Source organism: Streptomyces sp. NPDC057900 (assembly GCF_042887885.1).
Taxonomy (GTDB): Bacteria; Actinomycetota; Actinomycetes; order Streptomycetales; family Streptomycetaceae; genus Streptomyces.
The window spans coordinates 57443-170170 of sequence record NZ_JBHVOI010000013.1; the positions used below are offsets into that span (position 1 = coordinate 57443).

A 112728-nucleotide genomic window follows, 5' to 3' on the forward strand; every position below is an offset into this window, starting at 1 on the left:
CGCAGAACGCGCTGGTCGCCCTGGAACAGGTCTGGGGCCGGGACCTCTCCTCCTACGACCCGGACGGGCCGCTCCCCGAGATCGATCCGGTCCCCGATTCGGAGCTGGTCCAGGGGCGGGTGCGGCACGGTGACCCGCTCGCCGTCGCGGCCCGCTGGCGCGCCCTGTCCTGGCAGCGGGGGCTCTCCATCCGGCAGACGGTCATCGAGGCGACCACCCGGCAGTCGTTCGTCGGGAGCCCCGGGACCGTCGCGGCGGAGCTGGCCGAATTCGTCGCCGCCGGAGCGGCCGACGGCTTCATCCTCGTACCGCATCTCACCCCGGCCGGACTCGACGACTTCGTCGACCGGGTCGTTCCGCTCCTCCAGGAACGCGGGGTCTTCCGCACGGCGTACACCGGTTCCACACTCCGGTCGCACCTCGGGCTCGCGGAGCCCGTATGGAAAGGTTGAGCCCATGAGCACGGACGCACAACAGCAGGCAGCGCAGGACTGGGACCGCTGGCACGAGGAGCGCACCTCCACGGTCTCGGCCCCGTACGGACCGCTCTCCCTCACCGGCACGCACTGGCTCTCCGACTACCCGGAAGGCCGAATTCCGGCCATTCCCGGGCAGTGGCGGGAGGACGGTGACGAGCTGGTGCTCACCGCCGGGCCCGAGGACAGTCTGACCGTCGACGGCGAGCCGTTCACCGGACAGGTCGGGCTGGGCGCCGACCGGGGCCCGATCGACGGGTCACGGGTCGCGCACGGGGAGCGGCGGCTGTTCGTGCTGAGCCGCGAAGGACTCTGGGCCGTACGGGACTTCGACCCGGACTCGGCGGCGCGGCGGGCCTTCCGCGCGATCGAGGCCACGCCGTACGACCCGCGCTGGTCGCTGCCCGGCACCTTCCGCCCGTACGACACCTCCCGCACCGTCCGGGTCGAGAACGCCGACGGGGTCGAGCGCGGGCTCGGCCTCGGCGGGGAGATCGCCTTCGAGCTGGACGGTGCCGAGCACACGCTCCAGGTCGCCGTGGAGCCGGACGGCTCGCTCTGGGCGGTCTTCGCCGACGCCACCAGCGGGCACAGCAGCTACCGCTTCCGGTTCCTGCGGCCCGCCGCGCCGGCCGCCGACGGCAGCGTGACGGTCGACCTGAACCGCGCGCTGCTGCCGCCCTGCGCCTTCGCGGACCACTTCATCTGCCCCTTCCCGCCGCCCGGCAACACCCTCCCGTTCGCCGTCGAGGCGGGGGAGCGCAACCGGACCGACGGCTGAACCACCCTCGGCGTCCGGCCCCGGCATTCGTCATCCGCCGGGGCCGGACGCAGAGGTGCGACGGGTGGCCGGGCGCGAAGCTCAGGCCAAGAGGCCCTCTTGCGCCGGAAGTTGACGCCTTGAATACTCCCGAGCAGCGCTTGTCAGGAGCACGGCAGGTTCGGAATGCGGACACCCCTGCCGTGCGGCTGACTGCGCCTCACGGGTCCGACCACCCCACGGGCGGACCCTCAACCCCCCTCGGGAGGAATGACACGTGAGGATCAAGCGCACCACCCCCCTCAGCGGTACCGCGAGACGCGGCAGGGCAGTCGCCATCGCCGCAGGACTCGTAGCGGTCGCCGCGCTCACCGTCCCCAGCGCACAGGCCAGCTCCACCGGAACGTACAGCGCGAACCAGCTCTCCGCCGCGAGCGACGCCGTCCTCGGCGCCGACGTGGCCGGCACCGCCTGGACCGTCGACCCCGCGACCAAGAAGGTCGTGGTCACGGCGGACAGTACGGTCTCCGCCGCGGAGATCCAGCAGATCAAGGACTCCGCCGGCGTCAACGCGGGCGCCCTCAAGATCGAACGCACCTCCGGACAGATCCGCAAGCTGATGTCCGGTGGTGACGCCGTCTACGGGCCCGGCTTCCGCTGCTCCCTGGGCTTCAACGTCCGTAGCGGCAGCACGTACTACTTCCTGACGGCAGGCCACTGCACCGAAGGCAGCCCGCCGTTCTACAGCAACTCGTCGAACTCGACGAGCATCGGACCCACGGTCGGAACCAGCTTCCCGACCAACGACTACGGCCTGGTGCGCTACGACAACGCCTCGATCTCCCACGAGGGAACCGTCGGCAGCGTCGACATCACCGGTGCGGCCAATGCCACGGTCGGCATGTCCGTCACCCGCCGGGGCTCCACCACCGGCATCCACAGCGGCACCGTCTCCGCGCTCAACGCCACGGTCAACTACGGCAACGGCGACGTCGTGTACGGCATGATCCAGACCAATGTGTGCGCGGAGCCCGGCGACTCGGGCGGCCCGCTCTACTCCGGCTCCAAGGCGATCGGCCTCACCTCCGGCGGCAGTGGCAACTGCTCCTCGGGCGGCACGACGTTCTTCCAGCCGGTCACCGAAGCGCTCAGCGCGTACGGCGTCAGCATCTACTGACGGCCGGGCGGCCGGTTCCGTACGCCGGTACCGGCCGCCGCCTCGAAAGACGCACTCGAACACGCCCTGCCCCCGCCCGAATTCTGGGCGGGGGCTCCCGTTTACCCCGCGGCTTTTGAGAGGATGTGGCACAGGACGGTCGCGCAGGAACAACGGGGGCGGACGCTGTGCCTCCCGGAGGGACGCCCTCCGGGAACCCCCGGCTCAGACCTCAGGGGGATCCAGGTCCGTGAATCGCATCGGAGTGACCGGCCACCGCAGCATTCCGCAGGAGGTGCACGCCCATGTGCTGGCCGCGATGGGCGCGGCGCTCAGCGCGTTCGACGGCTCGGTGGAGGCGTTGTCCAGCCTGGCCGTGGGGGCGGACCAGCTCTTCGCGGACCTCGCGCTCGCCCATGGCGCGGAACTCACCGCGGTCATCCCCAGCGGCGACTACGAGGCCTGCTTCGCGGACGGCGCCGAACTGGCCCGCTACCGGCAGCTCAAGGCCCGTGCCGTGCGGGAGGTCCGGCTGGACTACCCGCACTCCACCGACGAGGCCTACTACGCGGCCGGCGCCTACATCGCGGACCACTGCGACCGGCTGCTCGCCGTCTGGGACGGGCTGCCCGCCCGAGGGCTCGGCGGCACGGGCGACATCGTCACCTACGCCCGCCGGCTCGGCCGCCCGGTCACGGTGATCTGGCGCGACGGGGTCGTACGCGCCTGATCACCGTGACCGCGCGGCCGTCCGGGCCGTTCCGGCCGTTCGGGCTGTCACATCTGGTGCCGGGCCAGCCAGTCGGTGTGCTGCGGGGAGACGATGCGTTCGGTCTCGAACACCGCCCTCGGCCACTGCCGCTCGTTCAGCGTGGTCTCCATCGCTATCTGCATCGACTCAAGGTCCTTCTCCACCAGGGAGTGGGCCGAGATGAGCGGGTGGTGGCGGCGCATCTCGGCCCAGGCCAGACAGGCCGCCGCGGCGGCGGACAGCACCCCGGTCAGTGCGAAGGACTGGCCCACGGAGAACGCCCTGAACAGGGCCAGGGTCAGGGCGAACGCCGTCAGCGCGGCGATGGTGGTCGACCAGATCACGGTGGCCCGGCGCGACACCTCCTGACGCCTGCGGTACCAGTTCCGCTGTTCGATCAGCCGGTCCCGTACATATGTTTCCTTGCGCACGGTGAATGCCTTGTCCCGTAACGCGTGCATGGAATCGGTGATGAGTCCGCCGGAATCGGCGGTCCGGTCGCGGGGGTCCGGCCAGCCGACCTTGCGGAGCTCCTGCAACCCCTCTTCGAGGCGATTGGCGAACACCGCCTCCGGGTGCTGGGTACCAGTGTCGAAAGGTGAGCCGTGCACGGAGTAACGCCAGCACATCGATTTGATGAACTCTGCCGCGGAGCGATTGAGTTGCCAATGCGACTTTGCTTTCCGCCGGGAGGTGAGGTACGTCGCGATCAGGACGCCCAGGTACGCCAACGCCGCCGCGCAGTCCGAGAGTTGGAGCCTGCCGGCGACCTCCGCATGCCAGGGCAGTGCGGCCGGTACAGTGCCCCCCACCAGCAGTATCAGCTGCCACCTGGTGGTATTCACGGCCTCCCGCTGGCGCGCGACCGCGATGGCGTCCGTGTGGTGAAAGAGTTCGGGCAGATCAGCGTTCCTGAAGACCATGCTCTGCAGTGGTCCGGGAATCGCCGTCATGTTCACTCCCGTCTGCGGTTATGTTGTCACCCTGATGGCGGAATCTGTGGTTCCGCTCGAACGGGGCAGGTCCCGTGCGACCCACTGCCGCCAAGTAGCCTGCCTCGGTTGCCAACCGAGGCCATGAGAGTAAAGTCGTGCCGCCGGACACTGCAATGGTGCAGGTACCAACGCTGGTTTCCTGTCCGGAACCATTCCATTGGAACGAATCCCCTCAAGGACGGCCGTGAAGACCTCTGAATCCTCCCTCTCCTTCGCCGTCGCGAAGAAGAGCCGTGTGCCGCTCACCGCGATCGACGCGCGTGGTGGCGAAGCTGCCAGGAAGCTCGGCCGGGTGCAGGTCGCGACCGCCGCCCGTACCGTCCAGGCAGCCACCTTCAACTCCTCCCTCTGAAATCCCTCCGACGCGCCGACTCCGACGCACCGACACGGAACACTCCACGGGCCCGGCCGGACTTCCGGATCACCCTTCCGGGCTGGCTAGACTGGTGGAATGACAGGACCCCTGGTCCCTTTCCGCGAAGTAGTCCTCAAGGTTCACAGCAGGTGCGATCTCGCCTGTGACCATTGCTATGTCTACGAACATGCCGATCAGAGCTGGCGAACCCGTCCGAAGACAATCTCTGATGAAGTCATTTTCCGGACTGCTCAGCGCCTGGCTGAGCATGCCAAGACACACGCACTGCCCTCCGTGTCAGTAATCCTGCACGGAGGGGAGCCTCTGCTCGCCGGCCCCGCACGGCTGCGCCGCATCTGCGAAGAGCTGACGTCCGCCTTCGACGGCATCGCCGCGCTCGATCTCCGGATCCACACCAACGGCCTCCAGCTCAGCCCGCGCTATCTCGACCTCTTCAGCGAGTACGGCGTCAAGGTCGGCATCTCCCTCGACGGTGACCGCGCGGCCAACGACCGGCACCGCCGCTTCGCCGACGGACGCAGCAGCCACCCCCTGGTGCTCAAGGCCGTCGAGCTGCTCCGCGAGGAGCGCTACCGCCATCTCAACCTCGGTCTCCTGTGCACCGTCGACATCGAGAACGACCCGCGCGCGGTCCTCGACGCCCTTACCGAGCTGGAGCCGCCGCACATCGACTTCCTGCTTCCCCACGCCACCTGGGACGATCCGCCGCCGCGTCCGGACGGATCGCCCACCGCCTACGCCGACTGGCTCCTCGCGGTCTTCGACCGCTGGCAGGAGCTCGGGCGGCCGGTGCCGGTGCGGATCTTCTCCTCCGTCCTGTCCACGCTGAACGGCGGGCCGAGCCTCACCGAGTCGCTGGGGCTGGCCCCCACGGATCTCGTCGTCGTCGAGACCGACGGAAGCCTGGAGCAGGTCGACTCGCTCAAGAGCGCCTACGAAGGCGCGGCGGCCACCGGGTTCGACGTCTTCACGCACGCCTTCGACGAGGTCGCGGTGCATCCCGGGGTGCGGGCCAGGCAGCTGGGCCTGGAGGGCGTCAGCGAGACGTGCCGTCGTTGCCCCGTCGTACGTTCGTGCGGTGGCGGCCTGTACACCCACCGCTACAGCTCCGCCGGGCCTGAGGCGGGGGCGCCGGGCGGCGGGGTGCTCGTGGAGGGGTTCGACAACCCGTCCGTGTACTGCCGGGATCTCGCCGCCCTGGTGCGCGGCATCGAGGCCCGTACGCCGGCGGACTCGGCGGCGCCCGCGGTGGCCGACCCCGTCGAACTGCTCGCGGCCCAGGAGGACCTGACCCGCACCCTGCTCGCCCGCCTCCACGGGGACCTGGACGGCCGGGGCGGCGAGCGGTGGGCCGCGGCCTGGGAGCTGGCGGCCGCGCTGGACGGCTCCGAGCGGGGCGCGGGCGGCCTGGACCACGTGCTCGCCCACCCGTACACCCGCACCTGGCTGCTCGACGCGCTGGACGCGCTGCACGAGGAGCGGCCGGGAGCGGTCCGGGACGCGGCGGACGGTCTGCCGGCCCGCCTCGCGGCCGCCGTCGTGCGCGCGGGGCTCGACACCTGGGTGCCGGTGCCCTTCCGGGACGGCGGGCTTGTCCTGCCCACCCTGGGCCGGCTGGCCCTCGGCGGCGCGGGGGAGCACGGCACGGTCCGGGTGCGCGCCGTCGAGGACGGCTTCCTGGTGGCCCGTGACGACGGGGCGGGGGAGCGGCGGATCGGCTGGCCCGCACCGGCGGTCCCCGGCTGGGTTCCGGTGCGCGGGTACACCCTGCCCGGAGGCGGGCCCGCCTTCCTGATCGACGACCTCGACCCGTACCGCGACTGCTTCGACGCGCCCGCCGCGGCCACGCTCGACGGCCCCGCGGCGGACCGGCTGGCCGCCGCGCTCACCGCGGCCTGGGCGCTGATCGAGGAGCGGGCTCCCGGGTACGGGGCGCGGTCCGCCGCCGCCGTGCTGACGCTCACCCCGCTGACCGGTTCGGCGCCGGGCGAGCCGTCCGTCGGGCGGCACGGGTACGGCGCGCTGGGCATCGGGGCGGACGACGGGGTGGAGACGCTCGCGCTCGCGCTGGTGCGCGGAGTACGACGGGCCGGATTCCGCGCACTTGTCGACGTCACGGATCTTTACGCGGCGGACGGCTCCTGGGAACATCGAATGCCCTGGCGGGAAGAATTGGTTCCGTTTTCCCGGCTGCTGGCCGGTACGTATGAACGGCTGGCGCTCGCGGCATTCGACCCCAGGTACCGGGACGGCGTAGCGCGGGCACTCGACACGCTGGAGGGAGCGGCCGAACTCACCATCGGCGGGAAACGACTGCTCGCTCTGATGCGAAAAGAATTCTGAATCTCGGATTCCGGTTCGAGAGTGGGGCATACATGACTGAAAAGTGGCGTTGAATGACCGAACGCCATGGGGGTGGAGCAAGGTCCGCTCCGGAATGATGAATTCGCTCGCATTCTCTTCACTCATCGGGTGCGGGTGCTCACACAGGACGGGGGTCGTGTGCACGCGACGACGCAGCAGCGAGCGGCGGACCATCGGCCGTACTTCTTCTTGAGCTACGCCCACACACCGGGGTACGGCGGTGGAACGGACCCCGATATGTGGGTCGAACGGCTTTTCCAGGATCTCTGCGGCCATGTGATGGCCATGACCGATCTGCCGGCCGGCGCACCGGCCGGATTCATCGACCGTGAGATACGTTCCGGCGAGGGCTGGTCGGAACGGCTCGGTGACGTGCTGGCCAGCTGCCGGGTGTTCGTCCCGCTGTTCTCCCCGCGCTACTTCGCCAGCGAGATGTGCGGCAAGGAGTGGTACGCCTTCGCCCAGCGCGCCATCCACCACCGGGCCCGCTCCAACCAGCCGGCCGAAGCGATCGTCCCGGCGCTCTGGGTCCCGGTACCGCCCAGCCAGCTTCCCGGACCGGCCGAGCGATTACAGTTCAACCACCGTGATTTCGGGGACCGTTACGTCAGTGACGGGCTCTATGGGCTGATCAAGCTCAGGCTCTTCGCCGAGGAGTACGAGCGCGCGGTGTACGAGCTCGCCAAACGCATCGTCAGCGTCGCCGACACGGTACGGATCGGCACCGGCCGGCCCGTCGACTACCGGCTGGCCCCCAGCGCCTTCGGCGCGCCGGGCGGCGGAACCGGCGGCCCCCGCCCGATGCGGGTCACCATCGCCGCCGCCACCCGCCACGACCTGCCCGAGGGGCGCGACGCCGACTACTACGGCGACAACCCGCAGGACTGGAACCCCTACCACCCGGACGCCGCCCGCCCGCTGGCCTATGTGGCGGAGGACCTGGTGCGCTCCCTCAACTACCAGGCCACCGTCACCTCCTTCGACGAGGAACCCAGCCACCCCGGCGGCAAACAGCCCCCCACCACACCCGAGATCCTGCTCGTCGACCGCTGGGCGCTCCAGGACGAGGACCGCTGCCGCAGGCTCGCCGCCTTCGACGCGGAGAACCGCCCCTGGGTGACGATGGTCGTCCCGTGGAACCGCGACGACCACCAGAGCAGGGCCGCGGAGGCCGAACTGACCGCGAAGCTGGAGCGGACCATGCCGACCAAGATGCGCCAGGGCCGGGCCTACTGCCGCGCCGCGGCCAAGGGCGTACCGAGCATGGAGGCCTTCGGCCAGGTCCTGCCGCAGGTGGTCGAGGTGGCCGCCCAGCAGTACCTGAGACACGCGGCCGTCTACCTGCCCGCCGCCGGCGGCGGAGGGCACAGCGAACGGACCCGGCTGATGGGACCCATGGCGCAGACCCAGTACATCCCCGAGACACATGACGCTGCGACGGATGCGGAGGACACGGATGACGGCCAGTCGTGACGGGCGCATCGTCACCTTCTACTCGTACAAGGGCGGCACCGGGCGCACCATGGCCCTGGCCAACACCGCCTGGATTCTCGCCGCCAACGGCAAACGGGTACTGGCTGTCGACTGGGACCTGGAGGCACCTGGCCTCCACCGGTTCTTCCACCCGTTCCTGGACCCCTCGACCCTCGGCGCCACCACCGGCGTCATCGATCTGATCACCGAGTACGCCTGGGCCGCCACCAGCCCGGTGCCGCGCGCCGACGACTGGCACCGGGACTACGCCCGGATCCAGCCGCACGCGGTCTCGCTCACTCCGGAGGCGCTCGGCTGGGAGTTCCCGCAGGGCGGAACGCTCGACTTCGTCTCCGCCGGACGCCAGAACCGCGAGTACTCCGCGACCGTCTCCACCTTCGACTGGGACAACTTCTACGACCGCCTCGGCGGCGGGCACTTCTTCGACGCCCTGCGCGACGACATGAAGGCCAACTACGACTACGTCCTCATCGACAGCCGCACCGGGCTCAGCGACATCGCGGACATCTGCACCGTCCACCTGCCCGACGCGCTCGTCGACTGCTTCACCCTCAGCGACCAGTCCATCGACGGCGCGGCCTCGGTCGCCCGGCAGATCTCCGAGCGGTACACCGGCCGCCCCATCTCCATCTTCCCCGTCCCGATGCGCATCGACGAGGGCGAGAAGGAGAAGGCGGACGCCGGACGGGCCCTGGCCCGGCTGAAGTTCGACCGGCTGCCGCGTGATCTGTCCGGCGACGAACTCACCGCCTACTGGGGCGCGGTGGAGATTCCGTACCGCCCCTACTACGCGTACGAGGAGACCCTGGCGACCTTCGGGGACGAGGCGGGGCTCAGCAACTCCCTGCTCTCCGCCTTCGAACGGCTCACCTCGGTCATCACGGACCAGCAGGTCACCGCGATGCCCCCGGTCGGCGAGGAGGTACGGCTGCGCATCCGCGACGCGTTCACCCGGCGCCGCCCCGCCCTGCCCGCCGACCTCTTCCTCTGCTATGTGGCGGAGAACCGGATGTGGGCCGACTGGATCGAGTCCGCGCTCACCCGGGCCGGCTTCCGGGTCGTGCCGCGCGACGTGTCCGCGGAGCGGGGACCGGAGGAACAGGCGGCCGTCACCGCTGAGAACGCCGCCCGCACCGTGGTGCTGCTCTCCAGCGCCTACCTGAAGTCGAGCCGTGCGGTGGCCATCTGGGACCGGGCCGTCGCCGAGGACCCGGGCGGCGGGCGGCGCCATCTGCTGCCGCTCAGGGTCGGTGACGTACGGCTGTCCGCGCCCTACATCGACCGCAACCCCGTCGACCTCTTCCGGCTCGACGAGGTGCACGCCACCGCGGCCCTGTTACGGGCCCTGGACCGGCCCGTGCAGATCACCGACGGGGTCTCTCCCGGACCGCGCTTCCCCGGCACCGTCCCCCGGATCTGGAACGCGCCGCCGCGCAACCCCGGCTTCACCGGCCGCTCGATGGTCCTGGAGCGGATGCGCGACCAGCTCGGCGGCGGGATGGCCGTCGTGCTGCCGCAGCCGCAGACCCTGTACGGCCTCGGCGGCGTCGGCAAGACCCAGGTCGCCCTGGAGTACGTCCACCGGTTCATGGCCGACTACGACCTGGTCTGGTGGATATCGTCGGAGCAGACCGACGACGTGGTCGCCGGTCTGGCCGAACTCGCCGTCCGGCTCGGTGCCCAGGGCGGCGACGACATGGCGGCCGCCTCCCAGGAAGCGGTCGACCTGCTGCGGCGCGGGGTGCCCTCCGACCGCTGGCTGCTGGTCTTCGACAACGCCGACGACCCCGAGCGGCTGCGGCGCTACTTCCCGCAGGGCGGCTCCGGGCACATCCTGGTGACCTCCCGCAACCAGGCCTGGTCCCAGCACGGTGACGCACTGCCCGTCGATGTCTTCCTCCGCGAGGAGTCCATCGAACACCTCCAGCGCCGGGCGCCGGGGCTGAGCGCCGAGGACGCCGCCCAGGTGGCCACCGCCGTGGGCGATCTGCCGCTGGCCGTCGAACAGGCCGCGGCGTGGATCGCGGAGACCGCCACCCCGATCGACACCTATCTGGAACAGCTCGCCCAGCAGGCCCCGGAGGTCCTGGCACTGAACCAGCCGGCCGGCTACCCCGAGCCGGTCGCCGCGACCTGGAACATCTCCATCCAGCGGCTCAAGGAGCGCTCACCCGCCGCGGTGCGGCTGCTCCAGCTCTGCGCCTTCTTCGCCCCGGAGCCGATCTCGGGGAACCTGCTGTACAGCAAGGAGATGATCGAGGCGCTGAAGCCGTACGACGCCTCGCTCCAGGAGAAGCTGGTGCTGGGCCGGGTGATCCGGGAGATCGGCCGGTTCGCCCTCGCCAAGGTCGACCAGGTCTCCAACTCCATCCAGGTGCACCGGCTCGTCCAGGCCGTCATCCGGGCGCAGCTCACGGAGGAGGAGCAGCGCGACGCCCGGCACGCCGTCCACCGCATCCTGGCGGGCGCCCGCCCCGATGACGACGAGCCGATCGACAACCCGGCCAACTGGCCGCAGTTCTCGACCATATGGCCGCACCTCGGCCCGTCCGACGCGCGCAACTGCCAGGAGCCGGAAGCCCGCAGGCTGCTGATCGACCGGGTCCGCTACCTCTGGAAGCGCGGTGACTTCAGGACGGCCACCACGCTCTGCGAGGAGCTGCGCGACATCTGGCGCGAGACGCTGGGGGAGCGGGACATCCAGTACCTGTACCTCTGCTTCCACCTGTCCAACATCTACCGCTCGCGCGGCCGCTACGTGGAGGCCAGGGAGCTCGACGAGATCACCCTGGCGACCCAGCGGGAGGTGCTGGGTCCGGAGCATCCGCACACCTACATGAGCACCAGCAGCCTGGCGACCGACCTCGGGACGCTCGGGGAGTACACCCGGGCGATCGAGCTGGCGACGGAGGCGACCGAGGGGTTCAACCAGATCTTCCACGACTCCCACCCCAGGGCCCTGGCCGCGGCGAACAACCTGGCGTTCACTCTGCGGTCCATCGGCCAGTACGCCAAGGCCCGCGAGATCGACCAGGACGTCTTCGACCGGCGCCGCGAGGTGCTCGGCGAGGAGCACCCGTACAGCCTCTCCTCCGCCATGAGTCTGGCCCGCGACCTGCGTGACGTCGGCCGGTACGAGGACTCGGTGGGCCTGCTGAGCCGTACGTACGACAGCTACAAGGCCACGCTCGGCCGGTCCTTCCCCGGCACCCTCAGCGCGGCGAAGGCGCTGGCCGTGTCGTTGCGGCGGGCCGGGCGGCTGGACGACGCCCGCCGGCTCACGGTGGCGACCAGGGCCCGGTACCGGGCCAAGTACACCTCCGCCAACCCGGAGTGGCTGGCCTGCGACCTCAACATGGCGGCCGACCTGTACGCGGCCGGGGAGGCTGAGGAGGCCAGGACCACCGCCCGGGAGGTCGTCGACCAGTACATGAAGGTGCCGGGCGAGAAGCATCCCTACACCCTGGCGGCCCTGAACAACCTGGGCGTCTACCTGCTGGGGTCCGGCGCCGCGGAGGAGTCGGAGCAGGTGCTGACCCGGGTGGTCGCCTCGATGCGCGAGGTGTACGGGCCAGAGCACCCCAACACGCTGTTCAGCGTGATGAACCTGGCCAACACCACCGCGGAACGGGGCGATCTCGACCTGGTGCTGACGACCGAGCGGCGGCTGACCGGTCAGTTCCGGATGGCTCTGGGGGCGCATCACCCGGAGACGCTGGGCATGAAGTCGAACATGGCGGTGACGCTGGACGCCATGGGACGCCACGAGGAGGCGCTCCAGGTCAGGGCGGAGACGGTCGAGGAGCTGTCCCGGCAGCTCGGCGACGAGCATCCGCTCACCCGGATCGCCCGGGACGAGCGCAGGTTCCAGCGCGAACTGGAACCGCTCGCGGTATGACGGAGCGGGAGCGTCCGGCCGTCGCCGGACGCTCCCGCCCCGCCGCTCGGCTCACCTCTCGGCCGTGTCCAGCAGCCAGGTGAGGATCCGGGGAAGCGCGTGCAGCGCGTCGAAGTGCGCGGCCGCGGGTTCCACCACGACGGTGGCGCCCGGGATCCGGCTCGCCAGCCAGCGGGTGTGCCCGACCGGTGAGAAGACGTCCTTCTCGCCGTGCCACAGCAGGACCGGACCGGTGATGGCGGCCGGGTCGAACCCCCAGGGACGGCTGAACGCGAGCGCGTCGTCGATCCATCCGTACGCCGAAGTGCGCAGCCCCTCACGGTAGTTGCGCAGCAGCATGGTGCGGACACCGACGTCGTTGACCACCATCCGGTCGGAGTCGGTCAGCTCCCGGCGCAGATCGTCGATGAGCCGGACCGGATCGCGTCTGATCACCGCGGACCGTGAGATGAAGGACTCCGCGAGACTGTCCGGATCGTCGGCCGCCGTGGTGTACGCCGCCACGTTGGAGGCGGCCATCCCCTCGAACCAGTCGAGGCCTGCGGCGTCCCAGGGGGCCAGGCCCACCAGGGCCGCGGTGCGCGTGACCCGCTCCGGCATCAGCGCGGCGCAGGCCAGGGCGTGCGAGGCCCCGCCGGACCGGCCGACGACGGCGAACCGGTCGAGCCCGATGTGGTCCGCGATGGCCCGGACGTCCTCCACCGCGTCGGCGACGCAGCGGCCCGGCTGCCGGTCGGAGTCGCCGTATCCCGGCCGGTCGTAGGTGATCAGCTGGGTCTTGCGCTGGTACAGCACCATGCCGCGCGGAGCCGGACCGAGCCTGCTGCCGGGCATCCCGTGCAGCAGGAAGACCGGTCTGCCGCGGGGATCCCCCAGACGCTCCACCACCAGTTGCCGTCCGTCGGTTGCGCGCACGCGACTGCGCACTCCGCGCCTCCTTGTGTCCGTGCGGGCACGACGTGCCCGACTGCCCCGCTTTGATTCGATGATGGACCATCAAGGCACTTATGGGGACTGCGCGTTGAGCGATTACGGGGCGCGTGGAGGGGGCGCGCGGGCCGGGGGAGCGCCGGACACGTCGAGAACCGGACGCGCGAGGGTGAGTACCGGACAGTAGGGGGGTGACCGCCGGTACGTGAACACGGTGAGACCGAAGGGGTGTTGTCGTGTGTGCGTCCTGAGGTCGGCCTTGTGTGCTATCCGCTCCGTCGGAATAGTGGGCGCCTCATCCTCCGCGTACGGGTGACCCCACATCACCCGTACGCGGCCCCCACAGGAGGTCGAAGTTGAAGCATCGACGCATATCCAGGAAGCGGGCAGTACTGGCGGGTTCGGCGGTGGTCGCCCTGGTCGCGGCGGGAGCGACGTTCCAGAGCGCGAACGCCAGTGAAGGGACATCGGAGGTCACCGCGCGGACGCTGACGGCCGACGCGGCAGCCAAGCTGGCGACCGGCCTGGGCAAGGATCTGGGCGGCGACGCGGCCGGTTCGTACTACGACGCCAAGTCCAGGAACCTCGTGATGAACGTGGTCGACCGGGCGGCCGCGGACCAGGTCGAGCAGGCGGGCGGTCGGGCCAGAGTCGTACCGAACTCGCTCGCGGAGCTGAAGTCGGCCCGGCAGACCCTGGCCGGCAAGGCGGCGATCCCCGGCACCTCGTGGGCCGTGGACCCGGTCAGCAACAAGGTGGTCGTCACGGCCGACCGTACGGTCAAGGGCGCGGCCATGGAGAAGCTCAACTCGGTGGTCGAGTCGCTGGGCGGCAAGGCCCGGCTCAAGAAGTCCGCCGGGGAGTTCAAGCCCCTCATCGCGGGCGGCGACGCGATCTGGGGCGACGGCGGGCGCTGCTCGCTCGGGTTCAACGTGGTCAAGGACGGCGAACCGTACTTCCTGACCGCCGGGCACTGCACGGAGGCGATCTCCAGCTGGTCGGACTCGCAGGGCGGCGGGGAGATCGGCACCAACGCGGGCTCGGAGTTCCCGGACAACGACTTCGGGCTGGTGAAGTACACCTCGGACACCGCGCACCCGAGCGAGGTGGACCTCTACGACGGCTCCACCCAGCCGATCACCAAGGCGGGCGAGGCGACCGTCGGGATGACGGTGTCGCGCAGCGGTTCCACCACCCAGGTGCACGACGGCCAGGTGACGGGGCTGGACGCCACGGTCAACTACGGCAACGGTGACATCGTCAACGGGCTGATCCAGACGACGGTCTGCGCCGAGCCCGGTGACAGCGGCGGCTCGCTCTTCGCCGGTGACACGGCGATCGGGCTGACCTCGGGCGGCAGCGGCGACTGCTCCTCGGGCGGCGAGACGTTCTTCCAGCCGGTGCCGGAGGCGCTGGCGGCCTTCGGGGCGGAGATCGGCTGACCCGTCGCGGACGTCTCCGCACGGTGACGAACGGCCCCCGGCGCGCTTTCGCGCCGGGGGCCGTTCGGGGCCGGTCAGGCGGCCCGGGACAGGCTGCCGGCGGCGGCCTTCGCCGGTGCGACGCCGAAGATGTCCACCGCGTGGTAGTACGTCCAGGCCGTGGAGTTGCACGCGGTCAGCTTCGCGCCGGTGTAGGCGGTGCATACGCGCTTCAGGTCCTCGTAGAGGGCGGAGTCGATGCGGGCCTTGTTGGCGGAGAACGTGCCGGCGGCCTTGTAGTTGCGGTAGCCGAAGTCGTGGCGGGCGCAGGCCGTCTGGAAGGGGAAGCCGAACGGGTTGTCGGGCGAGGAGCTGCAGTAGTCCGTCGACCAGTCGAAGCCGTAGGCGGCCCATGCGCCCTGGTTGTTGCGGGCGGCGTTCCAGGAGTTGTAGCTGGAGGCGCTCGTCTGGGTCCAGGAGCTGAGGACCTGGGGCTTGTCCGAAGGGGCGGCCGAGGCGGATGCGGCGGGCAGCAGGGCGAGGGGGAGCGACAGGGCGGCCGTGGCGAGAACTGTGGCGGCGAAGCGACGACGCATGAGTAACCTCTGTGTTTTTTGGGGGAGTTGTCGCGGTCGTGTGTCTCGTGGGTCTCACGGGATCGCCCCAGGATGCCGTCGTGCCCTGACGGGCGGCTGACGGAGATCCTGCTCGGTGGCGACGGCGGAGGCGGACAGGAGCGTCGCGGTGGCGAGGCTGCCCCAGAGGGCCGCAGAGCCGTGGGAGGCGAGAGCGGTGATGGCCGCCGGGGAGACGGCGAGGCCGAAGCCCGTGGAGAGCTGGAAGCGGGCGAGCGAGCGTCCCAGGACATGGGCCGGGGCGAGGGCGGTGACGAGCGCGATGGCACTGCCCGCGTAGATGATCTCGCCGATGGTGCAGACCACGGACACCGCGGCGACGGCCGGGGCGACCCAGCCGTGCCCCAGCGCGGTGGCCGCGAGGAAGCCGAGATAGGACGCGGCGAGCACCACGCCGGAAAGAGCCAGCACGGTCCGCCGGGAGAAGCGGGACATCAGGACGGTGACCGGAACCTGCAAAGTCACCACCAGTACCGTGTTCGCCACGAAGATGGCCCCCGACCACATCGGGGAAGCGTGCGTCTGCGTCAACAGGACGAGAGGCAGCGCGATTTCGGGGACGTTGAGGCAGAAGACGTAGACCACGTTGGCGGCCAGCAGCACGCGCATCCGAGGCGCGGGCCCGTCGGCCCGGTCCATGACCGGCGCAGCGGCCGGCCGGGCGCGCAGCTGAACCGACCAGGCCAAGGCCGCCGCGACGAGGTAGGCGAGCCCGGTGACGGCGGCCAGCGCCTGCAACGCGGTGGCGCCGCCCGCCAGGCACGCGGTGGCGAGGAGAGCGCCCGCGCCCAGGCCGGCGTTGCGCAGGGCGCGGCCTCCCGCGAGGGCGGCGTCGCGTTCGCGGCCGTGGGCGACGGTGGCCACGAGAGCGGCATGGGCGGCCGGCCACGCCTGGTTGCCGATGCCGAGGAAGAGCGCCGCCGTCGCGAACAGCCGGACGTGCCCCGCCGGGGCGGCCAGCAGCAGCGCCACGCCCACCACCCGCACCAGCATCGACGCCGCCACGACCGTGCTGCGTGCGCCCCGGTCCAGCCATCGGCCCACCGCGGGCACGCACACCAGCCCCACGACGACCCCGGCCGTCATGGCGATGCCGGTGGCCGCCGCGGACAGCCTCAGCACCGTCACCCCGTAGAGCAGCAGGAAGGGCCGCAGCAGGCCGGTGCCGAGCGCGTCCACGACCAGGGCGACGGCATAGCGGGGGCCGCCGGAGGCCCGGACGAGGGCGCGCGGCCGGAGTTTGCCGGTAGTTGCCATGGCGTCAACGGTGCGGTCGGCCGCCGGGCCGGCCGCGTCGGTTGACGGAGACCGTCAATCGACATGGCCGCCGGCTGTCCGACCGGCGAGGATGAGGAGATGACGTTGAGGATCGACATCGGCGGCCCGCCGTCCGGACGGCTCCGGTTCGCCGCCTCTCCACTGGCCGAGCTGACCGCGATGCTGCACGTGCTGGCCGAACCCGCGCATCACCCGCGGCTCGCGGGCTGGGCCGCTGATGTCTGGTCAGGGCTGCGGCCGGAACTGGCCGAGCGGCTCAGGGAGGCGGAGTTCCTCTGGAGGTCCTCACGAGCCGACTTCCTGGTTCCCGCCCGTCCCCGGCCGACCCTCGCCGAGGAACTGGACGATGTGGACCGGATCGACGACGAAAGCTATGTGACCGCCGCGCTCATCACCACGTGCGGCAGCAACCGGGTCCACTTCGCCGCGCCGTCACCGCTCGCCGACGCGACGGCGCGCGAACGGGCCCTGGACCTGGCCCAGGCCCGCGGCGCGCTCCAGGAGGCCTTCGCGGAACGGCTGCTGACGGATCCGGCGGCCGTGCGGGCGCGGGTGCGCGCCACCCTCGAACAGTGCGCGGAGGCCTTCTTCGACGCCGCCTGGTCAGGTGTCGCCGTGCGGCTCGCCACCGACCTGCGCCTGAAGAACGACCTGCTGAAGCGTCAGGGAGTCGGGGCGGCGCTCGCGTCGGTCTCCGGTGCCGTCACTCTGGCGCCGGACGGCAACCGCATCATCGTCGACAAGTTGCAGGACAGTGCGACCGCCGCCCACGGCGCCGGCGTCACCTTCCTCCCCAGCGTCTTCGGCCGCCCGCACCTGGTGGCCGTCCACGCGCCCGGATGGCAGCCGGTGGTGCAGTACCCCGTCGCGGAGCCGGGTCCACCGGAGCCGGTATCGCTGGAGACGGTCACGCTTCGGCTGGAGGCACTCGCGCATCCGGTACGGCTGCGGTTGCTGCGCACCCTGGCCCGCGGACCGCACACCACCGGTGAGCTGGCCCACGCCTGGTCGCTCTCGGCCCCGGAGGTCTCCCGCCACCTCGCTGTCCTGCGCCGCGCGGGCCTGCTCTCGGCCCGACGACAGGGCCGCTACGTCCGGTACACCGTCAATCTGCCCGATCTGACGGCACTGGGGGCCGACCTGCTGGCGGCCGTACTGCGCTGAGCGGTTCCGGTCCGCCGGAACGCGGCGGAGCGCTGCCTTCACGGCAGTGCGCGACCGTCCGGGGCGCATGGTTTCGCGGGAACGATTCGCCCGCCATGGGCACCGCAGGGCTCGGGTACAGGGCAGCGTGTCGGAAAGAAAAGAGTCGGTAAAGCCCGGTACATCTATGCGGGTACGCGCAAAGGCGATCGACCACGGTCGGGAACGTCCTGTGTGTGCATGCCGCCGCCGTGCGCCGCTCCTGTCGGCCGAGTGCGAGGCCTTACGGATCCCCGTCACCGGCCGGTTCACGGCCGCACGCAAGGAGAGAGACATGCGCTACGGAAGCGCGCTGCGCCAGCAGATCCACACGCCCGGAACCACTCCGCTCGTCGGCATCTACGACATGTACTCGGCATCGGTGGCCGCCCGCCACTACGACGGATTCTTCGTGTCCGGGTTCGGCTTCGCCGCCTCCTACTACGGGCTGCCGGACATCGGCTTCATCGCGTGGCCGGACATGGTCGCGTTCGTCGAACGGCTCCGGCACGCCTTCCCGTCGCACCACCTGCTGGTCGACATCGACGACGGGTACGTGGACCCGGAAGTGGCGTGCCATGTGGTGCGGCAACTGGAGCGGAGCGGGGCGTCCGGAGTGATTCTGGAGGACCAGAAGCGCCCGCGCCGGTGCGGCCACGCGGACGGCAAGACGGTGCTGCCCCTGGAGGAGTACCTGGAGAAACTGAACCTCGTCCTGGAGAACCGGGGCGACCTCGTGGTCGTGGCCCGTACGGACGCCACGGAGGAGGAGGACATCCTGCGCCGGGCCCAGGCGCTCGCGGAGACCGACGCCGATGTGGTGCTGGTCGACGGGGTGCGGGACGTCGAGTGGATCCGCCGGATCCGGAAGGTCATCAACGACAAGCCGCTGCTCTTCAACCAGATCGCGGGCGGCAAGTCGCCGAGGCTCTCGCTCTCCGAACTCACCGACCTGGAATGCCAGGTGGCGATCTACAGCACGCCGTGTCTGTTCGCGGCGCACACCGCCATCGACACCGCGCTCAGCGAGTTGAGGGAGGCCGACGGGCGGCTCCCGGAGTTCTCGCCCGGCTCATCCGTGGGTGTGCGGGCCTCCACCGAACTGCTGGAGAAGAACATCAGCCGGCACCACCCGGCCGGCCGGTGAGAGCGGACCGGCCGGCCCGTGTGGCAGGCGTCCAGTACATCCAGCACATCCGGGAAGCGGGAACAGCATGACGGGATTGACCGTGCCCAGAGCACGAGCCACCCTGGCGGTCCTCGCCGGTGTGCTGTGCGCGGCGCAGTTCGCGGAAGGCACCGCGCGGGCCGACGCTCCCGACGGAGGCATGGAGACGAGACACGGCCCCTCGTTGATCACCATCGACAACTCCAACGCCGACTCCTGGCTGGAGGTCGACAGAACGCTCAACGTGCTCGGACCGCTGAGCAAGGGGACGGCGGGCAGTGACCACGACGGGGGCGGCGGTGCCGTCGAACAGCACGTCACGGGCGCTTCGGACACCCGGCTCCAGGCCGCCCCGGTGGAGCGGGGCGAGCAGGACGAACCGGACAGGCCCTAGGCAGGGCTCGATCCGCCGTTCGCTGTCCCCGTTTCCGGCCCCGTTCCCGTCCCCGCTCCCGTTCCCGTGAGCCGGGTGTCGTCCGCCGCCTCCGGCTTCTTCCGCATCGCCATCAGCAGGGTGACGACCGTGCCGACCACCGCCCACGCGGACAGCACGAGCAGCGGCCCGGTCACCGCGTTGCCCCGGAAGTACGCGATCGAGCGCGCCACCCAGGTGCCGGCCCCCGGTGGCAGCGCGGGGCCGATCGCCCGCCAGAAGTCCGGGAGCATCGGGAGCGGGAAGGCGCCGCCCGCGCTCGGGTTGCCCGCGATCACCACGAGCAGGACGGCCAGGCCGATGCCGACGATGCCGGTGAGCGCCTCCAGGGCGAGCGTGATCATGCCGACCGCGAAGACGGTCAGCGCGCCCAGCCCGGACAGCCCCCAGAAGGATCCTGGCAGGGCTCCCAGGATCGGGCCGATGATGATCGCGCCGCCGATTCCGCCCGCGATCGAGTACAGCGCCATGACCCCGGTCCTGATCACCGCGCGCTGACGGTTGGCGGGGCGGGTACCGGCGCTGATCGCCAGGATCGACGCGCAGAGGTACCCGCCGACGCACCAGCCCACCACCAGGTAGAAGGACGAGAGCCCGTCGAAGTCGTCTTCCGAGGCCGGGGCCACGTCCACGGAGCGGACCGTGCGCCGCTGGGTGAGGTCGACCTTCGTGATGATCTTCGTCAGCGAGTCGGCCAGCACGGTGCCGCCGCCGGAGGCGACCAGCACGGTGTCGGTGGTGCCCCTGGGGCTGACGATCAGGGCGCCGTCGATGTCGCGGTCGAGGATCTGCCGGCGCGCGGTGGCCGCGTCGCTGACCGTACGGGGATCCAGCGGCCCGCCGGGGAGGTCCTTCAGTTCGGTGAGGAGCCGGGCGGAGATCTGCTGGGGTGCGACGACCCCGAAGGGGACGTCCGTCGGCTTCGGCTTGTGCAGCGCTCCGACGTAGGACGCGATGAACAGCAGCTGCAGCGCCAGTACGCCGATGACGAGCAGCGCGGCCCGCGGAGTGATGGCGTTCTTCACCTCATCAGCGAAAGTCATGCCCCCACCGTCCTGTGTGCTCGTTGTCCACGCAGTCGGGGCCGGGCCGAATGGCTGACCTCGCGGTCTCCGGAGTTCCACTCGATATTGAATCGAATGAATGTGCGAACATTGAGTTAGGGTACTTCTCTCGATCGGGGTGAATCGGGATGACACGGACAACGCAAAGGGGGGCCATGAGTAGCAGGAGGTGTGTATGTCGTTTACGCACCTCCGTGCGGCGAGCGGATACTCGCTGCGGTACGGAGCCAGCCACCCGCACGCACTCGCCGAGCGGGCTGCCGAGCGCGGCCTCGACGCCCTGGCGCTGACCGACCGGGACTCCCTGGCGGGCGCGGTGCGCTTCGCGAAGGCGTGCGCGGGGGCCGGGATCCGGCCACTGTTCGGCGTCGACCTGGCGGTGCCCGGCGTACCGGCGGCCGTGCCGGCATCGGCGAAGAGGCAGCGGACCACCCCGTCCAGGGGCGGCGCGTTCGTCACGGAGGCACCGCAGCGCGCGGTGTTCCTGGCCCGGACCGCACGCGGCTGGGCCGAGCTGTGCCGTCTGGTGTCGGTCGCGGCGGACCGGGGCGTCACCTGGGAGGACCTGGCCTGCCCGGACGACGAGCTGTTCGTCCTCCTCGGGGCTGACTCCGAGGTGGGGCAGGCGCTGGCATCGGGGCGGCCGGACCGGGCCGCCGTACTGCTGGGCCCCTGGCGGGAACGGTTCGGCCGGTCGTTGCGCGTCGAGACGTCCTGGCACGGGCGGCCCGGCACCGGGCCGGGTTCGCTGCGGCTGGCCGCGCGCATGGCGGGCTTCGCCGCCGAGCAGCAGGTGGTCCCCGTACTGAGCAACGCCGTGCGCTACGCCGACCCGGGCCGGGGCGAGGTCGCCGACATCCTGGACTCCGCCCGCCTGCTGGTGCCGATCGACGCCCGTGACGCGTCCCGGCTCGACAGCGGGCAGCGGTGGCTGAAGGACGCCGGGGAGATGGAGCGGATCGCCGGGCGGATCGCGGAGGCCGCGGGTGGCCGGGGCGGGGACGCGCGGCGGCTGCTCGCCGCGACGGAGGAGACGGCAGAGGCGTGCGCGGTCGATCCCGGTGACGCGTTCGGGCTCGGCCGGCTGAACCTTCCGGAGCCCGAACTCGTGGGCGCGAGCGCCGAGTCGGCGGACCGGGTGCTCGCGGACCGGTGCGCGGCGGGCATGCTGAGCCGCGCCTACCACCGGGAGGGGGAGCGCTGGGACCGGCTGGAGAACGAGTTGCGGATCATCGCGGGGCACGGCTTCGCCGGGTACTTCCTGACCGTCGCGGAGGTCGCGGCGCAGGCCCGGGGGCTCGGCGTCCGGGTGGCCGCGCGCGGCTCCGGTGTGGGCTCGCTGGTCACGCATCTGCTGGGGATCAGCCCGGTCGACCCGGTGGCGCACGGTCTGGTGATGGAGCGCTTCCTGTCCGAGCACCGCTCCGCCCTGCCCGATATCGACCTGGACGTCGAGTCCGCCCGCCGCCTGGAGGTCTACCAGGCGGTACGGGAGCGGTTCGGCGCCGACCGGGTGGCGACGCTCGCCGTCTACAAGACGTACCGGGCGCGCGGGGCGATCGAGGTCGTGGCCCGCGCCCGCGGCATGGCCCCGGACGAGGCGGCCCGGCTGGGCAAGGCGTTCCCGCACATCCGGGCCAAGGACGTGACCGCCGCGCTCGCCGAGCTGCCGGAGCTGCGTGAGGTCGCGGCGGAGGACCACGGCCGGCTCTGGGAGCTGGTGGAGGCGCTCGACGAGCTGCCGTTCGAGGCGGCGATGCACCCGTGCGGGCTGCTCGTCTCCGACGCGGCGCTGGTACGGCGCACCCCGCTGGCGCCGACCACCGTGGAGAACATCGCCATGTCCCAGTTCGACAAGGAGGACATCGAGGACACCGGACACCCGAAGATCGACGTCATCGGCGTACGGATGCAGTCGGCGCTCGCGCACGCGGCCGCCGAGATCGAACGCGTCACCGGCGAACCCATCGACCTGGACGACCCCGCGCAGGTGCCGCCGGACGACGTCGCCACGTACGACCTGATCTCCTCCGGGGACACCCTGGGCACCTTCCAGCTGGAGAGTCCGGGCCAGCGGGAGCTGGTACGGAACCTGCGGCCGCGGTCGTTCGGGGACCTGGCGCTCGACATCAGCCTGTTCCGGCCCGGACCGGTCGCGGCGAACATGGTGGAGCCGCTGATCAGCGCCCGGGAGGGCCGGAACGTGACCCGTTACGCGCACCGCGACCTGGAGGCGATCCTGGCCGAGACCGAGGGACAGGTGGTCTACCACGAGCAGGTCATCGCGATCATGGTGACGATGACCGGCTGCGACCGGGGCATGGCGGACGAGGCCCGCCGCGCCCTGTCCGTCCCCGAGCGGGCGGGCCGGGTCCGGGCCTGGTTCGCCGACCGGGCGCGCGGGCGCGGCTACTCGGTCCAGGCCGTACGGGACGTGTGGAGGACCCTGGAGAACTTCGGCAGTTTCGGCTTCGCCAAGGCGCACGCCGCGGCCTTCGCGCAGCCCGCCTACCAGTCGAGCTGGCTCAAGGCCCACCGGATGGCGGCCCTGCTCGCGGGGCTGCTCACGCACGACCCGGGGATGTACCACAAGCGGGTCCTGGCCGCCGACGCCCGGCGACACGGGGTGCCGCTGCTGCTGCCCGACGTCAACCGGTCCCAGGCCGCACACATAATCGAACTGGTGTCTGGTAAGTGGGGGGTGCGGATCGGCCTCTCGCAGGTGCGCGGCATTACGGAGGCCGAGAGCGGGCGCATCGCGGCCGGGCAGCCGTACACCTCGCTCGCGGACTTCTGGGAGCGCGCCAGGCCCAGCCGCCCGCTGGCCGAACGGCTGGCCAAGGTGGGCGCGTTGGACGCGTTCGGTCCCCGCCGTGAGCTGCTGTTGAAGGTCACCGAGCTGCACCGCTCGGGCCGCGGCAAGGGCGGCTCGACCGCGGGTCAACTCCCCATGGAGAAAACGGAGAACACGGAGGGCGCCGACGCGGAGCCGAACGCCACCGCCACCACCACGGGCCTGCCGGCCATGAGCAGATCCGAACAGCTCGCCGCCGAACTCGACGTACTCGGCATGGACATATCCCACCACCTCCTCGACGAGCACCGCTCCCTGCTCGCCGACATCGGCGCGACCCCCGCCGCCGATCTGGCGGGGCTCCGGCACGGCTCCACCGTGCTCGTCGCCGGTGTCAAGGTCGCCACCCAGACCCCGCCGATCCGCTCCGGCAAGCGCGTCATCTTCGCCACCCTGGACGACCCCACCGGCCTGTCCGACCTGGCGTTCTTCGAGGACAGCCATGCCCGCTGCGCCCACACGGTGTTCCACAGCAACCTGCTGCTCGTACGCGGCACCCTCGCCCGCCGTCCGCCGCGCGCCTTCAGCATCACCGGCACCGCCGCCTGGAACCTGGCCGAGCTGATCGACCTGTACCGCGAGGGCGGCCCCGCCGCCGTCGCCGACCGCCTCACCCGTCCCGAGCCCACCCCGCGCGCCGCCACGCCGCGTCGCACCCTCACCCAGCCGAACGGCTACGCCCTGCACCCCTGGGCCGACCTCCAGCCGCCCGGCACCCCCGCCTCCGCCACCCTGCCCGCACTCGACGCGCTCGACGGACGGTCCTTCCACCACGCGAGCCCCGGAAGCGCGGGGTGACCGGGATGATCCTCTACCTCCACTTCGGCGCCCCGCAGCCCGACCCCGCGTACCGCCGACTCCTGGACATGGTCGGCGAGTTCACCCCCGTCGCCCAGGCCCTGCCCCCGGACGCGGCCCTGGCCGACGTGTCCGGCAGCACCCGCTACTTCGACCGCGACGCCGCCGGGCTCGCGGCCCTGATCCGGATGCGCGCGGCCGCGCTCCACGGCCTCGACGTGACGGTCGGCATCGGCCCCAATCCGCTGCTCGCCCGGCTCGCCGCCCACCGGGGGGAGCCCGGCGCCATCCGTGCGATCCCGGACGACCCCGAGGCCGTCACCCGGTTCCTCACCGGTCTCCCCGTCACCGCGCTGCCCGGCGTCGGCCCGGCCACCGCCCGCACCCTGGCCTCGTACGGCCTGCGCACCGCCGACCGGATCGCCGCCACCCCCCTGCTCACCCTCCAGCGCATCCTCGGCGCGGCCTCCGGACGCGAGCTGCGCGAACGCGCGGCCGGCATCGACCCCAGCCGCGTCGCTCCCGGCGCCCCGCCCCGCACCGTCGAGGCCGAACACCGCTTCGGCCGCGACGAGTCCGACGCCGCCCGCCGGCGGGCCGCCCTGACCCACCTGACCGAACAGCTCGGCGCCCGCCTCCGCGACGAGCGGCAGACCTGCCGGTCGCTGACCCTGACCGTCCAGTACGCCGACCGCGCGGGGCACTCGACGATCACCCGCAGCCGCACCCTGTCGGAGGCCACCGCGCACACCCCCCGGCTCCGCGCCGTCGCCCACGCGCTCCACGAGTCCCTGGGGCTCCAGCGGGCCCGCGTCCGCTCGCTCGCCCTGCGCGCGGGCGACCTCGGCGACGCGGCTTCCGCCTCCCGGCAGTTGACCTTCGGCCCCGACGACGACAAGAGCCGCCGGATCGAGGCCGCGGCCGACCGCGCCCGCGCCCGCTTCGGGCCGGGCGCGGTGCGGCCCGCCAGCACCGCGGGGATGCGATGAGCGGCCGGGCGGCGGCGCACCGCCGCCGCGGGCTGTCCTGAAGTCGCGGTTACCGCCGGTCAGTTTTTACCGACGCGTAACTTCCCAGGAAACGCTACTCGTGCGTAAGTTGGCATGAGCACGCTTAATGAGGCGTGCGGAACACCGTCAGAACTTGTGGTCCGGGCCGCAGGGTGCACAGACATCGCAACTCCCTTGAGCCGCAAGGAGAACACCCGATGCTGCCCTGGACCCGTGCGCCGCGTACCCCACGAGCGCGCAGAACCCTCGCCGCACTGCTCCTCGCGGTCGCCGCGCTGGCCGCCCCCACGGCCACCGCCGCTGCCGCCACCCCCACCGCCGCCACAGCCACCTCGCGCGGCTGGAACGACTACTCCTGCAAACCCTCCGCAGCCCACCCCCGGCCCGTCGTCCTGGTCCACGGAACCTTCGGGAACTCGATCGACAACTGGCTCGTCCTCGCCCCCTACCTGGTGAACCGGGGCTACTGCGTCTACTCCCTCGACTACGGGCAGCTCCCCGGTGTGCCGCTCTTCAACGGCCTGGGCCCGGTCGACAAGTCGGCCGGGCAGCTCGCCACCTTCGTCGACAAGGTGCTCGCCTCCACAGGAGCGCCCAAGGCGGACATCGTCGGCCACTCCCAGGGCGGCATGATGCCCAACTACTACCTGAAGTTCCTCGGCGGGGCGGCCAAGGTGAACGCCATGATCGGGCTCGCGCCCGACAACCACGGCACCACCCTCCTCGGGCTCACGAAGCTGCTGCCGTACTTCCCCGGAGCCGCGTACCTCCTCAACGCCGGCACCCCCGGACTCGCGGACCAGGTGGCCGGATCGCCCTTCGTCACCAAGCTCAACTCGCTGCCCGACACCGTGCCCGGCGTGCACTACACCGTCATCGCGACCAAGTACGACGAGGTCGTGACCCCGTACCGGACACAGTTCCTGGACGGGCCCGACGTACACAACGTGCTGCTCCAGGACCTGTGCCCGGTCGATCTGTCCGAGCACGTGGCGATCGGGACCATCGACCGGGTCGCCTACCACGAGGTGGCCAACGCCCTGGACCCGTCGCACGCCACCCCGACCACCTGCGCCTCGGTCGTCGGCTAGGGCCTCGCATCATCCGCCGCTGTCAGAGGCGGATGGCACGATCGGTGCATGACGACGATCGACTGGGACTCCGCCGCCGATTCCTTCGACGAGGAGCCGGACCACGGGCTGCTCGACCCCGTGGTCCGGCACGCCTGGGCGCGACGGCTGGAGAGCTGGCTGCCCCGGGAGCGTTCCGAGGTCCTCGACCTGGGATGCGGCACCGGAAGCCTGGCGCTGCTCGTCGCCGGGCAGGGGCACCGGGTCACCGCCGTGGACCGCTCGCCGCGCATGGTGGAGCAGGCGCGCGCCAAGCTGGCCGGTACGGGCACCGAGGTGCTCGTCGGGGACGCCGCCGCGCCGCCCGTCGGCAAGCAGCGGTTCGACGTGATCCTGGCCCGGCACGTGGTGTGGCTGCTGCCCGACCCGGCGGCGGTCCTGCGGCACTGGTCCGGTCTGCTGCGGCCCGGCGGCAGACTGGTGCTGATCGAGGGCGTGTGGAACGGGGTCGGGCTTTCCGCCGGGCAACTCACTTCGCTGCTCGCACCGTTCACCGAGCGCATCCACCACGAACGGCTCTCCGGCGACCGCGACCTCTGGGGCAAGGACGTCGACGACGAGCGCTACGCCCTGGTCGCCCGCGCCGAACCGCCGCGCCGGCACACCGAGGTGGTGGACGTACATCTGATCCTGCGGCGCGGTTCAGAGGTCCTGCTCGCCCGCCGGGCCGGTACGGGGTACGCGGACGGGCTGCTGCACGCCCCGTCCGGGCACCTGGAGGACGGTGAGGACGTCCGCGAGGGCATGATCCGCGAGGCGGTGGAGGAGACCGGGATCGCGCTGGAGCCGGAGGAGCTGCGGGTGGCCCTCGTCATGCACCACCGGGGGCCCGGCGGCAGTCCGAGGACCGGCTGGTTCTTCGAGGTGGAGTACGACCCGGCCCGGCCGCCGTACAACCGCGAGCCGGACAAGTGCTCGGAGCTGGCCTGGTTCCCGCTGGACGCCCTGCCGGACGACATGGTGGCGTACTGCAGGGCCGGGCTCGACGGCTACCGGGCGGGGGAGCGCTTCCTGGTCCACTGGCACGAGGACGGCGACACCGTCGCGTACGAATCGCGCGGACCCCGTCGTGCGGTCCCGCTGCCGGCCGGCGGCGTCCGCACCGGCCGGGTCCACCACATCGAGCTGTGGGTGCCCGATCTGGCGGCGGCCGAGGCGGGATGGGGCTGGCTCCTCCGCGAGCTGGGCCATGTGCCGTACCAGCGGTGGGCGCACGGGCGCAGCTGGCGCCGGGGCGATGCTTACGTGGTCGTCGAGCAGTCGCCCGACCTGGTCCCCGGAGCGCACGAGCGGCGCCGCCCCGGCCTCAACCACCTGGCGTTCCACGTGGCGGACCGGGAGGCCCTCGACGCACTGGTGGCCCGCGCTCCGGAACACGGCTGGCGGCTGCTCTTTCCGGACCGCCATCCGCACGCGGGCGGCGACGGGCACGTGGCCGCGTACCTGGAGGACGCGGCGGGGTACGAGGTGGAACTGGTGGTGGGCTGAGGGGCGGGGGTCCCGCTACCGGCCCAGCAGGCCGGTGAGCCCTTCCGGCGCACGGGCGAGGCGTTCCAGCTCGTCCAGTGCCGCGACGGCGGCACGCGCCGCCGCCGGATCGCGTTGGGCCAGCCCGCTCTCCGCGAACTCGTCCTCGTCCAGGCGCAGTACGTCGCAGCGGTCCGCCGACACCCACAGATCGAGATCCAGGTCCTCGACGATCAGCTCACCGTCCCGCAGCACCGCCGGGCGGGTCACATCGCAGTACCAGCCCTTGAGTTCACCGTCGCCGGTGCGTACCTCCTTCACCGCGAACCAGGCGTCGCGCCAGTAGTGCTCGGTGAAGACGTCACCCGGCTCGAACCGTACGAAGCCGAAGTCACGGACCCCGGGGGCGGCCCAGGGCGCCCGCACCGTCACCCGGGTGCCGTCGTCGGCTACCAGGGCGGCGGGATAGCGGATCTTGGTCTTTCCGGCCTTGACCAGCACGACCGTCAGTCCGGCATCGGGTCCGGCATCCGGTCCGGGGTCAGCCGAGCTTGCGGACATGGCGTACCTCCGTGGCACAGATCTCGTAGCCGAACCAGCGGTTGACCGCCAGCATCGGACCGTTGTCGGCGTCATTGCCGGTGTAGGCGTCGGTGTACCCGGCGGCGCGCGCCCGGTGCAGCGAGTCGTTCTTGGCGAGCTTGGCCAGCCCGCGGCCTCGGTACGCCCGCCGGGTGCCGGTCATCCCCGACCAGTAGCGGCCCGAGCTGTCGCACCGAGCCGCGCTGAACGCCGCGACCTCGCCGTCGACGACCACCACCGAGGTGAGGCGGCGGTCGAGCCCGGGGTCGGCCCAGGTCCCGGTGAGCCACTCCTCGTAGTCCGACGGCTGGGCCGGGGTGTCGCTCGGCTCGTCCGCCGTCGTCTCGGCGTCCGCCTCGAAGAGCGGTCGCGGATCGTCCTCGAAATCGGCGCCGGTCCGCAGCTCGACACCGGCCGGGAGCTCCTGACGGGGCGGCAGCGTGCCGCCGGCCAGATCCAGACGCATGAAGTGCGCCGGGCGGCTGGGTCCGTAGCCGTGCCGCTCCGCGAACGCCCGGTCGCGCGGGGTGTCCAGCACCCAGGCGAAGATCTCGCTCGCACCGGCCAGGGCCAGATACTCCTCGGCCGTGCGCAGCAGCAGGGACCCCGCGCCCCGGCCGGTCCGCTCCGGATGGACGTGCGGATTGCAGGACGCCTGACCGGGCCTGGGGCTCTCATGGGCGAGACCGGCCTCGGCCGTCCCGATGATCTCGCCGTCCTCCTCCGCGACCAGCAGGCGGTACCGGCTGCCGGGATGGGCGTTCGCGAGGCTGAAGACGACCGCTTCCGGGGTGGTCACCAGGAACGGGAGCGCCGCGCGTCGCACCCGTACCCAGTCCTCGGCGTCGGAGGTGCGGAAGTCGCGGACGATGACAGTCATGCGGCGGACCGTACCCGCAGGCACCGCCGGAGCGCCCGTGATTTTCCCGGCGGCGGGGCGGGCACCGGCGGCTCGGGCCGGTGGGGGGAGAATCGGGCCGTGACTCTGAAGATCTCTGTTGACCCGGATTCCGGCGCCGCCCCGTACGAGCAGCTGCGCACCCAGATCTCCGAACTCGCCCGGTCCGGCGCGCTGCCGGTGGGCTACAGACTTCCGACCGTACGCGGCTTCGCCGAGGAACTGGGCCTCGCCGCCAACACGGTCGCCAAGGCGTACCGGGCGCTGGAGGCGGACGGGGTGATCGAGACGCGCGGGCGCAACGGCACGTTCATCGCCGCCGCGGGGGACGCGGCCGAGCGCAACGCGGCCTCCGCCGCGCAGGAGTACGCGGAGCAGGCCCGGCGGCTGGGCCTGTCCCGCGCGCGGGCGCTCGCGCTGGCGCAGGACGCGGTGCGGGCGGTGTACGCGGGGTGAGGGGAGCGCGCCCCGCCGCCGGGACGCCCCTCGCGCCCGGTCCCCGGACCGGCGCCCCCGCCCTCAGAGGTACAGGCCCGCGTCCGCGCCCGAGTCCTGTTTCGGGACAGAGGCGGGGCCCGTGCCGCGGCGCAGGGCGTACAGCTCCGCCAGGGTCGCGCCCTCGGGCGAACCGTCGCGGCCCAGGCCCTCGTCGGTGCCGAGCCAGGCCGCCGACTCCTCGCGGGTCAGCGGGCCCACCTCGATCCGGGCCAGACAGCGGCCCGGCCGGACGACCGCCGGGTGCAGGCGTTCCAGGTCCTCGTTGGTGGTCACCCCGACGAGCACGTTGCGGCCCTGGCCCAGCAGACCGTCCGTGAGGTTCAGCAGCCGGGACAGCGCCTGGCCGGCCGTGTGCTTGGCCTCGCCGCGGATCAGCTCGTCGCAGTCCTCCAGGAGCAGCAGCCGCCAGCGGCCCTGCGCCGTGCCGTCGTCCTCGCCGATCGCTATGTCCATCAGGTAGCCGACGTCGTTGAAGAGCCGTTCGGGATCGAGTACGCAGTCGACCTGGCACCAGTCCCGCCAGGACCGGGCCAGGGTGCGCAGGGCGGAGGTCTTGCCGGTGCCGGGCGGACCGTGCAGCAGGAGCAGCCGGCCGGCGATGTCGTCCGGGGTGACCTTCATCAGGCCGTCCATGGCATCGGCCACCGGCGCGGTGTAGTTGGCGCGCACCTCTTCCCAGTCGCCGGCCGTGATCTGCCGGGTGGTGCGGCACGGGCCGCGGCGCGGTGACAGGTGCCAGAAGCCCATGGTCACGCTGTCGGGCTGCGGATCCGGCTCGTCCTGGGCGCCGTCCGTCGCCGCGTCGAGCACCTTCCGCGCCAGCTCGGGGGTGGTCGCGGTGACCGTGACGTCGGCGCCTCGGTTCCAGCGTGAGACGAGCAGCGTCCAGCCCTCGCCCTCCGCGAGCAGGGCGCTGCGGTCGTCGTCACGGGCGGCGCGCAGCACCGTGGCGTCCGGGGGCAGGAGCGTGGCCCCGCTCCGGACCCGGTCGAGGGAGGTGCTGTGGGAGTACGACTGCTCGCCCGTCGCGAACCGGCCGAGAAACAGGGCGTCGACGACATCGGACGGGGAGTCGCTGTCGTCGACGGTGAGCCGGATCGGCAGAGCTGACTCGGGGGTGGCAGACATGGCGCCCATGATCCGTCACCCGGGCACCCGGCGCACCCAGGTTTCACCACTTCCCGCAGCGTGGGCCGGTGCCGCCGGGCGATGAGGTCCGCCGCCCGCGCGATCCCCCGGTGCGCCGGAGTGACGCGCCCTCAACGGACCGGCGCCAAAAGCTCATCCGATGGACTTGGCATGCACACTTCCGGAATGACTCTCCCTGCTGCTACCACGTATGTGGCAGAGATCCTGCCGGCCGGTCCAAGGGAGATTCCATGAAAATGTCCAGACTCGTGGCGTTCTCGTCCTCGCTCCTGTTCGGTGCCGTCATCGCCCTGACCGGGGCGGCCACCGCGAACGCCGCTCCGTCCGTCCAGGCCGTCGACTACGTCGCCCTCGGTGACTCCTACTCCTCGGGGGTCGGCTCGGGCAGCTACATCAGCTCCAGCGGGGACTGCAAGCGCAGCACCCTCGCCTACCCCTCGCTCTGGGCGGCCGCCCACTCGCCCGCCTCCTTCGCCTTCACCGCCTGTTCGGGGGCGCGCACCGGCGATGTGACGGCCGGCCAGCTGGGGCCGCTCAACTCCTCGACCGACCTCGTCTCGATCTCCATCGGCGGCAATGACGCGGGGTTCTCCGACGTCATGACGACCTGTGTCCTCCAGTCGGAGGCCACCTGCCTCGACCGCATCGCCACCGCCCGCGGTTACGTGGACTCCACGCTTCCCGGCAAGCTCGACACGGTCTACGACGCCATCCACGCCAAGGCTCCGTCCGCCCATGTCGTCGTCCTCGGCTATCCGCGCTTCTACAAGATCGGCGGCAGCTGTGTCGTCGGGCTCAGCGACAAGGTGCGCGCCGCCATCAACGGCGCGTCCGACTACCTGAACGCGGCCACCGCCAAGCGGGCCGCCGACCACGGTTTCACCTTCGGTGACGTCACGGGGAAGTTCACCGGGCACGAGATCTGCTCGGGAAGCGCCTGGCTGCACAGTCTCAACTGGCTCGACATCGGTGAGTCGTACCACCCCTTCGCCGCCGGGCAGTCCGGTGGCTACCTTCCGGTTCTCGACTCGGTCGCCTGACGCCCGCGCCGAAACCCTTCCGCCGGGAGGGGGTTCCCGCAGGCCGGGGCCCTCTTCCGGGTGCCTTCCCGGCGCCCTCCGCAGATCGGTCCAGGGGTGTCCGGTCGTCGGCGCCCTGTCCAACTCGCCCTGGAATCGGGCAAATTCGGTGAACCGTCGTCAACCTCCGTATGTGTGTGCTCAATCCTGCGCCCGGGATACACGGGTGTCGTCGCGGGGGGATAGGGTTAACCTGCCCGGGCCGGGTGCCCTCGTACGGGTGGGGAGTGACATGGAACAGATAACGGTGCGAAGCAGGCCGCGAGTGCCTGCTATTACCTGCGGGACCGGGGCGACGAGTTCGCGCCTCGACCGCCATCTCGCGGTGCTGGGCGGCCCTGTCGTCCCGCAGCGCGATTCCGCCGAGGCGACGCTGCTGATGCGCGAGCTGACCTCGCGCGACGCCGCGCACACGCGTCGGAGCAAGAGCGCGCGGGTCTCGCTCTTCGCGCCTCTGCGACGACTGCGACGCTCGCTCTTCGGCAGCCGCCGCTGATCCGACGGCCCCGGTCCAGGTATCGCGCCGCTGCCCGCTCTCCCGTCATCCCCGGAGCCGGCAGTGGCGCGTCGCCATGTCCGCGTGCGGCCGGGAGCCGCTGTGCCGTCTGTCTGTCGGCGGCGGATTGGACGTCGAGGTAATTCGGCGCCGAAATACTTCTACACTGACGGCATGCCCGATAAGCGAGCCGCGCGTCTGAGCCCCGACGAGCGAAGGGCGCAGCTGGTATCGATTGGCGTGGACATGCTCGCCGATTGCTCGCTGGACGAGCTCTCCACCGATGACGTGGCGAGCCGCGCGGGTATCTCCCGGGGGCTGCTCTTCCACTACTTCGACTCCAAACGCGACTTCTACCGCTGTGTGGTGCGGCGGGAGTGCGACGATTTCGCCGCGGCCACGGACCCGGACCCCTCGCTGGAGCCCGTCGCCTGGCTGCGGTCGTTCATCGCCGGATTCGCGGCGTACGTCACGGAGCACCGCAAGGTCTATCTCGCCCTGGTCCGCGGCGCGGCCGGCAGCCATCCCGCGGTGGAGGACATCGTCGAGTCCACCCGCGCCACCCTGGCCCGGCGGGTGGAGGAGGGGCAGCGGCGGCTCGGGATGCCGGACTCGCCGCGACTGCCCGTCGCCGCGCTTGCCTGGATGGCCTTCGCGGAGGCGGCCGTCACCAGCTGGCGACTCGAAGAACCGGACGCGCTCGCGGAGCTCGGCGCGTTCCTGGAGTCGAGCTTCATCTCGTTGCTGGGCGCACTGGACCGGCCTGCCGCAATGCCCGACGGACCCTGACGCTCCCGCGCCCGTCATTCGCCGCCGCGCGCGTACCGGCGTGACGACAGCGGTACGGCGACCGCGAGCAGTACCGCCGACCATAGGAGCGCCCCGGCCACCGGGTGCGCGACCGGCCAGGCGGAGTCCGCGGCCGGTGCGGTGTTCCCGACGAGGTCGCGGACGGCCGAGGCGACGGCGCTGATCGGATTCCACTCTGCGAGGACCCGCAGCCAGCCGGGCAGGTTGCTGGTGGGGATGTACGCGCTGGAGAGCAGCGGCAGGACGAAGGTGGCGGCGCCGAGCTGGCCGGCCGCCTCCTCGTTCCGGATCAGCAGTCCGAGCCAGCAGCCCACCCATGAGGTGGCGAACCGGAACAGCATCAGCAGGCCGAACGCCCCCGTCGCCGCCGCCGGGCCGCCCTCGATCCGCCAGCCCACCGCGAGCCCCGCCAACACCAGCGGGATCATGCCGACGGCCGTGGTCAGCAGATCGGCCGAGGTCTGCCCGAACGGCACGGCGGAGCGGCTCATCGGCAGCGTCCGGAACCGGTCCATCACGCCCCGGTGGCAGTCCTGGGCGGACTGGAACATCCCGGTCATGATGCCGTTCGCGGCGGTCGCCGCCAGCAGCCCCGGCACCAGGAAGGAGCGGTACTCCTGGCCCGGCACGGCCAGGGCGCTGCCGAAGACGTACCCGAAGAACAGCAGCATCATGATCGGCATGGTCTGGGTCAGGATCAGCACGCCCGGAGCCGCCTTGATCCGCTGCAGATGGCGGCCCAGGACGGCCAGCCCGTCCGTGACCGGTGTGCTCGCGCCGCTCCCGGCGCCTGTGGTGGGCCGCTCCGCCACGAGTGCGTTGCCGTTCATGCCGCCATCTCCTTCGTCGGTGGGGCCGCCCGGCCGCTGTCGCGGCCGGTCAGCCGGAGGAAGACCTCGTCGAGGGTGGGTGGCCGCAGGCTCGCGTCGATCACCGCGGCGCCCGCCGCGTCCAGCTCGCGCACGATCCGAGGGAGCGTGAGCGTGGGGTCGGTGGCGACGACGCCCACCGTGCGGCGCTCGTGGTCCAGGACCGGTTCGGAGCCTGTCAGCCGGTCCAGTACGGCGGCGGCCGGGCGGAGCGCCGACGCATGGCCGACGACCACCTCGGCGTAGCTGCCGAGCTGCGCCTTCAGTTCGGTGGGGGTGCCCCGGTGGGCGGCCCGGCCGCTGTCGATGAGGACGATGTCGTCGGCCAGCTGATCGGCCTCCTCCAGATACTGCGTGGTGAGCAGCACCGTGGTGCCGACGTCCGTCAGTTCCCGTACCGCGGTCCAGATCTGGTTGCGGCTGTGCGGGTCGAGGCCGGTGGTCGGCTCGTCCAGGAAAAGCACGTGCGGCCGGGTCAGCAGACTGGCGGCGAGGTCCAGCCTGCGCCGCATCCCGCCGGAGTAGGTGCGGGCCGGGCGGTCGGCCGCGCCGGTCAGCTCGAAGCGTTCGAGGAGCTCGTCGGCACGGCCGCGCGCGGCCCCGCCGCGGAACTTCAGCAGCCGGGCGAAGAGCCGCAGGTTCTGCCGGCCGGACAGCTCGCCGTCGACCGAGGCGCTCTGCCCCGTAACGCCGATCGCCGCCCGTACCGCGCCTGCCTCGCGCACCACGTCGTGACCGGCGACCCGGGCACTACCGCTGTCGGGCGCGGTCAACGTGGTGAGGACGCGGACGGCGGTGGTCTTGCCGGCGCCGTTGGGCCCCAGTACTCCGCAGACGGTGCCTTCGGCGACGGCCAGATCGAGGCCGCGCAGCGCGTGGACCGGGCCGTAGCGCTTCTCCAGACCTTCACTAAGTACGGCGTACGTAGTTGTCATGTTGCAACGATAGCGCACTACGTACGGTGTACGTAACTACCATGGTGGTCGAGGTGATGATCAATGGTGGGGAAACTCGCTGTACCGGAAGTGATCTGGGCGCGTCCCGAACGTGCGGGCCGCGGGCCCAAGCCCGCGTTCAGCCGTGCGGACGTGGCGGCGGCCGCCGTGCGCATCGCGGACGCGGACGGGCTCGACGCGGTGTCGATGCGGAAGGTGGCGGCCGAGCTCGGCTGCGGCACCATGTCGCTCTACAACTACGTGCCCCGCAAGGAGGACCTGTACGAGCTGATGCTCGACACGGTCAGCGCCGGTTACGACTATCCGGAGCCGTCCGGTGACTGGCGCGCCGATCTCCTGGCGCTCGCCCACCAGGCCCGCGCCATGATGCACCGCCACACCTGGATGCCCCGGCTGATGTCACCGGTGTACGGCTTCAGCCCGAACGTCCTGCGCTACCTGGAGTACGCGCTGAGCTGCCTGGACGGAGTCGACGTGCGGTTCGGCGAGAAGATGGAATTCATCGCCATGGTCAACGGCGTGGTCACCACCTACGCCGCCAACGAGATCGCCACGGCGGAGCGCAGCCGGTCGCTGCCCTGGTCCGAGGAGCAGGAGCAGGCGGCCCGCACCGAGTATCTGATCAGCCAGATCATGACCGGGAAGTACCCGCGGATGGCGGCCGGATTCGCCGAGGACCCGGGACCGATCGACCTGGAGGCCGTCTTCGAGCGGGCACTCGCCCGGGTGCTGGACGGGTTCGACCGCCGCTAGCACCTCTCTTTTGGATCAGGCCGGCCCGGCACTCACAGCAGCGCGAACTGGCCGTCCGGCCCCTCCTCCTGGAGACCGAGCACGGAGGCGGGCCGCCGTGCCCCGGCCGGCACCGGCAGTACCCCCGCCGCCCGCAGCTCCGCCGCGCCGATCCCCGCACCGGGCGCCAGCGCGTCCTGCCGGGGCCGCAGCTCGGCCAGCAGGGTGAGCAGCGTGATCAGTTCCAGCAGCTCGGACGTCCACTCCTGCGGCCAGGCGGGCGGCCGTACGGCCTCCAGGCCGTCGGCCCCGGCCACCCCTGTCCGCCGCTCGAACCAGAGCTCCAGCATCCGTACGCCGCCCACCCGGAACTCCCACGCCCCGGCGTCCACCGGCGAGATGCGGCCCGTACCGATCCGCAGCACCCGCTCCTCGGCGTCGTAGGACAGTTCCGGCGGGGCGGGCGGCACGGCGGCCCGCACATACGGGCGGCGCCCGCCCGGCAGCCGGGGCCGCTCGCCGCCCCGCGCCCCGCGCAGCTGGAGCCGCAGCAGCTCCCGCCCCAGCTCCACCCCCGCCGTCCAGCGCGCGGTGTCCACGGGCAGCGGCACCACGCAGCCGGCCGGGGAGTGCCGCGCCGCCGCCAGGATCCACGCGAGCACGGACTCAGGGGAGACCGCGTCCCCGTGCCGGGCGCGCAGCAGCGCGAGCAGTCCGGGCGCCAGATTGGGTTCCAGGCCGCCGGGGCGCCGGTAGAGCGGCCGGATCCGGCCGGGGCGTCCGGCGGGGGAGTGCCCGTCGGGGAGCAGCGCCGTCACGGACAGCGCGGGCCCGGTGTCCTGCGGGATCCGGCCGTGCTCGACGACGAACAGCTGGTGTCCGTCGGCCACCCGCCACAGTTCGGGCCGGGCCGCGTCTATCAGCCGGTGGTCGGGGAGCAGCCACTGCTCGTCGAACGGGCCGTGCAGGATCCGTACCGGCTCCGGGCACGGGCCCGGCTCGCGGGCGAACCCGGCGGTGCCGGTGGTCTGTCCGGGCAGCGCGGCCACCGGAGTGTGCGGGGTACGGGAACGGGTGGGGCCGAAGAGCCGGTCGCGCTCGGCGTCCTGGGCCCGCGCGAGCCGCTCCCAGCGGGCCCTGAGCGAGGCGGCGTCCGGGGCCGTCACCCAGGCGCGTCCGGTCCTGAGCGGTCGTACGGACCACGGCATGACGTCGTCGAGGAGCGGGCCGCCCGGGTCCGAACCGGAGCCGGCCGCTGCCGGAGCTGCCACCGCGCCGTCCTCCCCGTCGCCACGCCTGCCGCCTTCCCCGGCATCGTAACGGCGCTGCCGGCCCCCGCGTCAGGGCGCCTCCGTGCCGGTACCGGGCCGGGTGTCAGTGCGCCTCCAACGTGACCGAGAACGAGAACCGGTCGCCCCGGTAACGGATCTGCGCCACATCGACCACCCGGCCGCTCTCGTCGTACGTCACGCCCGTGTAGTACAGGATCGGGCTGAGCAGCGGGACCCTGAGCAGTTCGGCGGTGACCGGGTCGGCCAGTGTCGCCTCGACCGTGTCGGTGATCCGCGCGATCCGGACCCCGACCCGGTCGCGCAGCACCTTGGTCATCGGCCAGCGCTCCAGGTCCGCCGGGTCGAGCGCGGCCGCGACCTCCGGACGGAGCCAGTTCTGCGCCCAGTTCGTCGGCTCGCCGGACTCCTCCTCCGACCGCAGCCGCCGGTAGCCGACCACCTCCGGGCAGCCGGGGAAGTGCTCCGCGACATCGCCCGGCACGGCCAGCGGTCCGTGGTCGAGCAGCGTGGTCAGCTCGCCCGACTGCTGGGCCACGATCGCGTCGATCGAGCCGAGCAGCCGGACCGGCGACACCCGGCGGGCGCGCGGCTCGATGAACGTGCCGCGCCGCCGGTGCCGGCTGATCAGCCCCTCCGTCTCCAGCTCCTTGAGCGCCTGCCGCATGGTGAGGACGCTGACGCCGTAGTGCGCGGCGAGCTGCTCCTCCGTCGGCAGCCGCAGTGTGGCGTCCGGTGTGCGGCCCAGTATCGAGGCCCGCAACGACTGCGAGACCTGGTACCAGAGCGGCAGTTTGCGGTTCAGGACCAGCGAGTCGGGTGCGAAGGCGGCCCCCTGGGGCGCGGGGGGCTTCAGAGGGGTCTGCGACACCGGGTCACCTGAATTCGTCGTCACTGGTACGGGGACCGGGGCGAGGGGGCCCGCTACGGATGGAAGTTGCGGCTCAGACCCTGCCACACGTCGTCGTAGCCGTGCTGAAGATGGCCGGCGGTGGTGGCCTGGCCGGTCGCCGTGACGGGCCAGCGGGTCTCGAACATGAAGGCCAGACCGTCGTCGATCTTCTGCGGCTTCAGCTCCGCCGCGCTCGCCCGGTCGAAGGTCTCCCGGTCCGGGCCGTGCGCCGACATCATGTTGTGCAGCGAACCGCCGCCGGGCACGAAGCCCCCCTTGCCGGCCGTCTTCGCGTCGTACGCGCCCTCGATCAGGCCCATGTACTCGCTCATCACGTTGCGGTGGAAGTACGGCGGCCGGAAGGTGTCCTCACCGACCAGCCAGCGCGGCGCGAACACCACGAAGTCCACCCCGGCCAGACCGGGGGTGTCGGAGGGGGAGGTCAGCACCGTGAAGATCGACGGGTCCGGGTGGTCGTAGCTGACCGAGCCGATGACGTTGAACCGGTGCAGGTCGTAGACGTACGGGGTGTGGTTGCCGTGCCAGGCGACCACATCGAGCGGGGAGTGGTCGTACGTCGCCGACCAGAGGTTGCCGCAGAACTTGTTGACCACCTCGACCGGGCGTTCCACGATCTCGTACGCCGCGACCGGGGCGAGGAAGTCCCGCGCGTTGGCCAGGCCGTTGGCGCCGATCGGGCCGAGGTCGGGGAGGGCGAAGGGCTGCCCGTAGTTCTCGCAGACGTAGCCCCGCGCGGTGGCGTCGAGCAGCTCGACCCGGAAGCGGACGCCGCGCGGGATCAGCGCGATGTGGCCAGGTTCCGCGCGCAGCAGGCCCAGTTCGGTGCGGATGAGGAGACCGCCGTGCTCGGGGACGATCAGCAGCTCCCCGTCGCTGTCGCTGAACACCCGGTCCGTCATGGCCGCGTTGGCGTGGTAGAGGTGCACGGCCATGCCGCTGCGCTGCGCCGCGTCGCCGTTGCCCCCCAGCGTCCAGAGGCCGGCCAGGAAGTCGGTGCCGGGCGCGGGCTCCGGGAGCGGGTCCCAGCGCAGCCGGTTGGGATCGGGGGCGGTCTCGGTGAACGGGGCGGTGCGGACGGCCCCGTTGTCGATCCGGCGGAACGGCGGATGGGCCGCGGAGGGGCGGATCCGGTAGAGCCACGAGCGGCGGTTGTGGGCCCGTGGCTCGGTGAACGCCGAACCGCTCAGCTGCTCCGCGTAGAGCCCGAGGGGCGCGCGCTGCGGCGAGTTGCGACCGTGCGGCAGCGCCCCCGGCGCCGCCTCCGAGCTGTGCTGATTGCCGAAACCGGCGGAGTGCTCCAGCCCCTCCGCGGTCTTCCTCGCCTGCTCGATGCCACTCATGTGCGCTCCCGGTGCCGAAGGAATCCTATGGGTAACCGTAGGAATCAAAGAGAGGCGAGTCAACGGCATTCGTCGCGCACAGGGGGGTTCCAAAAGTTGAACAATGCTCTACTCTCCCGCACATGTCGTGGACACGTAGACTCCTGGCGATCCTGGCGGCGCTCGCCGTCGCCCTCCTCGCGGCCCCGGCCGCCCAGGCGCACGAGGAACGTCCGGTCACCCTGCCCGACGGAACCGGCAGCGTCCCGGTGCACCGGGCGGGCGAGCCCGACCTCCTGGTCTGCAAGAGCGACCGGGCCGACTTCGAGCACCGGATATCGGGCTTCTCCGACGCCCTGCGCTCCAGAAACCTCAAGCTCTTCGACCGGTGCCAGAAGTCCGGCTACCGCCATCTCCAGCAGGCCGTCGACGCGGTCACCGGTCCCGGGAAGAACATCGCGATCCTGCCGGGCCTCTACGAGGAGGAGCCCTCCCTGCCGGCGCCCACCGGGGAGTGCTCCCGGCTGAAGGCCCCCAACTCCCAGCTCGGCTACCAGATCCTGAGCTACGCCCAGCAGGCGAAGTGCCCGCACAACCAGAACCTGGTGGCCATCCTCGGCAAGAAGGACCTCCAGATCGAGGGCACCGGCGCCGAGCGCACGGACGTCGTCATCGACGCCAAGTACCGCAAGCTCAACGCGATCCGGGCGGACGGCTCCGACGGTGTCTACTTCAAGAACTTCACCGCCCAGCGCACCACCTTCAACTCGCTGTACATCCTGGCCCAGGACGGCTTCGTCATCGACGACGTGCTGACCCGCTGGAACGACGAGTACGGCTTCCTGACCTTCGCCAGCGACCACGGCCTCTACAAGAACTGCGAGTCGTACGGCAACGGCGACTCCGGCATCTATCCGGGCAGCGCGTCGAACATCAACGACGGTTACGGCTACCGGGTCCCGCGCTACTCGATCGAGATCACCGGCTGCCACAGCCACCACAACATGGTCGGCTACTCCGGCACCGCGGGCGACTCCGTCTACGTCCACGACAACGAGTTCGACCACAACATGGGCGGCGCCTCGATGGACAGCGCCTTCCCCGGCCACCCCGGGCTGCCGCAGAACCACGCCCGCTTCGAGCGCAACCTGATCCACGACAACAACGCCGACTACTACCCGTACGTCGCCGACGGCACCTGCGCCAAGCCGCCGGTCGAGCGCGGTTACGAGAACGGAGTGGTCTGCCCGCAGATCTCCATGCCGCCGGGCACCGGCATCATCACCGCGGGCGGCAACTGGAACATCTACGAGAACAACTGGGTCTACGGGCAGCGGCGCGCCGCCTTCTTCCTGAGCGCCGTACCCGCCTTCATCCGGGGCGAGAGCGCGCTCGGCAAGCAGACCGACACCTCGCACCACAACCGTTACGCCAACAACCACCTCGGCACGGACAAGGCAGGCAACGCGCGGCCCAACCGCACCGACGTGTGGTGGGACGGCCAGGGCGACGGCAACTGCTGGCAGTCGGACGCGGGTCCCTCCACGCCCCGCTCCCTGCCCGCCTGCGGCGACGAACGCGGCGCGGTCACCGGCCGCACCGACCGGCTGCTGGGCGAACCCGTCAAACTCGCCCAGCTCTTGGTCTGCGCCGACTACAACGTGCAGGCGCGCCGGCTGCCGGCCGGCTGCGACTGGTACGGCGCGCGCGGCATCGAACGCATCGAGCTGCAGGCGGCCCTGGGCATCGCGCTGGTGCTCGTGCTGGTCGGCGGCGTGCTGTGGTGGCGCAGGCTCCGGACGAGCCGGCTCGCCACGGCGGCCTCCGTCCTCGGGCTCATCGGCCTCGGCCTCGACGTGGCCGGGTCGACCATGGGGCTCGCCTCCGGCTACCTGCCCGCCGTCGCGCTGCTGCTGACCGGGCTGTGGTGGACGGGCATCGGCCTGGTGCTGCGGCGACGAGGGCGGCCGGGGCTGGGCTGGACGACGGTGGTGCTGGGCGCGCTCACGCTGCTCGACGCGCTGGACAAGGGCGTGTTCATGATCCCGTGGATCCCGCTGAGCCCCGCCTGGGTGCGGGGGCTCCTCGGCGTGGTCTGGGTGGTCTGGGCCGTGGTGGCCGCCGCCCGGCACGGCGAACGGCCGGAGCCGGACGGAGAGCGGGTGTCGGCCGCCGCACCGGACGGGAAGCCGGTTTCGGCCGCCGCGCCGGGCGGTGAACCGGTTTCGGCCCCCGCACCGGACGGTCAATCCGCTTCGCGCCCCGCACCGGACGGAGAACCGTCGTGAACCGCACCCCGAACCACACCCCGGACCGGCTCTCGAACCGCACCCCGGACCGGCGCCCGAACCGGCGCCCGAACCACGCCCCGGTGCGCAGGTCCGCCGCCGCCCTGCTCGTCGTGGCCGCCCTCGTGCTCGGCGCGGGCGCCTGCGGCGGGCGGGCCACCACCCACCACAAGCCCGGCACCAGCCACGAGCAGGCCACCGGCGGCGTCGGCCGGCTGCTGTCCTCGGACGACGGCTCCGGTCACCGGCTGCGCCAGGTCGACGCCGAGGGCGCACCGGAGGTGACCGTCGCCGTGCGGCCCGATTCGGAGGACGGCTGGAACGTCCACCTCGCGGTGCGCAACTTCCGGTTCACCCCGGACAGCGTGGGCGGCGGCGCACTCCTGGGCCGGGGCCACGCCCGCCTCTTCCTCGACGGACATCCGCTCGCCCGGGTCTACGGGACCTGGTTCCACCTGCCGGAGTCGCTGCTCCGGGGCGCCGGGGGCGGCACCGAACTCACCGCCCGCCTCTACGCCGACGACCACACCGCCTGGGCCGTCGGCTCCAACCCGGTCCAGGCCACCGTCACGCTCGGCGCGGCCACCTCGGCACCGGACGCCAGCCCTTCCGCCGCCCCCGGCACCACGCTGGAGATCTCCGTCCGCGACGGCAAGGTCAGCCCGGCGCCGGGGCGCGCCGAGATCAAGAAGGGCCGGACCGTGCGGCTGAAGGTCCGCAGCGACCACGACGACACCCTTCATGTGCACGGCTACGACAAGGAGGCCCGGCTGCCCGCCGGCCGGACCGTCACCCTCACGTTCACCGCCGACCGCACCGGGCTCTTCGAGGTCGAGACACACGAGTCCGACCTGCTCCTGACCCAACTCGTCGTACGGTGACCGCCGGTCCGGCCGGTGCGGCCGTTCCGACCGGTGGCACCGGCCCGGCCACCGGCGCCGTGGACGTCCTCGCCCATGGCATCGGCGCCCAGCACGATCTGCCGCTCTCGCCGTTCTACGCGTTCGCGGGCGCTTTCGCCGCGCTGTTCGTCTCCTTCCTCGCGCTCGGCCTGCTCTGGTCCGCCTCCCGGTTCCGCGGCGAACTGGCGGGCCGTCCGCTGCCGGCCGCCGTCCGGCGCGCGGCCGACGCGCGGGCCACCCGCGTCGCGGCCCGCGCGCTCGGACTGGCCGCCGCGTTCTTCGTCGTGCTGCACCTCCTCCTCGGCCCGGCGGACCCGGACCGCAATCCGGCTCCCGGCGCCGTCTACGTACTGCTGTGGGTCGGGCTCGTCCCGGCGTCCCTGCTGTTCGGCCCCGTCTGGCGGCTGCTCAACCCGCTGCGCACCCTGCACCTCCTGGCCTGCCGCGCGCTGCGGCGCGACCCCGACGCCGGCCGGCCCCTCCCCGTACGCCTCGGGATGTGGCCGGCGGCGGCCGGGCTGCTCGCCTTCACCTGGCTCGAACTCGTCGCCCCGGACCCCGCGTCACCCACCGCGCTCCTCCTCTTCCTCGCCCTGTACAGCGCCGTCCACCTCGCGGGCGCCGCCCGGCACGGCGCCCACTGGTTCGACCACGCCGAGGCGTTCGAGGTCTACTCGGGGCTGCTGGCCAGGCTCTCCCCGCTGGGCCGCCGCCCCGCAGACCGCCGCCTCGTCCTGCGCTCCCCGTTCAACGGACTCGACGCCACACCCCAGCTCCCCGGACTCGTCGCCACCGTCTGCGTCATGCTCGGCTCCACCGCCTACGACGGCTTCTCCGACGCCCCCTCCTGGATCACCACCGTCCAGACCTCCCCCCTGGGCCGTACCACCGCGGCCACACTCGGACTCCTGGGCGCCGTCGCCCTCGTGGCCTCCCTCTACGCGCTCTGCGCCGGTGCCACCCGGCTGCTCTCCGGCCGACTGGCGCACCCCCTCACCGCCTTCGCGCACTCGCTCGTCCCGATCGCCCTCGGCTATCTCGTCGCCCACTACTTCACACTCTTCGTCACCGAAGGCCCACGTACGGTCATGGTGGCACTCGGCACTGACAATCCCGCCCCGCCCGAGCCGCCCCTCGGTCCGGGCGGTGTCGCCGCCCTCCAGGTCCTCGCGATCGTCCTCGGCCACGTCCTGGGCGTCGTAGCGGCCCACGACCGTTCCGTACGGCTCTTCCCGCCCGGCCGCGCGATAGCCGGCCAACTCCCGCTGCTGATCCTGATGATCGCTTACACCGTCGGCGGGTTGAGCCTGCTCATCGCCTGAGGCCGGTGCGCGGGAGACGATCGCGCAACGCGCACCCGCGCACCGGCCGGACCGCTTCGTAATCCACTGGTCGGCCGCGACATCCCGGAGAGAGGCTGTACGCCATGACGACAACCTTGATCACCGGGGCCAACAAGGGCCTCGGCCATGAGACCGCCCGCCGCCTCATCGCCGCGGGGCACACCGTCTACGTCGGAGCGCGCAGCGTCGAGCGGGGCGAGGCGGCCGCGGCCGAGCTGGGCGCCCGGTTCGTGCAGCTCGACGTCACCGACGACGCGTCGGTCGCCGCCGCGGTGGCCACCGTCGAGGCCGGCGGCGGCCTGGACGTCCTGGTCAACAACGCCGGAATCGAGGTGCGGTCACCGGGAGGCGAGATCATCGGCGCCGCGGAGCTGACCGCCGACGTGCTGCGTGAGGTGTTCGAGACCAACGTCTTCGGCCTGGTCCGGGTCACCCACGCCTTCCTGCCGCTGCTGGAGCGCTCCGCCGCCCCGGTCGTGGTCAATGTCAGCAGCAGGCTGGCCTCGCTGGCCCAGGCCGGCAAGGGGTATCCGGGGGCCGCCTACCCGGCCTCCAAGACCGCGGTCAACATGCTCACCGTGCAGTTCGCCACGGCGTTCCCGCAGATGCGGATCAACGCTGTGGAGCCCGGCTACACCTCGACCGACCTGAACCGGCACGAGGGCACGCAGACCGTCGAGCAGGGCGCCGAGATCATTGTCCGGATGGCTCAACCGGGTCCGGACGGCCCGACCGGTGGCTACTTCGACGCGGAGGGCCCGCTGCCCTGGTAGGCAATGAGATCCACGGCTGTGGCGGGCGGCGGGGGCCGGGCGGAGAGGTACGGCCCGGCCCTCACGGTCCTTACGCCCGGAGAAGGAGGCCCACGGCATCATGGAGCCCGTGCCCCACGTGAACACGAACCTCCGCCGCGCCCCCGTACAGCAGCGCAGCGCCGAACGCCTCACCCGGATACTCGACGCCTGCGCCGAACTCCTCGACGAGACCGGCTACGAGCAGCTCTCGACCCGGGCCGTGGCCGTACGCGCAGAGGTCCCCATCGGCTCCGTCTACCGCTTCTTCTCCAACAAACGGGCTCTCGCCGACGCCCTCGCCCTGCGCAACCTGGACAGTTACGCCGAGCGCATCACGTCCCGGCTGGCCGTCATCCCGGCCGACGACTGGCGCCGCGCCATCGACGCCGTGCTCGACGAGTACCTCGCGATGAAGCGTTCCGTACCCGGCTTCGCCCTCATCGACTTCGGCGCCCCGGCGCCCGAGGACGACCCGGCCGACGACGCCAACCAGCGGGTCGCGGGACGGCTCACGGAACTGCTCTCCGGCCATCTCGGCCGCGCCCCCGACGAGGATCTCCCGCGGGTCGTCCTGGTCTGCGTGGAGGCCACCGACGCGCTGCTCCAACTCGCCTTCCGCGCCGATCCGTCGGGCGACCGCGCGATCATCGCGGAGACCCGGGTCCTGGTCCAGGCGTACCTGGCGCGCGTACTGGACTGAGAGGGCCCGGCGGGCTCCCGGACATCCGGGCCGAAGCGGAATCGCACCTGGCACTTCGGGTCCGGCGGCCACCGTGACCGGCCAGGTTTGCGCGAATCATTCCCACGCCCCGCCCAGTGGGTTAATTTCAGGCCACTGCTGCCGCTCCCCACCGCTCCACCACCATCCTTCCGGGCGGAACCACATGACTCGCGCCATCACTCTGAACAATGTCAGCAAGGCGTACGGGCGGTCCTCGCGTGCCGTCGACCGTCTCTCGCTCTCCATCGACCCGGGCGAGTTCGTCGTCCTGCTGGGCCCCTCCGGCTGCGGAAAATCGACCGTGCTGCGCATGATCGCCGGTCTTGAGGACGTCTCCGAGGGCGAGGTGCTGCTCGACGGTGAACCGGCCAATCACCTCACGCCCCGCGAACGCGGAATGGCCATGGTCTTCCAGAACTTCGCGCTGTACCCGACGATGACCAACCGGGCCAACATCGGCTTTCCGCTGAAGCTGGAGAACCCGCGCCAGGACCACAGCGAGCGCATCGAGAACACGGCCAGGATGCTCGGGATCGAGAGCGTCCTGGACCGCCTCCCCGGTCAGCTCTCCGGTGGGGAGCGCCAGCGGGTCGCGATGGGGCGGGCCATTTCGCGCCAGCCCTCCGCCTTCCTGATGGACGAGCCGCTCTCCAACCTCGACGCGAAGCTCCGCAACCACCTGCGCGCCGAGATATCGCAGCTGACCAAGGAACTCGGCGTCACCACGGTCTACGTGACCCACGACCAGGCGGAGGCGATGTCGCTGGGCCACCGGGTGGCCGTGATGCGCGGGGGAGTGCTCCAGCAGGTCAGCCCGCCGCGTGAGGTGTACGCGCTGCCGGAGAACGTGTTCGTCGCCGCGTTCATCGGCACCCCGAGGATCAACCTGCTCCAGGCCGTCGTGCACGCGCCCCTGGAGGGGCGGATGTCGATCGACCTCGGCCGCCAGCGGCTTCCGCTGCCCGAACCGCTCAGCCCCGACCACCAGTTGCTCCGCATCCAGCAGGGCCGCCGGATCATCGTCGGACTGCGTTCCGAAGCGGTCCGGATCGCCCCGCCGAGCCAGGCCCGCCCGGGTGAGGTGGCGCTCAGCGGCATCGTCGAGCATGTCGAGTACCAGGGGCACGAGGCGTTGGTCCACCTCAACACCGGCTCGCGGCCCGCCGTGGTGCCGGACCTGGAGTCGGCCCGCCCGCAGCACGGCATCCAGCGCAGGCGCCGTGGCGGCGAGGGGGGAACAGGGATGCTGGGGCGGCTCAGGGAGCGTGCCGCCGGGCACCTCGGCGGTTCCGTCGCCGTCCTGGACGCACCCGGGTCCGAGCCGTCGGCGCCGGAGGTGCGCAGCCCAGACCGCCCCGCCGTCACGGCCAGCGACCTCGTGGTGCGCACCGGCCCGGACATGCGGTTGCGTACCGGAGGGCAGGTCCCGCTGCTGGTGGACCTGGCACACCTGTACGTCTTCGACCACCAGGGGCGCCGGATCTGTCCGTTGCCGAGGGATGTGCCGGGGCTGGACATGTAACCGGGCGGCCGGACGGGCAGGGATGTCGTGCCCGGTGTCTCTGGCGCCCGAAAACTAACGGCGCTAGTTTGGGGCGTGGACGACCCCGTCCGTCACCGTGCCCGGGAGGAACAGCCATGAAGGCCCACGACGGTATGTACATCGGCGGCGCCTGGCGTCCGGCTGCCGGAACGGACACGATCGCGGTCGTGAATCCGGCGGACGAGCAGGTCATCGCCCAGGTACCGGCCGGAACGGCAGCCGATGTCGACGAGGCGGTACGGGCCGCGCGCGCCGCGTTCCCCGGCTGGGCCGCGACCCCGCCGGCCGAACGCGCCGCGCGGATCGGCGCGCTGCGCGACGTCCTGGCGGCCCGCAGGGACGAGATCGCCGCGACGGTCACGGCGGAACTCGGTTCGCCGCTGCCGATGTCGCAGGCCGTGCACGCGGGGGTGCCGGTGCTCGTCGCCGGCTCGTACGCCGAACTGGCCGCGACGTACGCCTTCGAGGAGCGGCACGGCAACTCCACCGTGCTGCTGGAGCCGGTCGGTGTGGTCGGAGCGATCACCCCGTGGAACTACCCGCTGCACCAGATCGTCGCCAAGGTCGCCCCCGCGCTCGCGGCCGGCTGCACCGTCGTCCTCAAGCCCGCGGAGGACACCCCGCTCACGGCTCAGCTCTTCGCGGAGGCCACCGAGGAGGCCGGACTGCCGGCCGGGGTCTTCAACCTGGTCACCGGCCTCGGCCCGGTCGCCGGACAGGCGCTCGCCGGGCACCAGGACGTCGACCTGGTCTCCTTCACCGGCTCCACCGCCGTCGGGAAGCGGATCGGCGCGACGGCGGGCGGCGCGGTCAAGCGCGTGGCGCTGGAGCTGGGCGGGAAGTCCGCCAACGTCATCCTGCCCGGCGCCGACCTCGCCAAGGCGGTCAACGTCGGCGTCGCCAACGTGATGTCCAACTCCGGCCAGACGTGCAGCGCCTGGACCCGGATGCTGGTGGACGCGGACCGGTACGAGGAGGCAGTCGCCCTCGCCGCCTCGGCCGTCGCCAAGTACGTGCCCGGCGAGCGGGTCGGCCCCCTCGTCAACGCCAAGCAGCGGACCCGGGTCCGCGGATACATCGAGAAGGGCATCGAGGAGGGCGCCCGGATCGTCGCGGGCGGCCCCGAGGCGCCCCTCGCCACGGGCTACTACGTCAGCCCCACCGTCTTCGCCGACGTCACCCCGGAGATGACCATCGCCCAGGAGGAGATCTTCGGCCCGGTCATCTCGATCCTGAAGTACGAGGACGAGGACGACGCGCTGCGGATCGCCAACGGCACCGTGTACGGGCTCGCCGGCGCCGTCTGGGCCGCCGACGACGCGGAGGCCGTCGCCTTCGCCCGCCGGATGGACACCGGTCAGGTCGACATCAACGGCGGCCGGTTCAACCCGCTCGCTCCCTTCGGCGGCTACAAGCAGTCCGGCGTCGGCCGTGAGCTGGGCTCCCACGGCCTCGCCGAGTACCTCCAGACCAAGTCCCTCCAGTTCTGAACCGGTCCACCGAGCCCGCCGCCCGCAATCAGCTTCCCCCAACAGCAAGGAGCCAGTCCGTGGTCCGCGCCGCCGTACTGCCCGCCATCGGAGCCCCGCTGGAGATCACCGGCATCGAACTCCCGGAGCCAGGCCCCGGCCAGGTGCGCGTCCGGCTCGCCGCGGCCGGGGTCTGCCACTCCGACCTCTCGCTGTCCAACGGCACCATGCGGGTGCCGGTGCCCGCCGTCCTCGGCCACGAGGGAGCGGGCACCGTCGTCTCCGTGGGCGAGGGCGTCGGCCACGTCGCACCCGGCGACGGCGTGGTGCTCAACTGGGCCCCGTCCTGCGGGAGCTGCCACCACTGCGGGATCGGTGAGGTCTGGCTCTGCGCCAACGCCCTGGCCGGCGCGGCGAACATCCACGCCCGCACCGCCGACGGCACCGGACTGCACCCCGGGCTGAACGTCGCCGCCTTCGCGCAGGAGACCGTCGTCGCCGCGAACTGCGTGCTGCCCGCACCGGACGGCGTCCCGCTCACCGACGCCGCGCTGCTCGGCTGCGCGGTGCTCACCGGGTACGGCGCGGTCCACCACAGCGCGCGGGTCCGCGCGGGGGAGTCCGTCGTCGTGTTCGGCATCGGCGGCGTCGGCCTCGCGGTGCTCCAGTCCGCCCGGATCGCGGGCGCCTCGCGGATCATCGCGGTGGACGTCTCCCCGGAGAAGGAGGAGCTGGCCCGGAAGGCGGGCGCCACCGACTACGTCATCGCCTCCGCCACCACGCCCCGCGAGATCCGGGGCCTCACCGGCGGCCAGGGCGCGGACGTCGCGATCGAGTGCGTCGGCCGGGCCGCCACCATCCGTACCGCCTGGGAGTCCACCCGCAGGGGCGGCCGCACCACGGTCGTCGGCATCGGCGGCAAGGACCAGGAGGTCACCTTCAACGCCCTGGAGATCTTCCACTGGGGCCGCTCCCTGACCGGCTGCGTCTACGGGAACAGCGACCCGGCCCGCGATCTGCCGGTGCTGGCCGGTCACATCGCGGCGGGCCGTTTCGACCTCTCCATGATGGTCACGGAGCGGATCGGGCTCGACGGCATCCCGGCCGCCTTCGACAACATGATCGCCGGCAAGGGCGGCCGGGCCCTGGTGGTGTTCTGAACAGGCTTCAGCTCCGGTTCGTGCTGACGGGCCGGGCGGGCCGCGTCGGCGCCCGCCCGGCCCGCGGCCGCGTCCGGGACACCGCCACCCCGGCGAGGCAGAGCAGCCCGCCGCCGATGGTGAGCGGCGCGGGCACTTCGTCCAGCAGCAGCCAGGCCATCAGCACGACGAGCGCGGGCACCGCGTAGGTGGTGGCGCCCATCCGCCCGGCGGTGGTCCTGGCCAGCGCGTAGGCCCAGGTGGTGAACGCCAGCGCGGTCGGGAAGAGGCCGAGGTAGACCATGTTCAGCGTCGCGGACAGCGGCGCGTCCGCCGCGTCCGAGACCAGCGCACCGGAGAACGGCAGGCACGCCACCGTGCCGACCAGGCAGCCGAACGTGGTGATCTGGAGCGCAGAGCCGTGCCCCAGCGCGGGCTTCTGGCCGACCACCCCGGCCGCGTACGTCACCGCCGCCAGCAGGCACAGCAGCACGCCCAGGACGGACGAACTCCCCTTCCCCGACATGGAGAGCCCCACGACCACGGCGCCCGCGAAGGACACGCCCATGCCCACGGCCAGCCGGCGCGGCAGGCCCTCGCCGAGCAGCCGTGTACCGAGCAGCGCGATCAGCAGCGGCCCGATGTTCACGACCATGGCGGCCGTTCCCGCGTCCACCTGCTGCTCACCCCAGTTGAGCACCACCATGTACAGGCCGAACCACAGCAGCCCGGAGGCGATGATCCCCGGCCAGGCCGCCCTGGGCGGCAGGCCCTCGCGCCGTACGAGCAGGAGCGCGCCCAGCGCCAGTGAGCCGGTGAGCAGCCGTCCGAGGGCCAGCGCGCCGGGGGAGTAGGCCTCGCCCGCGCTGCGGATGGAGACGAAGGCGGAGGCCCACAGCACCACGGTGGTGCAGGCGGCGGCGGGGGCGCGCCAGTCGGAGCGGGGTCCGGCGGAGGGGACAGGGGAGGGGATAGTCGTCATGGCCCTGACCGTAAGGGCGCGATCCTTCGGCGCCTACCGAATAGTCGCCGGATCGATGCCCAGCCGTGCGGCCAGGGCCCGTTCCCCGTCCGGGGTGGCCCGCACCGCGCGCCCCGACCCGATCCGTACGCACCAGCCGGACTCCAGCACATGGCGGCACAGGGCGGCGCCCGCGACCCCTGCCAGATGCGGCCTGCGCTCGGTCCAGTCCAGGCAGCCGCGGACGAGCGGACGCCGCGACCGGGTGTCCAGGCAGATGCCCAGCGCGCCGAACCAGTCGAGCCCGGCGTCGGTGAGTGCGAAGCCGGTGTCCTGCCGCAGCAGCCCGCCTGCGGTCATGGCGTCGGTGACCGCGAGCCCGATGCGGCCCGCGAGATGGTCGTAGCAGGTGCGGCCCCTGGCCAGCGCGCTGTCGGCGCCCGACGCCCCCAGGGTGCGCGGCCGGGCGGCGGGGCCGGGCGCCTCCCGGCCCGCGAGCTCCTCGATCAGGTGCGCGACCTGTTCACCGGCGAGCCGCAGATAGCGGTGCCGGCCCTGCCGCTCCTCGGCCAGCAGCCCGCCCGCGACGAGCTTGCCCAGGTGCTCGCTGGCGGTCGACGGGGCGACGGAGGCGTGCCGGGCCAGCTCGCCCGCGGTCCAGGCCCGGCCGTCGAGCAGGGCCAGGCAGAAGGCGGCGCGGGTCTCGTCCGCGAGGAGGGCGGCCAGGGCGGCGAGCCGGGGCGCGGCGGGGTCGGGGTATGCCATGTGTTCCAGGATGCGTCAGGGACGCTTCGGTACCGGCCGAACGGTTCCGGCGGCCGTGGGCGGCGCGTACTGGAGGGCGAGTCCGTCGATCAGTGCGCGCAGCCCGGTCTCGAAGGCCCCCTCGTCGACCTGCTGGCGGCGCTCGGCCAGCAGATGGGCCTGGCCGAGGTGGGGATAGTCGGCGGGGTCGTACGCGGTCTCGTCGTCCACGAAGCCACGGGCGAAGGAGCCGAGCGCGGAGCCGGTGATGAAGTAGCGCATCAGCGCGCCGATGTACGTGGCCTGGGCGGGCGGCCAGCCCGCGCGGACCATGGCGCCGAACACCGCGTCGGCCACCCGGAGGCCGGCCGGGCGGCGGCCGGGGCCCTGGGCGAGCACCGGCACGATGTGCGGGTGCTCGGTGAGCGCCGCACGATAGGAGACCGCCCAGTCGTGCAGGGCGGCCCGCCAGTCGCGGCTGTCGGACTCGTCGAACATCGACAGGTCGACCTGCGCGGAGACGGCGTCGGCGACCGCGTCCAGGATCTCGTCCTTGTTGCGGAAGTGGTTGTAGAGCGACGGGCCGCTGACCCCGAGCTCGGCCGCCAGCCGGCGGGTCGAGACGGCGTCGAGCCCCTCGGCGTCCACCAGGGCACCCGCCGTCGCGACGATGCGGTCTCTGCTGAGGAGGGGCTTGCGCGGGCGGGCCATGCGGCACATAGTAGGCCCTGCGCAGCTAAAACTAGCAGTGCTAATTAAGGTGGAGGGCCGACTGATGAACCTGGAGCTCAGCGAGGAGCAGGAGGCTGTCCGGCGGCTGGCCGAGGACTTCGTCGCCCGTGACATCGCGCCGCACGTCGTCGAGTGGGACCGTGCCGAGAACGTCGACAAGTCGATCGTGAAGAAGCTGGGCTCCCTCGGCTTCCTGGGGCTGACCGTCCCCGAGGAGTACGGCGGCTCGGGCGGCGACCATCTCGCGTACTGCCTGGTGACGGAGGAGCTCGGCCGGGGCGACTCCTCGGTCCGCGGCATCGTCTCCGTCTCCCTCGGACTGGTCGCCAAGACCATCGCCGCGTGGGGCGACGAGGAGCAGAAGCGGCAGTGGCTGCCGAGGCTGACCTCGGGCGACGCGGTGGGCTGCTTCGGCCTCACGGAGCCGGGCACCGGCTCCGACGCCGGGAACCTGACGACCAGGGCCGTGCGGGACGGAGGAGACTACGTCGTCAACGGCTCCAAGATGTTCATCACCAACGGCACCTGGGCCGATGTGGTGCTGCTCTTCGCCCGCACCAACGACACCCCCGGCCACAAGGGCATATCCGCCTTCCTGGTCCCCGCCGACACCCCAGGCCTCACCCGCCGCACCATCCACGGCAAGCTCGGACTGCGCGGCCAGGCCACCGCCGAGCTGGTGCTGGAGGACGTCCGGGTCCCCGCCACCGCGCTCATCGGACCCGAGGGCAAGGGCTTCTCGATCGCCATGTCCGCCCTGGCCAAGGGGAGGATGTCGGTGGCGGCCGGCTGCGTCGGCATCGCCCGGGCCGCCCTGGACGCGGCCGTCGGGTACGCCGGTGAACGCGAGCAGTTCGGCAAGCCCATCGCGGGCTACCAGCTCGTCCAAGAGCTCATCAGCGATATCGCCGTGGACGTCGACGCCGCCCGGCTGCTCACCTGGCGGGTGGCCGACCTGATCGACCGGGGCGAGGAGTTCGCCACCGCCGCGTCCAAGGCCAAGCTCTTCGCCTCGGAGGCCGCCGTCCGTGCCGCCAACAACGCCCTCCAGGTGTTCGGCGGATACGGCTACATCGACGAGTACCCGGTCGGCAAACTGCTGCGCGACGCCCGGGTGATGACGCTCTACGAGGGCACCAGCCAGATCCAGAAGCTGATCATCGGCCGGGCCCTGACGGGGGTCTCCGCGTTCTGAGACGGTCCCGGGGGTAAGCGGCTCGAACGGGCGTCTGAGTACCGGAGTGAGTACCCGGACGGATGTGGCGTACGTCATGCCGCCGGGATGCTGGGCGGCATGAGTGAGACGACATCGGTCAAGCAGCAGAGCACCGCCGCCTTCTACGGTCAGGCCGTCGCGTCCTTCGGGGTGGCGATGGGCGCGGTCGCGCTCGGCATCTACTTCCTCGACGCGGACGCCTGGGTGCGCGGTTTCCTCGCCATCGGCGTCCTGTATCTCGTCACGTCCTGCTTCACCCTGGCCAAGGTCATCAGGGACCGGCAGGAGGCGGGGCAGCTGGTCAGCCGGGTCGACCAGGCCAGGCTGGAGAAGATCCTGGCCGAGCACGACCCCTTCCAGAAGCTCTGACGATCTCATCCGACGAACGACCCTAAGCGCTTGCTCAGGATCGGGGTATGGTGTTCGTCCTGCTGACCGAGAGGGGCCATGACGATGAGCACGGCGGAGGAGACCGACGGCGAGAGCGCGCCGTGGGCCGAAGTGACGCCCGAGGCCGCCAGGCGGCTTCTGGTCGCCGCCGTGGACGCCTTCGCCGAGCGCGGGTACCACGCGACGACCACCCGGGACATCGCGGGCCGCGCCGGAATGAGCCCCGCCGCGCTCTACATCCACTACAAGACGAAGGAAGAGCTGCTCCACCGGATCAGCCGGATCGGCCACGACCGCGCCCTGGCCGTTCTGGAGGCGGCGGCCGACGGTGAGGGCACGGCCGCCGAGCGGCTGGCCGCCGCGGTCCGCTCCTTCGTCCAGTGGCACGCCGAACGGCACACCACCGCACGCGTCGTCCAGTACGAGCTCGACGCCCTCGGCGCGGAGCACCGCGCCGAGATCATCGAGCTGCGCCGCCGGAGCGATGCGGTGGTGCGCCGGATCATCGGGGAGGGCGTGGCGGCGGGGGAGTTCGACGTCCCCGACGTGCCGGGCACCACGCTCGCCGTGCTCTCGCTCTGCATCGACGTGGCGCGGTGGTTCAACGCCCAGGGCAGCCGGACGCCGGACGAGGTCGGCGACCTGTACGCCGGCCTCGTGCTGCGCATGGTCGCGGCCGGGCGGTGACCCGGCCGCCCGGGGGCGGTGCTCAGAAGTAGTACCGCGACACCGACTCGGCCACGCAGGCCGGCTTGTCGCCGCCCTCGCGCTCCACCGTGACGACCGCGGTGACCTGCACGCCGCCGCCCGCCTCCTCGACGCTCTTCAGGACGGCCGTCGCCCGGAGCCGCGATCCGACGGGCACCGTGGAGGGGAAACGGACCTTGTTGGTGCCGTAGTTGATGCCCATCTTCATGCCCTCGACCCGCATCACCTGCGGCACGAGGGCCGGCAGCAGCGAGAGCGTGAGGTAGCCGTGCGCGATCGTCGTGCCGAACGGTCCGGCCTTCGCCCGCTCCGGGTCCACGTGGATCCACTGGTGGTCGCCGGTGGCGTCCGCGAAGAGATCGATCCGCTGCTGCTCGACCTCCAGCCAGTCGCTGTGCCCGAGCTGCTCGCCCACCCCGTCGCGCAGCTCCTGCGCGGACGTGAAGATCCTCGGCTCTGCCATGTCCCTGGTCCCTGCCTTCCCGCTCTCGGCCATCCGCGCTCGCACCTGTCTAAGCGCTTGCTCAGCATGGTTCGCGGGTGCGTTCCTGTCAACGACGGACCGGCCGGGACGAGGCCACGTAGGGTTCGAGGGGTGCCCCAGATCCCACAGACACTCCATGAACTCACGGTCGGCCAGCTCTCCGCGCGCAGCGGCGCCGCCGTTTCGGCCCTGCACTTCTACGAGGCCAAGGGCCTGATCAGCAGCCGCCGCACCAGCGGGAACCAGCGCCGCTACGACCGGGACGCGCTGCGCCGGGTCGCCTTCATCCGCGCGGCGCAGCGCGTCGGCATCCCGCTCGCCACCATCAGGGACGCGCTGGCCGAACTCCCGGAGGAGCGCACCCCCGACCGCGAGGACTGGGCGCGGCTGTCCGAGGCGTGGCGCTCCGAGCTCGACGAGCGGATCGTGCAGCTGGGGCGGTTGCGCGACCACCTCACCGACTGCATCGGCTGCGGCTGCCTGTCGCTGGAGAACTGCGTGCTCTCCAACCCGGACGACATCTCCGGTGAGCGGATGAGCGGCTCGCGCCTGATGCCGGGCAAGCCCGCGAAGGGTTCAGGGGGAGGGCGCTGAGGCGGCGGATCGTACGGATGTGTTGCCCGTCCGGCAGTCGCGCGTCCTCCGGACGCCGGGCGGGCCGCTCCGTTCCTCGGGCACTCAGGCGCTCATGCCACCGATGCCAGGCCGCACAGCCGGGTCTGCCGGGCCTTCGCCAGCGCCGCGCTGGTGAGTACGGGCTGCGGCACCACGATTCCGCAGCCGGTGCAGACCGGACCGGACCACGGCTCGCTGTCCAGGTCCTGCCGCCAGGCGATCCGGCCCCGCTCGCAGACCGGGCAGCCGTTGCCCGGCTCCGACTCCAGGGCGGAAATCAGCCGCGCCAGTACCTCCGCGAGCGGCGCCGCCGGATGGACGGCCGGGTCGTCGCACCGCGCGACGCCGTTCCCGCCCCAGGTGCGCCGGTGCCAGTCGTCGAACGCGCCGGGCCGGCGCAGTCCGTCGTGCTTCTCCCGCCGGCGGCGCTCGGCGAACCCCGCCTCGTAGTGCAGCCAGACCGCGCGGGCCGTCTCCAGCTCCTCCAGCGCGCGCGTCAGCCGGGCCGGATCGGGGGCCCGGTCCTCCGGCTCTATTCCATGCCGGGCGCACAGATGATCCCAGGTCGCCCGGTGTCCGTAAGGGGCGAAGCGCTCCAGGCACTTGCGCAGCGAGTACCGCCGCAGTGCCAGATCGCTCCGCGGATCGCGGACCTGTCTCGCAAGACTCCGGAAACCGGCCATTGCGCTGCCACCTCCGTCGTTCGTACTCCGTCGCCCGAAAATTCGGCGTCAACCCAATGGACGTACGACTGCCCGGATCGGCTCCATCCATGAGTGCGGTCGTCCAGCTGATGAGATGACCGGTCGTCATGTGACCGCATGTGGTGATTCGGAAAAGGTGACTGATGCTCACCTTACCGGCGGGTCATACCGCCGGTAACGTCCGGCGCATCGGCCTTTCCGAGGAGCACGCATGCCCCCACGCACCGGCACCACCGCCCGCACCGGCAAGTTCCGGGCCGCCACGATCGCGGCCGTACTCGCACTCGGTGCCTCTCTGCTGGCCACCGCGCCCCACGCGGGCGCCGCCGAGCCCGATCCCGTACCCGACTACTGCCAGGGACAGTGCGACGACATCCTGCCGCCCGGCGAGAACGGCAACGCCACCCTCGTCGACATCCTGGGCAACAAGGCGTTCGGCACCCATCCCGCGCACAGCGACGACCAGCTCGACCGCTACGACGGGCTGGTGGCCGGGCACACCGGCCTGACCGACCAGAAGCTCACCGACTTCTTCAACGACGCCTCCTTCGGCGTCCCCAAGAACCAGGTCGAATCCGTCACCTCGCCCCGGAACGACGTCACCATCACCCGCGACAAGGTGTCCGGCGTCCCGCACATCAAGGGCACCACCCGCTACGGCACCGAGTTCGGCGCCGGGTTCGCGGCCGGGCAGGACCGGCTCTGGCTGATGGACCTCTTCCGCCACATCGGACGCGGGCAGCTGACCTCGTTCGCCGGCGGCGCGCTGGCCAACCAGGGCCTGGAGCAGCAGTTCTGGCCGCAGGCCCCGTACACGGAGGACGATCTCAAGGCCCAGGTCGAGTACATACGGACCCACGAGGGCGCCCGCGGCGAGCAGGCCATGGCCGATGCCCAGGCCTATGTGGACGGCATCAACTCCTACCGCGAGAAGTCGAAGAAGGGCCGCTACTTCCCCGGCGAGTACGTCCTCACCGGCAAGATCGACGCCATCACCAACGTCGGTGAGATCCAGCCGTTCGAGCTGACCGACCTGATCTCGATCGCCTCCGTGGTCGGCGGCCAGTTCGGCGGCGGCGGTGGCGGCGAGGTCCAGGCGGCGCTCTCGCTGCTCTCCGCCCAGCAGAAGTACGGAGTGGCCGAGGGCACCAAGGTCTGGGAGTCGTTCCGGCAGCGCAACGACCCCGAGGCGGTCCTCACCGTCCACGACGGCACCTCGTTCCCGTACGCGAACAAGCCCGGCAAGGCCGTCGGTACGGCGCTCCCCGACCCCGGCTCCGTCACCGCCGAACCCCTGATCCACGACCGCACCGGCTCCGCGGGCACCAACGCGAAGGCGCCGGTCAAGGCACCGGCCGAACTGAAGAAGGCGCAGGGCATCTACGACGACGGGGTCATCCCGGAAGGCTCGCTCCCCGGCTCCGGCACCGGCGCCCAGAAGCGCGGCATGTCCAACGCCCTGCTGGTTTCCGGAAAGAGCACCGCGAGCGGGAACCCGATCGCCGTGTTCGGCCCGCAGACCGGCTACTTCGCCCCGCAGCTGATGATGCTCCAGGAGATCCAGGGCCCCGGCATCAGCGCCCGCGGCGTCTCCTTCGCCGGCGTCGGCATGTACATCCAGATGGGCCGAGGCCAGGACTACGCCTGGAGCGCCACCTCCGCGGGCCAGGACATCACCGACACCTACACCGTCGAACTCTGCGAGCCCGACGGCTCCGCGCCCACCAAGAACTCCACGCACTACCTCTACCGGGGCGACTGCACCGCCATGGAGAAGCTGGAGCGCACCAACTCCTGGAGCCCCACCGTCGCGGACTCCACCGCGAAGGGCTCCTACCGGATGCAGGTGTGGCGCACCGGCTACGGAGTGGTCACCCACCGCGCCACGGTGGACGGCAAGCCGGTCGCGTACACCTCGCTGCGCACCACCTACCGGCACGAGGCCGACTCGATCATCGGCTTCCAGATGCTCAACGACCCTTCGTACGTGAAGGACGCCGCCACCTTCCAGCAGGCGGCGAGCAACATCGACTACGCCTTCAACTGGTTCTACGCCGACTCGCGCACCGCCGCCTTCTACAACAGCGGCATGAACCCGGTGCGCGCCCCCGGCGTCGACCCGGCCCTGCCGATCAAGGCCGAGAAGGCGTACGAGTGGCAGGGGTACGACCGGGCGGCCAACACCGCCGACTACACCCCGTTCGCCGAGCACCCGCACTCCAGCGGCCAGGACTACTACGTGTCCTGGAACAACAAGCAGGCCGAGGGGTACGCCTCCGCGGGCTTCGGGCTCAGCGCGGTGCACCGGGCCGATCTGCTCGACGAGCGGGTGTCGAAGCTGGTCGAGGAGGGCGGCGTGACCCGCGCCTCCCTCACCCGGGCGATGGCGGACGCCGCCCTCACCGACCTGCGCGGCGAGCAGCTGCTGCCCGAACTGCTGAAGGTGATCCGCTCCCAGCCGGTCACCGACCCGGATCTCAACGCGGTGGTCCAGCAGCTGGATTCCTGGCGGGCGGCGGGCGCCCAGCGCAAGGAGAGCAGCCCCGGTTCGCACGCGTACACCTACGCCGACGCGGTACGGATCATGGACGCCTGGTGGCCGAAGCTGATCGACGCGGAGTTCAAGCCGGGGCTCGGTGACGACCTGTACGGGGCGCTGACCGCCAACCTCGCCACCGACGAGTCCCCGGCCGCCAGCCACGGACCGAGCGGCGCGCACAGCGGTTCGGCCTTCCAGTACGGCTGGTGGGGCTTCGCCGACAAGGACCTGCGCCAGGTGCTCGGGCAGCCGGTCAAGGGGCCGCTGGCCAGGACCTACTGCGGCAACGGCGATCTGAGCAGCTGCCGCGCGGCGCTGCTGTCCTCGCTGAAGCAGGCGGCGGCGGTCCCGGCGGCCGAGGTCTACCCGGCCGACGACAACTGCAAGGCCGGTGAGCAGTGGTGCACCGACTCGATCATCCACCGCGCACTGGGCGGGATCGGCCAGAAGGCGATCCACTGGCAGAACCGCCCGACGTACCAGCAGGTGGTGGAGTTCCCGGCACACCGCTGAGGCCGAACCCGCCGGGCACATCAAGCCCGTCCGGCGATTGAGGACAGAACCGGCTCGCCGGGCGGGCCCGCGCACAACGGCCCGCCCGGCGGACCGGTCACCAGTCACCGGTCACCGGTACTGCAAGTACCGCTTCCGCACCGCCCGGAACGCGGCGAGATCCTTCGCCCACGCCCCCACCACCTCATCCGTGTCCGCCCCCGCGTCGATCATCGTGCGGACCCGGGTGTTGCCGGTGAGCTTGTCGATCCAGTTGTCCTCGCGCCAGGCGAACCCGCTCCACGTCTGCTTCGCCGTCACCAGCAGCGCGATCCCGGTGCGCACCGGGTCGAAGACCTCGCGGTCCTGGACGTGCAGCTGGACACCGCCCACCGTCTTCCCCTCGAACTTGGAGAACGTCGGGGCGAAGTACGCCTCGCGGAAGGCCACTCCGGGCAGGTCGAGCGCGTTGGCGGCGGCCGCCCACGTGTGGTCGATCCCCTCCGCGCCCAGCAGTTCGAACGGGCGCGTCGTGCCGCGCCCCTCCGAGAGGTTCGTGCCCTCGAACAGACAGGTGCCCGAGTAGACGAGCGCCGTGTCCGGCGTGGGCATGTTGGGGCTCGGCGGCACCCACGGCAGACCGCTCGCGTCGAAGAAGTCCGAGCGCGACCACCCCGACATCTTCACAATCTCCAAGTCGGCCGGACGGTCCGAGAGGAACTCCCCGTTGAACAGCAGGGCGAGTTCGGTGACCGTCATGCCGTGCGCCTGGGCGATCTCCCGGCGGCCCACGAAGGTGCCGAAGGCCGGATCGAGCACCGGTCCGAGGGCCGCCCGCCCGGACACCGGGTTCGGCCGGTCCAGGACGACGAACTTCTTGCTGGCGAGGGCCGCCGCCTCCATGCAGTCGTACAGCGTCCAGATGTACGTGTAGAAGCGGGCGCCCGCGTCCTGGATGTCGAAGACGACCGTGTCGACGCCGGACTGCGTGAACACGTCGGCGAGGGGCTGCCCGCTCTTCAGGTACGTGTCGTAGACCGGCAGCCCGGTCGCCGGGTCGTCGTAGCGCCCCTCCGAGCCGCCCGCCTGCGCGGTGCCCCGGAAGCCGTGCTCCGGTCCGAAGACCGCGACGAGGTTGACCCGTTCGTCCGGGTGCATCACATCCACGATGTGGCGTACGTCGGAGGTGACCCCGGTCGGGTTGGTGACGATGCCGACCCGCTGCCCCTTGAGGAGCGCGTAACCGTCCGCGGAGAGCCGGTCGAAGCCGGTGAGGAGCCGCCCCTGCCCGCCTCCGTGGCCGTGCCCGTGGCCCTTGCCGTGGCCCTTGCCGTGCGACGTACCGGCGGCCGCGGGAGCGGCCGTCGCCGCGAGGGCCCCCACGGCACCGCCCGCGGCCAGCAAACCACGCCTGGTCAGGCTCATTCCGCTACCTCCATGATCGCGACGTCTGTCATGGTCACGCACGCTAGCGCGCACCCGGGCCGCAGGGAACGAGGCGGACGTGACCGATGTGGCAGGCGTGACGCACGAGAGGCGCCGGCCTCTTCCCTGACGACATACCGACTGGTTAGTCTGCCGGGGAAGTCGGCTGAGAGAGGCGGGACCGATGAGTACGGTGCAGGGCGCGGGCGTGGTGGTCACCGGGGCCGGAGGCGGCATCGGAGCCGCCCTGGCCCGCAGATTCGCAGCCGGGGGCGCCCGGGTCGTGGTCAACGACCTCGACGAGGGCCGGATCAAGGCGCTCGCCGAGGAGATCGGCGGCGTCGCGGTCGCCGGAGACGCCTCCCGGATCGTCGATGCCGCCCGGGACGCGCTCGACGGCACGGTGGACATCTACTGCGCCAACGCGGGACTCGCTTCGCCCGGTGACGTCTTCGCCGACGAGGAGGTCTGGGCCGCCGCCTGGGACGTCAACGTGATGGCCCACGTCCGCGCGGCCAGGGCGCTGCTCCCGGACTGGCTGGAGCGCGGCAGCGGCAGGTTCGTCTCCACCGCCTCCGCCGCCGGACTGCTCACGATGATCGGCGCGGCGCCGTACAGCGTCACCAAGCACGGGGTGGTCGCCTTCGCGGAGTGGCTCGCCCTCACCTACGGCCACCGGGGCGTCAAGGTCCACGCGATCTGCCCGCAGGGCGTACGTACCGACATGCTGACCGCCGCCGGCTCTGCGGGGGAGCTGGTGCTCGCCCCCAGCGCCATCGAGCCCGAGGCCGTCGCGGACGCGCTCTTCGCGGCGATGGCAGAGGACCGCTTCCTGGTCCTGCCGCACCCCGAGGTCGCCACGTACTACCGGGCCAGGGCCAAGGACACCGACCAGTGGCTCGGCAGCATGAACCATCTCCAGCAGAAGTGGGAGGCGACCGGCGCATGACCGAGTCGATCTACGCGGCGAAGCCCTGGCTGTCGCTGCTCAGCGAGGCCCAGCGGGCCCCCGTCCACCCGGCCGCCACCCTGGTGCACGCCTTCCGGGACTCGGTGGCCCGCACCCCGGACCACCCGGCGCTCGCCTACTTCGACGGGCGCCTCAGCTACCGCGAGACCGACGCGCTCTCCGACTCCGTGGCCGGTCACCTCGCCGCCCGGGGGCTGGAACGCGGCGACCGGGTCGCGATCATGCTCCAGAACTCCCCGCACTTCGTCCTCGCGCTGCTCGGCGCCTGGAAGGCCGGGGCGACCGTCGTCCCGCTCAACCCGATGTACAAGTCCGGCGAGGTCGGCCATGTGCTGAAGGACGCCGAGGTCTCCGCGCTGATCTGCTCGGACCGGGCCTGGGACTCGTACCTGCGGGACACGGCGGCCGCCGCCCCGGCCGTCCGCATCGCGCTCACCGCCTGCGAGCTCGACTTCCAGACGGCGAACGACGACCGGGTGCTGAACTTCGGCCGGCTGCCCGCCGCGAAGGACGCCGACGATCTGGTCGCCGTCGCCCGGCAGGGCCTCGCGGCCCCGGCCGGCCGGGAGCTCACCGCCACCGACGTGGCGCTGATCAGCTACACCTCCGGGACCAGCGGCACCCCCAAGGGCGCCATGAACGCGCACGGCAACATCATGGTCAACGTCGAGCGCCAGCGCACCGGCCACCCCATCGCGGAGGGCTCCGCCTACTTCGCGCTCGCCCCGCTCTTCCACATCACCGGCATGGTCTGCCAGCTGGCCGTCTGCCTCGCCCACGCGGGCACCCTGGTCCTCGCGTACCGCTTCCACCCCGGCGTCGTCCTCGACGCCTTCGCCGAGCACCGCCCCGCCTACACCGTCGGCCCCTCGACCGCCTTCATGGCGCTCGCCGCGACCCCCGGAGTCACGCCCGAGCACTTCTCCTCGTTCCGGGTGATCTCCTCCGGCGGCGCACCGCTGCCGCCCGCGCTCGTGGAGAAGTTCCGCGCGGGCTTCGGCCCGTACATCCGCAACGGCTACGGCCTCACCGAGTGCACCGCGCCCTGCGCCTCCGTACCGCCCGAGCGGGAGGCCCCGGTCGACCCGGTCTCCGGCACCCTCTCGGTCGGCGTGCCCGGCCCGGACACGGTGGTGCGGATCATCGACGAGAACGGCGCGGAGGTGCCCTTCGGCGAACAGGGCGAGATAGCCGTGCGCGGCCCGCAGGTCGTCTCCGGCTACTGGCGGCTGCCCGAGGCCACCGCCGCCGCCTTCCCGGACGGCGAGCTGCGCACCGGCGACATCGGGTTCATGGACCGCGAGGGCTGGCTCTACGTCGTCGACCGCAAGAAGGACATGATCAACGCCTCCGGCTTCAAGGTCTGGCCGCGCGAGGTGGAGGACGTCCTCTACACGCACCCGGCCGTGCGCGAGGCCGCCGTCGTGGGCGTCCCCGACCCCTACCGGGGCGAGACGGTCCGGGCCTACGTCAGTCTGCGGCCAGGCTCCTCCGTGGAGCCGGACGAACTGGGCGCGTACTGCAAGGAACGGCTCGCCGCGTACAAGTACCCGCGCGAAGTCGAGATCCTGGCCGAACTCCCCAAGACGGCGAGTGGGAAGATCCTCAGGCGGGAACTGCGTTCACCCAGGTAGCAAGCGCAGACGCACACTCGCACCTACGCACACGCACCTGCGCACGGAAGGAAGGCGGCGGCTATGGCCAAGGCGACGGACGGGAGCGGCACCCCCGTTCCCCAGCGGCTGCTCGCCGCCGCCACCCGGCTCTTCGCGGAACAGGGGTACGACCGCACCTCGGTCCAGGAGATCGTCGAGGCGGCCGGCGTCACCAAGGGTGCGCTCTACCACTACTTCGGCTCCAAGGAGGACCTCCTCCAGGAGGTCTACGCCCGGGTGCTGCGGCTCCAGCAGGAGCGCCTCGACGCCTTCGCGGGCGCCGACGCCCCCGTGGAGCAGCGGCTGCGCGACGCGGCGGCCGATGTGGTCGTCACCACCATCGAGAACCTCGACGACGCCTCGATCTTCTTCCGCTCGATGCACCACCTGAGCCCCGAGAAGAACAAGCAGGTACGGCTGGAGCGGCGCCGCTACCACGAGCGCTTCCGGGCCCTGGTGGAAGAGGGGCAGCGCAGCGGGGTGTTCTCCACCGCCACCCCGGCCGACCTGATCGTCGACTACCACTTCGGCTCGGTCCACCACCTGTCCACCTGGTACCGCCCCGACGGCCCGCTCACCCAGCAGGAGGTCGCCGACCACCTGGCCGATCTGCTGCTGCGCGCGCTGCGGCCCTGATCCTCACTCCGTACCGCCGCCGGCCAGCCGGTCCAGCAGCGCCACCGCCGCCGGGTTGCGCGGCCGGGGCGTCCGGCCCGCCAGCACCACCGTCCGGCCCGGCTCCGGCTGCCGGATGGTCACGCACGGCAGCCCGGCGTCCTCACCGATCCGGCGCGGCACGATCGCCACACCGATGCCGGCCCGGACGAGATCGACCAGCAGCCGGATCTGGGTGACATCGCAGGTGATCCGGCGCTCCAGACCGCAGTGCGCGGCCAGCCGCCGCACCGCCGTCTCCAGACCGGTACCGGCCCGGAAGTCCACGAACGGCTCCCCGGCGAGGTCCTTGACCAGGGTGCGCCCGGCCGTCGCCAGCCGGTGACCGGGGGCCGTGATCAGCACCAGGTCCTCCTGCCAGCAGGCGAACGCCACCAGGCCGTCCGGGAGTCCGGCGGCGTCCGGCGCCAGGAAACCGAGGTCCAGCTCACCGGCGAGCAGCCCGGCCAGCAGCTCCGGGGTGGTCGCCTCGCGCAGGGAGATCTGCACCCCGGGCCACAGCCGGTGGAACGCGGCGAGTTCGGCGGCCAGATCCACACAGGTCAGCGTCTGGATCGTGCCGATCCGCACCCGGCCGGTGGCCAGCTCGGAGACGGCGGCCACCGCGTCGCGCGCCGCGTCCGTCCCCGCGAGCACCGTCCGCGCCGACGGCAGCAGCGCCCGGCCCGCCTCGGTCAGCACCACCCGGCGGCCGGTGCGGTCGAACAGGTCTGCGCCCAGCTCCCGTTCCAGATTGCGCACGGATGTGCTCAGCGCGGACTGCACGATCAGTTCGGCGCGGGCGGCGGCCGTGAAGCTGCCGTGCGTGATGACCGCCATGAAGTGGCGGAGCTGGCGAATCTCCATCCATCTACGGTAGCGATCACAGCCAGCGAATCCATCTGTTGGACCGAACCGCTGGACGGGGTCACGCTGGATACATGGCGCACCTCCAGACAACGACGCGGGTCCCCGCCCTGTGGACCGTCGCTTACGGGCCGCACCGGCCGCGCACCGTCCGGGTCCTCGCACGGTGCCTGCTGCGGGTGCGGGCCTTCGCCCGCGAGCTGGCACTCGCCGACCACGTACCGTACGGCGGCTACTGAGCCGACATGCCCTAGCATCCGACGATGCGGACGGCCGAAGAAGAGCTGCACACCCTGGGACGAGAGATCGGGCACGGGGATCCGGGGCGGCGTCATACGGCGCTGGTCCGGCTGGCCGAGCTCGTCGCCACGCGCCCCCTGTCCGACGCGGAGACGGACGTACTCGCCGCACTGCTGCCCCAGTCCCTCACCGGACCACCGGAGGCCGATCTCCTGCTGGCCCGGCTCCACGAGCGGCTCGGCCACCGGCTGACGGGCCGCCCCCGGCCCCCGTGGCGCACGGCCGGGCAGCTGCCGGTGACCGTACGCGTCGCCTGGCTGCGCGCCGACGTGCTCCACGACCCCCGCGTCCTCCGCGAAGAGGCCCCGGGCGAGCTCCTCTACCAGGCCGTGCGCGAGCTGGTCATCAGCGGCACGCACCGGCCGGGCCCGCTGGTGGACGAGCTGGCGGACAGCGGCGATCCGGTGCTCAGGGCCGAGGCGCTGCGGCTGGCCCGCGAGGCACTGCACGCCGGGCTGCTGGCCCCGGCGGCGGTCCGGGAGAAGCTGATCGGGCTGCTCGCGGCGGACAGCGCCCCGGTCGTCGCGGGCGCGCTGGGCGCACTCGCCGAACCATGGGCGGCGACCGCCCCGCTGGCGCCCGGCCTCCTCGCACCCTTCCTGGGCCCGGAACCGGTACGGGAGGCGCCCTCGGTGGCCGAAGCCGCCCTCACGGCCGCCGCCCGCCACGGCCACCGCGACCTGCTGCGCGATGTCGTCGCGGACCCACGGCTGACGCCCGGCCTGCGACGGCGCGGGATGGAACTGCTCGGCGAAGTGGCGGACCGCGACGACATCGGCGCCCTGACGGCCACCGCCGCCCGCGATCCGCTGCTGCTCGGCGGCCCCGCCGTGGCCTGCCTGCGCGGACTCCACCGCCGGGGGCACTTCCCCGACGACGGCCAGGTCCACACAATCGTCGGCCTCGCCCTGGCCGATCACTCGATCCCGGCCCGCGACGTGGCGACCGTCCTCTACACCTCCCGGACCGAGGCGCTCAGGGTGCTGACGGACGCCCCGGCCGCGGATCCGGGCTGGCCGCGACGGCTCGCCCTGCTCGTCGCGCTGGCCGGCCAGGGGGCGGGCGACCTCCCGGCCGGGGACGCCATCACCCGAATACTGCCCTGCGCGCCCTCACCCGTGCCCTTCCTCGACGCGATCCGCGCCCTGCGCCACACGGACGCGGAAGAAGCCGTGATCGCCCTGCTCCCCGCCGCGCCGGCCGCCGCCCTGGACACCTTGGAGGCGATCGGCGGTGATCCGACGGTACGAGCCCTGCGCGAAGGGCTGGGCCTCGACACCGGCCGCACGGCGCCCCACCTGCGCCCCGTACGCGGCCGCGCCCTCGAACTGCTCTGGCAGCTCAACCGGGATCCGGCCCTGCGTCGCGCCCTGCTCGCCCGGCTCGACCCCGTCGGTCTGCCGCCGCGCGTCGCGGCCGGACTCGGCGCACCGGACGCCGCCGAACTGGCGCTGCTGAGCTCCCACCTGGATCCGGACGCCCCGGTGGCGGCGCTGTGCCGGCTCGCCGCCCACGGCGACGCCGCGACCCTCCCGGTCATCGCGGACCTGCTGGCGCGCATCGTCGCGGGCCTGGCCGCTTCGCGGAGCCCGGACGCGGCGCCCCGGACCGGGGAGCACGGGCAGCCCGCCGGTGAGCCCGCGGTGCCGCAGGAGGTCCTGGACGCCATCAGCGCCCTCGGCCGCCGGCTCCACGAGCGGGGCGCGATCCGGCCCGTCTGCCTGCTCGACGCCACGGACGCCCAGCAGGCCGGTCACGCCCTGGTCGCGAGCACGGCACTGGACCTCCTCGACCGCCCCGCACGCACCGACGACGAGCAGGTCGTCCTGCTCGAACTGCTGCTCAGGGCCCCCTGGACGGGCACCCGCGCACGGGTGTACCGGCTGCTGCGCCACCGCGACCGGCACGTACGCAAGCACGTCATCGCGCTGCTCGCCCACGACGCCACCGGGGAGGACACCCAGGCACTCTCCGCGTCGCTGACCGCCCTGACCAGGGCCCAGGACATCCAGACCGTCCGGCAGGCCCTGCTCGCCCTGGGTCATGCCCGGGCGCACTGGGCGAGCGGCGCGATCTCCGCCTGCCTCGACCACCCGAACACGAACATCAGGAAGACCGCCGCCGACGCACTGGTCCGGGCGGGCGCGCCGGAGGCCGTTCCGAAGCTCCTGTCCATGCTCGGCCACGACGGCAACCCCGGTCTGCGCGAGTCCCTCGTGGCGGCCCTGCGCGCCGTCCTCGGCGACGCCTACCCGGCCACCCTGGTCGCCGCCGCGGAGCACAGCCAGGCCGACGCCACTCGGCGGCGGCTGCTGGCGGGCCTGGACGGCGTGCTCACCGCGCGCTCGGTGCGAGCGCTGGACGAGCAGCGGTCCCCGGTGGCGTTCGCGCTGCTCACCCTGGTGGCCGCCCGCGCGGTCGCACTGGCCGACGGCTCCGTGACGGATCTCGCCCCGGCGATGACCGCGCACGGGATCACCGTCCCGGCCCCGGGAGACCCCTCGGCGGTGTCCGGCGCGGCGGACCGCGACATCGAGGCCCTGGTGACCGGGGGCTGGGACCCCGTAACCGCACTGCGTCTCGTGGCGCGGGACGAGCCGCTGAACTCCCCGCGCGCCCAACGGCTGCGCCCGATGCTCGCCGACTGGCTCGCGCTGGCCGACTCCCCGGACACGGAACCCGGGACGGACAGGACACCCAGGACGGACACGGAACCCGGGACCCGGACCCGGATCCCGGTCCTGCGGTTCGCGTCGCGGCTCTGTTCCGGGCCCCTGAGCCGCCCGGAACTCACCGCGCTCGCCCGGTCGTTCCCGCTCCTGCTGGACGCGCTGGCCGACGCCCGCGACGCCGACCGGCACGCGCTGACCGGCGTACTCGAAGCGGTGGCGCCGCGGTTGACGGCCACCGCGCGACCGGCTGCCGTCACCGCGGTGCGCGCCCTGGCCCCCGCACCGGCGGAGCCGGGCCGCTCCACCCTGACCCTGCTGCGCCGCCTCGGCGCGGTACTCGTCCGCGCCGACCTGGACCGGGCCCTCGCGGAGGCCCGGCTCTGCGCAGAGCCCTCGCGGGCCGCGGCCGACGTGCTCCGGGAGGCCTTCGCCGTACCTGAGCCCCGGCCCGCCGCCGCACCCGGGGCAGAGGCGGCGCGGGCCTGGAGGTCCGGGCTGGCCGACGCGGTCCGGGAGCCGGGCGCCCTGGCGGAGTTCCGGCGCGCGGACGACGGCACCGTCTCCTCCCGGACCCGGCTGGCCGCCCTGACCGAGGCGTACGACGGCGCCGCCCCCGGGGTCCGCTCCGCCCTCGTCGACTGGATGACCGGGCTCCAGCCCCTGGACGCGCCGCCCTGGACCCTCGCGGAGACCGCCCGCGCACCGGAGCCGGCCCCGCGCCCGGTCCACGCCGACGATCTGGACCAGCCGCGCTCCGCAGCCCTGCGGGAGCGGCTGCTCACCATGCTCGGCTCGGCGGAGGCGGGGCGCCGGCAGACCGCGGCACAGGCGCTGGCGCGGTGGCCGGAGCCCGAGGCCCGGCTGGCGGTGCTGCGCGCGTACCTGAACGGGCGGATCGCCCGGCCCGCCGCGGCCGGCGTCGGCGGCGCGCTCGCCGCCATCGGTGAGAGCGAACTCCGGGGCGACGCGATCCTGCGCGACCGGGTGGCGGACGCGGCCGAGGCGCTCGATCCGCAGGAGCGGCAACGGCTCGTCCCGCTGCTGCTTGAGTGGTGGGAGCACACGCCGCCCGCCGCGGCCGGGGCCGTCACCGACGCGCTCCGCGCCCATCCCGCCGACGCGCTGGCCGAAGCGCTGGGCGACCGGCTCGACGCGGGGGCCTGGGGCTTCCTGGACCTGCTCACCGGCCGCCCGCTCCTGCGCACCCCGGCGCTCACGCGGGTCCGCCGCCGGCTGCGTACCGAAGGGCGCGACGAACTCGCGGACCGGATCGTCCTGGTGGACGGCCCGTTGCGGGGGCCGGACGCCGGACGCCGGGACGCGGCGGCCCTGGCCGCACTCCGCGACCGCGACGCGGTCCTGCCCGCCGCGACGCGGCACCCCCGGACCCGGCGTGAGCTGATGGAGCTGGCCGCGACCGGCGCCCCCGAGCAGATCTGCCGGGCGCTCACCGAGCTGGCCGAGACGCACAACGGCCCCGGACCGGACCTGGATCCGCGCCTCCGCGACCTGCTCGGCGAGCTGCTGACGCACCCCCGGCCCCGGGTCCGGCTGCGGGCCCACCGCACCGCGCGCGTGATGCTCGACCGGACGGAGTACCTGCGCCACACCGGGCTGTTGCTGGACGACCCCCGGCCGGACGTGGTGCGGATGGCGCTGCGGACGCTCTGCCGGGCGGGCTGGGAGCCGGCGTTCCCGGCGGTCACCGGGCTGCTCGGGCACCCGCACGCGACCGTGCGCGACGCGGCGGCCGAGGCGCTGGCCGGGCTGGGCGGGGCGGCGGTCCCGGCCCTCCGGCACGCCGCCGCCCGCGCCCGGCCGGACCGGCGCTCCCAGTACACGGACCTGCTGGACCGGATCGCGGCCGGCGAGCGCTGACGCGGGCCGCGGCCAACCGCTCCCGGGTCCGGCGAGCGGTGACGCGGGCCGCCGCCAACCGCTCGCCGGCTACAGGTACTTCTTGATCTCCCGGCGGGCCAGCGACCGCTGGTGCACCTCGTCCGGGCCGTCCGCCAGCCGCAGCGTCCGCGCCGCCGCCCACAGTTCGGCCAGCGGGTAGTCCTGGCTGACGCCGCCCGCGCCGTACAGCTGGACCGCCTGGTCGAGGATGGAGACCACCGCACGCGGGGTGGCGATCTTGATGGACTGGATCTCGGTGTGCGCCCCTCGGTTGCCCACCGTGTCCATCAGCCAGGCCGTCTTCAGCACCAGCAGCCGCAACTGCTCCACCTGGACCCGGGCGTCCGCGATCCAGTTCTGCACCACGCCCTGCTGGGCGAGCGGCTTGCCGAAGGCGGTACGGGAGACCGCGCGCCGGCACATCAGCTCGATGGCGCGCTCCGCCATGCCGATCAGCCGCATGCAGTGGTGGATCCGGCCCGGCCCCAGCCGTGCCTGGGCGATGGCGAAACCGCCGCCCTCCTCACCCACCAGGTTCGTCGCGGGCACCCGCACGTTGTCGAAGAGCACCTCGGCGTGGCCGCCGTGGTAGTGGTCCTCGTAGCCGTACACCTTCATGGCGCGCTTGACCGTCAGCCCCGGGGTGTCGCGCGGGACGAGGATCTGCGACTGTTGACGGCGGATGTCATCGCTGTCCGGGTCTGTCTTGCCCATCACGATGAAGATCGCGCAGTCCGGGTTCATCGCCCCGGAGATGTACCACTTGCGCCCGTTGATGACGTAGTCCTCGCCGTCACGGGTGATCCGGGTCTCGATGTTGGTCGCGTCCGACGACGCCACCTCCGGCTCCGTCATCGCGAACGCGGACCGGATCTCCCCCGCCAGCAGCGGCTCCAGCCACTGCTTCTTCTGCGCGTCGGTGCCGAACTGGGCGAGCACCTCCATGTTCCCGGTGTCCGGCGCCGCGCAGTTCAGCGCGGTCGGCGCCAACTGCGGTGAGCGGCCCAGGATCTCGGCCAGCGGGGCGTACTGGAGATTGGTCAGCCCGGCGCCGTACTCGTCGTCCGGCAGGAAGAGGTTCCACAGCCCCTGCCCGCGCGCCTCCGCCTTGAGGTCCTCGACGACCCGCGGGGTGTCCCACGGTGACGCGAGCTGCTCCCGCTGCTCCTCGGCGATCCGCTCCGCCGGGTGCACGTGCTCGTCCATGAAGGTGAGCAGCTTGGCCCGCAGCTCTTCGGTACGGGCGTCGAATGCGAAGTCCATGGGGTTGATCAGCCTTCCTGGAGGGTGGTGAGGCCGTGCGTGATGAAGACGGGGACGAGGTCACCGATGCGGTCGAAGCCGCCGCCGACGGTCTGGCCCTGTGTGTAGCGGTAGTGGATGCCCTCCAGGATCACGGCGAGCTTGAACCAGGCGAACGCCGTGTACCAGGAGATGGCGGAGGTGTCCCGGCCGGAACGGGCGGCGTAGCGCTCGATCAGTTCGGCGGGGGAGGGGTGGCCGGCCGCGCCGCTGGTGGTGGAGACGGGCGACTCGGGCAGCCCGAGGTCGGAGCTGTACATCACCAGCAGGCCGAGGTCGGTGAGCGGGTCGCCGAGCGTGGACATCTCCCAGTCGAGCACGGCCTTGATCCGGTCGTCGGAGCCGATCAGGACGTTGTCCAGGCGGTAGTCGCCGTGCACCACCGTCGGCGCGGGGGAGGACGGCAGGGTGCGGCCGAGCGCCGCGTGCAGCTCGTCGATGCCCGCCAGTTCGCGGTTGCGGGAGGCGTCCAGCTGCTTGCCCCAGCGGCGCAGCTGCCGGTCCAGGAAGCCGTCGGGGCGCCCGAAGTCACCGAGTCCGACCGCCTCGGGGTCCACGGCGTGCAGTTCGACCAGGGTGTCGACCAGACCGAGCACGGCCGCCCGGGTGCGCTCCGCGCCGAGCGGGGCGAGCTGTTCCGCGGTGCGGTACGGGGTGCCCTCGACGTACTCCATGACGTAGAACGGCGAGCCGATGACGGAGTCGTCCTCACAGAGCAGGACCGGTTCGGGGACCGGGACGGCCGTCGGGTGCAGTGCGCTGATCACCCGGTGCTCGCGCTTCATGTCGTGCGCGGTGGCCAGTACGTGGCCCAGCGGCGGGCGCCGGACGACCCAGCGGCCGGTTCCGTCCGTGTCCGTGACGAGGTACGTCAGGTTCGAACGGCCGCCCTCGATGAGCCGGGCGTCCAGCGGTCCGTTCACCAGGCCCGGCCGTTCGCGGCCGAGATGGCCGCGCAACCGGTCGAGGTCGAGGCCTGGCGGGTGGACTGGGCTCATCGTGCGCACCTCCGGGATGGATGAACGGTCGGTGCTCATGATGCCGACCAGTCGGTATGTCGTCCAGTGAACTCCCGGAACCGGATGTGACCGCTGCGGTGCGATCAGCTGCCCAGCCTCTGGTGTTCAGTCGTATCTCTGAATAGAGTTCACGTATGGATACAGCGCTGCTGATCGAAGAAGTCCGGCTGACCCCGATCCTCATTGCCGACCCGCCGCTCCTCAACACCCAGGGCGTCCACCAGCCCTACACCCCGCGCCTCGTCGTGGAGGTCGTCACCCGCGGCGGGGTGACCGGCATCGGGGAGACGTACGGTGACGGCAAGTACCTCGAACTGGCCGCGCCGCTCGCCGCCGCCCTGCCGGGCCGCCCGGTCAGCGATGTGAACGCGCTCTTCGCCCTCGCCGACGAGGTGTGCGCGGACTCACGCGCCGCCGACGAGCGGGTCGACGCGGGCGGGCTGCGCGGCGTCCAGACCGCGGACAAGCTGCGGCTCTCGGTGGTGTCCGGCTTCGAGGTGGCCTGCCTGGACGCGCTCGGCAAGTCCCTCGGCCTGCCGGTGCACGCGCTGCTCGGCGGCAAGGTCCGCGACACCGTCGAGTACAGCGCGTACCTCTTCTACCGCTGGGCCGAGCACCCCGAGGGCGGCGAGCGGGACGACTGGGGCGCGGCCGTCGACCCGGCCGGGGTCGTCGCCCAGGCACGCCGCTTCGCCACCGACCACGGCTTCTCCTCCTTCAAGCTGAAGGGCGGCGTCTTCCCGCCGGAGCAGGAGATCGCCGCGGTCCGCGCGCTGGCCGAGGCGTTCCCCGGGCAGCCGCTGCGCCTCGACCCCAACGGCGCCTGGTCCGTCGAGACCTCGCTGTACGTCGCCGAGCAGCTCAAGGGTGTACTCGAATACCTGGAGGACCCGGCGGCCGGTACCGGTCCGATGGCCGAGGTCGCGGCCGGCACCGACGTACCGCTGGCCACCAACATGTGCGTCACCACCCTCGCGGAGGTCCCCGAGGCCTTCGCGAAGGACGCCGTCCAGGTCATCCTCTCCGACCACCACTACTGGGGCGGACTGCACCGCACCCGTGAACTGGCCGGGATCTGCCGCACCTTCGGCGTCGGGCTCTCCATGCACTCCAACACCCACCTCGGGATCAGCCTCGCCGCCATGACGCACGTCGCGGCCACCGTCCCCAACCTCGACTACGCCTGCGACAGCCACTACCCCTGGCAGACCGAGGACGTCATCACCGCCCGCCATGTCTTCGCGGACGGCCGGCTCACCGTCTCCGACGCCCCCGGCCTCGGCGTGGAGCTGGACCGGGAGCGGCTGGCCGCGCTGCACCGCCGCTGGCTCGACGACGACGGCACGATGCGCGAGCGCGACGACGCCGCCGCGATGCGCAAGGCCGAGCCCGGCTGGCGCACGCCTTCGATCCCGCGCTGGTGAGCCCCGGCGCCCGGACGGCCTGATTTGCGCTGGGCCTGACCTGCGCCGATGGTCGAAGGATGAAGGCGATCAGCTACAGCGGATACGGCGATGCCGACGTCCTGGAGTACGGCGAGCGGCCCGACCCCAAGGTCGGCCCCGACACCGTCCTGGTGAAGGTGCGGGCCGCCGCGGTCAACCCGGTGGACCGGCAGGCGCGGCAGGGGAATCTGGACGCGGCACTGGACGCGGTCTTCCCGGTGATCCCCGGCTGGGACGTGTCCGGGGTCGTCGTGCAGCCCGGCGCCGCCGTGGACGAGTTCGCCGTCGGCGACGAGGTCATCGGATACGTACGGGAGGACTTCCTCAGCCGCGGCACCTTCGCGGAGTACGTCGCCGCCCCGGTGCGCACCCTCGCCCGCAAACCGCTGAGCCTGAGCTTCGAGGAGGCCGCCGGTCTGCCGCTGGCCGGTCTCACCGCCTACCAGGTGCTCCACCGGTCGCTGCGGATCCGCAACGGGGACACCGTGCTGGTCCACGCGGCGGCGGGCGGCGTCGGCTCCCTGGCCGTCCAGCTCGCCCGCCACGCGGGGTGCCGGGTGATCGGGACCGCGAGCGCGCACAACCACGACCACCTGCGACAGCTCGGCGCGGAGCCCGTGGAGTACGGGGACGGGCTCGTGGACCGGCTGCGGGCACTGGCCCCGGACGGCATCGACGCCGCCTTCGACACGGTGGGCGGGGAGGCCCTGCGGGCCTCCGCAGAGACGCTCGCCCCGGACGGGCGGCTGACCTCCATCGTGGACAGCGAGGTGTTCTCGTACGGCGGCAAGTACGCCTTCGTACGGCCCGACGCCAAGGACCTCGCCCATCTGGCCGAACTGGCCGAGCGGGGCATCATCACGGTCCACGTCGACCGGGTCTTCCCGCTGGAGCGGACCGCGGAGGCGCACCGGCTCAACGCGCGGGGGCGCACCCGGGGGAAGATCGTCGTCACGGTGGACTGGGAGAGCTGACGGGCCCGGCGCGCCGCCCGCCGGACCGGGATCAGAACAGCATCGCGGCCGCGAACACGGCCAGCGCGACCGTGCACGCCGTCGCGGAGAGCGCGGCGCGCGCACCCAGCGGCCTCGGGCGCGCGGTGCCCATGCCCTGCACCCTGCGGTTGGCCACCCGCAGGAACCCCAGCCAGGCCAGCGCGCTCAGCGACAGCGCGACGATCCCCGCCGGACTCGCCCCGCCGTGCAGCGCCTGCTTGCCCGCCAGCAGCGCCACCACCGTGCAGGACAGCGTGGTGCGCCGCCAGGCCAGCCTGGTCCGCTCCGGCTGGAGCCCCGGATCGCGTCCGGGCGCGCTCACCGGCCCTCCCAGCCGAACAGGACCACCACCACCATCGCCACGGCCACCACCGCGACCGCGAGACTCAGCAGCGTCGGGAACCGGGACACCGGCAGATCCTCGCCGCGCCGCATCGCCCGCTCGCACCGCACCCAGTGGTTGACGGCCCGCAGCGCGCACAGCACCCCGGCCGCGAGCAGCGCCAGCGCCAGACCGGCACGCACGCCCCAGGACAGCTCGGGCAGGAACTGGTCGACCGCGAAACCGCCGCCGATCAGCGCGAGAGCCGTCCGGATCCAGGCGAGGAAGGTCCGCTCGTTGGCGAGGGAGAAGCGGTAATCGGGAGTGTCGCCCTCTTCGCGGATGCGCTGCGGCGCGAACCACAGCCGCAGACTCTGTACGAATTCGTTCACATCCGGACCTTATCTGCCGCTTCGGTACGCGGTACGGGGCGGTTCAGGACGCCTCACGGAAGGCCCGCAGCCGCCGGTAGGCGTCGAGGCCGTCCGGCACCCACGGCCAGTCGCCGAGCCGCCGCTCCAGCTCCTCCTCGGTGAGGAAGGTGTGCCAGGCGACCTCTTCCACCTGCGGCTTCACCGGCAGCTCGCACCGCACCCGGTACACGTACGACCACCAGCTGTGTCCGTCGCCCTCGTAGAGGAACTTGAAGAGCGGCTCGGGCCGGGGGAGCCCCGTGACCCCCAGCTCCTCCTCCGCCTCCCGCAGCGCCGCCTCGTCGTACGTCTCGCCCGCACCGACCACCCCGCCGACGAACATGTCGTAGTGGGACGGGAAGACCAGCTTGGTGGACGTTCTGCGGTGCACGAAGATCCGGCCGTCGGCGTCCCGGGCCTCGATGAACGCGCAGCGGTGGCGCAGGCCGCGCGCGGTCGCCTCGCCGCGCGTGGCCTGCCCGACGACCTCGTCGTTCTCGTCGACGATGTCCAGGATCTCGTCAGAAGGTGTCATGCACCTCATCCAACAGCAGACCGCCCGGAGGCGATCACTGGCCCATGACGTACTTGACGGTCGGGCCGGTGGTCCAGCCGCCGTCCACGGCGAGTTCGGCGCCGGTGATGTAGGAGGCGGCGTCCGAGAGCAGGAAGACGACGGCCTGCGCGATCTCGCCTGCCTCACCGACCCGGCCCATCGGGGTGTTGGGGTAGTTGCCGTCGCCCTGCTGGATGCCGACGGAGGCGGTCATCGGCGTGTAGACCATGCCGGGGTGCACCGAGTTCACCCGCACCTTCGCCGTGCCGAGCTCCACCGCGCCGACCTTGGTCAGCCCGCGCACGCCCCACTTGGACGCGCCGTAGCTGGAGGTCAGGGCCAGGCCCATCAGACCGGCGGCGGAGGAGATGTTGACGATCGAGCCGCCGCCGTTCTCCTTCATCAGCGGGATCACCGTCTTCATGCCGATGAAGACTGCCGTCAGGTTGATGTCGATGACCTTGCGGAAGTGCTCGACCGTCTCGCTCTCCAGCGGCTGCCCGGTGGAGACCCCGGCGTTGTTGACCAGGCCGTCGATCCGGCCGAACTCGGAGAGAGCGAACGCGGCGACGCGCTGCCAGTCCTCCTCCGAGGTCACGTCGTGGTGCAGGAAGCGGGCCTTCGGGCCGAGCTCCGCGGCGGTCGCCGCGCCCTCCTCGTCGAGCACATCGGTGATCACGACGTTCGCGCCGCCGGCCACGGCGAGGCGCGCGGCCTCAGCCCCGAGGCCGCGGGCGGCTCCGGTGATGACGACTGTCCGGTCGGTGAGGTTGTTCTTGTCGGTCATGACATGTCCTTCATGTGGTGCGGGTGGTTCACGTGGCGCGGTGGTTCACGCGCCGTGCGGCGCGGGGGCGTGCAGGAACGCGGTGGTGGTCGCGACGAGATCGGCCAGGAAGAGCCCCTGGCCGGTCAGCGGCTCCGTGCCGTCGAGTCCCTGGCGGGCGCGGTCGGCGAGCGCCGCGCCGATCAGGGTGAGCGCCAGATCGAGCCGCTCCAGCCGGACCGGCTCGGGCAGCGCGTCCAGCCGGTCCCCGATCCGGCCGATCAGCCGGCCGTAGGCGGTGCCGTCCAGGGCGGGGTGGAGGGGGCCGGTCCGCAGACCGGTCTCGTGGCTGAGCTGGGCCGAGATCCGCAGACAGCGCCGGCCCCGGTCATCGGCGAGCAGGCTCGCCTCCGCCGTCACCAGCGCGGTGAGCAGCTCCCGTACCCCGCAGTCGGCACCCAGTTCGTCGAGCAGCGGTGCCACCACCCGCTCGGTACGCGCCTGGCGGCCGGCCATCACGGCGTCGAGCAGCCCGGCGCGGGAACCGAAGTGGTACTGGACCGCCGACGGGTTGCTCTGGCCCGCCAGCCGGACGATGTCCCGCAGCTGGGCGCCGTCCGTACCCTGCGAGGCGAAGATCTCCTCGGCCGCGCGGATCAGCTTGTCCCTGGTCTCTTGTCCTGACGTTCGCGCCATACCCGCAACTGTAATGCTGGCCATTATTAATTGCCAGGGCGGGCCGCCGCGCGATCTGTGAGAAAAGGGACACCCGCGCTACAGGCCGCGTGCGGGGGCGTACGGGCGGCCACGGCCGCTCGCGTACCGGGCTTCAGCGCGGCTCAAGGGTCTTGGCGCGCCGCCCGCCCACCGGCCCCTCCGGCATCGCCGGATGCAGCCCCAGCAGCACGATCCCGGTCACGATCGCCGCGAGCCCGGCCGCCTGCCAGGCCAGCGCGCCGGTATCGGTGCGCACCTGGTCGCCGAGGAATCCGATGCCGCAGGCGATCCCCGCCAGCGGCTGGGCCGCGGTCAGCGCGGGCAGCGACATCCGCAGCGGTCCCGTCTCGAACGCGCTCTGCACCAGGAGCAGCCCCGTCACCCCCAGCACCAGCACCGCGTACGGCTGCCAGCTCATCATCAGCGCCGCCCAGCCGTCGTCCCCGATCAGCTGCCCGCTCACCCGGGTGAGCGCGTCCTGGAGTCCGTACAGCAGTCCGGCCGCCACCGCGAGGAGCGCCGGGGCCGCCACGGAGCGCGAGCGTGCCGCGTACATGGTGAGCGCCAGGGCGATGCCCGCCACCACGCCGATCACCAGCCAGTGCCGCAGCGGGCTCGACACCGCCGTGCCGCCCTTCGGCTCGCCCGCCAGCAGGAACGCGGCGACTCCGCACGCCAGCAGCCAGAGCCCGGCCCAGCCCTGCCGGCCGAGGCGCTGGCCGGTGCGGTGGCGGGAGAGGGTCATCGCGAAGAGCAGATTGGTGGCCAGCAGCGGTTCGACGACGGAGACCTCCCCCTTGCCCAGGGCCAGCGCGCCCAGCACCATGCCGCAGACCATCAGGCCGATTCCGGCCAGCCAGCTGCGTACCCGCATCAGGTCCAGCAGCAGCCGGAACGACAGATAGTCGCTCTTCGGGGCGTGGCTGGCGGCGGCCTGCTGCAGCACGAAGCCGAAGCCCAGACAGCAGGCCGCGCTCACAGCGAGTACGAGAACCAGCACCGACACGCTTCTCTACCCCAAGTCCGGCCGGAAGAGAGTGAATTGTTTCGACGATAGCGCCTGGGCGCCACCGCTGCGCCCGTAACGCCGCCGACCGGGCGGTTGACGCCGGGGCGGCCGGTGCCGAAGATCTGACGCACCAGTAACTTCGCGAGGAACCTCACGGGCGGCTGCGGCCTTCCGCCGGACCGTGTCCGGATCGCCCCGACAAGGATGGAACCCATGGCGTACGACGCTGATGTGATCGTGATCGGGGCGGGACTCGCCGGTCTTGTCGCCACCGCCGAGCTGGTCGACGCGGGCCGCTCGGTGATCCTGCTCGACCAGGAGCCCGAGCAGTCGCTCGGCGGTCAGGCGCACTGGTCCTTCGGCGGTCTCTTCCTCGTCGACTCACCCGAACAGCGCCGGATGCGGATCAAGGACAGCCATGAACTGGCCCTCCAGGACTGGCTGGGCACGGCGGGCTTCGACCGCGAGGAGGACCACTGGCCGAGGAAGTGGGCCGAGGCGTACGTCGACTTCGCCGCCGGTGAGAAGCGTTCCTGGCTGCACCGGCAGGGCATGCGGTTCTTCCCGGTCGTCGGCTGGGCCGAGCGCGGCGGGTACGACGCGAACGGCCACGGCAACTCCGTCCCCCGCTTCCACATCACCTGGGGCACCGGGCCCGGAGTCGTCGCCCCGTTCGAGCGCCGGGTCCGCGAGGGCGTCGCCAAGGGGCTGGTCACCTTCCGCTTCCGCCACCGGGTCACCGGTCTCGGCCGCACCGGGGGCGCCGTCGACACCGTCAGCGGCGAGATCCTGGAGCCGAGCGGCGCGGCGCGCGGGACCGCGAGCAGCCGCGAGGCGACCGGAGCGTTCGAGCTGCGGGCCCAGGCGGTGATCGTCACCTCCGGCGGCATCGGCGGCAACCACGACCTCGTGCGCGAGCAGTGGCCCGAGCGGCTCGGCACCCCGCCGGAGAAGATGCTCTCCGGCGTCCCCGCCCACGTGGACGGGCTGATGCTCGGCGTCACAGAGGAGGCGGGCGCCCACCACATCAACCGCGACCGGATGTGGCACTACACCGAGGGCATCGAGAACTGGAACCCGATCTGGGCCAAGCACGCCATCCGCATCCTGCCCGGCCCGTCCTCGCTCTGGCTGGACGCCCGCGGCAAGCGGCTGCCCGTCCCGCTCTTCCCCGGCTTCGACACGCTCGGCACCCTCGAACACATCATGCGCACCGGCCACGACTACACCTGGTTCGTGCTGGACCGGAAGATCATCGGCAAGGAGTTCGCGCTCTCCGGTTCCGAGCAGAACCCCGACCTGACCGGCAAGTCCGTCCGGGGCGTGATCGGCCGGGCCCGCGCGGACGTGCCCGGCCCGGTGAAGGCGTTCATGGACAACGGGGCCGACTTCGTCGTCGAGAACGACCTCGGCGCCCTGGTGCGCGGCATGAACGCCCTCACCGGAGACGGCCTCATCGACGAGGACGAGCTGCGCCGCGAGATCACCGCCCGCGACCGCGAGATCGCCAACCCCTTCACCAAGGACCTCCAGATCACCGCGATCCGGGGCGCCCGCGCCTACCTGGGCGACAAGCTGATCCGGACCGCCGCACCGCACCGCATCCTCGACCCCGAGGCCGGGCCGCTGATCGCCGTACGGCTGAACATCCTGACCCGCAAATCGCTCGGCGGCCTGGAGACGGACCTGTCCTCCAGGGTCCTCACCCCGGACGGCTCCCCGCTGGCCGGGGTCTACGCGGCCGGCGAGGCGGCCGGTTTCGGCGGCGGCGGGGTGCACGGCTACCGGTCGCTGGAGGGCACCTTCCTCGGCGGCTGCATCTTCTCCGGCCGGGCCGCGGGCCGGGCCGCGGCCCGGGCGGTCGGCTGACGGCCGCTCCGCCGGGCCCCGCGCGCCGCGGGGCGCGCGTCCGTCCGGTGGGGTTCGGTGCCCGGGACCGTGCGCGGGCACCGAATCCGGGCATGGGAAGAAGATGCCAGGAGTAGCCGAACCCGTCATCAACCTCGTCCGGCGCACCACGGAGCCCGTGGCCGCGCAGACCCTGCGCTCCACGGGCGCGGCGGTGATCGCCTATGCCGTGGCGACCGCGACGCTGGCCGAGCCCGCGCCCCTGACCGCACCGCTGACCGCGCTGCTCGTCGTCCAGGTCACCCTCTACGCCACCGTCAACATGTCGGTCAAACGTGTCGTGGCCGTCATCGTCGGAGTCCTCATCGCGAGCGGCTTCAGCGCCCTGGTCGGCATTTCCTGGTGGAGCCTGGGGCTGACCATCTTCACAGCGCTGATCATCGGCAGACTGGTCCGCGTGGACGAGTTCGTCCCGGAGGTGGCGATCAGCGCCATGCTCGTCCTCGGCGTCACGTCGCAGACCGCGCGGTCCAGCATGGCTTGGGAGCGGGTGTTCGAGACGCTGATCGGCGCGGGCGTGGGGCTGCTGTTCAACCTGCTGTTCGCCCCGCCCGTCTGGGTGCAGACCGCGGGCGCGTCCATCGACGGACTGGCCCGCGAGATGGGGCAGATGTTCCGCGACCTGGGAAGCGACCTGGCCCGTCCGGTCACCGTCCCGGAGGCGGCGGACCGGCTGCACCGGGCCCGCCGGCTCGACCACGACATCGTCGAGGTGGACGCCTCCCTGCGGCAGGCGGAGGAAAGCCTCATGTACAACCCGAGGGTGCGGCAGGGGCTGCTGCACCGCGTGGTGCTGCGCACCGGTCTGGACACGCTGGAGATCTGCGCGGTCGTCGTGCGGGTGCTGTCCAGGACGCTGACCGACCTCGCCAAGGACCGGGGCGAGGAACCGCAGTTCCCCGCCGAGGTCGCCGCCCACATCACGGAACTCTTCGAACAGATGGCGGGGGCCATCGAAAGCTTCTCGGTGCTCATCACCACCCCGATGGCCGCCAGCGGGGAGGAGGCCGAGGAACGGCTCGCCGAGGCGCTCACCACCAGCCGGGCGACCCGCGACCTGGTGGCGGACATGCTGCTGGCCGCCGTCCAGGAACACCCCAGGAAGTGGCAGCTGCACGGGGCCCTGCTCGCCGAGGTGGACCGCATCCTGGACGAGCTGGACATCGAGAAGCGCGCCGAACGCCTGGGCCAGGAACTCGACCGCCGTTCGGCCGACCTGCACGAGCGCCACCCCCGGCTGCTCACCATCCGGCGCCGGCTGGGCCTCGTGAAGGGCGCGGGCCGCGAGAAGAAGGCCGAGGCCGAGGCCGAGGCGCGGTGAGCCCGCTCAGTCCCGCGGGGCGTCGGGGCCGATGCGCTCGACGACCCGGAACCGCTCGGCGACGATCATCGTGTCGTCGTCCACGGTGAACTCCGGGTCCCCGAGCGCGTCCCGCATCTCCTCGCTGTGCCAGAACCGCTCGTGGCCCGCCCGCCACTCGGCGACGGACGCGTAGCCCTCGCCCTCGTCCAGCGCGTGCTGGAGGCCGACGTCGGCGAGCCGCAGCACACGTACCTCGGTCACTTCGAGCACCGCGATCTCCCGGCCGTCCGAATCGATGAGGGCGGACCGCTCACCGACCGGAGGCAGCTCCTCCTTCTCGATCTCGTACTCCACGAGCAGGCCGGACGTCGACACCTTGCGCCCGTCCAGGACCGCGGCGACCAACTGGTCGCGCAGCGGGCCGGGGAAGGCGAGCAGGAACGGCTTGAGCGCTTCGCGGTTCGGCATGGCGCAAGTCTGGCATCCCTCCCGCGACCGCCGCGCGGAGATTCTGACGGGTCGGTGACGTCGGGCCGCAGCCCCTGGCGTCCGGCGGCGCGGAGTGCTCGAATCGAGGCGTGAACAGTCCTCCTCCCGGCGACCGCCCCGATCCGGCGGCGCCCGGACCCGATCCGGACGCCACCGGCACCCCGGTCGGCCGCCGTCTGGTCCTGACGATGCTCGGCCTCGGCGCCGCCGGTCTTGTCGCCGCGCCGGTCCTGCAACGGACCCTGGAATCGGGCCTCGGCGCGGTGGCCGACAAGGACCCCACCGGGCTGACCGGCCTGCTGCCCAACGGCGGCGGCTTCCGGTACTACTCGGTGGCCAACTCCGTACCGTCGAAGGGCGCGGCCGACTACCGGCTGACCGTCGACGGGCTGGTCGACCACCCGGCCACGTACACCCTGGACGCCCTGAAGGCGCTGCCGCAGACGCGGATGGTGCGGGACGTCCAGTGCGTCACCGGCTGGCGGGTGCCGAAGACCCCCTTCGAGGGCGTACGGCTCTCCGCGCTGCTGGACGCGGCGGGCGTGCGGTCCGGGGCGAAGGCGATCCGCTTCACCTGCTTCGACGGCACCTACAGCGAGAGCCTCACCCTCGCCCAGGCCCGCCGCGCCGACGTGCTGGTCGCGCTGCGCATGCAGGACAAGCCGGTGCCCCACTCCCACGGCGGCCCCGTCCGGCTCTACGTGGCCCCGATGTACTTCTACAAGTCGGCGAAATGGCTCTCCGGGATCACCGTCACGGACTCCGTACGCCCCGGATACTGGGAGGAGCTCGGCTATGACGTCGACGCCTGGGTCGGCCGGTCCAACGGCCGTGACGACGCCCCCACGGCCTGAGGCCTCCGGCCGGGTACGGCGGTTCGGCCGGCCGGTGCGCTGGGTGCACCGCGCCACGGCGGCCCTGATGCTGCTCTGCGTGGCGTCGGCCGCCTGCCTGTACGTGCCGCAGTTCGCCGAACTCGTCGGCCGCCGCCATCTGGTGGTCACCGTCCACGAATGGTCCGGGCTGCTCATTCCCGTACCGCTGCTGGCGGGAGTGGCGGCGCGTTCGCTGCGCGCCGATCTGGGGCGGCTCAACCGCTTCGGGCCGCACGACCGCACGTGGCTGCGATCCGTGCTCCACAGGGACCGGCGGCCCGGCTCCCGGCCGGCCGGGAAGTTCAACGCCGGGCAGAAGGTGTACGCGGCCTGGATCGCAGGGGCGGTGCTGGTGATGGCCGGGACCGGGCTGCTGATGTGGTTCACCGGGCTGGCCCCACTGATGTGGCGGACCGGCGCCACGTTCGTCCACGACTGGCTGGCGCTGGCGGTCGGCATCGTCCTGGCCGGTCACATCGCGATGGCGTACGCCGACCCGGAGGCACGCCGCGGCATGCGCTCCGGGTCTGTGGGGCGGGAGTGGGCCCGCCGTGAGCACCCGCTGTGGCGGGTGCCGGACGAGCCGCTAAAGGATCAGCGACAGCAGCAGGATGAAGACCAGTGAGACCACGGAGATGATGGTCTCCATGACCGACCAGGTCTTCACCGTCTGGCCGACGTCCATCCCGAAGTACTCCTTCACCAGCCAGAACCCGGCGTCGTTGACATGGCTGAAGAAGAGCGAGCCCGCGCCCACGGCCAGCACCAGCAGCGCGACGTGGGAGGTCGACATGTCGGCCGCCAGCGGGGCGACCAGACCGGCCGCCGAGATGGTGGCGACGGTCGCGGAGCCGGTCGCGAGCCGGATCGCCACGGCGATCAGCCAGCCGAGCAGCAGGGCCGGGATGGACCAGCTCTCGGAGAAGTCCAGGATCATCTGGCCGACACCGGCGTCGATGAGGGTCTGCTTGAACCCGCCGCCCGCACCCACGATCAGCAGCACGCCCGCGATCGGCGCGAGGGACTTCTCGACGGTGGAGGAGAGCCGGCCCTTGGTGAAGCCCGCCGCCCGGCCCAGCGTGAACATGGCGACGATGACGGCCGCCAGCAGCGCGATCAGCGGCGAGCCGATCACGTCGGTCACCCGCTGGAGACCCTGCTCCGGGTCATCCACGACGATGTCCACGAGCGCCTTGACCAGCATCAGGACGACGGGGAGCAGGATCGTCGCCAGCGTGGCGCCGAAGCTGGGCCGGCGGTCCAGGTCCTCCGACGGGCGCTGCGGGATCATCTTCTCCGGCGCCTTGATGTCCACCCAGCGGGCGGCGTAGCGCGAGAAGACCGGACCGGCGAGGATCACCGTCGGGATCGCGACCACCACACCGAGGGCCAGCGTGACGCCGAGGTTGGCGCCGAGGGCGTCGATCGCCACCAGCGGGCCGGGGTGCGGGGGGATGAGCCCGTGCATCACGGAGAGGCCGGCCAGGGCCGGGATGCCGATCCGCATCAGGGAGTAGTTGCCGCGCTTGGCGACGAGCAGCACCACCGGGATCATCAGTACGATCCCGACCTCGAAGAACAGCGGCAGGCCGATGATCGAGGCGATCAGGACCATCGCCCAGGGCATGGCCCGCTTGCTCGTCCGGGCGAGGATGGTGTCGACGATCTGGTCCGCGCCACCGGAGTCCGCGAGCAGCTTGCCCAGGATCGCGCCGAGCGCGATGAGGACACCGACGCCCGCGACGGTCGAGCCGAGGCCCGCGGTGAAGCTCGCGATCGTCTTCTCCGGCGCGGCGCCGGCGAACGAACCGAGCGCCAGCGAGCCGATGGTGAGCGCGAGGAACGCGTGCATCTTGAACTTGGTGATGAGCAGGACGATGACGGCGATGCCCGCCAGGACGGCGATGCCCAGCTGGGCGTTGCCGGCCGAGGTGATCGGTTCGACGGCGTCCGCTGCCAGCGTCTCGACGCTGAGACTGGTCACGGTGATGATCCTTAGTCTTCGAGCCGGCGCAGCGCGGCGACGGCTCGCTGGGTGATTTCCTCGGGGGTGCCGGACACATCCACGGCGACCCCGGCCTCGTCGTCCTCCAGGGGCTGGAGGGTGGCGAACTGCGAGTCGAGGAGCGCGGCCGGCATGAAGTGGCCCTTGCGGTCCGCCATCCGTTCCTCGATGAGGGACCGGTCGCCGGTCAGATGCAGGAACACGGCACCGGGGGCCTCGGCGCGCAGCCGGTCGCGGTAGGCCCGCTTCAGCGCCGAGCTGCTGACCACGCCGCCGAGCCCGGCCCGGCCGTGTGCCCACCGGCCGATCGCGTCGAGCCAGGGCCACCGGTCGGCGTCCTCCAGCGGAGTACCGGCCGACATCTTGGCGATGTTCGCGGCGGGATGGAAGTCGTCGCCCTCGGCGTACGGAACGCCCAGTGCGGCGGCGAGCAGGGGGCCGATCGTGGTCTTGCCGGTCCCTGCCACGCCCATCACCACGACGACGTGGGGGGTGCTCATTACGGTGCCTCGCTGTTCTCTTCGATGTCTTCCTCGACATCGGGCCGTCGCGCTACTGAAACCCATACGTACGACTTATTCAAGATGCTGTGACGTAAACGTCGTACTTAATGTTCCCGAGAGGTGCCCCGTACCCTTGGTCCATGACCACACCTGCCCAGGGGCTGCATACGCATGTGCTGGACGCCCTGGGCCTGGAGATCGCCGCGGGAGAGCACCCGCCCGGCCAGGTGCTGCGCACCGACGAGCTGGCCCGGCGCTTCGACGTCTCCCGCACGGTCGTCCGTGAGGTCGTCCGCGTCCTGGAGTCCATGCACCTGGTCGAGTCCCGGCGCCGGGTCGGCGTGACCGTGCGGCCGACCGAGGAGTGGAACGTCTACGACCCCCAGGTCATCCGGTGGCGGCTGGCCGGCGCCGACCGGCCGCGCCAGCTGCGCTCACTGACGGTGCTGCGCTCGGCGATCGAGCCCGTCGCCGCCTCCCTCGCCGCCCGGCACGCCACCCCGGAGCAGTGCGCACAGCTCACCGAGCGGGCCCTCGGCATGGTCGCCACCTCGCGCGGCCAGCAGCTGGAGGGGTACCTGGAACACGACATCGCCTTCCACCGCATCGTCCTCAACGCCTCCGGCAACGAGATGTTCGCCCGCCTCGGGGACGTGGTCGCGGAGGTCCTGGCGGGACGCACCCACCACCAGGTGATGTTCGAGGACCCCGACCCGGCGGCCGTCACCCTCCACGTCCGGCTCGCCGAAGCGGTGCGCGAGGGCGACGCCGCGCAGGCGGAGCGGCTGACGAAGGAGATCGCGGTGGGCGCCCTGCACGAGCTGGACGTACTCGCGCCCTGACCGGACGCCCCCCGGGGCTCCCGCGGGGATACGGTTGTCCGTGATCGACCGCAGTGAAATTCGGGAAAGTTCGGGAGAGGGAGTCCACGGGAATGGCGCAGCACGTACAAGGGGTCATCGCACCGGGAAAGAACGAGCCGGTACGGGTCGAGACGATCGTCATCCCGGACCCCGGCCCCGGCGAGGCCGTCGTGAAGATCCAGGCGTGCGGCGTGTGCCACACCGACCTGCACTACAAACAGGGCGGCATCAACGACGAGTTCCCCTTCCTCCTCGGCCATGAGGCCGCGGGTGTCGTGGAGTCCGTCGGCGAGGGCGTCACCGACGTCGAACCGGGCGACTTCGTCGTCCTCAACTGGCGCGCGGTGTGCGGACAGTGCCGCGCCTGTCTGCGCGGCCGCCCCTGGTACTGCTTCGACACCCACAACGCCAAGCAGAAGATGACCCTGCTCGACGGCACCGAGCTGTCGCCCGCACTGGGCATCGGCGCCTTCGCGGAGAAGACCCTGGTCGCCTCCGGCCAGTGCACCAAGGTCGACCCCGAGGTCGCTCCGGAGGTCGCCGGGCTCCTCGGCTGCGGCGTGATGGCGGGCATCGGCGCCGCCATCAACACCGGCCAGGTCGGCCGGGGCGACTCGGTCGCCGTCATCGGCTGCGGCGGCGTCGGTGACGCGGCGATCGCCGGCGCCCGGCTCGCGGGAGCGGCGAAGATCATCGCGGTGGACATCGACGACCGCAAGCTGGAGACGGCGAAGAAGATGGGTGCCACCCACTCCGTCAACTCCCGCACCCAGGACCCGGTCGAGGCCATCCGCGCCCTCACCGACGGCAACGGCGCCGACGTCGTCATCGAGGCGGTCGGCCGCCCGGAGACGTACAAGCAGGCGTTCTACGCCCGCGACCTCGCCGGCACCGTCGTCCTGGTCGGCGTCCCCACCCCGGAGATGCAGCTCGAACTCCCGCTCCTGGACGTCTTCGGACGGGGTGGCTCGCTCAAGTCCTCCTGGTACGGCGACTGCCTGCCCTCGCGCGACTTCCCGATGCTCGTCGACCTCCACCAGCAGGGCCGGATCGACCTCGGCGCGTTCGTCACCGAGACCATCGGGCTCGGAGACATCGAGCAGGCCTTCGCCCGGATGCACGACGGCGACGTCCTGCGCTCTGTGGTGGTCTTCTGATGACCGCCCGCATCGACCACCTCGTCACCTCCGGCACCTTCGCCCTGGACGGCGGCGAATGGGACGTCGACAACAACGTCTGGATCGTCGGTGACGACACGGAGGCGGTCGTCATCGACGCCGCCCACGACGCCGCCGCCATCGAGGCCGCGCTGAACGGCCGTACGCTGCGCGCCATCATCTGCACCCACGCGCACAACGACCACATCGACGCGGCCCCGGCGCTCGCCGACGCCACCGGCGCACCGATCCTGCTGCACCCCGACGACCTGCCGCTCTGGAAGCAGACCCACCCGGACCGGGCCCCCGACGGCGAACTGGCCGACGGACAGGAACTGACGGTCGCCGGTACGGCCCTCAAGGTGCTGCACACGCCGGGGCACGCCCCGGGCGCCGTCTGCCTGTACGCCCCGGAGCTGTCCACCGTCTTCACCGGTGACACGCTCTTCCAGGGCGGACCCGGTGCCACCGGCCGGTCGTTCTCCCACTTCCCGACGATCGTCGCCTCGATCAGGGACCGGCTGCTCGCCCTGGACCCGGACACCGCCGTCCGCACCGGGCACGGTGACTCCACGACCATCGGCGCGGAGGCCCCGCACCTGGACGAATGGATCGCCCGCGGGCACTGAGGGCGGGTTACCCCCGCGGCCACGCGGAGAGCCGCAGCCCGCTCTCGAAGCGGCGCGGCTCTCCCGTGACCGGATCGGTGAACTCCAGCACCTTCGCCAGTAGTTGGAGCGGGCGCGACCAGTCGTCCGGCGCCCCCTCCGCCTCGACCACCGGATAGACCGGGTCATGGACGAGCGGCAGCCCCAGGCCGTTCATGTGCACCCGCAGCTGATGCGTCCGCCCGGTGGCGGGCAGCAGCCGGTAGCGGCCGAGGCCCTCCCGGTGCTCCAGCAGCTCGATCCGGCTCTCGCTGTTCGGCTCGCCCGGCTCCTCACGGGCGGCGATCACCCCGCGCTCCTTCACGATGAGGCTGCGCACGGTGCGCGGGAAGGCGAGCCGCGCGTCGTAGGGCGCCACCGCCTCGTACTCCTTGCGCACCAGGCGGTCCCGGAACAGCGTCTGGTAGGCGCCCCGCTCCTCGGGCAGCACGACGAAGAGCACGAGCCCCGCCGTGAGCCGGTCGAGCCGGTGCGCGGGCTGGAGCAGGGGGAGGCCCAGCTCGCGGCGGAGCCGGGCCACCGCCGTCTGCGTGATGTGCCGGCCGCGTGGCGTCGTCGCCAGGAAGTGCGGCTTGTCCGCGACGACCAGGTGCTCGTCGCGGTGTACGACACCGACCGGGAACGGCACCGGCTCCTCCGGTGCGAAGTCCCGGTGGAACCAGAGGTACCGGCCCGCCGCGTACGGCTCCCGGCCCGTCACCGGGCCCCGCGCCGAGACGAACCGGCCGGCCGCGAGCATCGCGTCGAGGCGGCCCGCCCCGATCGCGCCGCCGAACCGCTCCAGCAGATGATCACGCACCGTGGGCCACCGCCCGCCGGGGTCGTCGGGGAGCCGCACCCGGACCGGATCGATCCCGTCGTGCTGCGGCAACGGCGACGGCGGCGGCTTCGAGCGCCCCCTCACCGGGGGCCGCCCGGGGCCCGGGTGCTGGTTCTCATGGTGCGGAGAATCCTTCCACAACGGAGGAGCCCCGCGCGCCGACGGGCCCCGCGCGCCGACGGGCCCCGAGCGCCGACGGGGCCCGTCCGGCGGGCCGTCCCTCAGGCGGACGGGAGCGTCAGCTTCTGGGGGCCGCAGCCGATGCGCTCCGCCTCCGCCGCGACGTAGCCCGGCAGCAGCTCATCGGTGAGCGTGAAGCCGCCCTTCGCTGTCTGCCGCAGCTGCTCCACCACGAACACCACGTGCCCCGTCTGGCAGGACGCCCGGTACACCGCCCGGCCGCCTGTCGTCTTTCCGTAGCCCGTGGTGCCCTTGACGGAGGCGCCGGACCGCAGCGAGTCCCAGGAGAAGATCTCGGCCAGCGCCGGGTCCACCACCGTCGTCATCCGTACCACCTGTTCCCGGTCGTCGCTGCCGACCTCGCAGATCCGGGCGGGCCCGTCGTCTCCCGCACCGATCCTGGTGCGGGGCAGCTCCTTGCGGTACGCCGCGGGCAGTGCGAACCCCTTGGTGCCGCAGAGCGCGGCCGCGTCGGTGTCCTGCCAGGTGTCGACGGACGGCAGCTCGCGCGGTGACGGGTAGCTGCCCGAGCAGCCGAAGGACCGGATGACCCCGTTGGTGGCGTCCACCAGGGCATCGGTGAGGGCGTCGCGGTCCTCCGTCGCGAGGTCCGACGAGAAGTCGAGGCCCGCCCGTCCCATGCCGATCTCCACCACGGTGGGCCCGGAGAAGTCGCCGCGCCCCGTGCAGCCCTGCGGCAGCGCCAGCCAGCCGCGCGACGCGGACACCATCCCGGGGAGCCCCTCGCCCAGCGACACCATGCCGGCCGCCAGGAACTCCTGGGGCCACCGCGTCGAGTCGGTTCCCCGCAGCCCGTCCAACTGGTGCACGTTGAAGGTCACCTGACGCAGCGCCCGGTCGTCCTTGTAGCTGGTGATACGGCACTGCCCGTACGACAGCCCGTCACCCAGCCGGGCGTTGCCCAGCGACTGTTCGTCGACCTCGATCCTGCGGTCACCGAAGAGCCCGGACACACTGGCGTCCCCGAGCGAGTCCCAGCAGGGAGCGGGCCCGAGCAGCGGAACGGTATCGGTGCGCCAGGCGACCGCACCCGCGCCGAGCAGCGCACCGGCCAGTCCGGCGGCGGTGACCGCACGGGCGGTACGGCTCCTGAGCAGGCGGCGCACGAAGGACGGACGGCCGCTCCCGGCGTCGGAGGCGTCTTCGGCGCTCGCAGGGCTCGTGGGGCTCTCGGCGTCCTCGACCGGCACGTACTGTTCCTCGCTCACGCGTCCTCACCGTCCCCGCAGCCGATGCGCTTGCCGACGGACTCCGCGAAGCGGTCGAACACCTTCCGGTCGCTGGGCCTGCCCCGGCCCTGGAGACCGGTGTCGACATGTCCGTAGAACACCGTCCGACGTCCACCGCAGGTGGTGCGGAGCAGTCCGTGGGACGAGCCGGTGGGGAGGCCGTCGAAGAGTGCGACCAGGCGCGGTTGGCGGGCCATCACATACTGCGCCGACGGCTCGTCGGGCGCTCGCGGGGTCTGCCACACCACAGAACAGGTCTGGAGCCGGTCTGTGACCGCGCCCACCTGCTGCTGATAGCGCGAACCCTGACCGAAGTCGAAGGACATCCCGGGTATCCGGCACAGCGGATTCCCCGCGCCTTCGTCGTCCTCCGCCACCGTCACCAGGGGCGACGTCGTGCGCAGCGGCCGGTCCGGGGCGCAGCCCGCCTTCTCCATCGTGGTGTTGGCGGCGTCCAGCAGCATCCGTCCGACCTCGGCGGTGTTGCCGATCGCGAACGGCATGGCCACCTTGCCGAGATGCCCGTCGCCCGTGCTCTCGCTCCGGATCGTCACCGCCGACGGCCGCCCGTCCGCATCGCACTCCGCGGGCAGCACCAGCATGGCCCGGTCGGCGGCGACCAGCCCGTCGAGCCCGTCCGGGAGCGGCGAGGCCGAACCGTGGAAGTACTGGGATATCCAGGCCCGTCGCTCCTTGGCGCCCTCGGGCACCGGCCCGTACTCCAGGGTGATCTGCTCCTTGAAGGTGAGCGGCTGGTCCGAGTCGCTGTCCTCGACCTCCGAGCTCACCGCCAGCGTGCAGGTGCCGTGCGGCCGGCCGGCCGACGGCGGCGCGGACTCCTCGGCCCGCCGCTCGGAGCCGGACTTGCCGAGCGCCTCGTCGCCGAGGAACGACGCGCCGCTGTTCTGCTCCCACGCGCCCCAGCAGTAGGAAGCGCGGAACGGCCAACTGTCCATCGCCCAAAGACCGATGCCGGACAGCAGCACCGCGCCGACGACGCCTCCGGCAAGGACCGCGGCCCGCCGTCTGCCCCCGCTGACCATGACAATTCCCCCTTGCGAACTTGCGAACCGCGAAGATCACCGCGAACGCCCGATGCTACGTCGTCATCGGCCGTGGCGGGCAAGGGGGTTGATCGGGTGGAGCGCCGCTAAGCTGCGTGACCATGACTACCGGGACGGCCTCGCGCCACACACGGATCGGTTACCCGGCGCTCCTCTGAGCGCCGGACGGGCCGCTGCCGGTCCGCCGTCCGACCGGGGACCGGGCGCTGCCGCGCGGGCCCCGCCTCCTGTCGTGCTGCTCACCGCTCGACACGTCAACCACGACAGGAGAACTCATGCCCACCACCATGCTCCGGATCCCCACCCCGGACGGCCCGGCCGACGCCTTCGCCGCCTTCCCCGACCGCGGCCGACGGCACCCCGGGGTGCTGATGTACCCGGACGGCTTCGGCATCAGGCCGGCGCTGCGGGACATGGCAGCCGAACTGGCCGGACACGGGTACTACGTGCTCGTCCCCAACGTCTTCTACCGGCACGGCCCCACGCCGGTCATCGAACTTCCCGAGCACATCGGGGAAGAGGCCCGGCCCCGGATCATGGCCCAGGTGATGCCCCTGATCGCAGCGCACACCGCCGAACGCGTCCGCAGCGACGCCGACGCCTATCTGGGGTTCCTCGGCGGCCGACCCGAGGTGAGTGACGGCCCGGTCGCCGTGACCGGATACTGCATAGGCGGCCTGCTCGCGATGCGCACCGCCGCGGCCCGCCCGGACCGAGTGGCCACCGTCGCCGCGTTCCACGCCCCCGTGGGCGCCGACGGTCCGGGACTCTTCTCCACGGTCACCGCCCAGGTCCACCTCGGCCACGCCGAAGGCGACCTCACGCCCGAAGCGCTGGACGAGCTGAACCGGTCCCTGGACGCCGCAGGGGTCGGCTTCACCTCCGAGATCTACCCGGGCACCGTCCACGGATTCACCATGTCCGACACCGACGCGTTCAGCGCCTCCGGGCTGCGGCGCCACTGGGACCGCCTGCTGCCCCTCCTGGAGCGCTCCGCCGTGCCCGCCGTACCACCTCGGCCCGGGCCGTGGCCGATCGGACCGACTCACACGGAGGGGCCTTCGGTGCGGTTCGGCCGCCCGGGGGGCGGGTCGGCGTAGACACCGTGCAGCATGCCGGTGGCCTGACCGACCTCGATCAGGTAGCCGTCCGGATCGCGCAGGTAACAGCGGATCTCGGCCTTGCGGTCGATCGGTCCGGTGATGAACTGGGCGCCTTTGGCGCTCCAGTCGCGGTAGACGGCCTCGATGTCCGCCACACGGATGTTGAGGAAACACGACGCGCTGGTGACGTCCTCCGGCGGGCGCAGGGTGATGTCCGGCTTGTCGGGGGTGGGCCCGCCGCCGGGATTCATGATGATCCAGCTGTTGGCCAGCCGGACAGTGCAGGGGTTCTCGGCGAGGACGATCTCGCCGCCGAGGACCTCCGAGTAGAAGGCACGAGACCGGGGTACGTCGGCGACGCTGAGGAAGTAGCTGAGGAGCATTCCTGACTCGGGTGCGGGAAAGCCTTCAGTGGGCATGTTTCACATCCCTGCTTCGTGGTCGGATCTGCGTCGGACGACCGGAGTCGCGTCCGTTGCCGGCTGCTTCCCGGGTCACGTTCCGGGCCGGGGATGTGCCGTGACCGGTGCCTGGGGGTCGGTCACTCCCCCCGGGCAGAGCCGGTCGGTGTGCCAACCCGCCAAGCGTGCCCCGGCCGCGTACGCGGTGTCGTAGAACGTGAGGATCTCGGCGGCGGCGTCGGGTGCGGTGCGCACGTCGTCGTAGGGCAGCAGGGCGAGGTGCGAACCGTTGCTCTCCGTCCACCGCGCGGCCGCCGGTTCCAGCGGCTGCCGCTGGATTTCGTCGGGTTCCGGCGCCGTGTACGAGTAGAAGGCGGGTTCGGGGTAGGACCGTTCGTCACCGAACCAGAAACCGCTGCTGATCACCTCACGCGAGTACGCCTCACGGGTCACGGGATCGACGGACAGCCCGTGCGCCACGTGCCGGTCGGAGAACCGGGTGACGGCGATGTCGAAGGTGTGCCAGAAATGGTGGACGGGGCTGGTCTTCCCGGAGTATCCGGCCGCGTACTTCTCCAGAACCAGCATGACCTGGGTGAGGACGGTCCAGTAGCGATTCACGGCGGCCGGATCGTACGTGGCGTGTTCGTCGTCCTCGGCGAACGGTCGGGCGGCGTCGGGCAGGTCGAAGGGGTACGGGTGCTCCGGGAGCGTGCTGATGCCCAGGTGGGTCAGTGCGCCGGTGAACTCGCGGTAGAAGTCACCGACTGACAGGCCCATCAGGGAGAACGACACCCGGCGCCCGGCGAGGGTGAGAACGCGGAGACGGTGGGTGGCGAAGTCGAAGTCGACGGTGAACACGGTGCCGTCGCCGAGCGGGCCGCTGGGCCGGGTGGTGATGCCGCTCCCGGTCAGGTGGAAGGGGACGTTCCACCAGTGGTTGCGCCGGACACTGGCCGCCAGCCGCACCTTGCCGACGATCTGCAGGAACCGGTGCAGCGTCTCCTTCGTCGGTGCCCAGGACTCCCTGGGCAGCGGGGGAAACAAGTCCATCGGAGGTGCCTCCCGGAGGCCCGCCCCGACCCGGACGGCCGGGGACACATGGATCCACTCTCGCGCTCGGTGCCCGGGGCCGCATCCGCTGGGGCCGGGTGCGGGGCGCGTACCGCGTTCGCCGCACTGCGATGGCCCTTCACCTCCCGGTCTTCCAAGCTGATGTCATCAGCCACCGCGAAGGGACCCGCACCCGTGCCGTCCACCATTGCGCCCCGTTACGACGAGCTCCGCGCCCTCTACCTCAACTGCACCCTCAAGCCGTCACCGGAGACGAGCAATACCGAGGGAGTGATCGACCGCAGCACCGCGGTGATGCGTGCGGCCGGCGTGCGCACAGAGGTGATCCGACCCGTCGACTGGGACCTCGCGGTCGGCGTCCAGCCGGACATGACCGAGCACGGCGCCGCCACCGATGCCTGGCCAGGTCTGCACGCCAAGGTGATGGCCGCCGACATCCTGGTGCTCTGCGGACCGATCTGGCTCGGTGACAACAGCTCCGTGATGAAGCACGTCATCGAACGGCTCTACTCCAACTCGGCCGAACTCAACGACGCGGGCCAGTCCGCCTACTACGGGCGGGTCGGCGGCTGTCTGATCACCGGCAACGAGGACGGCCTCAAGCACTGCGCCATGAACATCCTCTACAGCCTCCAGCACATCGGCTACGCCATCCCGCCGCAGGCCGACGCGGGCTGGATCGGGGAGGCGGGCCCAGGACCCAGCTACCTCGATCCGGGCTCCGGCGGTCCCGAGAACGACTTCACCAACCGGAACACCACCTTCGCGGCCTGGAACCTCATGCACCTCGCCGCCCTCCTGAAACACGCCGGAGGCATTCCCGCGTACGGCAACCAGCGCCCCGAGTGGAACGCGGGCTGCCGCTTCGACGCACCCAACCCGGAGCACCGCAGCTGACGAACCCCCGCCCGGCAGCCGGCCCCGTACCTCGGGCAGACCCGGCCGCCGCGCACTCCTCCGCCGGTCTCCCAGCACGACCGCGCGCGGCCCGGAAGGGCCGACCGCCCCATGCCGGGTGGAGGTACCACCCCGCCACCGACCCGATCGAGGAGCACATCCATGGCCGACCGAGCGATTCCCGGTATCGACCCGCAGGCCGCCCCGAGCGGCCCGGGATGCGCCGACTGCCTGGCAGGGGACGGCCCCGGCTGGTGGTTCCACCTGCGGCGCTGCGCCGCCTGCGGCCGCATCGGCTGCTGCGACTCCTCCCCGTCCCAGCACGCCACCGGGCACTACCGGACGGCCGGCCACCCCTTCATCACCAGCTACGAACCGGGGGAGGAGTGGTTCTACAACAACGAGACCGAGCAGTTCTACGACGGTCCGCAGCTCGCCCCGCCCACCTCCCACCCGGCGGACCAGCCCGTTCCCGGCCCGGCCGGAGCGGTACCCGAGGACTGGCAGCAGCGGTTGAACTGAGCGCGAGCTCCCACACACCTGGCGCGCGCCCGGGGCGACGCCCGAGCCTGCTCATCACGTTCCGCACAACGACAAAGCCGGTCGGAGCGACGAAGTGTCGCTCCGACCGGCTTTTGCTTGGTCGGTTGACCGTTGTGTCCGAGGGGGGACTTGAACCCCCACGCCCGATAAAGGGCACTAGCACCTCAAGCTAGCGCGTCTGCCATTCCGCCACCCGGACAAGGTGTCTGTCTCGCGGGCCCGGCCCGTTCCGACGTGGAAAACCATAGCAAACATTGGGAGGTGCTCGATCACGCCCGGTCTGTGTGAAGGGCGGATGACGAGGGGCAGGGGGCCTTGGGTGTGCGGGCCGGGCGCGGGAGGATGAGGGGGAGCACCACAGCGACAGTGGAAGGAACCAGCGTGAGCGAGACCAATGCGGCCCGGAAGGGCTCGGGCGAGACCGCCGAGAATGAGGTCGTTGACCTCTGTCGTGACCTGATCCGGATCGACACCAGCAACTACGGGGACCACTCGGGGCCCGGTGAGCGGCTGGCCGCCGAGTACGTCGCCGAGAAGCTCTCGGAGGTCGGGCTGGAGCCGCAGATCTTCGAGTCCCACAAGGGCCGCGCCTCCACGGTGGCGCGGATCGAGGGCGAGGACTCCTCCAAGCCGGCGCTGCTGATCCACGGCCACACCGACGTCGTGCCGGCGAACGCCCACGACTGGACGCACCATCCCTTCTCCGGGGAGATCGCGGACGGCTGTGTGTGGGGCCGGGGCGCGGTCGACATGAAGGACATGGACGCGATGACCCTCGCGGTCGTGCGCGAGCGGATGCGCAGCGGCCGCAAGCCCCCGCGGGACATCGTGCTCGCCTTCCTCGCGGACGAGGAGGCGGGCGGCACCTACGGGGCCCGGTATCTCGTCGACAAGCACCCCGACCTGTTCGAGGGCGTCACAGAGGCGATCGGCGAGGTCGGCGGCTTCTCCTTCACGGTCAACGAGAACCTGCGCCTCTACCTGGTGGAGACGGCGCAGAAGGGCATGCACTGGATGCGGCTGACCGTGGACGGCACGGCCGGTCACGGGTCCATGACCAACGACGACAACGCGATCACCGAGCTGTGCGAGGCGGTCGGGCGGCTCGGACGGCACAAGTGGCCGGTACGGGTGACCAAGACCGTGCGGTCCTTCCTGGACGAACTGTCCGACGCGCTCGGCACCCCGCTGGACCCGGAGGACATGGACGCGACGCTGGCCAAGCTGGGCGGAATCGCCAAGATGGTCGGCGCCACCCTGCGCAACTCCGCCGCCCCGACCATGCTGGGCGCGGGCTACAAGGTGAACGTGATCCCGGGGCAGGCCACCGCCCACGTCGACGGCCGCTTCCTGCCGGGGTACGAGCAGGAGTTCCTGGCCGACCTCGACCGGATCCTCGGCCCGCGCGTCAAGCGCGAGGACGTGCACGGCGACAAGGCCCTCGAAACCGACTTCGACGGCTCCCTGGTGGACGCGATGCAGATCGCGCTCAAGGCGGAGGACCCGATCGCCCGCGCCGTCCCGTACATGCTCTCGGGCGGTACGGACGCCAAGTCCTTCGACGACCTGGGCATCCGCTGCTTCGGCTTCGCCCCGCTGAAGCTCCCCCCGGAGCTGGACTTCGCGGGCATGTTCCACGGCGTGGACGAGCGGGTACCGGTCGACGGCCTGAAGTTCGGCGTCCGGGTCCTCGACCGTTTCATCGACAACAGCTGACCTCGCGCCGAGTAATTCGACAGCCTGTGCGTACAGACCGGAACGAGTGAAAGGGGCTTTCTGCTCGTAGCCCGATTGCTTTCTCCTCGTTACAGGTGATGCGGTCCGCGGCTGGGACCGCATTTGCCAACTAGGAGGAACAATGATCAAGAAGATCGTCGCCGCTGCGGCTGTCACCGGTGGTCTGGTGCTCGCGGGCGCCGGCATGGCCGTCGCCGACTCGGGCGCCCAGGGTGCCGCCATCGGCAGCCCCGGCGTGCTCTCGGGCAACGTCGTCCAGGTTCCGGTCCACATCCCGGTCAACCTCTGTGGCAACACCGTCTCCGTGATCGGGCTGCTGAACCCCACCTTCGGCAACACCTGCGTCAACGCCTGACGTTGCACGTCAACCCGCAAGGGTTTGAGCCCGGTCGGCCTCGGAGCGCGCGCCATGTGCTCCGGGGCCGCCGGGTCCTTTGCCTCCGAACGCTCAAGTCCGGGGGTATTCCGGAAGGTAGAAGGCAGGAAACAACCTATGCGACAGGTCACGCGTAAAGGCCTGATCACCATGGCGGCCGCGGGCGGCGTACTCGCGCTCAGTGGCGGTTACGCGCACGCCGACGCGGGAGCGTCCGGCGGTGCTTCGAATTCCCCGGGGGTGCTTTCAGGGAATTCGGTACAGATCCCGGTCGATGTTCCGGTGAACGTCTGCGGTAACTCCGTGAGCGTCGTCGGACTGATCAACCCGACCTTCGGGAACGCCTGCGGAAACGGTTCTGGGGGTGCGGCCGCGGGCCGGACCGGATCGACCGCGGGCACCTCGGGCAGCCACGCCTCGGACAGCCGGGCCTCCGGCACCCACGCGTCGCAGGACCGTGGCCAGGGGGCGCGGACGGGCACCGGCAAGCACCGCGCCGCTCCCACCGGCAACGGGGGCGGGGCGACGGCGCAGGGCTACACGCAGGGCTCGCCCGGTCTGCTCTCGGGCAACCAGATCCAGGCCCCCATCGACATCCCCGTGAACGCCTGCGGGAACAGCATCGACATCGTCGGGCTGCTGAACCCCAGCTTCGGCAACGACTGTGAGAACGAGAGCACGCCGGAGGTCACGCCGCCGGTCACTCCTCCGGTTACTCCGGTCACGCACCCCAAGGCGCCGCCGACGCCCGGACCCCGCACCATCCCGAACGCGCCGGAGCCGCAGAGCATGCCCGAGGGCACTCCGCAGCTCGCACACACCGGATCGGGCGGGCTCGACCTGCTGATTCCGGCCAGCGCGGGACTGCTGCTCGCAGGCGCGGGCACGGTGCTGTACCGCCGGGCCAAGGCCGCCGCCTAGGTTCCTTCGGCCGGATCAGGCCGGATCAGGCCGGATCAGGCCGGATCGGGCCGTACAGGGCCGGATCAGGCCGGATCAGAGAGCGGGCCCCGCGAACAGCGGGGCCCGTTCCGTTTCACCAGGTCGCCCGCAGCTGGCGGATGATCCGCCGCCGCAGCCGGACCCGGCGGCTGCCGTCCAGGCGCAGCGTCAGTCGGTCCAACTCCCAGTGCCCGTACTCGGCATGGTCGGTCAGCAGGCGGGTCGTCTCCTTCCGGGACAGCCCGCGCGGCACGTACACGTCGACAAATTCGTATTCCGGCATCGCATCTATTGTGCGGGCAGACCCCCGGTACGGATAGCGTCTGCTCTATGTCTGATGCTGCGCAGCCATCCGCTGCCGAGGTACGCGCCGCCGCTGATGCGGTCAAGGTCGCGCTCGACCGTCACCTCGACGCGGTCGAACGCCGGTCCGGGGACGACGATCCCGCTGTCTACGACGCGTTCAACGCACTGGCCGCTGCGGCGGAGGTCTACGACGAACTCCTCTACGAGCGCCACGACGAGGTCACCCCCTTCGAGATCCCGGGCGCGGGTGACTCCCTGCCGCCCTACAGCGGTCCCGAGGAGCCGAACGCGCTCAGCGTGCTGATCCGCCGCGACTACGCGGTGGTGGAGCCGCAGCGGCTGCTCGCGCAGGCACAGCGCCTCGCGGACCTGGACCCGGACGTCCGCGACAGCGAGAGCGCGGCCGCCGCCGGCAGCAGCGTCCACGCGGCGCTCGGGGTGCTCTTCGGGGAGTACGAGGCGGACGAGATCGCGTCCCGGCACCTGGAATTCGGCCTTGAGGAGGGCGACTCGACCCTCTGGGTCGCGGCGGCGGACGAACTGCCGGAGCCGGGGGAGTGGCTGGGCGCGCCCTTCGACGACGCGGATCCGGAGCTGGTGGTCTGCCGGTTCGACGTCAGTGCCGTTTTCGACGAGGACGAGCTGGACGGCGAACTGGGCGGGGAACTCGACGGTCTGGCGAGGGACGGCTCCTGACCGGTTCCTCCGGTCTCTCCGATCCCTCCTGTGCCCGTGCCGGGTCTCACCCCTCGGATGCCTCCAGCAGGGTGCGCAGCCGGGTGGTGCGGTCCTGCGCGGGGGACTGGGCGACCGCGCGCGGCAGCGCCTGATCCACCCCGTGCACCACGGACAGGTGCCGCTCGCCCCGCCCGAAGGCGGTGTAGACCCAGGCGCGGCTGAGCCCCTGCGCGGCGTCACCCGGCAGTACGACGACGACGGCGGGCCACCGCATACCGGCCGCCTGATGGGCGCTGAGCGCCCAGGCATGGCGCACGGACGCCTCCACCCGCTCCTGCGGCACGACGACCGGGGTCCCCGCACAGTCCAGGCGCAGGCCCTCCGCGTCGGCCGAGACGACCACGCCGGGCACCGTTCTGCCCGGTGCGGGGACATGGGCGATCCGGTCGCCGGGATCGAAGCCGCCGAACCGGCCCGGTCCGGGGTTGAGCCGCTGCTTGAGCGCCTCGTTCAGCGCCCGGGTGCCCGCGGAGCCGCCGTGGCCCACGGTGATCACCTGGGTCTCGGACGACGGGACGCCGATGACGCGCGGCACCGAGTCGGCCACCAGCTGCACCGTGCGGTGCACCGCCTCGCCCGCGTCACGCACGGGCACGATCACCACCTCCCGGCCCGGCGCCGCCACCTGGTTCAGCTCCCCGATGCCGATGCCGGAGACCAGCTCCCCGATCGGGCCCGGATCCGGCGTACGGGAGACGACCTGCGGGCACGCGCGAGCGGCGAGCACATCGGCGAACACCCGGCCCGCACCCGCTGAGCCCAGCACGCCCGGATCGCCGCTGAGCACCAGCCGGGTCCCGTCCGCGAGAGCCTCCACCAGCATCGCGCCGGTCTCGACGTCGACCTGCGGGGCGTCCAGCACGACGAGCAGATCGACGGCGAGGGCCCCCTCCTCGTCCCGTCCAGGGCCCTGTGCACCGGAGAGCAGCCCGGCCAGCGTGACGGCCGCGGAGGGGTCGCCCACTGCCTCGGCCAGCCGCCGTGCGCCGTCCGCGCTGTGGGTGGCGCCCAGGGCCCGCAGGCCCAGGCCGCTCGCCGCGGCGATCAGCGCGGCGGGCTCGGCCCTCGCGGCCTCGCCGCCGGTGTGCGCGACGAGCCCGTGGGCCGCTGCGGTACGGATCAGCTCGGCGGCCGAGGGGGAGGGCGCCGACTCGGCGGCCCCGGACCAGTCGGCGTCCTTCTCGACCGCGTTCGCCAGCCGGGCCAGCCCGTCCGCGAGGCTCTCCTCCGCCAGGGCGTAGCGGTCGAGGCCCAGGAACACCCGCACCGGCTCCTGCGGGCCCGCTTCCAGGTCCTCCGCGGGCGCGTCGGCGGCTTCCGGCGCCTCCTCCGCCCCTTCCTGCGTCCCGTCCTCCGGGCCGTCCTGGAAGACCAGGACGACGCCCTCGGCTACGGCGTGCTCCACGGCCGCGTCCGGGTCGCTCACCGCCCGCCCGGTGAGCGCGGCCCGCACCTCCGTGGAGTCCAGCGCGGTGTGGCCCCGCAGCGCCGCGCGCTCCAGCAGCCAGCCGATCAGGGCGTCGGTGCGCCGCTCGTCGTCCGGGCCGCACTCCGCGCCCAGCAGCGCCCGTGCGAAGCCGTCGGCCTGCTCCGGGCCGACGCCGGGCAGGGCGAGCAGCTGCCAGGGGTCCTCGCGCAGAACGTCGTCCGCGTGTGCGCCGAGCGTGGCGGCGGCCGGGGCGGCCAGGCTCTCCGGGGCGCCGCCGGCGGCCAGCACGGCGGCCACGGCGGCGACCGTCTCCGGGGCGGCGCCACGGTCCGCGCCGGCGGGCTCGGGGGCCCGCTCCCGGACCGGGGCGGGAGCGGGCCGGCGGGGGGCGGCGGGGGCGGGGGCGTCGAAGAACGCGGCTCCCGGCTTCTCGCCGCTCTCCACGGCGCGTACGGCCGCCAGCAGGTCGGCGGCCGGTCCGCTCAGCTTCGTACCGGCGGGGATGGGCCCGTCCTTCTCGGCCTTGCGCTTCTCGATCCGCTCCAGCAGCTCGCGCTGGGCCGCCAGCTCCGCCTCCGCCTCGGAGAGGACCGGGGCGGCGGCGGTGTCGCCGTCGGCGCTCGCGTCGTCAGCCGCCCCTTCGGTGGCTTCGTCGGTCCCGGCGGCGGCCTCCTCGGTCGCTTCCTCGGCGTCGGTGGCCTCCTCGGCGGGGGAGGGCTCGGAGGCGTCCGCGACGACGCTTTCGTCGTCGGTGGCCGGGGAGCCGGGGGTTTCCCCCCGGGGAAGCGCAGTCACAGCGTGCTCCAGTCCTGGTCGGGATAGCGGTGCACGGGCGCCGACACATCGTCGAGCGCGCGGCAGATCTCGTCAGGAAGACTAAGCGCCTCCACCGACAAAGCCTCCGTGAGCTGGTGCGCGTTGCGCGCGCCGACGATCGGGGCGACCACGCCCGGCCGGTCCCGTACCCAGGCGAGCGCCACCTGCAGCGGCGTCGTGGCGAGCCCGTCGGCCGCGGTCGCCACGGCGTCCACGATGCGGCTCGCCGGGTCGTCGAGATACGGCTCCACGAACGGGGCCAGCAGCTCGGAGGCGCCTCGCGAGTCCGCCGGAGTGCCGGTGCGGTACTTGGCGGTCAGCACGCCCCGGCCCAGCGGCGAGGACGGCAGCAGCCCCACTCCGAGGTCCAGCGCCGCCGGCAACACCTCGCGCTCCACGCCCCGTTGCAGCAGCGAGTACTCCATCTGCGTACTGGCCAGCCGGGTCCGCAGACCGGGCGAGGCGAGCTGCCAGGTCGCGGCCTTGGCCAGCTGCCAGCCGCAGAAGTTCGACACTCCCGCGTAGCGGGCACGCCCGCTGGACACCGCCAGGTCCAGCGCCTGGAGTGTCTCGTCCAGCGGCGTCACCGGGTCGAAGGCGTGCACCTGCCACAGATCCACGTAGTCCGTGCCGAGCCGGGCCAGCGAGGCGTCGAGGGCGGCCAGCAGATGCCCGCGCGAACCGTCGAACCTGCGGTACGGGTCCGGCACGCTGCCGGCCTTGGTGGCGATGACCAGATCGCGCCTCGGCACCAGCCCTTCGACGAGGCGCCCGAGCAGGTACTCGGACTCGCCGCCGCCGTACACGTCCGCCGTGTCGACCAGGGTGCCGCCCACCTCCCAGAAGGCCTTCAGCTGCTCGGCAGCGTCGTGCTCGTCGGTGTCCCGGCCCCAGGTGAGGGTGCCGAGCCCGATCCTGGACACGCGAAGGCCGGTGCGGCCGAGATGCCTCTGCTCCATGGGCGCTGAGATTACTGGCCACGGCTCCGCATCCGTCAGGGCTGTGGACAACCGGGGCCCCGGTCACCCCTGCCGGATCGTGTTCCCGCGCGCTAGAGTCCGGAGCACAGAGACGTTACTGATCAGTAAGGGGAGCGGCTATGCGGCTCGGCATCAATCTCGGTTACTGGGGCGCGGGTATGGACGGGGACAACCTCGCCGTCGCGCAGGAGGCCGACCGGCTCGGCTACGACGTCTGCTGGGCGGCCGAGGCCTACGGCTCCGACGCCCCGACCGTGCTGAGCTGGGTGGCCGCGCAGACCGAGTCCATCGACATCGGCTCCGCGATCATGCAGATCCCGGCCCGCCAGCCCGCCATGACGGCGATGACGGCCGCCACCCTCGACTCGCTCTCCGGCGGCCGCTTCCGGCTCGGCCTCGGGGTGTCGGGGCCGCAGGTCTCGGAGGGCTGGTACGGCGTCAAGTTCGACAAGCCGCTGGCCCGCACCCGCGAGTACGTCGAGATCGTCCGCAAGGCGATGTCCCGCGAACGGCTCTCGTACGAGGGACAGCACTGGACGCTCCCGCTGCCGGACGGGCCGGGCAAGCCGATCAAGCTGACCATCCACCCCGAGCGCGAGCACATCCCGGTGTACATCGCCGCGATCGGCCCGAAGAACCTGGAGCAGACCGGCGAGATCGGTGACGGGGCCCTGCTGATCTTCCCCTCCGCGGAGCACCTGGAGGACACCGCGATCAGGCACCTGCGGGCCGGCCGGGAGAAGGCCGGCAAGACCATGGAGGGCTTCGACGTCTGCCCGACCCTGCCGCTCGCGGTCGGCGACGACGTCAACGGCCTCGCCGACATGTTCCGGCCGTACACCGCGCTGTACGTCGGCGGCATGGGCAGCCCCAAGCAGAACTTCTACAACCAGCTCGCCCAGCGCATGGGGTACGAGAAGGAAGCCGCCGAGATCCAGGAGAAGTACCTGTCCGGCGACAAGAGCGGTGCCGCCACCGCCGTTCCGCACCAGCTGATCGACCAGACGACGCTGCTCGGCCCGGTGGAACGGATCTCCGACCGGATGCAGGCCTACGCGGCCGCGGGCGTCACCACCCTGACCCTGGCCCCGGCCGGCTTCACGCTCGACGAGCGGATCGCCGCGCTGCGCGCCGGCACGGACGCGCTGGAGCGCGCCGGACTCGCCTAGGGCGTGTTTCGAAAGTAGCGTCGTCCGCCCGAAGGGCGGGCCCGGCGGCGCCTGGTGCGTGCGATCGCAAGGCGCGGAAATGGTCTCGTAGCGGAGCTACTAGGGCATTTTCGCAACGCCGCGAGCGTGCGTGCCAGGCGCCGCCGGGCAGACGGGACTTTCGAAACACGCCCTAGGGGCCTGTCCCGTCGCCGGGCAGCACTACGGCCGTGGTGGGGGCTCGGGGGCTCCCCGCCACGGCCGTCACGCGGAACAACGCGGCCGGGGCGGTTGGGTTACGGGGCCTGTGCGGAAACGGTTCGCCGGAGCGGTGGCGGACCCGCCACCGGGCCCACGTTCGGCGCAGTCCTGGGGCCTTCCTGTTGCCCGTCGGGGCCGGGCGCATTTGACTGTCGCTCGGCGGACGCCGGTACGGAGGTGGCAGTGATGCTCTCGGCAAAGAACCTGTTCCAGGAGATTCTCGACGACGACGAGTCGTTCCGGCTGTTCTGCTCCATCGCCGCCGGCGGGGAGTCCCAGGGAGGCTGGGAGAACGGCCGCATCGCGGCTCTCGTCCCCGCGAGCCAGCGCGCCCTGGCCCCCAAGATCGCCCGGCACGGAGCCGACGAGGACAAGCACGGTCGGATCTTCAACGCCCTCCTGCACAAGCGCGGTCTGACGCCCGTCGAGGTCCCCCACGAGACCGACTACACGATGCTGCTGGAGCAGTACGGCATCGGCCTCGCCCATGAGCAGCTCGGGCGCGAGGAGCCGCTCGCGGAGCGCGACATCATCACCTACCTCGCCCACAGCCGGGTCACGGAGCAGCGCGCCTCCGAGCAGATGCGGCTGCTGCGGAAGTACTTCGCGGACCACCCGGAGCTGGGCCGCGCGGTCAGGATGATCTCGAACGACGAGGACAACCACCTGGCGTACTGCCACGAGGAACTGCTCCGCTTCGCCCGGTCCGGACACGGCCGCACGATCCAGAGCATCCTGCGCGAGTGCGCGCTCGGAGAGATCCGGGTCTACCGCGACGTCAGCCTCGCCGTGATGGACCACATGGGCCGCATCCTGGGCTGGCCGAGAGCCAAGGCCGCGCTCCTGGCGGCGGGAATCCACGCCGTCTACGCCTACGAGCGCCTGCTGGGCTGGCGGCGCATGGTCAGCCTGGCGCCGCCGGAACGGCGCGACGCGCTGGGCGGCCCGGCCGTCCCGGCGCCCGAGTACGGCTGAGCGCGGAGCCCCGGCTCTCTCAGAGCCAGCCGCGCCGCTTGAACTGGCGGTACAGACCGAGGACCACGCCCGCCATCAGCAGGATCACCGCCGGGTAGGCCCACACCCACTTCAGCTCCGGCATGTGGTCGAAGTTCATGCCGTAGATCCCCGCGACCATGGTCGGCACCGCCGCCATCGCCGCCCAGGCCGAGATCTTGCGCATGTCGTCGTTCTGCCGCACCCCCATCTGCGCGAGATGCGCGGACAGGATGTCGGAGAGCAGCCGGTCCAGGCCCTCCACCTGCTCGTTGGCGCGCGTCAGATGGTCCTGGACGTCCCGGAAGAACGGCTGCGACTGTTCATGGACGAAGGGCACCCCCGCGCTCGCCAGCCGGGCCAGCGGGGCGCCCAGCGGGACGGTCGCCCGGCGGAACTCCAGCACCTGGCGCTTGAACGTGTAGATGCGCGCCGCGGTGTTCTTCGAGTCGCCGGTCGCGGCCGGGGCGAAGACCTCGGTCTCCAGCTCCTCCAGGTCGACCTGGAGCTCACCCGCGACATCGATGTAGTGGTCCACGATCGCGTCGCTGATGGCGTACAGCACCGCGGTGGGCCCGTGCTTGAGCACATCGGTCTCGGCCTCCAGCCGGCGGCGCACCGCGGCCAGCGGAGCACCCTCGCCGTGCCGGACCGTGACGACGAACGAGTCGCCTATGAACACCATCAGTTCGTCCGCGCTGACCGTGTCGCTCTCGTGGTCGTACACGACCGGCTTGATGACGGCGAACAGCGAGTCGTCGTACACCTCCAGCTTCGGCCGCTGGTGCGCGGCCAGCGCGTCCTCCACCGCCAGCGGGTGCAGCCCGAACTCGCTGCTGACCAGCTCGAACTCCTTCTCCGTCGGCTCGTGCAGACCGATCCACAAGAACGCGTCACCGGTGGACCGGGCCTCATCGAGGGCGTCGGAGAAGTCGGCGGGGCCGTCGGTGCGGCGCCCGTCCCGGTAGATGGCGCAGTCCACAATCACGGCGCGTATTGTGCCCTGCCCAGGTCCCGGGCGCACCTTTGCCCGGACGGCGGCCTACGCTGGCCGGTATGCCCACCCTGATCCTCGTACGCCACGGACGCTCCACCGCCAACACGGCCGGGGTGCTCGCGGGCCGGACCCCCGGCGTCGCGCTCGACGAGCGCGGCACGGAGCAGGCCGCGGCGCTCCCCGCACGGCTGGCCGCGCTGCCGCTCGTCGCGGCCGTCAGCAGCCCCCTGCAGCGCTGCCGCGAGACGCTGCGCCCCCTGCTCGACGCGCGGCCGGAACTGCCGCTGCACACCGAGGAGCGCATCAGCGAGTGCGACTACGGCGACTGGTCGGGCCGCAAGCTCGCCGAGCTCACCGACGAGCCGCTGATGACGGTCGTGCAGCAGCACCCGTCGGCCGCGGCCTTCCCCGGCGGCGAGTCCATGCGGGCGATGCAGGCACGCGCCGTCGACGCGGTCCGGGAGTGGAACGCGCGGATCGAGGCGGAGCACGGTGAGAACGCCGTCTACGTGATGTGCTCGCACGGGGACATCATCAAATCCCTGGTGGCCGACGCGCTCGGCATGCACCTGGACCTCTTCCAGCGGATCCACGCGGACCCGTGCTCGGTCACCGCGATCCGTTACACCAGGCTGCGGCCCTTCCTGCTGAGGCTCGGCGACACCGGCGATCTCGCCCCGCTGGCCCCGCGCGAACCGTCCCCCGACGAGGCGAAGGCCGCCGGTACGGAGGCCGATGCCGCGGTCGGGGGCGGCGCTGGGGCGCCGTGATCGCTCCGCGCAGTAGGGTGGACGCGCCGTAGGCCCCGTTCCGGGAGGACTCTCTCCCGGGCCCCCGGCCGCCCCCCATCCGCGTCAAATCACAAGGGAGACAGGACGTGTCCCGTCAGGTGTTCCTCTACGACCCCCCGGACCGTTTCGTGGCCGGTACGGTCGGGCTGCCTGGACGTCGTACGTTCTTCCTGCAGGCATCCTCAGGCGGACGTGTCACCAGCGTGGCCCTGGAGAAGACCCAAGTCGCCGCCCTCGCAGAGCGGGTGGACGAACTGCTCGACGAAGTGGTCCGCCGCACCGGGGGCAACTCCCCGGTGCCGGCCGTGGCCCCGATGGACGTCACCGACACCGCTCCGCTCGACGTCCCCGTCGAGGAGGAGTTCCGGGTCGGCACGATGGCCCTCGCCTGGGACGGCGAGGAACAGCGCATGATCGTCGAGGCGCAGGCCCTGGTCGAGCTCGACGCGGAATCCGTCGAGGATCTCGCGGAGGCCGAGGAGCGGCTGCTCCAGGACGAGGAGAACGGCCCGCCGATGCTCCGGGTCCGGCTCAGCGGCGCCCAGGCCCGCGCCTTCGCCAAACGCGCCCTGGACGTCGTGAACGCCGGCCGCCCGCCGTGCCCGCTGTGCAGCCTCCCGCTCGATCCGGAAGGACACGTATGCCCGCGCCAGAACGGATACCGCCGCGGGGCCTGACCGACGCCGGGCGGATCACCCTGCTCGGCAAGGGCGAGCTCACCGTCCTCGGACAGGTCCGCGGCGCGTCCAACGCGGTGCTGTACTGCTCGGTCGCCCACGAGGGCGAGGAAGCGCACTGCGTGTACAAGCCGGTCGCCGGTGAGCAGCCGCTCTGGGACTTCCCCGACGGCACGCTCGCCCAGCGCGAGGTGGCCGCCTACGAGGTCTCCGAGGCGACCGGGTGGGGCCTGGTGCCCCCGACCGTGCTGCGGGACGGTCCGTACGGCCAGGGCATGTGCCAGCTGTGGATCGAGGCGGCGCCGCAGGGCGAGGACGATCCGGGACTGCTCGCGCTCGTCGAGGACGAGGAGCCGGGCGAGGGCTGGAAGGCCGTGGCCCTCGCCGAGGTGGGGGAGGGGAAGACCGCGCTGCTGGTGCACGCCGACGACCCCCGGCTGAGGCGGCTCGCGGTCCTCGACGCGGTGATCAACAACGGCGACCGCAAGGGCGGGCACCTGCTGCCCGCACCCGACGGCCGGCTGTACGGCATCGACCACGGTGTGACCTTCAACGCCGAGGACAAGCTGCGCACCCTGCTCTGGGGCTGGGCGGGCGAGCCGCTGCCCGCGGAGGCGGTCGAGGTACTGGACCGGCTGGCCGCGGAGCTGGAGCCGGGGGCGGCCCTGGTCACCCGGCTGGAGGAACTCATCACCGCGGCCGAGATCGAGGCGCTGCGGGCCCGCGTGGCGGGGCTGCGGTCCACCGGGCTGCACCGGGAGCCGAGCGGGGGCTGGCCGGCCATTCCGTGGCCGCCCGTGTAGGCGGGGCCCGGCGGGCGGCCGCGGGCGGCCCCGGTCCGGCCGTCCGGCCCGCACCCGCCCGGGTACGGGTCCGGCGTCCGCTGCCGGGGGCGTGACGCACTCTCCGGGGCCGGGCGCAAGAGTGCCTCTTCGGACAGGATTGCCCCTCCGGTTCGTATCCGGAAGGCGCGTCCGGTTACGCTCGTCGCATGCATGCCTGGCCCGCTTCTGAGGTCCCCGCCCTTCCTGGCAAGGGCCGCGACCTTCGGATCCACGACACCGCGACCGGCGGACGGATCACCCTTGACCCCGGTCCCGTCGCCCGCATCTATGTCTGCGGCATCACGCCGTACGACGCGACCCATATGGGTCATGCGGCGACCTACAACGCGTTCGACCTCGTCCAGCGCGTGTGGCTCGACACCAAGCGGCAGGTTCACTATGTCCAGAACGTGACGGACGTGGACGACCCGCTGCTGGAGCGGGCCGTGCGCGACGGTCAGGACTGGACCGAGCTCGCCGAGCGCGAGACGGCCCTGTTCCGTGAGGACATGACCGCCCTGCGCATGCTCCCGCCGCAGCACTACATCGGAGCCGTCGAGGCGATACCCGGCATCGTGCCGCTCGTCGAACGCCTCCGGGACGCGGGCGCCGCCTACGACCTCGACGGCGATGTGTACTTCTCCGTCGACACCGACCCGCACTTCGGCCAGGTCTCCAACCTGGACGCGGAGGCGATGCGGCTGCTCTCCGCCGAGCGCGGCGGGGACCCGGAGCGTCCTGGCAAGAAGAACCCCCTCGACCCGATGCTCTGGATGGCCGCCCGCGAGGGCGAGCCGAGCTGGGACGGCGGCTCCCTCGGCGCCGGCCGCCCCGGCTGGCACATCGAGTGCGTCGCCATCGCCCTGGACCACCTCGGCATGGGCTTCGACGTCCAGGGAGGCGGCTCCGACCTCGCCTTCCCGCACCACGAGATGGGCGCCTCGCACGCCCAGGTGCTGACCGGCGAGCACCCGTTCGCCCAGGCGTACGTGCATGCCGGAATGGTCGGCCTGGACGGCGAGAAGATGTCCAAGTCCAAGGGGAACCTGGTCTTCGTCTCGGCGCTGCGCCGCGACGGCGTGGACCCGGCGGCGATCCGCCTGGCCCTGCTCTCGCACCACTACCGCTCGGACTGGGAGTGGACCGACCAGGTCCTCGCGGACGCGGTGGACCGGCTCGCCCGCTGGCGCGCCGCCGTCTCGCGGCCCGACGGGCTGGCCGCCGACGCGTTGGTCGAGGAGGTCCGCGAGGCCCTCGCCGACGATCTGGACACCCCGACGGCGCTGGCCGCCGTGGACCGCTGGGCCGAGCGGCAGAGCGCCGCGGGCGGCCCGGACGAGGGGGCGCCGGGACTTGTCTCGCGCACCGTCGACGCGCTGCTCGGTGTCGCGCTGTAACTGCCCGCCGCGTTACGTCCGTTCACCGGCCCCGAACTTCTTGATGAAGTTCGGGGCCGGTTCCGTTTTGTCCATGGTCAAATGCTCGGTGCTGCGCTAAAAGCGCTCTATGCAATCATCAACACGCATCAGAACGGCAGTAGTTGCAGCGCTGCTGGGACTGTTCGCCGTCGTCTCGGGACCGGGCGGTGCCCACGCGGATCCGGCCGCCCCCACCGAGTCGACGGTCGGCGATCTCACCGGCTTCTCGGCCGACGGACCCGTCTACCACCTGCGAGCGGGCACCGCACAGGCCCGTGTCAGCTTCGTGTCCGACGAGACCTTCCGGATCGAACTGGCCCCGGACGGCACGTTCACCGACCCGGCGGGCGACGCCATCGTGCTGCCCCAGGGGACCCCGCCCCGCACCCACTGGAAGGAGCGGAGCGACCGTTACGACCTCTCCACCGGCGATGTCACGCTGCGTGCCTACAAGTCGCCCCTGCGATTCGCCCTGTACCGGGCCGACGGCACCAAGGTGTGGTCGGAGGCGAAGGGGCTCAGCTGGGACGGCGAGAAGACCACCCAGACCCTCGCGCGCGGCGGCGACGAGCAGTTCTACGGCGCCGGTATGCAGAACGGCCGGGGCAACACCTCGCACCGGGGCCAGACCGTCGAGGTCGGCGTCGACTACAACTGGGACGACGGCGGGCACCCCAACTCCGTGCCCTTCTACCTCTCCTCGGCCGGCTACGGCGTGTTCCGCAACACCTTCGCGCCGAACACCTACGCCTTCAACGACCCGGTGGCCACCAGCGCCCAGGAACAGCGCTTCGACGCCTACTACTTCGCGGGCGACGCCAAGGACGTCATAGGCCAGTACACCAAGCTCACCGGAAAGCCGTTCCTGCCGCCGGTCTACGGCATGGAGATCGGCGACTCCGACTGCTACCTGCACAACGCCAACCGGGGCGAGCGCCGCACCAAGGACTCGCTGAAGGTCGCCGACGGCTACGTCGAGAACGACATGCCGAACGGCTGGATGCTCGTCAACGACGGCTACGGCTGCGGCTACGAGGACCTCGCGGAGACCGCCAAGGGCCTCCAGGACCGCGACATGGAGCTCGGACTGTGGACCGAGGACGGCATCGACAAGCTCGGTGACCAGGTCAAGGCGGGTCAGCGCGTCGCCAAGCTGGACGTGGCCTGGGTCGGTGACGGCTACAAGTTCGCCCTGGACGGCTGCAAGGACGCCTACAAGGGCATCGAGGACAACAGCGACGCCCGCGGCTTCACCTACGCCCCCGAGAGCTGGGCGGGCGCCCAGCGCTGCGGAGTCCAGTGGTCCGGCGACCAGTCCGGCACCTGGGACTACATCCGCTGGCAGATCCCCACCTACGCGGGCGCCACGATGTCCGGCCTCGCCTACACCACGGGCGACGTCGACGGCATCTTCGGCGGCAGCGCCAAGACGTACACCCGTGACCTCCAGTGGAAGATGTTCCTGGGGACCACCATGACCATGGACGGCTGGGCGGCCAGCGACAAGCAGCCCTTCCGCTACGGCGAGCCGTACACCTCCATCAACCGCGACTACCTGAAGCTCAAGGAGTCGCTGCTGCCCTACCAGTACTCCTACGCGCACGAGGCGACGAAGACCGGCGTCGGCATGGTCCGCCCGCTGGTGCTGGAGTACCCGGACGACCCGAAGGCGGCGACGGACGCGGCGAAGTACGAGTTCATGTCCGGCGAGGACTTCCTCGTCGCCCCGGTCTACCAGGACAGCACCGAGCGCGACGGCATCTACCTGCCGAAGGGCACCTGGACCGACTACTGGACCGGGCGGACCTACCAGGGACCGACGACCGTCGACGACTACAGCGCCCCGCTCGACACCCTGCCGCTGTTCGTCAAGGGTGGCGCCAGCGTGCCGATGTGGCCGGGCATCCGCTCCTACAAGGACCGCACGGCCGGCTCCCCGCTCGCCTGGGACATCTACCCGCAGGGCAGGTCCTCGTTCACGCTGTACGAGGACGACGGCGTGACCCGCGAGCACCGCGACGGCGCGTACGCGACCCAGACGGCCGACGTCCGCGCTCCGGCGAAGGGCGCGGGCGACATCACCGTGAACATCGGCGAGAGCAAGGGGAAGTTCACCGGCAAGCAGAGCAGCCGCCCGTACGAGTTCAGTGTGCACACGGGCTCTGAGCCGAGCGCGGTGAAGCTCACCGGCAAGCTGCCCCGGCTGGGCTCTGCCGCCGCCTACGCGAAGGCCGAGCAGGGCTGGTGGTACGACCGCGACGACCGGGGCGGCGTCGTGAAGATCAAGACCGCACCGCTGTCCACGGGCAAGAAGTTCTCCGTGAAGCTGGAGAACACCAGCGCGGTCGGCGGACGGAACGCGGCGGCCACGGCCGCCGTCTCCGCACCCCGGGGCCAGGAGATCGGCGCGGGCGCCCCGGCCACCGTCTCCGTCGATGTCACCGCGGGCCGGAGCGACGTCACGGACGCCGCTGTCTCGCTGGACGTCCCCAAGGGCTGGAAGGCCACCCCGGCAGCCACCGTGCGCCGGATCCCGGCGGGCACCACCCGGCGGGTCGAGGTGTCGGTGACCCCGGCGAAGGACGCCACCGTGGGCGAGGCGCGGATCACCGCGCTGGCCCGCTACCGCTCCGCGGGCGAATCCCGTACGGCGGTCCAGCGGATCGCCGCCTCCGTGATGCCGCCGCCGCCCACCGGTGAGGCGTGGGCGAGCGATCTGGAGTGGCTGAGTTCGGCCAACGGCTACGGTCCGGCGGAGCGCGACCGCAGCAACGGCGAGTCGGGCGCGCAGGACGGCAAGACGCTCACGCTGGCCGGGAAGACGTACGAGAAGGGGATCGGCACCCACGCCGATTCCGACATCGAGTTCTACACCGGCGGACAGTGCTCGAAGTTCACCGCGGACGCCGGGATCGATGACGAGATCGACGGATACGGCGAGGTGGCGTTCTCCGTCGAGGCCGACGGCAAGGTGCTCTGGACCTCGCCGAAGGTGACCGGCGCGTCGGCGACCGTACCGGTCGACGTACCGCTGGACGGTGCGCGTCATGTGCGGCTGAAGGTCACGGACACCAACGGGTCCAAGACCGGCGACCACGGCGACTGGGCCGCGGCGCGCTTCACCTGCTCCTGAGTATCAGCAGCGGAAAAGGGAGCCGGGCGGGTGTTCACCCGCCCGGCTCCCGGCTGTCC

General features: G+C 72.0%; 102 protein-coding genes and 1 tRNA gene (1 of these 103 running past the window's edge). 62 read left to right on the forward strand and 41 right to left on the reverse strand.

All coding sequences use genetic code 11. The features are described from left to right. The 4 genes from ACFVQ0_RS31765 to ACFVQ0_RS31780 form a co-directional block, all read left to right on the forward strand. Window positions 1-452 carry the 3' end of an NtaA/DmoA family FMN-dependent monooxygenase gene (locus tag ACFVQ0_RS31765; protein ID WP_390092651.1) on the forward strand. 850 nt of this gene lie to the left of the window's left edge, so the window shows 452 of its 1302 coding nt (coding positions 851-1302); the start codon falls outside the window, past its left edge; the stop codon is at window positions 450-452. Window positions 453-456: 4 nt separating this feature from the next. Then, on the forward strand, window positions 457-1257 hold the full coding sequence (locus tag ACFVQ0_RS31770; RefSeq protein ID WP_390092652.1) for a DUF1684 domain-containing protein: 801 nt from the start codon (window positions 457-459) through the stop codon (window positions 1255-1257). 256 nt (window positions 1258-1513) lie between these two features. Next, a complete protein-coding gene (locus tag ACFVQ0_RS31775; RefSeq protein ID WP_390092653.1) occupies window positions 1514-2413 on the forward strand; it encodes a S1 family peptidase in 900 nt (299 codons plus the stop codon). A gap of 229 nt (window positions 2414-2642) precedes the next feature. Next, window positions 2643-3122 (forward strand): hypothetical protein, encoded by a 480-nt coding sequence (locus tag ACFVQ0_RS31780; protein WP_390092654.1) that lies wholly within the window; start codon window positions 2643-2645, stop codon window positions 3120-3122. A 47-nt stretch (window positions 3123-3169) separates the two neighbouring features. Here ACFVQ0_RS31780 and ACFVQ0_RS31785 read toward each other — a convergent pair whose 3' ends face one another. Then, entirely contained in the window at window positions 3170-4066 is an 897-nt protein-coding gene (locus ACFVQ0_RS31785) for a DUF4231 domain-containing protein (RefSeq protein ID WP_390092756.1), read from the reverse strand. Between the two features lie 256 nt (window positions 4067-4322). Here ACFVQ0_RS31785 and fxsA point away from each other — a divergent pair, with 256 nt between their 5' ends. The 4 genes from fxsA (at window position 4323) to fxsT (ending at window position 12270) form a co-directional block, all read left to right on the forward strand. Then, window positions 4323-4490 carry an FxSxx-COOH cyclophane-containing RiPP peptide gene (fxsA, locus tag ACFVQ0_RS31790; protein WP_390092655.1) on the forward strand — a complete coding sequence of 56 codons (168 nt, stop codon included), beginning with the start codon at window positions 4323-4325 and terminating at the stop codon, window positions 4488-4490. A 99-nt stretch (window positions 4491-4589) separates the two neighbouring features. Further along, window positions 4590-6857 carry a radical SAM/SPASM protein FxsBH, inactivated beta-hydroxylase extension form gene (gene fxsBH, locus ACFVQ0_RS31795; protein ID WP_390092656.1) on the forward strand — a complete coding sequence of 756 codons (2268 nt, stop codon included), beginning with the start codon at window positions 4590-4592 and terminating at the stop codon, window positions 6855-6857. Between the two features lie 135 nt (window positions 6858-6992). Then, window positions 6993-8351 carry an FxsC protein gene (gene fsxC, locus ACFVQ0_RS31800; RefSeq protein ID WP_390092757.1) on the forward strand — a complete coding sequence of 453 codons (1359 nt, stop codon included), beginning with the start codon at window positions 6993-6995 and terminating at the stop codon, window positions 8349-8351. Next, the gene (fxsT, locus tag ACFVQ0_RS31805) at window positions 8335-12270 is read left to right on the forward strand and encodes an FxSxx-COOH system tetratricopeptide repeat protein (protein ID WP_390092657.1); all 3936 of its coding nucleotides are present in this window, start codon (window positions 8335-8337) and stop codon (window positions 12268-12270) included. The genes fsxC and fxsT overlap by 17 nt, the downstream gene beginning before the upstream one ends. 51 nt (window positions 12271-12321) lie before the next feature. Here the strand turns inward: fxsT and ACFVQ0_RS31810 are convergent, their stop codons facing one another. After that, on the reverse strand, window positions 12322-13197 hold the full coding sequence (locus ACFVQ0_RS31810; protein ID WP_390092658.1) for an alpha/beta fold hydrolase: 876 nt from the start codon (window positions 13195-13197) through the stop codon (window positions 12322-12324). Window positions 13198-13556: 359 nt separating this feature from the next. On the opposite strand from ACFVQ0_RS31810, the gene ACFVQ0_RS31815 reads away from it, so the two are divergent. Next, on the forward strand, window positions 13557-14642 hold the full coding sequence (locus tag ACFVQ0_RS31815) for a S1 family peptidase (RefSeq protein WP_390092659.1): 1086 nt from the start codon (window positions 13557-13559) through the stop codon (window positions 14640-14642). A 74-nt stretch (window positions 14643-14716) separates the two neighbouring features. On the opposite strand, the gene ACFVQ0_RS31820 is transcribed toward ACFVQ0_RS31815, so the two are convergent. Both ACFVQ0_RS31820 and ACFVQ0_RS31825 read right to left on the reverse strand, forming a co-directional pair. Beyond that, entirely contained in the window at window positions 14717-15217 is a 501-nt protein-coding gene (locus ACFVQ0_RS31820; RefSeq protein WP_390092660.1) for a phospholipase, read from the reverse strand. A 54-nt stretch (window positions 15218-15271) separates the two neighbouring features. Continuing rightward, window positions 15272-16513 (reverse strand): MFS transporter, encoded by a 1242-nt coding sequence (locus tag ACFVQ0_RS31825; RefSeq protein ID WP_390092661.1) that lies wholly within the window; start codon window positions 16511-16513, stop codon window positions 15272-15274. Window positions 16514-16612: 99 nt separating this feature from the next. On the opposite strand from ACFVQ0_RS31825, the gene ACFVQ0_RS31830 reads away from it, so the two are divergent. The 3 genes from ACFVQ0_RS31830 to ACFVQ0_RS31840 all read left to right on the forward strand — a co-directional run bounded on the left by ACFVQ0_RS31830 (window position 16613) and on the right by ACFVQ0_RS31840 (window position 19278). Further along, entirely contained in the window at window positions 16613-17698 is a 1086-nt protein-coding gene (locus ACFVQ0_RS31830; protein ID WP_390092662.1) for a DUF5937 family protein, read from the forward strand. A gap of 313 nt (window positions 17699-18011) precedes the next feature. After that, complete coding sequence (locus tag ACFVQ0_RS31835) at window positions 18012-18863, forward strand: oxaloacetate decarboxylase (protein ID WP_390092663.1); 852 nt, start codon at window positions 18012-18014, stop codon at window positions 18861-18863. A gap of 82 nt (window positions 18864-18945) precedes the next feature. Next, window positions 18946-19278: a hypothetical protein gene (locus tag ACFVQ0_RS31840; protein ID WP_390092664.1), complete on the forward strand. Its 333-nt coding sequence runs from the start codon at window positions 18946-18948 to the stop codon at window positions 19276-19278. Here ACFVQ0_RS31840 and ACFVQ0_RS31845 read toward each other — a convergent pair. After that, window positions 19275-20360 carry a DUF3533 domain-containing protein gene (locus ACFVQ0_RS31845; RefSeq protein ID WP_390092665.1) on the reverse strand — a complete coding sequence of 362 codons (1086 nt, stop codon included), beginning with the start codon at window positions 20358-20360 and terminating at the stop codon, window positions 19275-19277. The genes ACFVQ0_RS31840 and ACFVQ0_RS31845 overlap by 4 nt on opposite strands. A gap of 196 nt (window positions 20361-20556) precedes the next feature. Here ACFVQ0_RS31845 and ACFVQ0_RS31850 point away from each other — a divergent pair, with 196 nt between their 5' ends. The 4 genes from ACFVQ0_RS31850 (at window position 20557) to ACFVQ0_RS31865 (ending at window position 27661) form a co-directional block, all read left to right on the forward strand. Then, window positions 20557-24033, forward strand: a complete 3477-nt coding sequence (locus tag ACFVQ0_RS31850) for a DNA polymerase III subunit alpha (RefSeq protein ID WP_390092666.1) — start codon at window positions 20557-20559, stop codon at window positions 24031-24033. A gap of 5 nt (window positions 24034-24038) precedes the next feature. After that, window positions 24039-25022, forward strand: coding sequence for a hypothetical protein (locus ACFVQ0_RS31855; protein WP_390092758.1), 984 nt, complete (start codon window positions 24039-24041; stop codon window positions 25020-25022). Between the two features lie 218 nt (window positions 25023-25240). Continuing rightward, window positions 25241-26134 (forward strand): esterase/lipase family protein, encoded by an 894-nt coding sequence (locus ACFVQ0_RS31860; RefSeq protein ID WP_390092667.1) that lies wholly within the window; start codon window positions 25241-25243, stop codon window positions 26132-26134. 48 nt (window positions 26135-26182) lie between these two features. Beyond that, entirely contained in the window at window positions 26183-27661 is a 1479-nt protein-coding gene (locus ACFVQ0_RS31865) for a trifunctional class I SAM-dependent methyltransferase/NUDIX hydrolase/VOC family protein (RefSeq protein WP_390092668.1), read from the forward strand. 15 nt (window positions 27662-27676) lie between these two features. Here ACFVQ0_RS31865 and ACFVQ0_RS31870 read toward each other — a convergent pair whose 3' ends face one another. Both ACFVQ0_RS31870 and ACFVQ0_RS31875 read right to left on the reverse strand, forming a co-directional pair. Then, a complete protein-coding gene (locus tag ACFVQ0_RS31870; protein WP_390092669.1) occupies window positions 27677-28201 on the reverse strand; it encodes a DUF402 domain-containing protein in 525 nt (174 codons plus the stop codon). Continuing rightward, window positions 28182-29102, reverse strand: coding sequence for a GNAT family N-acetyltransferase (locus tag ACFVQ0_RS31875; RefSeq protein WP_390092670.1), 921 nt, complete (start codon window positions 29100-29102; stop codon window positions 28182-28184). Before ACFVQ0_RS31875 ends, ACFVQ0_RS31870 begins: the two co-directional genes overlap by 20 nt. Window positions 29103-29201: 99 nt before the next feature. On the opposite strand from ACFVQ0_RS31875, the gene ACFVQ0_RS31880 reads away from it, so the two are divergent. Further along, window positions 29202-29576: a GntR family transcriptional regulator gene (locus ACFVQ0_RS31880; protein ID WP_073739330.1), complete on the forward strand. Its 375-nt coding sequence runs from the start codon at window positions 29202-29204 to the stop codon at window positions 29574-29576. A 63-nt stretch (window positions 29577-29639) separates the two neighbouring features. Here ACFVQ0_RS31880 and ACFVQ0_RS31885 read toward each other — a convergent pair whose 3' ends face one another. After that, window positions 29640-30755: a DUF5925 domain-containing protein gene (locus ACFVQ0_RS31885; protein ID WP_390092671.1), complete on the reverse strand. Its 1116-nt coding sequence runs from the start codon at window positions 30753-30755 to the stop codon at window positions 29640-29642. Window positions 30756-30997: 242 nt separating this feature from the next. Here ACFVQ0_RS31885 and ACFVQ0_RS31890 point away from each other — a divergent pair, with 242 nt between their 5' ends. The 3 genes from ACFVQ0_RS31890 (at window position 30998) to ACFVQ0_RS31900 (ending at window position 33131) form a co-directional block, all read left to right on the forward strand. Further along, on the forward strand, window positions 30998-31807 hold the full coding sequence (locus ACFVQ0_RS31890; protein ID WP_390092672.1) for an SGNH/GDSL hydrolase family protein: 810 nt from the start codon (window positions 30998-31000) through the stop codon (window positions 31805-31807). Window positions 31808-32078: 271 nt separating this feature from the next. Then, entirely contained in the window at window positions 32079-32342 is a 264-nt protein-coding gene (locus ACFVQ0_RS31895; RefSeq protein WP_073739333.1) for a hypothetical protein, read from the forward strand. Window positions 32343-32516: 174 nt separating this feature from the next. Continuing rightward, window positions 32517-33131, forward strand: coding sequence for a TetR/AcrR family transcriptional regulator (locus tag ACFVQ0_RS31900; RefSeq protein WP_390092673.1), 615 nt, complete (start codon window positions 32517-32519; stop codon window positions 33129-33131). 14 nt (window positions 33132-33145) lie between these two features. Here ACFVQ0_RS31900 and ACFVQ0_RS31905 read toward each other — a convergent pair whose 3' ends face one another. Both ACFVQ0_RS31905 and ACFVQ0_RS31910 read right to left on the reverse strand, forming a co-directional pair. Next, a complete protein-coding gene (locus ACFVQ0_RS31905; RefSeq protein WP_390092674.1) occupies window positions 33146-33982 on the reverse strand; it encodes an ABC transporter permease in 837 nt (278 codons plus the stop codon). Then, window positions 33979-34956 carry an ATP-binding cassette domain-containing protein gene (locus tag ACFVQ0_RS31910; protein WP_390092675.1) on the reverse strand — a complete coding sequence of 326 codons (978 nt, stop codon included), beginning with the start codon at window positions 34954-34956 and terminating at the stop codon, window positions 33979-33981. Before ACFVQ0_RS31910 ends, ACFVQ0_RS31905 begins: the two co-directional genes overlap by 4 nt. 63 nt (window positions 34957-35019) lie before the next feature. On the opposite strand from ACFVQ0_RS31910, the gene ACFVQ0_RS31915 reads away from it, so the two are divergent. Beyond that, a complete protein-coding gene (locus tag ACFVQ0_RS31915; protein WP_390092676.1) occupies window positions 35020-35730 on the forward strand; it encodes a TetR/AcrR family transcriptional regulator C-terminal domain-containing protein in 711 nt (236 codons plus the stop codon). 32 nt (window positions 35731-35762) lie between these two features. Here ACFVQ0_RS31915 and ACFVQ0_RS31920 read toward each other — a convergent pair whose 3' ends face one another. The 3 genes from ACFVQ0_RS31920 to hmgA form a co-directional block, all read right to left on the reverse strand. Continuing rightward, window positions 35763-36980 (reverse strand): type ISP restriction/modification enzyme, encoded by a 1218-nt coding sequence (locus tag ACFVQ0_RS31920; protein ID WP_390092677.1) that lies wholly within the window; start codon window positions 36978-36980, stop codon window positions 35763-35765. Window positions 36981-37083: 103 nt separating this feature from the next. Further along, the gene (locus ACFVQ0_RS31925; RefSeq protein ID WP_390092678.1) at window positions 37084-37869 is read right to left on the reverse strand and encodes a GntR family transcriptional regulator; all 786 of its coding nucleotides are present in this window, start codon (window positions 37867-37869) and stop codon (window positions 37084-37086) included. A gap of 53 nt (window positions 37870-37922) precedes the next feature. After that, window positions 37923-39251, reverse strand: coding sequence for a homogentisate 1,2-dioxygenase (gene hmgA / locus ACFVQ0_RS31930; protein WP_390092679.1), 1329 nt, complete (start codon window positions 39249-39251; stop codon window positions 37923-37925). A 122-nt stretch (window positions 39252-39373) separates the two neighbouring features. Between hmgA and ACFVQ0_RS31935 the strand changes: the two genes are divergently transcribed. The 8 genes from ACFVQ0_RS31935 to ACFVQ0_RS31970 all read left to right on the forward strand — a co-directional run bounded on the left by ACFVQ0_RS31935 (window position 39374) and on the right by ACFVQ0_RS31970 (window position 49450). Next, window positions 39374-41518, forward strand: a complete 2145-nt coding sequence (locus tag ACFVQ0_RS31935) for a right-handed parallel beta-helix repeat-containing protein (RefSeq protein ID WP_390092680.1) — start codon at window positions 39374-39376, stop codon at window positions 41516-41518. An 83-nt stretch (window positions 41519-41601) separates the two neighbouring features. Further along, complete coding sequence (locus ACFVQ0_RS31940) at window positions 41602-42399, forward strand: hypothetical protein (RefSeq protein ID WP_390092759.1); 798 nt, start codon at window positions 41602-41604, stop codon at window positions 42397-42399. 59 nt (window positions 42400-42458) lie between these two features. Continuing rightward, complete coding sequence (locus tag ACFVQ0_RS31945; protein ID WP_390092760.1) at window positions 42459-43742, forward strand: hypothetical protein; 1284 nt, start codon at window positions 42459-42461, stop codon at window positions 43740-43742. A 104-nt stretch (window positions 43743-43846) separates the two neighbouring features. Then, window positions 43847-44536: an SDR family NAD(P)-dependent oxidoreductase gene (locus tag ACFVQ0_RS31950; protein WP_390092681.1), complete on the forward strand. Its 690-nt coding sequence runs from the start codon at window positions 43847-43849 to the stop codon at window positions 44534-44536. A gap of 100 nt (window positions 44537-44636) precedes the next feature. Next, window positions 44637-45257: a TetR/AcrR family transcriptional regulator gene (locus ACFVQ0_RS31955; RefSeq protein ID WP_390092682.1), complete on the forward strand. Its 621-nt coding sequence runs from the start codon at window positions 44637-44639 to the stop codon at window positions 45255-45257. Between the two features lie 184 nt (window positions 45258-45441). Further along, entirely contained in the window at window positions 45442-46800 is a 1359-nt protein-coding gene (locus ACFVQ0_RS31960) for an ABC transporter ATP-binding protein (protein ID WP_390092683.1), read from the forward strand. A gap of 116 nt (window positions 46801-46916) precedes the next feature. Next, window positions 46917-48311 (forward strand): aldehyde dehydrogenase family protein, encoded by a 1395-nt coding sequence (locus tag ACFVQ0_RS31965; RefSeq protein WP_390092684.1) that lies wholly within the window; start codon window positions 46917-46919, stop codon window positions 48309-48311. A 59-nt stretch (window positions 48312-48370) separates the two neighbouring features. Beyond that, window positions 48371-49450, forward strand: a complete 1080-nt coding sequence (locus ACFVQ0_RS31970) for a Zn-dependent alcohol dehydrogenase (RefSeq protein WP_390092685.1) — start codon at window positions 48371-48373, stop codon at window positions 49448-49450. 7 nt (window positions 49451-49457) lie between these two features. Here the strand turns inward: ACFVQ0_RS31970 and ACFVQ0_RS31975 are convergent, their stop codons facing one another. From ACFVQ0_RS31975 to ACFVQ0_RS31985, 3 genes are read right to left on the reverse strand one after another with little or no spacing between them, the layout of a single operon-like run. Beyond that, entirely contained in the window at window positions 49458-50411 is a 954-nt protein-coding gene (locus tag ACFVQ0_RS31975; protein WP_390092686.1) for a DMT family transporter, read from the reverse strand. Window positions 50412-50444: 33 nt separating this feature from the next. Beyond that, window positions 50445-51155 (reverse strand): ArsR/SmtB family transcription factor, encoded by a 711-nt coding sequence (locus ACFVQ0_RS31980; RefSeq protein ID WP_390092687.1) that lies wholly within the window; start codon window positions 51153-51155, stop codon window positions 50445-50447. Between the two features lie 15 nt (window positions 51156-51170). Next, window positions 51171-51845 carry a TetR/AcrR family transcriptional regulator gene (locus ACFVQ0_RS31985; RefSeq protein WP_390092688.1) on the reverse strand — a complete coding sequence of 225 codons (675 nt, stop codon included), beginning with the start codon at window positions 51843-51845 and terminating at the stop codon, window positions 51171-51173. Window positions 51846-51909: 64 nt separating this feature from the next. Here ACFVQ0_RS31985 and ACFVQ0_RS31990 point away from each other — a divergent pair, with 64 nt between their 5' ends. From ACFVQ0_RS31990 to ACFVQ0_RS32000, 3 genes are all read left to right on the forward strand, one after another. Beyond that, complete coding sequence (locus ACFVQ0_RS31990; protein ID WP_390092689.1) at window positions 51910-53061, forward strand: acyl-CoA dehydrogenase family protein; 1152 nt, start codon at window positions 51910-51912, stop codon at window positions 53059-53061. Between the two features lie 99 nt (window positions 53062-53160). Continuing rightward, window positions 53161-53451, forward strand: a complete 291-nt coding sequence (locus ACFVQ0_RS31995) for a YiaA/YiaB family inner membrane protein (protein ID WP_199884559.1) — start codon at window positions 53161-53163, stop codon at window positions 53449-53451. A gap of 84 nt (window positions 53452-53535) precedes the next feature. Next, window positions 53536-54159 carry a TetR/AcrR family transcriptional regulator gene (locus tag ACFVQ0_RS32000; RefSeq protein WP_327336151.1) on the forward strand — a complete coding sequence of 208 codons (624 nt, stop codon included), beginning with the start codon at window positions 53536-53538 and terminating at the stop codon, window positions 54157-54159. Between the two features lie 22 nt (window positions 54160-54181). Here ACFVQ0_RS32000 and ACFVQ0_RS32005 read toward each other — a convergent pair whose 3' ends face one another. Continuing rightward, window positions 54182-54643 (reverse strand): MaoC family dehydratase, encoded by a 462-nt coding sequence (locus ACFVQ0_RS32005; protein ID WP_390092690.1) that lies wholly within the window; start codon window positions 54641-54643, stop codon window positions 54182-54184. 132 nt (window positions 54644-54775) lie between these two features. Between ACFVQ0_RS32005 and soxR the strand changes: the two genes are divergently transcribed. Beyond that, window positions 54776-55258, forward strand: coding sequence for a redox-sensitive transcriptional activator SoxR (gene soxR / locus ACFVQ0_RS32010; RefSeq protein WP_390092691.1), 483 nt, complete (start codon window positions 54776-54778; stop codon window positions 55256-55258). A 92-nt stretch (window positions 55259-55350) separates the two neighbouring features. Here soxR and ACFVQ0_RS32015 read toward each other — a convergent pair whose 3' ends face one another. Next, window positions 55351-55962 (reverse strand): hypothetical protein, encoded by a 612-nt coding sequence (locus ACFVQ0_RS32015; RefSeq protein WP_390092692.1) that lies wholly within the window; start codon window positions 55960-55962, stop codon window positions 55351-55353. Between the two features lie 232 nt (window positions 55963-56194). On the opposite strand from ACFVQ0_RS32015, the gene ACFVQ0_RS32020 reads away from it, so the two are divergent. Continuing rightward, window positions 56195-59035, forward strand: coding sequence for a penicillin acylase family protein (locus ACFVQ0_RS32020; RefSeq protein ID WP_390092693.1), 2841 nt, complete (start codon window positions 56195-56197; stop codon window positions 59033-59035). Between the two features lie 111 nt (window positions 59036-59146). Here the strand turns inward: ACFVQ0_RS32020 and ACFVQ0_RS32025 are convergent, their stop codons facing one another. Beyond that, a complete protein-coding gene (locus ACFVQ0_RS32025; protein ID WP_390092694.1) occupies window positions 59147-60439 on the reverse strand; it encodes an exo-beta-N-acetylmuramidase NamZ domain-containing protein in 1293 nt (430 codons plus the stop codon). Between the two features lie 184 nt (window positions 60440-60623). Here ACFVQ0_RS32025 and ACFVQ0_RS32030 point away from each other — a divergent pair, with 184 nt between their 5' ends. The 3 genes from ACFVQ0_RS32030 (at window position 60624) to ACFVQ0_RS32040 (ending at window position 63700) form a co-directional block, all read left to right on the forward strand. After that, window positions 60624-61388, forward strand: coding sequence for an SDR family oxidoreductase (locus ACFVQ0_RS32030; protein ID WP_390092695.1), 765 nt, complete (start codon window positions 60624-60626; stop codon window positions 61386-61388). Next, a complete protein-coding gene (locus tag ACFVQ0_RS32035; protein ID WP_390092696.1) occupies window positions 61385-63043 on the forward strand; it encodes an AMP-binding protein in 1659 nt (552 codons plus the stop codon). The genes ACFVQ0_RS32030 and ACFVQ0_RS32035 overlap by 4 nt, the downstream gene beginning before the upstream one ends. 63 nt (window positions 63044-63106) lie before the next feature. After that, the gene (locus ACFVQ0_RS32040; protein WP_390092697.1) at window positions 63107-63700 is read left to right on the forward strand and encodes a TetR/AcrR family transcriptional regulator; all 594 of its coding nucleotides are present in this window, start codon (window positions 63107-63109) and stop codon (window positions 63698-63700) included. A gap of 3 nt (window positions 63701-63703) precedes the next feature. Here ACFVQ0_RS32040 and ACFVQ0_RS32045 read toward each other — a convergent pair whose 3' ends face one another. Then, window positions 63704-64585, reverse strand: coding sequence for a LysR family transcriptional regulator (locus ACFVQ0_RS32045; protein WP_390092698.1), 882 nt, complete (start codon window positions 64583-64585; stop codon window positions 63704-63706). 74 nt (window positions 64586-64659) lie between these two features. Here ACFVQ0_RS32045 and ACFVQ0_RS32050 point away from each other — a divergent pair, with 74 nt between their 5' ends. Next, on the forward strand, window positions 64660-64824 hold the full coding sequence (locus ACFVQ0_RS32050; protein ID WP_390092699.1) for a hypothetical protein: 165 nt from the start codon (window positions 64660-64662) through the stop codon (window positions 64822-64824). 24 nt (window positions 64825-64848) lie between these two features. Beyond that, complete coding sequence (locus tag ACFVQ0_RS32055; protein ID WP_390092700.1) at window positions 64849-69435, forward strand: HEAT repeat domain-containing protein; 4587 nt, start codon at window positions 64849-64851, stop codon at window positions 69433-69435. A gap of 69 nt (window positions 69436-69504) precedes the next feature. Here ACFVQ0_RS32055 and ACFVQ0_RS32060 read toward each other — a convergent pair whose 3' ends face one another. After that, window positions 69505-70719, reverse strand: coding sequence for an acyl-CoA dehydrogenase family protein (locus tag ACFVQ0_RS32060; RefSeq protein ID WP_390092701.1), 1215 nt, complete (start codon window positions 70717-70719; stop codon window positions 69505-69507). A gap of 8 nt (window positions 70720-70727) precedes the next feature. Next, the gene (locus ACFVQ0_RS32065; protein WP_390092702.1) at window positions 70728-71756 is read right to left on the reverse strand and encodes a phosphotransferase family protein; all 1029 of its coding nucleotides are present in this window, start codon (window positions 71754-71756) and stop codon (window positions 70728-70730) included. A gap of 155 nt (window positions 71757-71911) precedes the next feature. Here ACFVQ0_RS32065 and ACFVQ0_RS32070 point away from each other — a divergent pair, with 155 nt between their 5' ends. After that, a complete protein-coding gene (locus ACFVQ0_RS32070) occupies window positions 71912-73201 on the forward strand; it encodes a glucarate dehydratase family protein (RefSeq protein WP_390092703.1) in 1290 nt (429 codons plus the stop codon). Between the two features lie 59 nt (window positions 73202-73260). Then, the gene (locus ACFVQ0_RS32075) at window positions 73261-74196 is read left to right on the forward strand and encodes an NADP-dependent oxidoreductase (protein ID WP_390092704.1); all 936 of its coding nucleotides are present in this window, start codon (window positions 73261-73263) and stop codon (window positions 74194-74196) included. Window positions 74197-74227: 31 nt separating this feature from the next. Here ACFVQ0_RS32075 and ACFVQ0_RS32080 read toward each other — a convergent pair whose 3' ends face one another. From ACFVQ0_RS32080 to ACFVQ0_RS32105, 6 genes are all read right to left on the reverse strand, one after another. Then, window positions 74228-74539, reverse strand: coding sequence for a DUF202 domain-containing protein (locus ACFVQ0_RS32080; RefSeq protein ID WP_390092705.1), 312 nt, complete (start codon window positions 74537-74539; stop codon window positions 74228-74230). After that, window positions 74536-74931 (reverse strand): YidH family protein, encoded by a 396-nt coding sequence (locus tag ACFVQ0_RS32085; RefSeq protein ID WP_123528100.1) that lies wholly within the window; start codon window positions 74929-74931, stop codon window positions 74536-74538. Before ACFVQ0_RS32085 ends, ACFVQ0_RS32080 begins: the two co-directional genes overlap by 4 nt. A gap of 43 nt (window positions 74932-74974) precedes the next feature. Further along, window positions 74975-75487: an NUDIX hydrolase gene (locus ACFVQ0_RS32090; RefSeq protein ID WP_390092706.1), complete on the reverse strand. Its 513-nt coding sequence runs from the start codon at window positions 75485-75487 to the stop codon at window positions 74975-74977. Window positions 75488-75521: 34 nt separating this feature from the next. Further along, the gene (locus ACFVQ0_RS32095) at window positions 75522-76295 is read right to left on the reverse strand and encodes a glucose 1-dehydrogenase (RefSeq protein ID WP_390092707.1); all 774 of its coding nucleotides are present in this window, start codon (window positions 76293-76295) and stop codon (window positions 75522-75524) included. 45 nt (window positions 76296-76340) lie between these two features. Next, the gene (locus ACFVQ0_RS32100) at window positions 76341-76970 is read right to left on the reverse strand and encodes a TetR/AcrR family transcriptional regulator (protein WP_390092708.1); all 630 of its coding nucleotides are present in this window, start codon (window positions 76968-76970) and stop codon (window positions 76341-76343) included. Between the two features lie 133 nt (window positions 76971-77103). After that, a complete protein-coding gene (locus ACFVQ0_RS32105) occupies window positions 77104-77997 on the reverse strand; it encodes a DMT family transporter (RefSeq protein ID WP_390092710.1) in 894 nt (297 codons plus the stop codon). A gap of 216 nt (window positions 77998-78213) precedes the next feature. Here ACFVQ0_RS32105 and ACFVQ0_RS32110 point away from each other — a divergent pair, with 216 nt between their 5' ends. Both ACFVQ0_RS32110 and ACFVQ0_RS32115 read left to right on the forward strand, forming a co-directional pair. Then, on the forward strand, window positions 78214-79869 hold the full coding sequence (locus tag ACFVQ0_RS32110) for an FAD-binding dehydrogenase (RefSeq protein WP_390092711.1): 1656 nt from the start codon (window positions 78214-78216) through the stop codon (window positions 79867-79869). 103 nt (window positions 79870-79972) lie between these two features. Continuing rightward, window positions 79973-81229 (forward strand): aromatic acid exporter family protein, encoded by a 1257-nt coding sequence (locus ACFVQ0_RS32115; protein WP_390092712.1) that lies wholly within the window; start codon window positions 79973-79975, stop codon window positions 81227-81229. Between the two features lie 6 nt (window positions 81230-81235). Here the strand turns inward: ACFVQ0_RS32115 and ACFVQ0_RS32120 are convergent, their stop codons facing one another. Next, entirely contained in the window at window positions 81236-81679 is a 444-nt protein-coding gene (locus tag ACFVQ0_RS32120) for an ASCH domain-containing protein (protein WP_390092713.1), read from the reverse strand. Window positions 81680-81789: 110 nt separating this feature from the next. On the opposite strand from ACFVQ0_RS32120, the gene ACFVQ0_RS32125 reads away from it, so the two are divergent. Both ACFVQ0_RS32125 and ACFVQ0_RS32130 read left to right on the forward strand, forming a co-directional pair. Then, the gene (locus tag ACFVQ0_RS32125) at window positions 81790-82554 is read left to right on the forward strand and encodes a molybdopterin-dependent oxidoreductase (RefSeq protein WP_390092714.1); all 765 of its coding nucleotides are present in this window, start codon (window positions 81790-81792) and stop codon (window positions 82552-82554) included. Continuing rightward, window positions 82496-83200, forward strand: a complete 705-nt coding sequence (locus ACFVQ0_RS32130) for a cytochrome b/b6 domain-containing protein (RefSeq protein ID WP_390092715.1) — start codon at window positions 82496-82498, stop codon at window positions 83198-83200. Before ACFVQ0_RS32125 ends, ACFVQ0_RS32130 begins: the two co-directional genes overlap by 59 nt. Here ACFVQ0_RS32130 and ACFVQ0_RS32135 read toward each other — a convergent pair. After that, window positions 83162-84559 carry a GntP family permease gene (locus ACFVQ0_RS32135; RefSeq protein ID WP_390092716.1) on the reverse strand — a complete coding sequence of 466 codons (1398 nt, stop codon included), beginning with the start codon at window positions 84557-84559 and terminating at the stop codon, window positions 83162-83164. The two genes, ACFVQ0_RS32130 and ACFVQ0_RS32135, sit on opposite strands and share 39 nt — an antisense overlap. Before the next feature lie 11 nt (window positions 84560-84570). Then, window positions 84571-85080: a gluconokinase gene (locus ACFVQ0_RS32140; protein WP_390092717.1), complete on the reverse strand. Its 510-nt coding sequence runs from the start codon at window positions 85078-85080 to the stop codon at window positions 84571-84573. Window positions 85081-85223: 143 nt separating this feature from the next. On the opposite strand from ACFVQ0_RS32140, the gene ACFVQ0_RS32145 reads away from it, so the two are divergent. The 3 genes from ACFVQ0_RS32145 to ACFVQ0_RS32155 all read left to right on the forward strand — a co-directional run bounded on the left by ACFVQ0_RS32145 (window position 85224) and on the right by ACFVQ0_RS32155 (window position 87732). Next, window positions 85224-85925: a FadR/GntR family transcriptional regulator gene (locus tag ACFVQ0_RS32145; protein ID WP_390092718.1), complete on the forward strand. Its 702-nt coding sequence runs from the start codon at window positions 85224-85226 to the stop codon at window positions 85923-85925. A gap of 92 nt (window positions 85926-86017) precedes the next feature. Further along, window positions 86018-87103 (forward strand): S-(hydroxymethyl)mycothiol dehydrogenase, encoded by a 1086-nt coding sequence (locus tag ACFVQ0_RS32150; protein ID WP_390092719.1) that lies wholly within the window; start codon window positions 86018-86020, stop codon window positions 87101-87103. After that, complete coding sequence (locus ACFVQ0_RS32155; protein ID WP_390092720.1) at window positions 87103-87732, forward strand: MBL fold metallo-hydrolase; 630 nt, start codon at window positions 87103-87105, stop codon at window positions 87730-87732. Before ACFVQ0_RS32150 ends, ACFVQ0_RS32155 begins: the two co-directional genes overlap by 1 nt. A 7-nt stretch (window positions 87733-87739) precedes the next feature. Here ACFVQ0_RS32155 and ACFVQ0_RS32160 read toward each other — a convergent pair whose 3' ends face one another. The 3 genes from ACFVQ0_RS32160 to ACFVQ0_RS32170 all read right to left on the reverse strand — a co-directional run bounded on the left by ACFVQ0_RS32160 (window position 87740) and on the right by ACFVQ0_RS32170 (window position 91064). Beyond that, window positions 87740-88675: a pseudouridine synthase gene (locus ACFVQ0_RS32160; protein WP_390092721.1), complete on the reverse strand. Its 936-nt coding sequence runs from the start codon at window positions 88673-88675 to the stop codon at window positions 87740-87742. A 137-nt stretch (window positions 88676-88812) separates the two neighbouring features. After that, window positions 88813-90000 carry a hypothetical protein gene (locus ACFVQ0_RS32165; RefSeq protein ID WP_390092722.1) on the reverse strand — a complete coding sequence of 396 codons (1188 nt, stop codon included), beginning with the start codon at window positions 89998-90000 and terminating at the stop codon, window positions 88813-88815. Then, a complete protein-coding gene (locus tag ACFVQ0_RS32170; protein ID WP_390092723.1) occupies window positions 89997-91064 on the reverse strand; it encodes a hypothetical protein in 1068 nt (355 codons plus the stop codon). The genes ACFVQ0_RS32165 and ACFVQ0_RS32170 overlap by 4 nt, the downstream gene beginning before the upstream one ends. A 296-nt stretch (window positions 91065-91360) precedes the next feature. Here ACFVQ0_RS32170 and ACFVQ0_RS32175 point away from each other — a divergent pair, with 296 nt between their 5' ends. Beyond that, a complete protein-coding gene (locus ACFVQ0_RS32175) occupies window positions 91361-92185 on the forward strand; it encodes a dienelactone hydrolase family protein (RefSeq protein WP_390092724.1) in 825 nt (274 codons plus the stop codon). Here the strand turns inward: ACFVQ0_RS32175 and ACFVQ0_RS32180 are convergent. Then, on the reverse strand, window positions 92131-92607 hold the full coding sequence (locus ACFVQ0_RS32180; RefSeq protein ID WP_390092725.1) for a VOC family protein: 477 nt from the start codon (window positions 92605-92607) through the stop codon (window positions 92131-92133). The two genes, ACFVQ0_RS32175 and ACFVQ0_RS32180, sit on opposite strands and share 55 nt — an antisense overlap. Window positions 92608-92682: 75 nt before the next feature. Next, the gene (locus tag ACFVQ0_RS32185; protein ID WP_390092726.1) at window positions 92683-93642 is read right to left on the reverse strand and encodes a DUF5996 family protein; all 960 of its coding nucleotides are present in this window, start codon (window positions 93640-93642) and stop codon (window positions 92683-92685) included. A gap of 195 nt (window positions 93643-93837) precedes the next feature. Here ACFVQ0_RS32185 and ACFVQ0_RS32190 point away from each other — a divergent pair, with 195 nt between their 5' ends. Together ACFVQ0_RS32190 and ACFVQ0_RS32195 are read left to right on the forward strand one after the other, a co-directional pair. After that, the gene (locus ACFVQ0_RS32190) at window positions 93838-94560 is read left to right on the forward strand and encodes a flavodoxin family protein (protein ID WP_390092727.1); all 723 of its coding nucleotides are present in this window, start codon (window positions 93838-93840) and stop codon (window positions 94558-94560) included. A gap of 162 nt (window positions 94561-94722) precedes the next feature. Further along, a complete protein-coding gene (locus tag ACFVQ0_RS32195; RefSeq protein WP_390092728.1) occupies window positions 94723-95082 on the forward strand; it encodes a UBP-type zinc finger domain-containing protein in 360 nt (119 codons plus the stop codon). Between the two features lie 135 nt (window positions 95083-95217). On the opposite strand, the gene ACFVQ0_RS32200 is transcribed toward ACFVQ0_RS32195, so the two are convergent. After that, window positions 95218-95302: transfer RNA gene (locus tag ACFVQ0_RS32200), tRNA-Leu, on the reverse strand. Window positions 95303-95484: 182 nt separating this feature from the next. On the opposite strand from ACFVQ0_RS32200, the gene ACFVQ0_RS32205 reads away from it, so the two are divergent. The 3 genes from ACFVQ0_RS32205 (at window position 95485) to ACFVQ0_RS32215 (ending at window position 98137) form a co-directional block, all read left to right on the forward strand. After that, window positions 95485-96819: a M20/M25/M40 family metallo-hydrolase gene (locus tag ACFVQ0_RS32205; RefSeq protein ID WP_390092729.1), complete on the forward strand. Its 1335-nt coding sequence runs from the start codon at window positions 95485-95487 to the stop codon at window positions 96817-96819. A 142-nt stretch (window positions 96820-96961) separates the two neighbouring features. Then, window positions 96962-97195: a chaplin ChpH gene (gene chpH / locus ACFVQ0_RS32210; RefSeq protein WP_024493808.1), complete on the forward strand. Its 234-nt coding sequence runs from the start codon at window positions 96962-96964 to the stop codon at window positions 97193-97195. Between the two features lie 138 nt (window positions 97196-97333). Further along, window positions 97334-98137, forward strand: coding sequence for a chaplin (locus ACFVQ0_RS32215; RefSeq protein ID WP_390092730.1), 804 nt, complete (start codon window positions 97334-97336; stop codon window positions 98135-98137). A 115-nt stretch (window positions 98138-98252) separates the two neighbouring features. On the opposite strand, the gene ACFVQ0_RS32220 is transcribed toward ACFVQ0_RS32215, so the two are convergent. Next, entirely contained in the window at window positions 98253-98441 is a 189-nt protein-coding gene (locus tag ACFVQ0_RS32220) for a DUF5703 family protein (RefSeq protein WP_024493806.1), read from the reverse strand. Window positions 98442-98488: 47 nt separating this feature from the next. Here ACFVQ0_RS32220 and ACFVQ0_RS32225 point away from each other — a divergent pair, with 47 nt between their 5' ends. Beyond that, the gene (locus ACFVQ0_RS32225; RefSeq protein WP_390092731.1) at window positions 98489-99160 is read left to right on the forward strand and encodes a hypothetical protein; all 672 of its coding nucleotides are present in this window, start codon (window positions 98489-98491) and stop codon (window positions 99158-99160) included. A gap of 46 nt (window positions 99161-99206) precedes the next feature. Here the strand turns inward: ACFVQ0_RS32225 and ACFVQ0_RS32230 are convergent, their stop codons facing one another. Both ACFVQ0_RS32230 and ACFVQ0_RS32235 read right to left on the reverse strand, forming a co-directional pair. Further along, window positions 99207-101426 (reverse strand): ATP-dependent RecD-like DNA helicase, encoded by a 2220-nt coding sequence (locus ACFVQ0_RS32230; protein WP_390092732.1) that lies wholly within the window; start codon window positions 101424-101426, stop codon window positions 99207-99209. Then, window positions 101423-102406 carry an aldo/keto reductase gene (locus ACFVQ0_RS32235; RefSeq protein ID WP_390092733.1) on the reverse strand — a complete coding sequence of 328 codons (984 nt, stop codon included), beginning with the start codon at window positions 102404-102406 and terminating at the stop codon, window positions 101423-101425. The genes ACFVQ0_RS32230 and ACFVQ0_RS32235 overlap by 4 nt, the downstream gene beginning before the upstream one ends. A gap of 140 nt (window positions 102407-102546) precedes the next feature. Here ACFVQ0_RS32235 and ACFVQ0_RS32240 point away from each other — a divergent pair, with 140 nt between their 5' ends. Beyond that, complete coding sequence (locus tag ACFVQ0_RS32240; protein WP_390092734.1) at window positions 102547-103596, forward strand: LLM class F420-dependent oxidoreductase; 1050 nt, start codon at window positions 102547-102549, stop codon at window positions 103594-103596. Between the two features lie 426 nt (window positions 103597-104022). Beyond that, complete coding sequence (locus ACFVQ0_RS32245; RefSeq protein WP_390092735.1) at window positions 104023-104811, forward strand: ferritin-like domain-containing protein; 789 nt, start codon at window positions 104023-104025, stop codon at window positions 104809-104811. Between the two features lie 19 nt (window positions 104812-104830). Here the strand turns inward: ACFVQ0_RS32245 and corA are convergent, their stop codons facing one another. Then, window positions 104831-105826, reverse strand: a complete 996-nt coding sequence (corA, locus tag ACFVQ0_RS32250) for a magnesium/cobalt transporter CorA (protein WP_390092761.1) — start codon at window positions 105824-105826, stop codon at window positions 104831-104833. 59 nt (window positions 105827-105885) lie between these two features. Here corA and ACFVQ0_RS32255 point away from each other — a divergent pair, with 59 nt between their 5' ends. From ACFVQ0_RS32255 to ACFVQ0_RS32275, 5 genes are all read left to right on the forward strand, one after another. Further along, on the forward strand, window positions 105886-106596 hold the full coding sequence (locus ACFVQ0_RS32255) for a histidine phosphatase family protein (protein WP_390092736.1): 711 nt from the start codon (window positions 105886-105888) through the stop codon (window positions 106594-106596). A 107-nt stretch (window positions 106597-106703) separates the two neighbouring features. Then, window positions 106704-107294: a DUF3090 domain-containing protein gene (locus tag ACFVQ0_RS32260; protein WP_123528141.1), complete on the forward strand. Its 591-nt coding sequence runs from the start codon at window positions 106704-106706 to the stop codon at window positions 107292-107294. Next, window positions 107258-108097 (forward strand): SCO1664 family protein, encoded by an 840-nt coding sequence (locus ACFVQ0_RS32265; protein WP_390092737.1) that lies wholly within the window; start codon window positions 107258-107260, stop codon window positions 108095-108097. The genes ACFVQ0_RS32260 and ACFVQ0_RS32265 overlap by 37 nt, the downstream gene beginning before the upstream one ends. Before the next feature lie 188 nt (window positions 108098-108285). Beyond that, window positions 108286-109515 carry a cysteine--1-D-myo-inosityl 2-amino-2-deoxy-alpha-D-glucopyranoside ligase gene (gene mshC, locus ACFVQ0_RS32270; protein WP_390092738.1) on the forward strand — a complete coding sequence of 410 codons (1230 nt, stop codon included), beginning with the start codon at window positions 108286-108288 and terminating at the stop codon, window positions 109513-109515. Window positions 109516-109624: 109 nt separating this feature from the next. Continuing rightward, window positions 109625-112669: an NPCBM/NEW2 domain-containing protein gene (locus ACFVQ0_RS32275; protein WP_390092739.1), complete on the forward strand. Its 3045-nt coding sequence runs from the start codon at window positions 109625-109627 to the stop codon at window positions 112667-112669. Window positions 112670-112728 lie beyond the last annotated feature (59 nt).

Coding starts and splice junctions, on each gene's coding strand:
- ACFVQ0_RS31770 (WP_390092652.1), top strand. CDS start 457: ATGAGCACGGACGCACAACAGCAGGCAGCGCAGGACTGGGACCGCTGG.
- ACFVQ0_RS31785 (WP_390092756.1), bottom strand. CDS start 4,066: ATGGTCTTCAGGAACGCTGATCTGCCCGAACTCTTTCACCACACGGAC.
- fxsBH (WP_390092656.1), top strand. CDS start 4,590: ATGACAGGACCCCTGGTCCCTTTCCGCGAAGTAGTCCTCAAGGTTCAC.
- fxsT (WP_390092657.1), top strand. CDS start 8,335: ATGACGGCCAGTCGTGACGGGCGCATCGTCACCTTCTACTCGTACAAG.
- ACFVQ0_RS31820 (WP_390092660.1), bottom strand. CDS start 15,217: ATGCGTCGTCGCTTCGCCGCCACAGTTCTCGCCACGGCCGCCCTGTCG.
- ACFVQ0_RS31825 (WP_390092661.1), bottom strand. CDS start 16,513: ATGGCAACTACCGGCAAACTCCGGCCGCGCGCCCTCGTCCGGGCCTCC.
- ACFVQ0_RS31830 (WP_390092662.1), top strand. CDS start 16,613: ATGACGTTGAGGATCGACATCGGCGGCCCGCCGTCCGGACGGCTCCGG.
- ACFVQ0_RS31835 (WP_390092663.1), top strand. CDS start 18,012: ATGCGCTACGGAAGCGCGCTGCGCCAGCAGATCCACACGCCCGGAACC.
- ACFVQ0_RS31845 (WP_390092665.1), bottom strand. CDS start 20,360: ATGACTTTCGCTGATGAGGTGAAGAACGCCATCACTCCGCGGGCCGCG.
- ACFVQ0_RS31850 (WP_390092666.1), top strand. CDS start 20,557: ATGTCGTTTACGCACCTCCGTGCGGCGAGCGGATACTCGCTGCGGTAC.
- ACFVQ0_RS31855 (WP_390092758.1), top strand. CDS start 24,039: ATGATCCTCTACCTCCACTTCGGCGCCCCGCAGCCCGACCCCGCGTAC.
- ACFVQ0_RS31860 (WP_390092667.1), top strand. CDS start 25,241: ATGCTGCCCTGGACCCGTGCGCCGCGTACCCCACGAGCGCGCAGAACC.
- ACFVQ0_RS31865 (WP_390092668.1), top strand. CDS start 26,183: ATGACGACGATCGACTGGGACTCCGCCGCCGATTCCTTCGACGAGGAG.
- ACFVQ0_RS31870 (WP_390092669.1), bottom strand. CDS start 28,201: ATGTCCGCAAGCTCGGCTGACCCCGGACCGGATGCCGGACCCGATGCC.
- ACFVQ0_RS31875 (WP_390092670.1), bottom strand. CDS start 29,102: ATGACTGTCATCGTCCGCGACTTCCGCACCTCCGACGCCGAGGACTGG.
- ACFVQ0_RS31885 (WP_390092671.1), bottom strand. CDS start 30,755: ATGGGCGCCATGTCTGCCACCCCCGAGTCAGCTCTGCCGATCCGGCTC.
- ACFVQ0_RS31890 (WP_390092672.1), top strand. CDS start 30,998: ATGAAAATGTCCAGACTCGTGGCGTTCTCGTCCTCGCTCCTGTTCGGT.
- ACFVQ0_RS31895 (WP_073739333.1), top strand. CDS start 32,079: ATGGAACAGATAACGGTGCGAAGCAGGCCGCGAGTGCCTGCTATTACC.
- ACFVQ0_RS31900 (WP_390092673.1), top strand. CDS start 32,517: ATGCCCGATAAGCGAGCCGCGCGTCTGAGCCCCGACGAGCGAAGGGCG.
- ACFVQ0_RS31905 (WP_390092674.1), bottom strand. CDS start 33,982: ATGAACGGCAACGCACTCGTGGCGGAGCGGCCCACCACAGGCGCCGGG.
- ACFVQ0_RS31910 (WP_390092675.1), bottom strand. CDS start 34,956: ATGACAACTACGTACGCCGTACTTAGTGAAGGTCTGGAGAAGCGCTAC.
- ACFVQ0_RS31915 (WP_390092676.1), top strand. CDS start 35,020: ATGGTGGGGAAACTCGCTGTACCGGAAGTGATCTGGGCGCGTCCCGAA.
- hmgA (WP_390092679.1), bottom strand. CDS start 39,251: ATGAGTGGCATCGAGCAGGCGAGGAAGACCGCGGAGGGGCTGGAGCAC.
- ACFVQ0_RS31935 (WP_390092680.1), top strand. CDS start 39,374: ATGTCGTGGACACGTAGACTCCTGGCGATCCTGGCGGCGCTCGCCGTC.
- ACFVQ0_RS31950 (WP_390092681.1), top strand. CDS start 43,847: ATGACGACAACCTTGATCACCGGGGCCAACAAGGGCCTCGGCCATGAG.
- ACFVQ0_RS31955 (WP_390092682.1), top strand. CDS start 44,637: ATGGAGCCCGTGCCCCACGTGAACACGAACCTCCGCCGCGCCCCCGTA.
- ACFVQ0_RS31960 (WP_390092683.1), top strand. CDS start 45,442: ATGACTCGCGCCATCACTCTGAACAATGTCAGCAAGGCGTACGGGCGG.
- ACFVQ0_RS31965 (WP_390092684.1), top strand. CDS start 46,917: ATGAAGGCCCACGACGGTATGTACATCGGCGGCGCCTGGCGTCCGGCT.
- ACFVQ0_RS31975 (WP_390092686.1), bottom strand. CDS start 50,411: ATGACGACTATCCCCTCCCCTGTCCCCTCCGCCGGACCCCGCTCCGAC.
- ACFVQ0_RS31980 (WP_390092687.1), bottom strand. CDS start 51,155: ATGGCATACCCCGACCCCGCCGCGCCCCGGCTCGCCGCCCTGGCCGCC.
- ACFVQ0_RS31985 (WP_390092688.1), bottom strand. CDS start 51,845: ATGGCCCGCCCGCGCAAGCCCCTCCTCAGCAGAGACCGCATCGTCGCG.
- ACFVQ0_RS31990 (WP_390092689.1), top strand. CDS start 51,910: ATGAACCTGGAGCTCAGCGAGGAGCAGGAGGCTGTCCGGCGGCTGGCC.
- ACFVQ0_RS31995 (WP_199884559.1), top strand. CDS start 53,161: ATGAGTGAGACGACATCGGTCAAGCAGCAGAGCACCGCCGCCTTCTAC.
- ACFVQ0_RS32000 (WP_327336151.1), top strand. CDS start 53,536: ATGAGCACGGCGGAGGAGACCGACGGCGAGAGCGCGCCGTGGGCCGAA.
- ACFVQ0_RS32005 (WP_390092690.1), bottom strand. CDS start 54,643: ATGGCAGAGCCGAGGATCTTCACGTCCGCGCAGGAGCTGCGCGACGGG.
- ACFVQ0_RS32015 (WP_390092692.1), bottom strand. CDS start 55,962: ATGGCCGGTTTCCGGAGTCTTGCGAGACAGGTCCGCGATCCGCGGAGC.
- ACFVQ0_RS32020 (WP_390092693.1), top strand. CDS start 56,195: ATGCCCCCACGCACCGGCACCACCGCCCGCACCGGCAAGTTCCGGGCC.
- ACFVQ0_RS32025 (WP_390092694.1), bottom strand. CDS start 60,439: ATGAGCCTGACCAGGCGTGGTTTGCTGGCCGCGGGCGGTGCCGTGGGG.
- ACFVQ0_RS32030 (WP_390092695.1), top strand. CDS start 60,624: ATGAGTACGGTGCAGGGCGCGGGCGTGGTGGTCACCGGGGCCGGAGGC.
- ACFVQ0_RS32035 (WP_390092696.1), top strand. CDS start 61,385: ATGACCGAGTCGATCTACGCGGCGAAGCCCTGGCTGTCGCTGCTCAGC.
- ACFVQ0_RS32040 (WP_390092697.1), top strand. CDS start 63,107: ATGGCCAAGGCGACGGACGGGAGCGGCACCCCCGTTCCCCAGCGGCTG.
- ACFVQ0_RS32045 (WP_390092698.1), bottom strand. CDS start 64,585: ATGGAGATTCGCCAGCTCCGCCACTTCATGGCGGTCATCACGCACGGC.
- ACFVQ0_RS32050 (WP_390092699.1), top strand. CDS start 64,660: ATGGCGCACCTCCAGACAACGACGCGGGTCCCCGCCCTGTGGACCGTC.
- ACFVQ0_RS32055 (WP_390092700.1), top strand. CDS start 64,849: ATGCGGACGGCCGAAGAAGAGCTGCACACCCTGGGACGAGAGATCGGG.
- ACFVQ0_RS32060 (WP_390092701.1), bottom strand. CDS start 70,719: ATGGACTTCGCATTCGACGCCCGTACCGAAGAGCTGCGGGCCAAGCTG.
- ACFVQ0_RS32065 (WP_390092702.1), bottom strand. CDS start 71,756: ATGAGCCCAGTCCACCCGCCAGGCCTCGACCTCGACCGGTTGCGCGGC.
- ACFVQ0_RS32070 (WP_390092703.1), top strand. CDS start 71,912: ATGGATACAGCGCTGCTGATCGAAGAAGTCCGGCTGACCCCGATCCTC.
- ACFVQ0_RS32075 (WP_390092704.1), top strand. CDS start 73,261: ATGAAGGCGATCAGCTACAGCGGATACGGCGATGCCGACGTCCTGGAG.
- ACFVQ0_RS32090 (WP_390092706.1), bottom strand. CDS start 75,487: ATGACACCTTCTGACGAGATCCTGGACATCGTCGACGAGAACGACGAG.
- ACFVQ0_RS32095 (WP_390092707.1), bottom strand. CDS start 76,295: ATGACCGACAAGAACAACCTCACCGACCGGACAGTCGTCATCACCGGA.
- ACFVQ0_RS32100 (WP_390092708.1), bottom strand. CDS start 76,970: ATGGCGCGAACGTCAGGACAAGAGACCAGGGACAAGCTGATCCGCGCG.
- ACFVQ0_RS32110 (WP_390092711.1), top strand. CDS start 78,214: ATGGCGTACGACGCTGATGTGATCGTGATCGGGGCGGGACTCGCCGGT.
- ACFVQ0_RS32115 (WP_390092712.1), top strand. CDS start 79,973: ATGCCAGGAGTAGCCGAACCCGTCATCAACCTCGTCCGGCGCACCACG.
- ACFVQ0_RS32120 (WP_390092713.1), bottom strand. CDS start 81,679: ATGCCGAACCGCGAAGCGCTCAAGCCGTTCCTGCTCGCCTTCCCCGGC.
- ACFVQ0_RS32130 (WP_390092715.1), top strand. CDS start 82,496: ATGACGTCGACGCCTGGGTCGGCCGGTCCAACGGCCGTGACGACGCCC.
- ACFVQ0_RS32140 (WP_390092717.1), bottom strand. CDS start 85,080: ATGAGCACCCCCCACGTCGTCGTGGTGATGGGCGTGGCAGGGACCGGC.
- ACFVQ0_RS32145 (WP_390092718.1), top strand. CDS start 85,224: ATGACCACACCTGCCCAGGGGCTGCATACGCATGTGCTGGACGCCCTG.
- ACFVQ0_RS32150 (WP_390092719.1), top strand. CDS start 86,018: ATGGCGCAGCACGTACAAGGGGTCATCGCACCGGGAAAGAACGAGCCG.
- ACFVQ0_RS32155 (WP_390092720.1), top strand. CDS start 87,103: ATGACCGCCCGCATCGACCACCTCGTCACCTCCGGCACCTTCGCCCTG.
- ACFVQ0_RS32170 (WP_390092723.1), bottom strand. CDS start 91,064: ATGGTCAGCGGGGGCAGACGGCGGGCCGCGGTCCTTGCCGGAGGCGTC.
- ACFVQ0_RS32175 (WP_390092724.1), top strand. CDS start 91,361: ATGCCCACCACCATGCTCCGGATCCCCACCCCGGACGGCCCGGCCGAC.
- ACFVQ0_RS32180 (WP_390092725.1), bottom strand. CDS start 92,607: ATGCCCACTGAAGGCTTTCCCGCACCCGAGTCAGGAATGCTCCTCAGC.
- ACFVQ0_RS32185 (WP_390092726.1), bottom strand. CDS start 93,642: ATGGACTTGTTTCCCCCGCTGCCCAGGGAGTCCTGGGCACCGACGAAG.
- ACFVQ0_RS32195 (WP_390092728.1), top strand. CDS start 94,723: ATGGCCGACCGAGCGATTCCCGGTATCGACCCGCAGGCCGCCCCGAGC.
- chpH (WP_024493808.1), top strand. CDS start 96,962: ATGATCAAGAAGATCGTCGCCGCTGCGGCTGTCACCGGTGGTCTGGTG.
- ACFVQ0_RS32215 (WP_390092730.1), top strand. CDS start 97,334: ATGCGACAGGTCACGCGTAAAGGCCTGATCACCATGGCGGCCGCGGGC.
- ACFVQ0_RS32220 (WP_024493806.1), bottom strand. CDS start 98,441: ATGCCGGAATACGAATTTGTCGACGTGTACGTGCCGCGCGGGCTGTCC.
- ACFVQ0_RS32225 (WP_390092731.1), top strand. CDS start 98,489: ATGTCTGATGCTGCGCAGCCATCCGCTGCCGAGGTACGCGCCGCCGCT.
- ACFVQ0_RS32235 (WP_390092733.1), bottom strand. CDS start 102,406: ATGGAGCAGAGGCATCTCGGCCGCACCGGCCTTCGCGTGTCCAGGATC.
- ACFVQ0_RS32240 (WP_390092734.1), top strand. CDS start 102,547: ATGCGGCTCGGCATCAATCTCGGTTACTGGGGCGCGGGTATGGACGGG.
- ACFVQ0_RS32245 (WP_390092735.1), top strand. CDS start 104,023: ATGCTCTCGGCAAAGAACCTGTTCCAGGAGATTCTCGACGACGACGAG.
- ACFVQ0_RS32255 (WP_390092736.1), top strand. CDS start 105,886: ATGCCCACCCTGATCCTCGTACGCCACGGACGCTCCACCGCCAACACG.
- ACFVQ0_RS32265 (WP_390092737.1), top strand. CDS start 107,258: ATGCCCGCGCCAGAACGGATACCGCCGCGGGGCCTGACCGACGCCGGG.
- mshC (WP_390092738.1), top strand. CDS start 108,286: ATGCATGCCTGGCCCGCTTCTGAGGTCCCCGCCCTTCCTGGCAAGGGC.
- ACFVQ0_RS32275 (WP_390092739.1), top strand. CDS start 109,625: ATGCAATCATCAACACGCATCAGAACGGCAGTAGTTGCAGCGCTGCTG.